The 112,410-nt window shown below is 61.6% G+C and carries 103 protein-coding genes, 1 tRNA gene and 1 pseudogene (2 of these 105 cut by a window edge); 62 read left to right on the top strand and 43 right to left on the bottom strand.

The genetic code is table 11. From position 1 onward, the window contains the following. The 9 genes from HPQ64_RS00790 to pcaF form a co-directional block, all read left to right on the top strand. On the top strand, window positions 1–633 hold the 3' portion of the coding sequence (locus tag HPQ64_RS00790; RefSeq protein ID WP_210260038.1) for an ABC transporter ATP-binding protein. The gene continues 435 nt to the left of window position 1, outside the view; only the last 633 of its 1,068 coding nucleotides appear in the window; its start codon lies off the left edge, out of view; it ends in the stop codon at window positions 631–633. Then, window positions 633–1,640 (top strand): ABC transporter ATP-binding protein, encoded by a 1,008-nt coding sequence (locus HPQ64_RS00785; protein ID WP_172886500.1) that lies wholly within the window; start codon window positions 633–635, stop codon window positions 1,638–1,640. Before HPQ64_RS00790 ends, HPQ64_RS00785 begins: the two co-directional genes overlap by 1 nt. Before the next feature lie 92 nt (window positions 1,641–1,732). Next, entirely contained in the window at window positions 1,733–2,779 is a 1,047-nt protein-coding gene (locus HPQ64_RS00780) for an AraC family transcriptional regulator (protein WP_172886499.1), read from the top strand. A gap of 273 nt (window positions 2,780–3,052) precedes the next feature. Beyond that, the gene (locus HPQ64_RS00775) at window positions 3,053–4,243 is read left to right on the top strand and encodes a muconate cycloisomerase family protein (protein WP_172886498.1); all 1,191 of its coding nucleotides are present in this window, start codon (window positions 3,053–3,055) and stop codon (window positions 4,241–4,243) included. Between the two features lie 38 nt (window positions 4,244–4,281). Beyond that, window positions 4,282–4,659, top strand: a complete 378-nt coding sequence (locus HPQ64_RS00770) for a YciI family protein (protein ID WP_172886497.1) — start codon at window positions 4,282–4,284, stop codon at window positions 4,657–4,659. 17 nt (window positions 4,660–4,676) lie between these two features. Beyond that, window positions 4,677–5,378, top strand: coding sequence for a dienelactone hydrolase family protein (locus HPQ64_RS00765; RefSeq protein WP_172886496.1), 702 nt, complete (start codon window positions 4,677–4,679; stop codon window positions 5,376–5,378). Window positions 5,379–5,439: 61 nt separating this feature from the next. Further along, window positions 5,440–5,673 carry a hypothetical protein gene (locus tag HPQ64_RS00760; RefSeq protein ID WP_172886495.1) on the top strand — a complete coding sequence of 78 codons (234 nt, stop codon included), beginning with the start codon at window positions 5,440–5,442 and terminating at the stop codon, window positions 5,671–5,673. Beyond that, window positions 5,670–7,064 carry an amidase gene (locus HPQ64_RS00755; RefSeq protein WP_172886494.1) on the top strand — a complete coding sequence of 465 codons (1,395 nt, stop codon included), beginning with the start codon at window positions 5,670–5,672 and terminating at the stop codon, window positions 7,062–7,064. Before HPQ64_RS00760 ends, HPQ64_RS00755 begins: the two co-directional genes overlap by 4 nt. 230 nt (window positions 7,065–7,294) lie before the next feature. Then, window positions 7,295–8,500 (top strand): 3-oxoadipyl-CoA thiolase, encoded by a 1,206-nt coding sequence (pcaF, locus tag HPQ64_RS00750; protein ID WP_172886493.1) that lies wholly within the window; start codon window positions 7,295–7,297, stop codon window positions 8,498–8,500. 170 nt (window positions 8,501–8,670) lie between these two features. On the opposite strand, the pseudogene HPQ64_RS00745 reads toward pcaF, so the two are convergent. Together HPQ64_RS00745 and HPQ64_RS00740 are read right to left on the bottom strand one after the other, a co-directional pair. Further along, window positions 8,671–9,221 (bottom strand): annotated as a pseudogene (locus HPQ64_RS00745) (IS5 family transposase); the annotation flags it as partial. An 826-nt stretch (window positions 9,222–10,047) separates the two neighbouring features. After that, a tRNA-Ser gene (locus tag HPQ64_RS00740) sits at window positions 10,048–10,137 on the bottom strand. Between the two features lie 215 nt (window positions 10,138–10,352). Between HPQ64_RS00740 and HPQ64_RS00735 the strand changes: the two genes are divergently transcribed. From HPQ64_RS00735 to pabB, 5 genes are all read left to right on the top strand, one after another. Beyond that, entirely contained in the window at window positions 10,353–10,667 is a 315-nt protein-coding gene (locus tag HPQ64_RS00735) for a hypothetical protein (RefSeq protein ID WP_172886492.1), read from the top strand. A gap of 204 nt (window positions 10,668–10,871) precedes the next feature. Then, a complete protein-coding gene (msrA, locus tag HPQ64_RS00730) occupies window positions 10,872–11,534 on the top strand; it encodes a peptide-methionine (S)-S-oxide reductase MsrA (protein WP_172888442.1) in 663 nt (220 codons plus the stop codon). 64 nt (window positions 11,535–11,598) lie between these two features. Next, window positions 11,599–12,372 (top strand): hypothetical protein, encoded by a 774-nt coding sequence (locus HPQ64_RS00725; RefSeq protein ID WP_172886491.1) that lies wholly within the window; start codon window positions 11,599–11,601, stop codon window positions 12,370–12,372. An 82-nt stretch (window positions 12,373–12,454) separates the two neighbouring features. Then, window positions 12,455–13,429 (top strand): zinc metalloprotease HtpX, encoded by a 975-nt coding sequence (locus tag HPQ64_RS00720; protein ID WP_172886490.1) that lies wholly within the window; start codon window positions 12,455–12,457, stop codon window positions 13,427–13,429. 80 nt (window positions 13,430–13,509) lie between these two features. After that, complete coding sequence (gene pabB, locus HPQ64_RS00715) at window positions 13,510–15,333, top strand: aminodeoxychorismate synthase component I (RefSeq protein WP_172886489.1); 1,824 nt, start codon at window positions 13,510–13,512, stop codon at window positions 15,331–15,333. Window positions 15,334–15,354: 21 nt separating this feature from the next. Here pabB and HPQ64_RS00710 read toward each other — a convergent pair whose 3' ends face one another. The 10 genes from HPQ64_RS00710 to HPQ64_RS00665 all read right to left on the bottom strand — a co-directional run bounded on the left by HPQ64_RS00710 (window position 15,355) and on the right by HPQ64_RS00665 (window position 26,554). Further along, complete coding sequence (locus HPQ64_RS00710) at window positions 15,355–15,993, bottom strand: nucleotidyltransferase family protein (protein ID WP_172886488.1); 639 nt, start codon at window positions 15,991–15,993, stop codon at window positions 15,355–15,357. An 89-nt stretch (window positions 15,994–16,082) separates the two neighbouring features. Beyond that, window positions 16,083–18,500 (bottom strand): phenylalanine--tRNA ligase subunit beta, encoded by a 2,418-nt coding sequence (gene pheT / locus HPQ64_RS00705; protein WP_172886487.1) that lies wholly within the window; start codon window positions 18,498–18,500, stop codon window positions 16,083–16,085. A gap of 79 nt (window positions 18,501–18,579) precedes the next feature. Continuing rightward, entirely contained in the window at window positions 18,580–19,233 is a 654-nt protein-coding gene (locus HPQ64_RS00700; protein WP_172886486.1) for a phenylalanyl-tRNA synthetase subunit alpha, read from the bottom strand. Window positions 19,234–19,259: 26 nt separating this feature from the next. Next, window positions 19,260–20,342: a phenylalanine--tRNA ligase subunit alpha gene (gene pheS, locus HPQ64_RS00695; RefSeq protein ID WP_172886485.1), complete on the bottom strand. Its 1,083-nt coding sequence runs from the start codon at window positions 20,340–20,342 to the stop codon at window positions 19,260–19,262. A 323-nt stretch (window positions 20,343–20,665) separates the two neighbouring features. Next, window positions 20,666–21,724 (bottom strand): aromatic ring-hydroxylating oxygenase subunit alpha, encoded by a 1,059-nt coding sequence (locus HPQ64_RS00690; RefSeq protein ID WP_172886484.1) that lies wholly within the window; start codon window positions 21,722–21,724, stop codon window positions 20,666–20,668. Between the two features lie 101 nt (window positions 21,725–21,825). Then, window positions 21,826–23,562, bottom strand: a complete 1,737-nt coding sequence (locus HPQ64_RS00685) for an adenylate/guanylate cyclase domain-containing protein (protein ID WP_172886483.1) — start codon at window positions 23,560–23,562, stop codon at window positions 21,826–21,828. 151 nt (window positions 23,563–23,713) lie between these two features. Beyond that, the gene (rplT, locus tag HPQ64_RS00680; RefSeq protein WP_172886482.1) at window positions 23,714–24,073 is read right to left on the bottom strand and encodes a 50S ribosomal protein L20; all 360 of its coding nucleotides are present in this window, start codon (window positions 24,071–24,073) and stop codon (window positions 23,714–23,716) included. A 34-nt stretch (window positions 24,074–24,107) separates the two neighbouring features. Next, window positions 24,108–24,305, bottom strand: coding sequence for a 50S ribosomal protein L35 (rpmI, locus tag HPQ64_RS00675; RefSeq protein ID WP_160776698.1), 198 nt, complete (start codon window positions 24,303–24,305; stop codon window positions 24,108–24,110). A gap of 264 nt (window positions 24,306–24,569) precedes the next feature. Next, the gene (gene infC, locus HPQ64_RS00670) at window positions 24,570–25,112 is read right to left on the bottom strand and encodes a translation initiation factor IF-3 (RefSeq protein WP_172888441.1); all 543 of its coding nucleotides are present in this window, start codon (window positions 25,110–25,112) and stop codon (window positions 24,570–24,572) included. 239 nt (window positions 25,113–25,351) lie between these two features. Further along, complete coding sequence (locus HPQ64_RS00665) at window positions 25,352–26,554, bottom strand: glycosyltransferase family 4 protein (RefSeq protein ID WP_172886481.1); 1,203 nt, start codon at window positions 26,552–26,554, stop codon at window positions 25,352–25,354. Window positions 26,555–26,605: 51 nt separating this feature from the next. Here HPQ64_RS00665 and HPQ64_RS00660 point away from each other — a divergent pair, with 51 nt between their 5' ends. From HPQ64_RS00660 to HPQ64_RS00645, 4 genes are all read left to right on the top strand, one after another. Continuing rightward, complete coding sequence (locus HPQ64_RS00660) at window positions 26,606–27,406, top strand: alpha/beta hydrolase (RefSeq protein WP_172886480.1); 801 nt, start codon at window positions 26,606–26,608, stop codon at window positions 27,404–27,406. 130 nt (window positions 27,407–27,536) lie between these two features. After that, the gene (locus tag HPQ64_RS00655; protein WP_172886479.1) at window positions 27,537–28,571 is read left to right on the top strand and encodes a patatin-like phospholipase family protein; all 1,035 of its coding nucleotides are present in this window, start codon (window positions 27,537–27,539) and stop codon (window positions 28,569–28,571) included. Between the two features lie 90 nt (window positions 28,572–28,661). Further along, window positions 28,662–29,690, top strand: coding sequence for a penicillin-insensitive murein endopeptidase (gene mepA, locus HPQ64_RS00650; protein WP_246270230.1), 1,029 nt, complete (start codon window positions 28,662–28,664; stop codon window positions 29,688–29,690). A gap of 302 nt (window positions 29,691–29,992) precedes the next feature. Next, window positions 29,993–30,772, top strand: coding sequence for a hypothetical protein (locus HPQ64_RS00645; RefSeq protein ID WP_172886478.1), 780 nt, complete (start codon window positions 29,993–29,995; stop codon window positions 30,770–30,772). Between the two features lie 68 nt (window positions 30,773–30,840). Here HPQ64_RS00645 and HPQ64_RS00640 read toward each other — a convergent pair whose 3' ends face one another. Beyond that, on the bottom strand, window positions 30,841–31,137 hold the full coding sequence (locus tag HPQ64_RS00640) for an antibiotic biosynthesis monooxygenase family protein (protein ID WP_172886477.1): 297 nt from the start codon (window positions 31,135–31,137) through the stop codon (window positions 30,841–30,843). Window positions 31,138–31,338: 201 nt separating this feature from the next. Between HPQ64_RS00640 and lepA the strand changes: the two genes are divergently transcribed. Then, window positions 31,339–33,144 (top strand): translation elongation factor 4, encoded by a 1,806-nt coding sequence (gene lepA / locus HPQ64_RS00635; RefSeq protein ID WP_172886476.1) that lies wholly within the window; start codon window positions 31,339–31,341, stop codon window positions 33,142–33,144. 338 nt (window positions 33,145–33,482) lie between these two features. Further along, complete coding sequence (locus tag HPQ64_RS00630; protein WP_172886475.1) at window positions 33,483–34,394, top strand: DMT family transporter; 912 nt, start codon at window positions 33,483–33,485, stop codon at window positions 34,392–34,394. Between the two features lie 58 nt (window positions 34,395–34,452). Here the strand turns inward: HPQ64_RS00630 and HPQ64_RS00625 are convergent, their stop codons facing one another. The 7 genes from HPQ64_RS00625 to HPQ64_RS00595 all read right to left on the bottom strand — a co-directional run bounded on the left by HPQ64_RS00625 (window position 34,453) and on the right by HPQ64_RS00595 (window position 41,213). Further along, window positions 34,453–35,115, bottom strand: a complete 663-nt coding sequence (locus HPQ64_RS00625) for a peroxiredoxin (protein ID WP_172886474.1) — start codon at window positions 35,113–35,115, stop codon at window positions 34,453–34,455. Between the two features lie 262 nt (window positions 35,116–35,377). Further along, window positions 35,378–36,871 carry a glycerol kinase GlpK gene (gene glpK, locus HPQ64_RS00620; RefSeq protein ID WP_172886473.1) on the bottom strand — a complete coding sequence of 498 codons (1,494 nt, stop codon included), beginning with the start codon at window positions 36,869–36,871 and terminating at the stop codon, window positions 35,378–35,380. 120 nt (window positions 36,872–36,991) lie between these two features. Continuing rightward, window positions 36,992–37,771: a DeoR/GlpR family DNA-binding transcription regulator gene (locus HPQ64_RS00615; protein WP_172886472.1), complete on the bottom strand. Its 780-nt coding sequence runs from the start codon at window positions 37,769–37,771 to the stop codon at window positions 36,992–36,994. Between the two features lie 168 nt (window positions 37,772–37,939). Then, window positions 37,940–38,140, bottom strand: coding sequence for a cold-shock protein (locus tag HPQ64_RS00610; RefSeq protein WP_172886471.1), 201 nt, complete (start codon window positions 38,138–38,140; stop codon window positions 37,940–37,942). 380 nt (window positions 38,141–38,520) lie between these two features. Continuing rightward, entirely contained in the window at window positions 38,521–39,384 is an 864-nt protein-coding gene (locus tag HPQ64_RS00605) for an SDR family oxidoreductase (protein ID WP_172886470.1), read from the bottom strand. Between the two features lie 9 nt (window positions 39,385–39,393). Beyond that, entirely contained in the window at window positions 39,394–40,236 is an 843-nt protein-coding gene (locus HPQ64_RS00600) for a TrmH family RNA methyltransferase (RefSeq protein WP_172886469.1), read from the bottom strand. Next, entirely contained in the window at window positions 40,233–41,213 is a 981-nt protein-coding gene (locus tag HPQ64_RS00595) for a class I SAM-dependent methyltransferase (protein WP_172886468.1), read from the bottom strand. Before HPQ64_RS00595 ends, HPQ64_RS00600 begins: the two co-directional genes overlap by 4 nt. Window positions 41,214–41,641: 428 nt before the next feature. Here HPQ64_RS00595 and HPQ64_RS00590 point away from each other — a divergent pair, with 428 nt between their 5' ends. From HPQ64_RS00590 to HPQ64_RS00575, 4 genes are all read left to right on the top strand, one after another. Beyond that, window positions 41,642–42,325 (top strand): SRPBCC family protein, encoded by a 684-nt coding sequence (locus HPQ64_RS00590; RefSeq protein ID WP_172886467.1) that lies wholly within the window; start codon window positions 41,642–41,644, stop codon window positions 42,323–42,325. Between the two features lie 109 nt (window positions 42,326–42,434). Beyond that, a complete protein-coding gene (locus HPQ64_RS00585) occupies window positions 42,435–42,923 on the top strand; it encodes a (2Fe-2S)-binding protein (protein ID WP_172886466.1) in 489 nt (162 codons plus the stop codon). 78 nt (window positions 42,924–43,001) lie between these two features. Continuing rightward, on the top strand, window positions 43,002–45,365 hold the full coding sequence (locus HPQ64_RS00580; protein ID WP_172886465.1) for a xanthine dehydrogenase family protein molybdopterin-binding subunit: 2,364 nt from the start codon (window positions 43,002–43,004) through the stop codon (window positions 45,363–45,365). A 64-nt stretch (window positions 45,366–45,429) separates the two neighbouring features. Continuing rightward, on the top strand, window positions 45,430–46,233 hold the full coding sequence (locus HPQ64_RS00575) for an FAD binding domain-containing protein (RefSeq protein WP_172886464.1): 804 nt from the start codon (window positions 45,430–45,432) through the stop codon (window positions 46,231–46,233). A 107-nt stretch (window positions 46,234–46,340) separates the two neighbouring features. Here the strand turns inward: HPQ64_RS00575 and HPQ64_RS00570 are convergent, their stop codons facing one another. The 3 genes from HPQ64_RS00570 to HPQ64_RS00560 all read right to left on the bottom strand — a co-directional run bounded on the left by HPQ64_RS00570 (window position 46,341) and on the right by HPQ64_RS00560 (window position 51,724). After that, window positions 46,341–48,770: a methyl-accepting chemotaxis protein gene (locus HPQ64_RS00570; RefSeq protein ID WP_172886463.1), complete on the bottom strand. Its 2,430-nt coding sequence runs from the start codon at window positions 48,768–48,770 to the stop codon at window positions 46,341–46,343. Between the two features lie 213 nt (window positions 48,771–48,983). Continuing rightward, entirely contained in the window at window positions 48,984–50,699 is a 1,716-nt protein-coding gene (locus HPQ64_RS00565) for a methyl-accepting chemotaxis protein (protein ID WP_172886462.1), read from the bottom strand. A 260-nt stretch (window positions 50,700–50,959) separates the two neighbouring features. Beyond that, window positions 50,960–51,724, bottom strand: coding sequence for an SDR family NAD(P)-dependent oxidoreductase (locus HPQ64_RS00560; protein WP_172886461.1), 765 nt, complete (start codon window positions 51,722–51,724; stop codon window positions 50,960–50,962). A 244-nt stretch (window positions 51,725–51,968) separates the two neighbouring features. On the opposite strand from HPQ64_RS00560, the gene HPQ64_RS20675 reads away from it, so the two are divergent. Both HPQ64_RS20675 and bfr read left to right on the top strand, forming a co-directional pair. Continuing rightward, entirely contained in the window at window positions 51,969–52,202 is a 234-nt protein-coding gene (locus tag HPQ64_RS20675; protein ID WP_172886460.1) for a (2Fe-2S)-binding protein, read from the top strand. Beyond that, on the top strand, window positions 52,199–52,687 hold the full coding sequence (gene bfr, locus HPQ64_RS00550) for a bacterioferritin (protein WP_172886459.1): 489 nt from the start codon (window positions 52,199–52,201) through the stop codon (window positions 52,685–52,687). The genes HPQ64_RS20675 and bfr overlap by 4 nt, the downstream gene beginning before the upstream one ends. 3 nt (window positions 52,688–52,690) lie before the next feature. Here bfr and HPQ64_RS00545 read toward each other — a convergent pair whose 3' ends face one another. The 4 genes from HPQ64_RS00545 to HPQ64_RS00530 form a co-directional block, all read right to left on the bottom strand. Next, window positions 52,691–53,365 (bottom strand): ATP-binding cassette domain-containing protein, encoded by a 675-nt coding sequence (locus tag HPQ64_RS00545; RefSeq protein ID WP_425483786.1) that lies wholly within the window; start codon window positions 53,363–53,365, stop codon window positions 52,691–52,693. Then, the gene (locus HPQ64_RS00540) at window positions 53,362–55,044 is read right to left on the bottom strand and encodes an ABC transporter permease (protein WP_172886458.1); all 1,683 of its coding nucleotides are present in this window, start codon (window positions 55,042–55,044) and stop codon (window positions 53,362–53,364) included. Before HPQ64_RS00540 ends, HPQ64_RS00545 begins: the two co-directional genes overlap by 4 nt. A 30-nt stretch (window positions 55,045–55,074) precedes the next feature. Next, window positions 55,075–56,289, bottom strand: a complete 1,215-nt coding sequence (locus HPQ64_RS00535) for an ABC transporter substrate-binding protein (RefSeq protein WP_172886457.1) — start codon at window positions 56,287–56,289, stop codon at window positions 55,075–55,077. Window positions 56,290–56,393: 104 nt separating this feature from the next. Beyond that, the gene (locus HPQ64_RS00530) at window positions 56,394–56,882 is read right to left on the bottom strand and encodes an Lrp/AsnC ligand binding domain-containing protein (protein ID WP_172886456.1); all 489 of its coding nucleotides are present in this window, start codon (window positions 56,880–56,882) and stop codon (window positions 56,394–56,396) included. Between the two features lie 151 nt (window positions 56,883–57,033). On the opposite strand from HPQ64_RS00530, the gene putA reads away from it, so the two are divergent. Next, complete coding sequence (gene putA / locus HPQ64_RS00525) at window positions 57,034–60,168, top strand: bifunctional proline dehydrogenase/L-glutamate gamma-semialdehyde dehydrogenase PutA (RefSeq protein ID WP_172886455.1); 3,135 nt, start codon at window positions 57,034–57,036, stop codon at window positions 60,166–60,168. Here the strand turns inward: putA and hrpB are convergent, their stop codons facing one another. The 5 genes from hrpB to HPQ64_RS00500 all read right to left on the bottom strand — a co-directional run bounded on the left by hrpB (window position 60,169) and on the right by HPQ64_RS00500 (window position 66,486). Next, window positions 60,169–62,634, bottom strand: a complete 2,466-nt coding sequence (gene hrpB, locus HPQ64_RS00520) for an ATP-dependent helicase HrpB (RefSeq protein WP_172886454.1) — start codon at window positions 62,632–62,634, stop codon at window positions 60,169–60,171. 19 nt (window positions 62,635–62,653) lie between these two features. Next, window positions 62,654–63,700 (bottom strand): glucokinase, encoded by a 1,047-nt coding sequence (glk, locus tag HPQ64_RS00515; protein WP_172886453.1) that lies wholly within the window; start codon window positions 63,698–63,700, stop codon window positions 62,654–62,656. Beyond that, complete coding sequence (locus HPQ64_RS00510) at window positions 63,697–64,140, bottom strand: methylglyoxal synthase (RefSeq protein WP_172886452.1); 444 nt, start codon at window positions 64,138–64,140, stop codon at window positions 63,697–63,699. Before HPQ64_RS00510 ends, glk begins: the two co-directional genes overlap by 4 nt. A 287-nt stretch (window positions 64,141–64,427) precedes the next feature. After that, window positions 64,428–65,321, bottom strand: coding sequence for a DUF1194 domain-containing protein (locus HPQ64_RS00505; protein WP_172886451.1), 894 nt, complete (start codon window positions 65,319–65,321; stop codon window positions 64,428–64,430). A gap of 346 nt (window positions 65,322–65,667) precedes the next feature. Further along, window positions 65,668–66,486: a DUF1194 domain-containing protein gene (locus HPQ64_RS00500; RefSeq protein WP_210260036.1), complete on the bottom strand. Its 819-nt coding sequence runs from the start codon at window positions 66,484–66,486 to the stop codon at window positions 65,668–65,670. A gap of 501 nt (window positions 66,487–66,987) precedes the next feature. Here HPQ64_RS00500 and HPQ64_RS00495 point away from each other — a divergent pair. The 18 genes from HPQ64_RS00495 to HPQ64_RS00410 all read left to right on the top strand — a co-directional run bounded on the left by HPQ64_RS00495 (window position 66,988) and on the right by HPQ64_RS00410 (window position 84,854). Further along, entirely contained in the window at window positions 66,988–67,977 is a 990-nt protein-coding gene (locus HPQ64_RS00495) for a sugar-binding transcriptional regulator (RefSeq protein WP_210260035.1), read from the top strand. Between the two features lie 76 nt (window positions 67,978–68,053). Then, a complete protein-coding gene (locus HPQ64_RS00490; RefSeq protein ID WP_172888436.1) occupies window positions 68,054–69,007 on the top strand; it encodes a BMP family lipoprotein in 954 nt (317 codons plus the stop codon). 103 nt (window positions 69,008–69,110) lie between these two features. Further along, complete coding sequence (locus HPQ64_RS00485; RefSeq protein WP_172886450.1) at window positions 69,111–70,640, top strand: ABC transporter ATP-binding protein; 1,530 nt, start codon at window positions 69,111–69,113, stop codon at window positions 70,638–70,640. Further along, the gene (locus HPQ64_RS00480; protein WP_172886449.1) at window positions 70,637–71,743 is read left to right on the top strand and encodes an ABC transporter permease; all 1,107 of its coding nucleotides are present in this window, start codon (window positions 70,637–70,639) and stop codon (window positions 71,741–71,743) included. The genes HPQ64_RS00485 and HPQ64_RS00480 overlap by 4 nt, the downstream gene beginning before the upstream one ends. 10 nt (window positions 71,744–71,753) lie before the next feature. Continuing rightward, window positions 71,754–72,722 (top strand): ABC transporter permease, encoded by a 969-nt coding sequence (locus HPQ64_RS00475; protein WP_172886448.1) that lies wholly within the window; start codon window positions 71,754–71,756, stop codon window positions 72,720–72,722. Beyond that, complete coding sequence (locus tag HPQ64_RS00470; protein ID WP_172886447.1) at window positions 72,719–73,123, top strand: cytidine deaminase; 405 nt, start codon at window positions 72,719–72,721, stop codon at window positions 73,121–73,123. The genes HPQ64_RS00475 and HPQ64_RS00470 overlap by 4 nt, the downstream gene beginning before the upstream one ends. Then, on the top strand, window positions 73,120–73,935 hold the full coding sequence (locus HPQ64_RS00465; protein ID WP_172886446.1) for a purine-nucleoside phosphorylase: 816 nt from the start codon (window positions 73,120–73,122) through the stop codon (window positions 73,933–73,935). Before HPQ64_RS00470 ends, HPQ64_RS00465 begins: the two co-directional genes overlap by 4 nt. Then, window positions 73,928–74,704 carry a deoxyribose-phosphate aldolase gene (deoC, locus tag HPQ64_RS00460; RefSeq protein ID WP_172886445.1) on the top strand — a complete coding sequence of 259 codons (777 nt, stop codon included), beginning with the start codon at window positions 73,928–73,930 and terminating at the stop codon, window positions 74,702–74,704. The genes HPQ64_RS00465 and deoC overlap by 8 nt, the downstream gene beginning before the upstream one ends. A gap of 1 nt (window position 74,705) precedes the next feature. After that, window positions 74,706–76,022: a thymidine phosphorylase gene (deoA, locus tag HPQ64_RS00455; RefSeq protein WP_172886444.1), complete on the top strand. Its 1,317-nt coding sequence runs from the start codon at window positions 74,706–74,708 to the stop codon at window positions 76,020–76,022. A 58-nt stretch (window positions 76,023–76,080) separates the two neighbouring features. After that, window positions 76,081–77,301 (top strand): phosphopentomutase, encoded by a 1,221-nt coding sequence (locus tag HPQ64_RS00450; RefSeq protein WP_172886443.1) that lies wholly within the window; start codon window positions 76,081–76,083, stop codon window positions 77,299–77,301. An 8-nt stretch (window positions 77,302–77,309) separates the two neighbouring features. Beyond that, complete coding sequence (locus tag HPQ64_RS00445; RefSeq protein ID WP_172886442.1) at window positions 77,310–78,317, top strand: proline racemase family protein; 1,008 nt, start codon at window positions 77,310–77,312, stop codon at window positions 78,315–78,317. Between the two features lie 36 nt (window positions 78,318–78,353). Further along, window positions 78,354–79,235, top strand: coding sequence for a phytanoyl-CoA dioxygenase family protein (locus tag HPQ64_RS00440; protein ID WP_172886441.1), 882 nt, complete (start codon window positions 78,354–78,356; stop codon window positions 79,233–79,235). Next, a complete protein-coding gene (locus tag HPQ64_RS00435; RefSeq protein WP_172888435.1) occupies window positions 79,232–80,236 on the top strand; it encodes an adenosine deaminase in 1,005 nt (334 codons plus the stop codon). Before HPQ64_RS00440 ends, HPQ64_RS00435 begins: the two co-directional genes overlap by 4 nt. A gap of 126 nt (window positions 80,237–80,362) precedes the next feature. Next, entirely contained in the window at window positions 80,363–80,992 is a 630-nt protein-coding gene (upp, locus tag HPQ64_RS00430; protein ID WP_172886440.1) for a uracil phosphoribosyltransferase, read from the top strand. A 146-nt stretch (window positions 80,993–81,138) separates the two neighbouring features. Beyond that, complete coding sequence (locus tag HPQ64_RS00425; protein WP_172886439.1) at window positions 81,139–81,903, top strand: SDR family NAD(P)-dependent oxidoreductase; 765 nt, start codon at window positions 81,139–81,141, stop codon at window positions 81,901–81,903. An 80-nt stretch (window positions 81,904–81,983) separates the two neighbouring features. Further along, entirely contained in the window at window positions 81,984–82,907 is a 924-nt protein-coding gene (locus HPQ64_RS00420) for a PfkB family carbohydrate kinase (protein ID WP_172886438.1), read from the top strand. A 287-nt stretch (window positions 82,908–83,194) separates the two neighbouring features. Next, on the top strand, window positions 83,195–83,719 hold the full coding sequence (locus HPQ64_RS00415) for a retropepsin-like aspartic protease family protein (protein ID WP_172886437.1): 525 nt from the start codon (window positions 83,195–83,197) through the stop codon (window positions 83,717–83,719). Window positions 83,720–83,822: 103 nt separating this feature from the next. Then, the gene (locus tag HPQ64_RS00410) at window positions 83,823–84,854 is read left to right on the top strand and encodes a histone deacetylase family protein (RefSeq protein ID WP_172886436.1); all 1,032 of its coding nucleotides are present in this window, start codon (window positions 83,823–83,825) and stop codon (window positions 84,852–84,854) included. 7 nt (window positions 84,855–84,861) lie between these two features. Here HPQ64_RS00410 and HPQ64_RS00405 read toward each other — a convergent pair whose 3' ends face one another. Further along, window positions 84,862–85,512, bottom strand: coding sequence for an HAD family hydrolase (locus HPQ64_RS00405; RefSeq protein ID WP_246270219.1), 651 nt, complete (start codon window positions 85,510–85,512; stop codon window positions 84,862–84,864). A 363-nt stretch (window positions 85,513–85,875) separates the two neighbouring features. Between HPQ64_RS00405 and HPQ64_RS00400 the strand changes: the two genes are divergently transcribed. Next, on the top strand, window positions 85,876–87,000 hold the full coding sequence (locus HPQ64_RS00400) for a phosphate/phosphite/phosphonate ABC transporter substrate-binding protein (protein WP_172886435.1): 1,125 nt from the start codon (window positions 85,876–85,878) through the stop codon (window positions 86,998–87,000). A gap of 3 nt (window positions 87,001–87,003) precedes the next feature. On the opposite strand, the gene HPQ64_RS00395 is transcribed toward HPQ64_RS00400, so the two are convergent. The 5 genes from HPQ64_RS00395 to HPQ64_RS00375 form a co-directional block, all read right to left on the bottom strand. Further along, a complete protein-coding gene (locus tag HPQ64_RS00395; protein ID WP_172886434.1) occupies window positions 87,004–88,188 on the bottom strand; it encodes an acetate/propionate family kinase in 1,185 nt (394 codons plus the stop codon). Beyond that, window positions 88,185–89,600 (bottom strand): bifunctional enoyl-CoA hydratase/phosphate acetyltransferase, encoded by a 1,416-nt coding sequence (locus tag HPQ64_RS00390; protein WP_172886433.1) that lies wholly within the window; start codon window positions 89,598–89,600, stop codon window positions 88,185–88,187. The genes HPQ64_RS00395 and HPQ64_RS00390 overlap by 4 nt, the downstream gene beginning before the upstream one ends. 468 nt (window positions 89,601–90,068) lie before the next feature. After that, on the bottom strand, window positions 90,069–90,656 hold the full coding sequence (locus tag HPQ64_RS00385; protein ID WP_172886432.1) for a TadE/TadG family type IV pilus assembly protein: 588 nt from the start codon (window positions 90,654–90,656) through the stop codon (window positions 90,069–90,071). 11 nt (window positions 90,657–90,667) lie between these two features. Beyond that, window positions 90,668–91,243: a TadE/TadG family type IV pilus assembly protein gene (locus tag HPQ64_RS00380; RefSeq protein WP_172886431.1), complete on the bottom strand. Its 576-nt coding sequence runs from the start codon at window positions 91,241–91,243 to the stop codon at window positions 90,668–90,670. Between the two features lie 26 nt (window positions 91,244–91,269). Beyond that, window positions 91,270–91,755, bottom strand: coding sequence for a pilus assembly protein N-terminal domain-containing protein (locus HPQ64_RS00375; RefSeq protein WP_210260034.1), 486 nt, complete (start codon window positions 91,753–91,755; stop codon window positions 91,270–91,272). 424 nt (window positions 91,756–92,179) lie between these two features. On the opposite strand from HPQ64_RS00375, the gene HPQ64_RS00370 reads away from it, so the two are divergent. The 9 genes from HPQ64_RS00370 to HPQ64_RS00330 all read left to right on the top strand — a co-directional run bounded on the left by HPQ64_RS00370 (window position 92,180) and on the right by HPQ64_RS00330 (window position 101,537). Further along, window positions 92,180–92,344 (top strand): Flp family type IVb pilin, encoded by a 165-nt coding sequence (locus tag HPQ64_RS00370; protein ID WP_172886430.1) that lies wholly within the window; start codon window positions 92,180–92,182, stop codon window positions 92,342–92,344. A gap of 129 nt (window positions 92,345–92,473) precedes the next feature. Continuing rightward, complete coding sequence (locus HPQ64_RS00365) at window positions 92,474–92,992, top strand: A24 family peptidase (protein ID WP_172886429.1); 519 nt, start codon at window positions 92,474–92,476, stop codon at window positions 92,990–92,992. 533 nt (window positions 92,993–93,525) lie between these two features. Next, window positions 93,526–94,302 (top strand): Flp pilus assembly protein CpaB, encoded by a 777-nt coding sequence (gene cpaB / locus HPQ64_RS00360; RefSeq protein WP_172886428.1) that lies wholly within the window; start codon window positions 93,526–93,528, stop codon window positions 94,300–94,302. Between the two features lie 77 nt (window positions 94,303–94,379). Beyond that, a complete protein-coding gene (locus HPQ64_RS00355; protein ID WP_210260033.1) occupies window positions 94,380–95,774 on the top strand; it encodes a type II and III secretion system protein family protein in 1,395 nt (464 codons plus the stop codon). An 11-nt stretch (window positions 95,775–95,785) separates the two neighbouring features. Then, window positions 95,786–96,511, top strand: a complete 726-nt coding sequence (locus tag HPQ64_RS00350; protein ID WP_172886426.1) for a CpaD family pilus assembly protein — start codon at window positions 95,786–95,788, stop codon at window positions 96,509–96,511. An 18-nt stretch (window positions 96,512–96,529) separates the two neighbouring features. Next, window positions 96,530–97,864: a CpaE/TadZ family protein gene (locus HPQ64_RS00345; protein ID WP_172886425.1), complete on the top strand. Its 1,335-nt coding sequence runs from the start codon at window positions 96,530–96,532 to the stop codon at window positions 97,862–97,864. A gap of 131 nt (window positions 97,865–97,995) precedes the next feature. Then, window positions 97,996–99,492: a TadA family conjugal transfer-associated ATPase gene (locus tag HPQ64_RS00340; RefSeq protein ID WP_210260032.1), complete on the top strand. Its 1,497-nt coding sequence runs from the start codon at window positions 97,996–97,998 to the stop codon at window positions 99,490–99,492. Continuing rightward, window positions 99,485–100,501 (top strand): type II secretion system F family protein, encoded by a 1,017-nt coding sequence (locus HPQ64_RS00335; RefSeq protein ID WP_172886424.1) that lies wholly within the window; start codon window positions 99,485–99,487, stop codon window positions 100,499–100,501. Before HPQ64_RS00340 ends, HPQ64_RS00335 begins: the two co-directional genes overlap by 8 nt. A 55-nt stretch (window positions 100,502–100,556) precedes the next feature. Beyond that, window positions 100,557–101,537, top strand: coding sequence for a type II secretion system F family protein (locus tag HPQ64_RS00330; RefSeq protein WP_172886423.1), 981 nt, complete (start codon window positions 100,557–100,559; stop codon window positions 101,535–101,537). Window positions 101,538–101,816: 279 nt separating this feature from the next. Here HPQ64_RS00330 and HPQ64_RS00325 read toward each other — a convergent pair whose 3' ends face one another. After that, window positions 101,817–102,656, bottom strand: coding sequence for a tetratricopeptide repeat protein (locus tag HPQ64_RS00325; RefSeq protein WP_172886422.1), 840 nt, complete (start codon window positions 102,654–102,656; stop codon window positions 101,817–101,819). A 178-nt stretch (window positions 102,657–102,834) separates the two neighbouring features. Here HPQ64_RS00325 and HPQ64_RS00320 point away from each other — a divergent pair, with 178 nt between their 5' ends. The 3 genes from HPQ64_RS00320 (at window position 102,835) to HPQ64_RS00310 (ending at window position 105,557) form a co-directional block, all read left to right on the top strand. Next, the gene (locus HPQ64_RS00320) at window positions 102,835–104,232 is read left to right on the top strand and encodes a leucyl aminopeptidase family protein (protein ID WP_343035884.1); all 1,398 of its coding nucleotides are present in this window, start codon (window positions 102,835–102,837) and stop codon (window positions 104,230–104,232) included. A gap of 69 nt (window positions 104,233–104,301) precedes the next feature. Further along, a complete protein-coding gene (locus tag HPQ64_RS00315; protein ID WP_172886421.1) occupies window positions 104,302–104,652 on the top strand; it encodes a MarR family transcriptional regulator in 351 nt (116 codons plus the stop codon). A 26-nt stretch (window positions 104,653–104,678) separates the two neighbouring features. Next, a complete protein-coding gene (locus HPQ64_RS00310; protein ID WP_172886420.1) occupies window positions 104,679–105,557 on the top strand; it encodes a C40 family peptidase in 879 nt (292 codons plus the stop codon). Here the strand turns inward: HPQ64_RS00310 and HPQ64_RS00305 are convergent. Next, complete coding sequence (locus HPQ64_RS00305; RefSeq protein WP_172886419.1) at window positions 105,554–106,498, bottom strand: 2-hydroxyacid dehydrogenase; 945 nt, start codon at window positions 106,496–106,498, stop codon at window positions 105,554–105,556. The genes HPQ64_RS00310 and HPQ64_RS00305 overlap by 4 nt on opposite strands. Before the next feature lie 101 nt (window positions 106,499–106,599). Then, window positions 106,600–107,796: a DNA recombination protein RmuC gene (locus tag HPQ64_RS00300; protein ID WP_172886418.1), complete on the bottom strand. Its 1,197-nt coding sequence runs from the start codon at window positions 107,794–107,796 to the stop codon at window positions 106,600–106,602. A gap of 107 nt (window positions 107,797–107,903) precedes the next feature. On the opposite strand from HPQ64_RS00300, the gene def reads away from it, so the two are divergent. From def to truA, 4 genes are all read left to right on the top strand, one after another. Beyond that, window positions 107,904–108,428, top strand: a complete 525-nt coding sequence (def, locus tag HPQ64_RS00295; protein ID WP_172886417.1) for a peptide deformylase — start codon at window positions 107,904–107,906, stop codon at window positions 108,426–108,428. Window positions 108,429–108,576: 148 nt separating this feature from the next. Then, window positions 108,577–109,503 carry a methionyl-tRNA formyltransferase gene (gene fmt, locus HPQ64_RS00290; protein ID WP_172888430.1) on the top strand — a complete coding sequence of 309 codons (927 nt, stop codon included), beginning with the start codon at window positions 108,577–108,579 and terminating at the stop codon, window positions 109,501–109,503. A gap of 60 nt (window positions 109,504–109,563) precedes the next feature. After that, entirely contained in the window at window positions 109,564–110,100 is a 537-nt protein-coding gene (locus tag HPQ64_RS00285; protein WP_172886416.1) for a GNAT family N-acetyltransferase, read from the top strand. A gap of 10 nt (window positions 110,101–110,110) precedes the next feature. Next, entirely contained in the window at window positions 110,111–110,947 is an 837-nt protein-coding gene (truA, locus tag HPQ64_RS00280) for a tRNA pseudouridine(38-40) synthase TruA (RefSeq protein ID WP_172886415.1), read from the top strand. Here truA and HPQ64_RS00275 read toward each other — a convergent pair. After that, window positions 110,908–111,768, bottom strand: a complete 861-nt coding sequence (locus HPQ64_RS00275; RefSeq protein WP_172886414.1) for a DUF2189 domain-containing protein — start codon at window positions 111,766–111,768, stop codon at window positions 110,908–110,910. The two genes, truA and HPQ64_RS00275, sit on opposite strands and share 40 nt — an antisense overlap. 257 nt (window positions 111,769–112,025) lie before the next feature. Next, window positions 112,026–112,410: the 3' end of a LysR substrate-binding domain-containing protein gene (locus tag HPQ64_RS00270; RefSeq protein ID WP_246270211.1), read on the bottom strand. 488 nt of this gene lie beyond the right edge of the window; the window shows 385 of its 873 coding nt (coding positions 489–873); its start codon lies off the right edge, out of view — the gene reads right to left on this strand; its stop codon occupies window positions 112,026–112,028.

The raw sequence follows: 112,410 nt of genomic DNA, 5'->3' as shown, positions 1-112,410 counted from the left end.
CTCGATAAGGCGGCAATACTGCTGTCGAAGGTCGGACTTGATCCTGCAACCTTTGCGAACCGCTATAGCCACGAGCTTTCCGGCGGCCAGCGCCAAAGGGTCAACATAGCTCGCGCGCTGGCGCTGAAGCCCAGACTTATCCTGCTTGACGAAGCGGTATCCGCCCTCGACAAATCCATCGAGGCGCAGGTTCTCGATCTTCTGTTGGATCTCAAGGGGGAACTCGACCTCACCTATCTTTTCATCAGCCATGACCTGAATGTCGTTCGCTACATCAGCGACCGCGTCCTCGTGATGTATCTGGGCAAGGTGGTCGAGGTAGGGCCCGTCGAGGACGTTTACGAAAATCCGCGCCATCCCTACACACGGGCCTTGCTTTCGTCGATGCCGTCGATGGATCCGCGAAATCGCACGATGGAAGCGCCGTTGAGCGGCGACCCTCCGAATCCGATCAACCCACCATCCGGATGCCGGTTTCGCACCCGCTGCCGGTTCGCGGAGACTGTATGCGGAAAATCGTCGCCCGCGCTGACTGCCCATTCGGATATGAACGCCCGCCATGCCGTGGCTTGCCACATGCACGATCCGGGCTCCGGCCACAGCCTGGCTTCTCAAACGGAGGCCCCCGAATAATGAACAGGGAAAAAATACTTTCGGTAGAGGACCTGTCCGTTCGCTTCAAATCCGACGAAGGTATCGTCAACGCCGTAAGCGACGTCAGCTTCGAGCTGGCGCATGGCGAGGCTCTGGGCATTCTCGGGGAGTCCGGCTCGGGCAAAAGCGTGACCTTGAGGACGATCATCGGCCTCCTGCCGCGCAACCGTACGGATATTCGCGGGCGCGTCCGTTTTGACGGGAGGGAAATCCAGGACCTGTCGAACGACGAGATGAATGCGATCCGCGGCGCGCGCATCGCCATGGTCTTTCAGGAGCCGATGGTTGCATTCGATCCGGTTTTCACGGTTGGGGAGCAGATCGCGGAAACAATCGTCCGTCATGACGGGTCCAGCTGGGCCGATGCCAACCGGCGTGCGCTGGATCTGCTGGAACTCGTGCAAATTCCCTCGGCCAAACGGCGTCTTGCCTCCTACCCGCATGAGATGTCGGGAGGGATGCTGCAGCGTTCGATGATCGCGCTCGCGCTTTCATGCGGACCTCAGCTGCTGCTCGCGGATGAACCGACCACGGCGCTGGACGTTTCCGTGCAGATCCAGATTATCCTGCTGTTGCGCGAACTGCAGCGCGAACTCGGCATGTCGGTCATCCTGGTGACTCATGACGTTGGTGTTGCCGCGGAAATATCCGACCGCCTGGCTGTCATGTATGCGGGGCGTATCGTGGAAACCGGTACCGCGGCAGAGATGATCGAAGCGCCGTGCCATCCCTATACCGACGGCTTGTTGTCCTCGACGGTGCTCAACGCGACGAAGGGAAAAAAGCTGAATGCCATCCCGGGAGCGCCGCCCGACTTGATCGCCCTGCCTCGGGAATGTTCGTTTGCACCCAGGTGCCGCCATGTGCAGCAGCAGTGCCTGTCGGGCATTCCGAGGCTGGAGCCGTTCGGGAAAGGGCGAGCAACGCGATGTTTGCGCGTGAGCGAAGGTCAGTTGGAACTTCAGTCGGCAAATCCCGCGCTGTGACAGGTGGCGCGTTTTCACCGGAGGGCATATCCTGATCGCCCGTGGTTTCGTGTCTATGCAAGCGGAGCGGGCTTTCACCGCTATCGCTAACCATGCACCGGCAGCACGACGGATATAATAGGGAGTATGCCCTAGTGGCGTTACGATCTGCCCTGTCCTTGAACGATACCCTGCGCAATGCGGAATTCGCATTGCGCACCACATCGCTCGACGAAGCCGAACGTCATGTGAGCACGGTTTTCTGCCGGCAGCGTTTGCGCGTTGAGCAGGCCTCGAGCCGGCTTGATTTTTCCCATCAATTTGTCCATTTGCCGCAATTTTCCGTCCACCGGGTCCGCTATGGAGCTCCGGTGTGGAAGGAAATTTTCGTTCCCCTGAATTTTACCGTGCTCCAGGTCACGCTCGCCGGTGAATGCGTGATTTACGACGGTACGAGGGAAATCGCCACTGGTCCCGGTCAACTGTCGGTAATCAACAGCGGGCGGCGTTTCGAAAAATTCTGGTCGCGCGACGCGGAGCAACTGATGGTCTGCGTCGATACCTCTCCATCAAGGGCGGTCACGGTAGATAATTCGCGCATCAACGATCTGAGCAACGTCATATTCGACCCGCAGCCGATTCCGGTCGACAGCCTTCCGCTCCTGTCCGGGATCATCAGCTCGGTCTGTGTCGATCTGGAACGCGGCCGAGGCGATGTGCTGGACCCTGAGGTATCGAGCCGGATTTACGACACGCTGGCGGCATTGATGCTGCACAACATCCCCTATACGGACCAGAAGCTGTCCGGCAGTCAATCGACCGCCGTTCCATACTACGTATTGCGCAGCGAAGCCTATCTGGCGCAATGCGCCACGAAAGATATTTCATTGCAGGACATCGCCGACGCGGCGGGGGTCTCCTGCCGAACTCTGTGCAATGGCTATCGCCGTTTCAAGAACACAACGCCCATGGCGCGCCTGCGGGACATCCGGCTCGAACGTGCTCATGAAATGCTGCTATCCGAAAGTTGCAGCGACAGTGTTTCGGCGGTCGCAAATGAATGCGGCATGAACCACCTCGGGCGATTTGCGCGATATTACGCCGAACGGTTCGGCGAATTGCCCTCCGATACACTGTTGCGTTCGCGGTCCCGCCATTGATTGGCCACGTCTGTCACTGGCCGGCAGATGCGATGTAAAAATCGCGTTTCCGTGCAGCGTGCGGTCCACAGGTTCCCTCCCGATTGAATGCTTTCTCCGCCGTATCGCCGCGCTGAGCATACAGGCTTTATTCAACTCTCCAGGGCCGGGTCTGCATCGGCGGTCATTCGTTGCTGGGATCGGATAGGCGCGCGGTTGCTGGATAGCCGCCAGGTCACGCTTTCCTATGATCGGAAAATACAGAAAACGCCTACCCTTCAGCACGGTAGCCTTATGCAGCAACAACAGAAATTCGCCGGCACCGCTCCGGCGCCAGACCTTGCCGGCGGTTCTCCGGAAGATGTTATCGACCGCATAGAGACGACAATCGTGGATGTGCCGCTTCGGCGGACCCATTTTCATTCGAGTGGCACCCACGGCAGTCAGAGCTATGTTGTCGTTCAGCTATTCACGAAAGGAGGTGCCGTTGGCCTGGGTGAAGGGGTTACGCCCGGCGGCCGCGCCTTTTGGGGCGGCGAAAGCGTGGAAAGCATAAAGGCGACGATAGACCACTATCTCGCGCCAGCGCTGAAGGGATGCAGCGTTTTCGCGCACGAGCGCTTGTTGAAGCTGATGGACCGCGCCGCCGCCAGGAGCAACTTCGCAAAGGCCGCCGTCGACATTGCGTTACATGATGTTGTCAGCAGGCTGCTGGACACGCCACTGGCCGCATTTTACGGCGGCAAGGTCCGGGATTCGATACCGGTCCTCTGGCCCTTGGCGACCGGCGATTACGATCGGGACGTGGACGACGCGCTGGAGCAGCTGTCCACGCGCCGTCATCGGTACTTCAAGATGAAGATCGGCCAGGGCGACCCGGAGGCGGATGTAAAGGCCGTTTCGCGCGCGATCAGGGCGATCCACGCGCAATTTCCGGAAGCATGCATAACCCTGGATTTCAATCAGGCCTGGGACGAACAAACGGCGGCGCGCTGGCTTCCCGCGCTTCAGGAGGCGGGGGCTGCCTTGATAGAGCAGCCCGTGCCCGCCTGGAATGCTGCCGGCATGGCACGGCTGGCCTCACGCCTCGACATCCCGGTCATGGCCGATGAAGGTCTGTGGGATCTCCATGACGCCTATGACTATTTCACGCGTGGGGCGACCGATGTCTTTTGCGTGAAGGTTGCCAAGGGTGGCGGTATCCGGCGCGCTTACAAAGCCGCCGCGGTTGCCGAGGCCGCCGGCATACCGCTATGCGGCGGTATGGCGCTGGAGAGCTCGATCGGCACAGCCGCAAGCCTCCAGCTTTTCGGCGCGCTGCCGAATCTCACCTGGGGGAGCGAGACCATAGGGCCGAGGCTCATTGCCGACGATCTCGCCACGGAGCCTATCCGGTATCGGGAATATGAGGTGCTGATCCCCGACGGCCCCGGCATCGGTGCGGAACTCGACACGGACAAATTCAAACACTACCGGCGGGCATGACCGCTCAGAATTGGATAGCGAGCAAGACGGTAAAGACGATGCTCTACTCGATCTACATTGTCGATAAACCGGAGAGCGGCTCACAGCGCGCTCCCGCGGTGGAGGCACATCGGCGTTACATTCGCGACCACGCCGAAGCCATTCTGGCCGCCGGGGCGACGTTTGCAGAAGACGGCAAAACGGTTCGCGGCGGGAACTACATCGTGGACATGGATAGGGACGAGGTCGAGCGCTTCGTTGCTGAAGATCCATTCACGCTGGCCGGAATACGCGAAAGGGTGATTGTCCAGCCGTGGATCAAGGCATGCTTCAACCGAAAATTCCTGATGTCCGTGGTCCCGCCGGGGCCGCCCGACGTCAATGAAACGCTCCTGGTATTAGAACGAGCCGGGATGGGCAGAAGGTCAGACCATTGACTAGCGAGATGATCGAAATGCTGAACGAGAAAGTGGAAGTCGAAGGCGCGATGATGGGCGCCTACCTGACCGGCGCCTCGTCCGAACCCCGGCCCGGCATCATATTGCTTCAGGAAATATTCGGCGTGAACAATGCCATGAAAATCGCCGCGGACGCGTTCGCGCGCGATGGTTATGTCGTTCTCGCGCCGGATATTTTCCACCGGATCAGGCCGGGTATCCAGCTTGGCTACACCGAATCCGAGCGCGATCAGGCGATCGGCTACTGGGGCCAGCTCGATGACGCACAGACGCAGGCCGACGTCATGGCTTCGGTTGAGAAGCTGAAAAACCATACGTCCTGTACGGGCAAGGTCGCGGCTCTCGGGTTTTGCCTCGGCGGGAAGCTTGCCCTGTTCAGTTCCATCGGCGGCTACGTGGACGCGGCCGTATCCTTCTATCCGGTCACCGTTCCTCAATATAAGGACGAGCTGACGAAGCTATCCTGTCCCGTCCAGATCCACCTGGGCGATGTCGACCAGCACACGCCGCCCGAAATCCAGGACATACTTCGGGCGGCGGCAGGGCAGTCCTCGTCTCACGAATACTACTTGCATGAAGGCGCCGGGCACGGCTTCTACAATCCTGTTCGCAGTTTCGGTTATCACCCTCAGGCGGCGGCGGATGCGCATGCGGCCGTCTTGAGGTTTCTGCGCAAAACAATAGGTCCTTTCGCCTGACCGGATTTGCCGCCTCTCCCCATGAACCGCGGGGCTGCACCGCAACGTGGATAGGTACGGGATGCAGGAAGTCGATAGCCAAGTCACCGAGGTCAATTTCATGGAAATACACGCGATTTCGCTGGAAGAACTAAAAGCCCGGATAAACGCCGCCGGCTTCACGCCCGACGATCAAAGCCTTCGAGAAATGCAGGCCGCGTGGCCCCATTTTCAGGCGATGCGAGCGCGGCTGCGCCGCGATTATTCATATGCCGATGAACCGGCGTCCTTCTTCTCGCTGGAGTCCGGGGCATGAGCGGCGAACTTTATCATCTGACCATCGCCGAAGCTTCCGGCATGATCGCGCGAAAGGAGCTGTCGCCCGTTGTATTGACGGAGGCCTTCCTGGCTCGCATCGAGGCCGTCGATCCGATTGTAAACGCCTATATCACCGTTACCGGCGAACGCGCGCTCGACGATGCCCGCCGCGCCGAGAGCGAGATTGCGGCCGGCAATTACAAAGGTCCCCTCCACGGAATACCGGTCGCTCTCAAGGATATCTACGACACGGCTGGAATTCGGACGACATGCCATTCCCATCTGCATGTCGACCGTGTTCCCGCCAACGATGGCCGAGCCGTCGCCCTTTTGCGGGACGCGGGCACCGTCTTGCTGGGCAAGCTTGCGACGCACGAGTTTTCATTCGGCGGCCCGTCATGGGACCTGCCGTTTCCGCCTGCGCGCAACCCCTGGAATCCGGAGCGATACGCAGGCGGTTCCTCAAGCGGGTCCGGCGTGGCGACCGCGGCCGGAATGGCGATGGCGACACTCGGCAGCGATGCCGCGGGCTCCATCCGGCAGCCGGCATTCTTCTGCGGCATAACGGGTCTCAAACCCACCTTCGGACGCGTTTCGCGACAGGGTGTGGCACCGCTGACTTTTTCCCTCGACCATGTTGGGCCCATGACCTGGACAGCTCGAGATGCCGCGCTCATGCTTCAGGTTCTTGCCGGTTACGATAAAAATGATGCCGGCTCCGTCGATCGCCCGGTGCCGGACTATGCTTCGGCCCTTTCCGGCGACATAGAAGGCATAAGGGTGGGGCTGATCCGCCACTTCTATGATGGAGACGAGCAAGCCGATCCGGAAATGAAATCGGCGATGGACGATTCTGTGTCAGTGCTGGAGGGCCTTGGAGCCAAGGTGGAGGAGGTGAGGCTGTCGAGCCTCCACGACTATAGCTCCTGCGGTATGGCGATCATGCTTTGCGAAGCGCTCGCCATCCACGAGCGCGACCTGAGGGCTACGCCTGAGAAATTCGGCAATGTCGTGCGCGACAGGTTGACCCTCGCCAGCCTGCTTACCGCCGCAGACTACCTGCAGGCGCTAAGGTTGCGCCGGCAGTTGGTGGAAGAGACTGGCGAGGCACTTGGCCGGTACGACGTCCTGTTGACGGCCGGCGGGTATGGGCCGGCGCCGAAAATCGAACAGGTGTCGAAGTTCTACTTGCTGGAAAGGCCTTTGATCACAATGCCATTCGATGTGACCGGCAGCCCGACGATCGCAGTGCGCAATGGCGTCAGTACGTCCGGCCTGCCTCTCGGCATGCAGATCGTTGGCCGGCCGTTCGATGAAGCCACCGTGCTGCGTGTCGCCGATGCTTACGAGCGGGCAACCGCGTGGGGTGAGCGCAGGCCCCCCTTGTGAGGGCGCAAGCCGGCTATCGGGAATGAAATCTGAAGTCGGTGAATTTCAGATAGCCGCCCTTGCAGATACTGCAGCGCAGCTTGCAGCGCCGCCGACCGTGTGCCGGCCGTTTCCTCTTTACGCTATGCCGATCCTTCCTGAATGAGTTCCCGGTCGTTGTATCGCCCGAGCGGAAGCGGTGGCGGTATCGAAGGGCGGACGGCCATCCCTGCACCCATGGATGAACAATCATGCGGGACGTCTACATTTGCGACTATGTGCGCACGCCGATCGGCCGATATGGCGGTGCATTGTCCGCTGTACGCACGGACGACCTGGCCGCTGTACCACTGCGGGCATTGTCGGAGAGAAATACAGCTCTGGATTTGGAGGCCGTGGACGAAGTTATCTTCGGATGTGCAAACCAGGCAGGCGAAGACAACCGAAACGTTGCTCGTATGGCGGTGTTGATCGCTGGCTTTCCCGAGACCGTTCCGGCGATTACCGTCAACCGCCTCTGCGCGTCGGGGATGGATGCTGTTATTGTTGCGGCTCGGTCTATTCAGTGCGGCGCCCAGGAACTGGTTATTGCAGGTGGTGTGGAATCGATGTCCCGCGCGCCCTTTGTCGTGCCCAAGGCGACAGATGCCTTCACGCGAAATATCGCGATCGAGGACACGACAATCGGCTGGCGTTTCGTTAATCCCGCAATCGCTGAAACCTTTGGCGTCGACACCATGCCGGAGACGGCCGAAAACGTCGCCGAAGACTTTCGTATTTCGCGAGACGATCAGGACCTTTTCGCGTTCAATTCTCAACGAAAGACCGCCGAAGCACAGGCCTCGGGCCGCTTCGTAAAGGAAATCGTTTCGGTGAATGTCACCCGGCGCCGCGGCGAGCAAGTTGAAGTAACCCAGGACGAACACCCGCGCCCTGAGACGACCGTCGAGAAATTGAACGCTCTTCGTGCTCCCTTTCGTAAAGATGGCAGCGTTACCGCAGGCAATTCATCCGGCGTGAATGACGGCGCTGCAGCTTTGATCCTCGCCTCGGAAGAAGCAGTGCACAGACATAATCTTACGCCGATCGCGCGAGTTGTTATGGGGGCAAGCGCAGGGCTCGCACCAAGGATCATGGGATACGGTCCGGTTCCGGCAATCGAGAAGCTGCTGGATATAACGGGAATCACACTGCAAGATGTCGGCGTGATCGAGGTGAACGAAGCCTTCGCAAGTCAGGTTTTGGCGACGCTGCGTGGCCTGGACATTCACGATGATGACCCTCGCGTGAATCCAAATGGCGGGGCAATAGCTCTGGGCCACCCACTGGGCATGTCCGGAGTAAGGATTACCGGTTCGGCCGCATTGGATCTGAAGAGTCGCGGAGATGATTGGGCCGTCGCCGCAATGTGTGTCGGGGTAGGGCAAGGGACCGCGATTTTGCTGGGTTCGATGTAGTGCCGCTTTACGCGTTTCGGTCACGAAGGGTGGTTCGGTGGCCAAGCAGAAATCGCTATCCTGCCCTTGCTCCCGTCAATTACTTGGAAAATCTGGCTTAGGCGCCTGTCAGCCGTCACTTCTATTGCGTTGGGCGATGCCAGATGTGGCCCCGCCCCGCGGTTTGTTCGTCAACTACTTGGCAGGATCAGGACTTCCGCCCTCATATCAGGCTCGCGCTCCTCGTGTCTCGCGGCGACGAGTTTGACGGCTGCGAGGTGGTTTGCGGGGCGGTTGTCGTAGCGCGTGGCGATGCCTGGGAATTGTTTGATCCTATTGATGAACCTGTCTAAGAGATTGCGCTGCCGATGGACCCGGCGGGAGAACACGAAGGAGCCCTTGCGGTTGGTCTTCGGTGGGAGGTTGGCCCAGGCCTTTCGCCGGGTTGCCTTGGCCCAGATTGCATTGCTGTCGTAGCCCTTGTCGGCCAGGAGGATCCTTCCTCGGCGAGTTCGTCCGTCAGCGCGTCGGCTTCGGTCCAGTCAGCGATCTGTCCGCCGGTCAGACGGAGGCGGACGGGGCGACCTCCTGCGTCGACAAGCGCGTGGATTTTGCTCGTAAGCCCGCCGCGGAAAAGTCCCATGCCGCCATCGCCTCCGTCCCCCCTTTTTCCCGTGGCCGCGTGTTGGTGAACGCGGACACAGGTCGAGTCGATCATAACGATGTCGCCGTCGAAGGCTTCCTTATTCGGAAGTCTTGAATCATGCAGGGCGCGAAACTCCAAGACCCTTTATGAGTTTACGACCTAGAATATACGGAACAGAACTCGAACTGGCCTTGGGTCTTAACTGTCGTTTTTGCCTCAGTAAGCCTGTTCAGCTTCATGGATCTGGTCGGATGGAGCGTGGTGTTTGGCATTAGAAGTCGGCTTCGCGACAAAATAGCGGACTTCTTCATCTTGCAGGCTTTTCAGAGCAGCCCGCCTTATCTACGCAGGGAGATTAGGTGGGGCTACAACCCCGCGAAAATCACCGTCGTGAAAATAAGGGCGGGTTTCTAATCAGATGAAAAACACCCCTTATACGGGCTTTTAAACCGCTTCTACTCCCATTTTTAACGGCCCACGATCCTCCTCCGCTCGCTATAGTGCAAAACATCACCGAAATCACATTCCAAGTATCGTGCTTGCCCGCAAGCCCTCGCGGATATTTCGCCGCGCGTGCTCGAGCCACAGTTGCGGCATGAACCCGCAAGCTCTCGTCTTTTCGACGTTCGCCGTCGCCGTCAATAGCTCGCTGCCTCGAGGACGGAGCGGCGACGCCGTCTTATTTCGTGCAACTTCTGCCGGATTTGTCACATGATGATGCGCACTACAACAGGGGGCCGACGGAAGCCGAACCGTTGTTTGAGCCCGCAGAGAAGTCTGGCGGATATTCGGGAATTCCCCCTCCGACATGCGCTCTCAGGTTCGATTTACGCGTAGCGTGAGAGCGCAGCTCCCTGAAATGTCGGGAGAATTAGGGTGGCTGGTCCGAGAGCGGGTTAAGTCTCTGGAATATAAGACTTAATGGCGGAGAGAGAGGGATTCGAACCCTCGATACGGTTTCCCGTATACACGCGTTCCAGGCGTGCGCCTTAAACCACTCGGCCACCTCTCCGGGAGAACGGGCAAAAGCCCCGCTCGTGAGAAGCGCAATATACCCACCAAAACCCGGACTTCAAGGTGTGATTGTCGTTTTCGCAAAGCTTTTCAACATGGCGCGAAGGATTGCCATGGCCGGTGGTGGCCGTTACTTAAGAAACGGAAATTCAACGGGTCTTTCGCCAGCCTCGCGATGGCGGCAAGGGGCGCCGGAGCGCCGGGCGGTCGGATATGCTGAAGTTTATCGCAAGAATTCTCGGCCTTTGGCTGATTGCCGTGGCACTTGTTGCGATCGTGCTGGACGGCACGCGCACGATCGCCGCCGCGCAATGGATGGTGAAGCCGCTTGGCCAATACTGGTACGAATGGTCGCCGGCGACACTCAATCTTTCTCAGGCCGCCGTGCAGCGTTATGCCGATCCGGCACTTTGGGATCCGGTCATCCTGTGGATTCTGCAGCAGCCGGTCTGGATCAGCTTCGGGGCGCTCGGATTCTTTCTGGTGTGGCTCGGCGACCGCCGGCGGCGCAGAGAAAATCTCGTATGAACGCTTGCGAGCAGGCCGTCCAGTTGTCGCGAACGTGAAGGCCCGGCCCGCTTTCCAGCGACTTGCAGTCTGATATCATGGGCCTAACTGGATGGTGTGGCGCACTCCCTTCCGCCTGGTCGATGCTGGTGGGCGAAGGAAAGTGCGGCGTGGCCGTCCGTTTTCGTATTTCGCGCAGAACCTGAGGAAAACATCATGTCGTTCATGTCCATGTTGACGAAGAAGGTGAGCATGCCGAGCGTATCGGAAGCGCTGCCGGGCCGCGACCAGCCGATCATGACGCCGGGGCTGCATACGGTGAATCGCCGGCCGATCGATGCCGCAGTGCCGGAAGGGCATGAAGAGGTGCAACTGGGCCTTGGTTGCTTCTGGGGAGCGGAGCGGCTGTTCTGGCAGACGCCTGGCGTCTATGTGACAGCTGTCGGCTATTCCGGCGGACACACGAAAAACCCGACCTATGGGGAAGTGTGCAGCGGGCGAACCGGCCACACGGAAACGGTGCGCGTCGTCTTCGATCTCTCGCAGATTTCGCGCGAGGAAATCCTGCAGCGCTTCTGGGAAGGACATGACCCGACGCAAGGAATGCGCCAGGGCAACGATATCGGCACGCAATACCGCTCGGCGATCTACTACGCCAGCGACGAGATGCGCGAAGCCGCATTGAAGACGAAAGCCTCCTATCAGCAGGCGCTGAAGGATGCCGGCGTCAACCGCGAAATCACCACGGAAATCAAGGATTGGCAACCGTTCTATTACGCCGAGGTTGACCATCAGCAGTATCTCCACAAGCACCCGGGCGGATATTGCGGCCTTGGCGGAACGGGAGTCTCCTGCCCGGTGGGGCTTGGAGTGAGCCCGCAGGCTTGATATGAAGCCGGCGGTTCCGCCGGCTGCCATGTTGCGCCAGGCTCGGCGGTGCCGGGAGACCCCGATGACGCCGAGCGCGCTGCGAGCAATGGAAGAACCTTCCGATATTCGAAAGTCGGGCCGGTCAGCCGGCGCCGATTTGCAGCATATGATTATCGTCAGGCTTTTCGCGGCCAGGCAGAGCCTGACGGATGAAAGCTCCGCGCTGCCCGCACGTGCGCGAAGAGCAGGGGCGGACGTGCAGCGCGCCGCAGCGCTCCTCAAGCTTTGGAAGAAGAAGCTCGGCCCGCCGCACGCCGCTGCCGCCGCACGCTTCAAGGCGGCGTCCAAACATCTGGCCAATCTTGAAGAGCCGGAAAAAGGATTTCGCCGCAGCACCAATGCCCATTCCCCGACCGATACGGATGAGGAGTTGGAAGAGATCGCTTCGCTTCTGCGCCGGTGCGAAGTCGATGGCGTGGTGCTGGTCGCCTCGCTCGTGGAACTAGAAGATGTCGAAAAGGGTTTGAAAAAGGCAGGGCAGAAAGCGAGGAAACGTTTTCTGGAGGCGGAAGATCAGCCTGGCCACGCGAACCTTGAGCGGCTTCGCCGCGCCGTGCGCGCGGAAAGCGCCCTTGCCGAGGCGGGCGAGCTGAATTTCAACGGCCTCGACCCTGAAAAAAAATCCATGCTTGAAACGCTGGAGCGCCTGCTCGACCGCGCCTTGGGAACAGCCGCCACGGCGCACGGTTTCTCGCCATCTGCGCGAAAGACAGTCGTGAGGGAGGTTCTGGAACTCGGGCGGCGGCTTTACTGCTGCAAGACGCCTGACCTGAAGCGCCGCTCGGCGAGCGGCTGAGACAGCCGAAAGCAGCGTTCGTCCGGCCCGCGACAGTCTTGCCGATTGGGTGAGGGGATGGCTGTGCCTATATTCAATAGGCATGAGTACCGTAATACGCCTCAACCCGGATGTGCATGCCGAGTACCGCTGGCGGAACCGCCTCCACACGGCGGCGCTTGCCGGCGGCAGCCTGTGCTTGCTGGCGCTGTGTGCCTTCACCATCGCAGGGCCGGAGGGGGTTCTTTGGGCCGCGATCGGCGGCGGCCTTTCCCTTTATGTCGCCGTTCACCTGTCGCCGAAGATGGTTCTGGGCCTTTATAACGCCCGCCCCCTCGGCGCCAATGTCTTTCCGGACGGACACCGCATCCTCAAGGCACTGAGCGAACGTGCGGGGCTGGAGAAATCGCCAAGACTATTCATCGTGCACAGCAGGATGATGAACGCGTTTTCAATCGGCCGGCGTGACGATTCCGTCGTCTGCGTGACGGATGGGCTGATCCGTGGGCTTTCAATGCGCGAGTTCACGGGGGTCGTGGCTCATGAGATCTCCCATATCGTGCATGAGGATATCCGCGTGATGGCGCTGAGCGATGTTGTCAGCCGCATGACGAGCGTGATGTCTTTCTTCGGCCTGTTTCTGGCGCTTTTCAACCTTCCGCAGCTCGTGCAGGGCGGACACGAAGTGCCCTGGATCGGTATCATCATACTTATTCTCGCGCCCACGCTCGGCACGCTTCTGCAGCTTGCCTTGTCGCGCACGCGCGAGTTCGATGCGGATCTGACAGCCGTGGAGCTGACCGGCGATCCCGAAGGCTTGTCGCTTGCGCTGGTGAAGCTGGAAAAGGCGCAAGGACGCATGTGGGAGGCGATGATGCCGGGCGCGCGCATTCCCGACCCCTCCATCCTGCGCTCTCATCCGAAGACGGACGAACGGGTGAAGCGCATCATGTCCTTGAAGAAAAAGCCGGAACCCTGGATCGACGCCGACGGCTGGCCGCATATTGCCGGAAAATCGCTGGTGCCGGCGACAGGAAAACCCAGGCGCCGGCTTGGCGGCCTCGGGGTCTGGTATTGACCCCTGTCGCCTTTTGCCAAGTCCGGGCGTGTCGGCTTGTGCGTCTTGCCATGTCGCCCGTAAAGCGTTAGCCCGGCACCATGACGGCTCGTGAGACGACCCCGGCGAATCCAAGCGTACTGCTTTTCGACGCGAAAGGCGGCGAGGGTGCGCTGCTGTTCGAAAATCCTCATGCCATTATCGAGACATCGTCGCTTGCCGGTGTTCGCGAGAGCCTGCGCCTTGCGGAGGAGGCGCGGGCGCAAGGGGATTATTGCGCGGGCTATATTGCCTATGAGGCCGGCTACGCCTTCGAGCCGAAGTTGGCCGACGCCGATGTGATTGCCCTTTCAGTTCCGCTTGTCTGGTTCGGCGTGTTCAAGGACGCGCACCCGCTTTCGCCGGACGAGGCGCGCCAGTGGCTTGCCGAATGCGGCCCATCGGGCGAGGCACCGCACATCCACGACCTTGCCTTCGATACGGGCAGGCAAGCCTATGACGCGGCATTTGGCCGGGTTCAGGAGCATCTGGCCAAGGGCGATATCTATCAGGCCAATCTCACGATGCGCGCCCGCTTCCGCCTTGAAGGCAATCCGGCGGCCCTTTTCGCCGATCTGATCCGCCGTCAGCCGGTGGGGCATGCAGCCTATGTCGATACGGGGGCGAGCCGCATTCTTTCGCTATCGCCGGAACTCTTCCTCGAGCGGAAGGGGAGTACGCTGCGCACCCGCCCGATGAAAGGTACGGCAAAACGCGGGCGAACGATGCGCGAGGACAGGCGAATTGCGCGTAATCTTGCGGCGGACGCAAAGTCGCAAGCCGAGAATGTCATGATCGTCGACCTGATGCGCAACGATATTTCGCGGGTTACGGAGGCCGGCAGCGTCCATGTGCCGGAGCTTTACTCTATCGAGACTTATCGCACGCTCTTCCAGATGACATCGACGGTGGAAGGATGCATCCGGCCCGACGTCAACTTTCCTGAAATCGTCGAAAACCTCTTTCCCTGCGGTTCGATCACGGGTGCGCCGAAGCTGAGCGCCATGTCGATCCTGCGCGACCTGGAAACGAGCCCGCGCGGGGTCTACACCGGCTCCATCGGTTATCTGGCGCCGGGCGGCGACTTTCGCTTCAATGTCGCGATCCGCACGCTTGTGATCCGTGCTGACGGAACGGGGGAGGCCGGGACCGGCTCCGGCGTCGTTTTCGATTCCGGGGCGACGCCTGAATACGACGAGTGTTTCCTGAAGCTCAGGTTCATGACGGAAGAGGAAAAGCCCTTCGGCCTGATCGAGACCCTGCGCTGGACGCCGCAGGAGGGGTATTTCCTGCTCTCTCGCCACTTGGACCGTTTGGGCGAAAGTGCAGCCTATTTCGGCTTTGACTGCGATCTTGAAACGGTCGAGGGCGCGCTTGCGGAGCGGGCGTTAAGCTTTTCCGGCGAGCGCAGGGTACGTCTTGAACTCGCGGCGGAAGGGACGTTCGAGCTGACGGATGCGGCGCTCACCGGCTCGGCACCTGCAGGATGGCGTGTTGCAATTTGCGACACGCCGGTTTCTGCCGATGACGCCTTCCTCTATCACAAGACGACGCGGCGCGCCTTTTTCGACGATACGCGCAAGGCGCTCTGCGAAGAGCTGGGGGTCGATGAGGTTCTGTTCGTCAACGAAGAGGGCTTCCTGACGGAGGGCAGCTACACATCGCTCTTTATCGAGCGGGACGGCCGGCTCTTGACGCCCGCGCTGCGCCATGGGCTTTTGCCCGGCACGTTCCGCGCGGCTCTGCTTGAGACGGGGCGTGCAATAGAGGCGAACCTGACACCGGCCGACCTTGCGAACGCTGAAGTTTTTCTTGGTAATTCAGTGCGCGGGCTGATCCGGGCAGACGTGCTGCGCCAGCCGTTTGCTGCGGAGGCGGCGGAGTAAAAGCGGATCGCCTTCCGGCATTCAGAGCAGCTCCACGACCTCCACTTCCGGCCATTGCCGTTTTGCGGCTTCCGCCTTTTTCCGGAACGATTTCGGATTGGAATGCAGCGGATTGGGGGCAATCCGCATGGCGAAAAGGTCCGAAAGCCCGAATGGAGCGGCGATGTCGAGCCACCCGTCGACTTCGAGCCGGATGGCTACCGCATGTGTTTTTGCAAGATAATAAGCAAGGCTTTCGTCCGTACAGGACAGCGCCGGATAGGAAATCCCGTGCTTTTGGGGATACCACAGGTGAACGCGTGCCTGATTGCGGCATTCGACCGGGAACGGAAACTTCGCGAAATTTTCCTCAACCCGGCGGATGATCTCGTCTTCCGCTTCATAGGAAAGATCCGTTCCATCGAAATAGACCAGATCGAAGTCCTTGATCCCGTGATCTGGGCTACGGCCCGTCAGCGCATTCCAGACCGTCTGGTAGACCGCGCCTGACACGAGCCGCCAATCGGGTAGATCAAGATCGCGGGCTTGCTCCAGAAACGACATGAGGGTGGCGTTTGAGCGCAGGATGCAATCCAGCGCCTTTCGTCGGGTCTGTTCGTCCGTAATTGCGGGATCACCCAATGCATCGCGTTGGAGCGGTATAGGAAAATCGTTGGCCATTAAACCGGCGTCCCCTGAAGCAATAGAGAATCGAAAAAGGGCGGTCAGGATAGCACCCGACCGCCCTCGTCGACTTCAGGAGAATGGAATTAGCCGCGCAATGTGCCGCCGGTCGCTTTTTCCACTGCAGCGACGATCCTGGCTGCGACCGCATCGATCTCCTCGTCCGTCAGCGTTTTCTGCCGAGGTTGCAGCGTTACGTCGATGGCAAGCGACTTCTTGCCTTCGGGCATGCCCTTGCCCTGATAGACGTCGAAGAGCGATACGTCAGCGATCAGCTGCTTTTCCGCGCCGCGTGCGGCCTTGATGAGCTTGTCGGCGGCAAGCCCCTCATCGACGATGAAGGCGAAGTCGCGCCGGACCGGCATTAGCTCGGAAATCGCCAGTGCGCCCTTGGAGCGGCTGCCTTTCGACTTCGGCTCGGGAATCCGGTCGATGAAGACTTCGAAAGCCGCGATCGGGCCGTCGATGTCGAGCCTCCCCAGAAGGCCGGGGTGCAATTCGCCGAAGCGGGCAAGGACGGTCTTCGGCCCAAGCCTCAATTCACCGGAGCGTCCCGGGTGGAAGTAGCTAGGGGCTTCTGCGAAGACCATCAGCTTGTCGACGGGCGCACCGGCGGCTGCAAGGGCGGCTTCGGCATCCGCGCGCGCATCGAAAACGGAAACTCGCGGTGCATTGCCGGACCAGTGCCGGTCGGCACCTGTCATCACAGCGGTGTTGCGGCGAACGCCCGAGGCGACCATCGCCTGATGCTCCGGCTGATCGCCGGCGAAAATCTGCCCGACCTCGAAGAGCGCGACATCGGCATAGCCCCGGTCGGCGTTGCGCTGGCTTGCTGCCGCCAGCCCCGGAATGAGGCTCGGGCGCATGTCCGACATGTCGCTTGAAATCGGGTTGGCAAGCTTGAGGTCCGCCCCGCCGCCGCCGAAGGCTTCCGCCTGTTCCTTCGAGATGAACGACCAGGTCACGGCCTCCTTCATGCCGCGCACGGCCAGCGCCCGGCGCGCCTGGTTGCGGCGGATCTGGCCCGTTGTCAGCACCTTGCGGGCGACTGTGCCCCGGCGCGGTAGCGGCGCCGATTTCACCTGGTCGATGCCGGCGATGCGCACGACCTCTTCCACGAGGTCGGCCTTGCCTTCCACATCCGGGCGCCAGCTCGGCACTGCGACCTTCACCGTCTCGCCGTTGCCGGTCACCCAGAAGCCGAGGCGAGTCAGAATGCCCTTGATTTCGGCCGGCGTAAGCCTGATGCCCGAAAGCCGCTCCACTTCGGCGAGCGGGAAATCGAGCACGCGCTCCTCAAGCGGAATTTCGCCGACGAGAATATGCTCGCTCGGCGTGCCGCCGCAAAGCTCGACGATCATTTGCGTGCCCTGATCGAGGCCCGGCAGGCAGTAGTTCGGGTCGACGCCGCGCTCGAAACGGTAGCGCGCATCGGATGTCACGCCGAGCTTTCGCCCCGTCTGGGCGATGTTGTAGGCATCCCAAAGGGCCGATTCCACGAGGACATCGGTAGTCGTCTCGTCGCAACCGGAGTGCTCGCCGCCCATGATGCCGCCGATTGATTCCACGCCGTTGTCGTCGGAAATCACGCACATCGTATCGTCGAAGGTGTAGGTCTTGCCGTTGAGCGCAAGCAACTCCTCGCCTTCGCGCCCGCGCCTGACCACGAGATCGCCCTTCACCTTCGCGGCGTCGAAGACGTGAAGCGGACGACCCCGGTCGAAGGTGATGTAGTTGGTGATATCGACCAGCGCGTTGATCGGCCTCAGACCAATGGCGATGAGCCGTTTTTGCAGCCACTTCGGCGAGGGGCCGTTCTTCACGCCGCGGACGAGGCGAAGCGAAAACGCCGGGCAAAGCGAGGGCGTATCACCGAAGTCGAGCCGCACGTTGACCGGACAGGCGCCTTCGCCCCTGATCTGCGGCGGGCGGTTATCCTTCAGTTTGCCGAGACCGGCCGCGGCAAGATCGCGGGCGATGCCATGCACGCCCGCGCAATCCGGCCGGTTGGGCGTCAGGCCGATCTCGATGACGGGATCGTCGAGGCCCGCCCAGTCGACGTAGTTCACGCCGACGGGTGCGTCCTCGGGAAGATCGATGATGCCGGTATGCTCGTCGGAAAGCTCAAGCTCGCGCTCCGAACACATCATGCCGAAGCTTTCGACATCCCGGATCTTGCCGACGGAAAGCGTCACATCGATGCCGGGCACATAATCGCCGGGCCGGGCGAGAACGCCGACGAGGCCGGCGCGTGCGTTCGGCGCGCCGCAGACGATCTGCAGTTCCTCGCCCTTGCCCGTGTCTACGGTCAGAACCTTCAGCCGGTCGGCGTTCGGATGCTGGCGGGCGTCGATTACCCTGGCGATGGTAAAGGGCTTCAGCGCCTCGGCCGGATTGTGGACCTCCTCCACCTCGAGCCCGATCAGCGTCAGCTTCTCGACGATCTCGTCGAGGATTGCGTCCGTTTCGAGGTGATCCTTGAGCCAGGATAGCGTGAATTTCATCTTCTCATTCTCTTCGTCAGATCGTTTCGTCTGGCGTTTCTCGACCGCGACTTGTGAAGCGGGAGAAACGTTCGATGTTTCATTCGTTGGTAAATCGCCGAAATCGGGGGAATGCTCCCGTACTGCTGTAGCTTTGCGCGAAACGTTCGCCGATCGCGTTCAACCGCTCGGTCCATTTGTTGACCTCGGCCATGGTGACCTTGTCGCCGCTGGCGATGCGTTGGGAGGTCTCGACCTCGATCTGATCGCGCAAAAGGCCGAGTTCCACCTGCGCCGCATGCTCGGCGCGATAGGTGCCGAGCCAGCCAGCCGCCCATGCCCCGACCATCACCAGAAGGGCAGCCGACGCCGTGCCGATCGCCCACCGCGAGATGCCGCTGATCTTGCGCTCCGACAAGACGAGCACGATCGTCGCTATGGAAAGGAAGGCGGTGATATAGATCGCCGTCAGGAAACTGCCGTAGCTTTCCGTCGCCTTCGCCTCGTGCTGGGAGCGAAGCACGGTGATGCGGTCCCTCAGGTAAAGCACCGGATCCGCCGAAGTGCCGAGCGCAGCCGTGAAATAGTCGTCGCAATAGCGCAGGCGGCCCCGCTCCTCGGATTTATCCGCGCAAACTTCAGTGAAGGATCGCGGGGCGGCTTCCGTCTTCGGCGCGATCGCCTGCGCGAACGCCATCGGCGCCAGAAGCACGGCGATCAGACAGGCGAGAATAAGCGAACGCATGCGAGCCATTGGACCCCCGAAGCGGTTGTCGGCGATTAGCGGGTGAGCCCCCCGAAGAGGGTCGGCAGATCGAGCGGGCGGAAACCATAGTGGTCGATCCAGCGCACGTCCGCGTCGAAAAAGGCGCGCAGATCCGGCATGCCGTATTTCAGCATGGCGATACGGTCGATGCCGAGGCCCCAGGCGAAGCCCTGGTAGACATCCGGATCAAGCCCGCAATTGCGGATAACGTTCGGGTGCACCATGCCGCAGCCGAGGATCTCAAGCCAGTCGTTGCCTTCGCCAATGCGGATCTCGTCGCCAGAACGGTCGCAGCCGATGTCGACCTCCATCGACGGTTCCGTGAAGGGGAAGAAGGACGGGCGGAAGCGCATCTTCACGTCGTCCACCTCGAAGAAGGCCTTGCAGAACTCCTCGAGGATCCATTTCAGGTGGCCGATGTGGCTTTCCTTGTCGATGACGAGGCCTTCCACCTGATGGAACATCGGCGTATGCGTCTGGTCGCTGTCGCAACGATAGGTCCGGCCCGGAATGATCACGCGGATCGGCGGTTCGCCATCGATCATCGTGCGGATCTGCACGGGCGAGGTGTGCGTGCGAAGCAACATGCGCTCGCCGTCTTCCTTCGGGTCGAAGAAGAAGGTGTCGTGCATCTCGCGTGCCGGATGGCCTTCTGGGAAGTTGAGAGCGGTGAAGTTGAAGTAATCCGTCTCGATGTCCGGGCCTTCGGCGATGGAAAAGCCCATGTCGGCGAAGATCGCCGTCAATTCGTCGATCACCTGGCTGACCGGGTGGATGCGGCCTTCCTCGGCAGGCGCATTGCGAAGCGGCAGCGTGACGTCCACGCGCTCGGCGAGCAGGCGGGCTTCAAGCGCCTTCGCGCCAAGCTCTTCCTTGCGCGCGGCAAGCGCTTCGCCGACGCGAGCCTTCAGTCCGTTGATCGCCGGGCCCATGACCTGGCGCTCTTCCGGCGTCATCTTGCCGAGCGTCTTCAGTTTTTCCGAAACGCTGCCCTTCTTGCCGAGTGCTGACACGCGCACGTCTTCCAGTTGGGCTTCGGTTTCGGATGCGGCGATCGCCGCCATGATTTCGGATTCGAGGCTTTCCAGTTCGGACATGACCACTCGTTCGGATAGCTGCCCGGATGATGCATACGGGCCAAAGGGGAAATCGACGGGTCTTTTAGCAGAATTGGCCGCAAGTGCCAGCCTTCGCCGGCATGACGCCCGTGCCCGTCGCGGATAAAGAAGAATGGACTGGGATCAGCGCCTAAATCGGCCGCAGGCCGGCCCGCAATGCGCAGGCATGCGAGGTGCGCAAGCGCAACCAGCCGCGTGACGGCGGATTTTCATCATGTCGCTTGCGTGGACCATCGTCATGTCGCGCTTGAGCCAAGTGTTGAAGGCAGCGGAATGTTGCAGATCGATAGCGGAATGGCAAGTCAGCTCATCCAGCGCAGCGTGCGTTCCTTCACCGGATTGCGGAACTCGCGCGCTTCCGCGCCCGCGCTCTTCCATTCTTCCTTGAGCTGCATCCACCAGCGGCCTTGGGTGTCCGCGTCATTGATCAGCATGAGCTTCGGATTGTACTCGAGTCCCTCGCGCTGCTGGATGACGACGCGGCGGTCCTGATCGAGAAAGACCTTCATCAGGTGCTTCAGGAGCGGCTTGAACGGGCCGACCCAGCCCATGGAGGCCCAAAACATCTGGCGCACTTCCGTCTTGTCCTCATCGATAGGCGTGATCGTCGTCAGACCCACGACCGAATGCTTGCCGCCCTGGATATGCTCGATACGCAGGCCCGGAAGCCGGTAGCGGATTTCCGTCGTCACCTCGTCGCCAAGGAGCTTGTAGGCGATGTTTTGCGGCGGCAGCTTGTGGCGCACCATCGCCCAGCCGAGGTCGGACGGCGCGAAGTGCTTTTCCTTCGGACGAAGCTTCGTCGCGTTCTTCTTGAACCACCAGGAGGTGTGCACGAAGGCGGCGTGCGTCGGGTCCATCAGGCCAAGGGCGGCGTGATCGACCGAGCAGACGAAGGGCAGCATGATGGCAAGCTTCGGCGCGTCATCGTCCGCAAAATCCGGCATCCGGGGCGGTTCTGGCTGGCGGCCGTCTTCCGGCGCCTCGCCGGATTCGGAGAAATAAACCCAGATCAGCCCCTGGCGCTCGACGACGGGATAAGCGCCGCAGGAAATCTTAGAATAGTCGATCGTCTGGTACTCATGCGTCGAAGGGATGTCGACGCATGTGCCGGAGGTGTCGAACCGCCAGCCGTGGTAACAGCACTGCACCGTCTCGCCGTCGAACTGGCCATAGCGCAGCGGTATGCCGCGATGCGGGCAGATGTCCTTGATGGCGAAGGCCTTGCCCTTGCTGTCGCGGCCCAAAAGCACCGGCTCGTTCATCAGCGTCTTGGCCAGCGTCTTGCCGGGCTTCACCTCGGCGCTCGGGCAGGCGACATACCAGAGCCCGCGCAGGAGTTCGGCTTTCAGGTTGTTCATCGGACGGCAGTCTCCCGGGGAATGGCGGGCGTTTCGGGCGCAGCCAGCGGTTTAAACGCTCTCGCCCGCCCGCTCAAGGATGACTTTGGCGCAGAAGGATCTTACTCAGGCAGACCGGCTTCACGCAGACCTTCGCAATAATGCTCCAGATCCTCAGACCGTCTGTAGGCGAAGGCGCGTGCGACCCTGGCGATGGAAAACGCCGGATCGAGCTTCAGGATTATCTGCTTCTCTCGCTCGGCGTCCTCCTTTCGCCCAAGCCGCGCGAATGATGCCGCAAGGTGACGGTGGGGGGCGACGAAATCGGGATAGGCTTGCACAGCTTTCCTGGCGGCCTGGATCGCCTCTTCGTAATCGCGGTTCATGTAGTGGGCGAGGCTGACAAGCCAAAAATACCAGGTCGGGTGGAACGGGTTGTACCGGGTTGCACGTTCGATCGCCCTGAGCCCTTCCGTCGGTTTGCCATCGTAGATCAGGTAAAGTCCCTTGTAGGCCATCGTGTCGGCGTCGCTCGGGTTCAGGAGAGCGGCGCGCTGGATGTGGGCTTCCGCCTTTTCGCGTTCGCCCCGGAACAGGTAATAGACACCGAGCCGGCGCTGTGCTTCGCTGTCCTGATCGTCGAGGGCGGCCGCCCGCCTGCAAAGTTCGATCGCCTTGTCGAGGCTGTCGGTAAAGGATTTTGACCAGCCGCTCGTCCATTCGAAGGAATAGGTCGCGGAAAGGCCCGCGAAGGCATGGGCGCAAATCGGATCGAGCTCAATGGCCTTCTCGTAGAGCGCCCGGGATTTCAGCATGTTTTCGCGGCTGTCGTGGATAATAGCACGTGCCTTGAGCACATAGTCGTAGGCGTCAAGGCTCTGCGCCGGCTTGTGGGCCGTATCCCTGACGCTTGCGGTTCTCAGCCGGCCCACGAGCGTTTGAACGATGGCCTCGGTGATTTCGTCCTGCAGGGCGAACAGGTCGCCCAATTCGCGGTCATACCGTTCGGCCCAGATATGACCGCCGGATCGGGTGTCCACAAGCTGCACGGTAACGCGCAGGCGCTGTCCTGCCCGCCGCAAACTTCCGATCAGAAGATATTGCACACCTAAAGCGGTGGCGATCTGGCGAAAGCTATCCCGCGTCTTCTTGTAACGGAATGAGGAGCTCTGTCCGATGACGACAAGTTCCCTGAATCTGGACAGGTTGGTGATAATGTCTTCGGTGACACCATCGGCGAAATAGTCCTGCTCGGGATCGCTCGACAGGTTGTCCAGCGGAAGAACCGCGATGGAAGGCCGGTCGAATTTCTGCCTTTGCAATGGCTTTGCCGGCTGCTCGCCATGCGCCGGATGAAGCGCATAGATATGGAGGGGTTCGGCGATGTTCTTGACCGTGTGTTCGCCCAGATCGTCGAAAGTGGCGTCTATCTTTCCTTTGATCTGGCGATAGACATCGCCCGGAAGGCAGGTTCCGCCAGGCTCCGCCAGCTTTTCCATGCGTGCGGCGATATTCACGCCATCGCCGTATATGTCTCCGTCCTCGATTACGATGTCACCGATATTCACGCCGATCCGATAGGCGAGATCATTTGCGCCATCCTGCTCGGCAATGAAATTCGCCACCACTTCATGCCATTCGATGGCACATTGGACGGCTTCGATGATGCTTGAAAATTCGAGCAGCAGGCCATCGCCCATGAGTTTGACGATCCGCCCGCCATGGCGTGCGATAAGGGGTTCCAGAAAGCCTTGCCGAAGCTTCCTCAGGCGGAAAAGCGTGCCTGTCTCGTCCTCGGCTATCAGGCGGCTGTAGCCGGCGAGATCGGCACTCAGGATCGCTGCCAGGCGACGCTCCATCCGGTGCAATCCTTCTTGTGGAGGATCGTTCGTACCAATTGAGAGCATAAACCGGAATTCGGCTTCGCCCCATCGAGCTTGTGGCAATAACGAAAAAGGCGCGCCCGGTGGCCGGACGCGCCTTTCGGAATTTTCGGCGATGGGCTGACGCTTAAGCGCTCAGCGCACCGCTCGCCTTGTCGACCAGCGCCTTGAAGGCTTCCGGCTGATGGATGGCGATGTCGGAAAGAACCTTGCGGTCCACCTCGACGCCGGCCTTGTTGAGGCCATCGATGAAGCGGCCGTAGGTCAGGCCGTGCTCGCGGACCGCGGCGTTGATGCGCTGGATCCAGAGCGAACGGAAATTGCGCTTGCGGGCCTTGCGGTCGCGATAGGCGTATTGTCCGGCCTTCTCAACGGCCTGCTTGGCAACGCGGATGGTGTTCTTGCGCCGGCCATAGTAGCCCTTGGCGGCCTTCAGAACCTTCTTGTGGCGGGCGTGAGCGGTCACACCCCTTTTGACACGCGACATTTCAAATTCTCCTTGAGGTCTTCAGCTGCCGTAATCAGGCGTAGGGCATGAATTTCCTGACGATACGAGCGTCCTGTTCGCTCAGAACCGTCGTGCCGCGCGCGTCACGAATGAACTTCGTCGTGCGCTTGATCATGCCGTGGCGCTTGCCCGCCTGGGCAACCTTGACCTTGCCGGTCGCGGTCATCTTGAAGCGCTTCTTGGCTCCGGATTTCGTCTTCAGCTTGGGCATTTTGCATCCTTTCTTGTCGGCTGGACTATCAGCCGTTTGTCTTGGAGCGTCTCGTGAGTCGCCTCGGCATGCCCGTTTCGCGGAAAGACGTTCGCCATAAGCGAACGCGCCCGCACAGCCGGACGACTCGGGACCGGGGGCTTATACTGGCCGAACCGGGCGAATGCAAGCGCCAAGCCCATCGATCGGACTGCGCGATAGCGGAAATCAAAAAGGGCGCCCCGAACGGAGCGCCCTTGATAACCGGTGAAGGAAGTTGCCGGCTCAGCGCCCAAGGGGCGCGAGCACCATGATCATCTGCCGGCCTTCCAGCTTCGGGTGGGATTCGACCTTCGCGATTTCCGCCGTCTCTTCCCGCACCTTGTTCAAAAGCGCCATGCCAAGGTCCTGGTGGGCCATCTCGCGGCCGCGAAACCGCAAGGTCACCTTCACCTTGTCGCCGTCGTCGAAGAAACGCTTCATGTTCCGCATCTTCACCTCATAATCATGGGTGTCGATGTTCGGACGCATTTTGATTTCCTTGATCTCGACGGTCTTCTGCTTCTTGCGCGCTTCCGCAGCCTTCTTCTGGGCCTGATACTTGTATCGGCCGTAATCCAGAATCTTGCAGACTGGCGGAACGGAATTGGGTGCTATCTCGACAAGGTCCAGACCAGCTTCACTGGCAATGCCAAGGGCTTCTTCCGTCGGCACGATGCCGCGGTTTTCGCCTTCATGGTCGATCAACTGGACTTCGCGAACGCGGATCTCTTGATTGGTGCGCGGGCCTTCCTTGGTCGGAGGCGGAGCACGAAATGGACGGCGAATGGTCGCTATCTCCTCTAACGTTGAATCTTCAAGTCCGGCTGCCGACACCCCACCCGTTCCGCCCAACCGTGGCAACGCACGCCTGGAAGCGGCTCAGGCCTTTCTGCTGGACCAAATCGCGGGCCTAACACGAATAGCGCCCCGCTTGGTCCGGACGCCGACTGAATGAAAATCCAGTGATTGCGCCGCAAAGTCAACCTGATTCGCAGGAACCCGCGCGTTAAAAATGTTCAAAGGGCTTATCCAAGAAGCCTGTCGTAGAGGGCGAGCGTCGATCGGCACATCGCCTGCCTCGAAAAATTGGCCCTTACATGGCTTGCCGCGCGGCGGGTGAGCTCTTCCCGGTCGTCCGGCGCGAGATCGAGCAGTTTTCGCAGCGTCTCGGCAAGTTTTGCGGAATCGCCCGGTGGAACACGGTATCCGGTCCGCTCTTCTTCCGCCACTTCCGGCGGGGCGAGCACGGTTTCGGGCGCCGCACCCAGATCCGTCGCAATTACCGGCACGCCGGAGGCCTGTGCCTCCACCGCCGCCCGGCCGAAAGCTTCCGGCTCTATGGAGGCGATTACCGCGACATCGGCGACCGCGTGGGCCGCCGGGATGTCGGCGCAATGTCCGACGAGCTTCACCCGCCCTTCAAGCCCGGCGTCCTGGATCCGCTCCTCAAGCTCGCGGCGATAGGCCTCGCGTCCCTGGTCGCCGCCGACCAGAACTGCCACCCAATCGCCCACCCCCTCCCGGGCAAGGTCGGAAAGCGCATCGATCAGCACCCGATGCCCCTTCCACCAGGTCAGCCGGGCGACGTTCAGGATAATTCGGGAATTCTCCTTCACCCCCCAGGCGGCGAGAAGCTTTTTGCCCCGTGTCTCGTTGTCGGCGCTGTTTGAAAACGCTTCAAGGTCGGCCCCCCGGTGGACGACTTCAATCCGGCCGGCTGCAAAGGGGTGCCGGCGGGCGATGATCTCCGCTGTATAGCGGGAATTGGCGATGACGATATCGCCGCGCGCCATCACGGAATTGTAAAGGCCTTTCGCCTGCGATTTCTGGCCGTAAAGCCCGTGGTAGGTGGTCACGAAGGGAATGCCCGTCATCCTTGCCGCCAAAAGCGCGGACCAGGCGGGCGCGCGCGAGCGGGCGTGGATGAGATCGACATTTTCACGACGGATCAACGACGCCAGGCGAAAAGCGTTTTTGGCAAGCGCAAGCGGATTCTTCGTCTTTGCCGGAAATGCGACGTGCTCGCCGCCCGCCGCTTCAAGTTCGGCCACGAGACCTCCAGCTTGCGAAAGCACGATCGCCCGGTCGCCGCGCGCGGCCAAGGCGGCTGCGATGTCGATTGCGGTTCGTTCCGCACCACCGGTCTCCAGTTCCGGGATGATCTGCAGGATGGTGTGGCTCGCCAAGGCAAGGTCCTTTTTCAGGGTATGCGTGTTTGGCCTTCTCATCGCCCGTTTGCTATGCCACATCAAGGCAATAAAGCTGAGGGAGGCCGGTAGATGAACGCGCAGGAACCGCAATATATCACCGTTGGCGAAGGCGAGGGCGCGCGCGAGATCGCGGTGCTGCGCGACGACGGCAAGGGAAATTCGCCCGGCATCTTCTGGCTTTCCGGTTTCAAGTCCGACATGGCGGGCACGAAGGCCGAGCGCCTTGACGAATGGGCGAAATCGCAGGGCAGACCATCAACCCGCTTCGACTATTCCGGCCACGGGGTATCGAAAGGCGCGTTCACGGACGGCACCATCTCTCGCTGGAGCGAAGAAGCGCTTGCCGTATTCGACCGCTACTGCAAGGAGCCGACGATCGTCATCGGTTCGTCCATGGGCGGCTGGATCGCGCTGCTTCTTGCGGTCGCGCACTTGAAGGCCGTCGGCGGAAAGAACAGCCGTATCGCCGGCATGGTGCTGATCGCGCCCGCGCCCGATTTCACCGAAGAGCTTATGTGGAAGCATGAGTTCAGCGAGGAGGTGAAACGCGAGATCATGGAGGAGGGGCGCTTCGAGCGGCCATCCGAATATTCCGACGATCCCTATATCATCACGCGCGACCTGATCGAGGACGGACGAAACAACCTTATCCTGGATACCGATATCGAAACGGGATGCCCCGTTACAATCCTCCAGGGCCAGCGCGATGAAGACGTGCCATGGCGCCATGCCCTTCGCCTCGCGGAAGCGCTGGCGCGTGACGATGTGGTGCTCACCCTTGTCAAGGACGGCGACCATAGGCTTTCGCGCGAAGAAGACATCCTTCGCCTCATCCGGGCAGTGGAAAATCTGACCGCTACGGAAGGTTGATTGCCTTTCCCACCGGAAATTGGCGATGCTGTTTTCGTGCCATTACGGCCACGGCGTTGTCGCAATTTGTGACGACGCTGAAGCGTGTTCGCATTGAACTCATTGATGAAACGACAAAAACGGTAGCCGCATGACCGCAAGAAAGCATTTCATTTTGACGATTGACGGGGGCGGGGTCCGGGGGCTCATTCCCTTGCGTATCCTGGAAAGCCTGGAAAGCAGGCTTGCCGCGCGAGGGAAATCCGCACCCCTTCACCGCTACTTCGACCTGATCGCCGCGACTTCCACCGGAGGCATCATCGCGGCGGGACTGGCGGCGCCCAAGCCGGACGACCTTTCCGGCGCGCCGGCGGCAACGATCGCCGAGTTGCGGCGCTTCTACGAGGTCGAGGCGCGAGAGGTCTTCAAGCCGCGCGGGTTCCTTGAAAAGCTGCTTGCCAACCCCTTGGGGCTGTTCGACGAGAAATATGACGAGCGCCCGCTGGAGCGGGTGCTGAAGGAGCGCCTCGGCTGGACCTCGCTGGCTTCCGCGCTGACCCATGTGGTCCTTACGGCCTATGACATTTCCGCCCGCGAGGCGGTGTTCATGACGAACGGGCGCACCCGGAAGGGCGAGGCCGAGGATGATTACTATTTCTGGCAGGCGGTGCGGGCGACGACCGCAGCCCCCACCTATTTCGAGCCGGCAAGGGTGGAAAATCTCACCACCAACGAAGAACAGGTGATGATCGACGGCGGCGTATTCATGAACAACCCCGTCATTGCCGCCTATATCGAGGCGCGCAAGCTTGGCTGGGCGGCGGAAGATATCGTCATCCTGTCGCTGGGGACCGGCCGCAAGATCGAGCGCGGATATTCATTCCGCGAGGCATCGGGCTGGGGCGTACTCGGCTGGCTGTCGCCGAAGAACGACCTGCCGCTGTTCTCTATCCTGACGCATGGACAGGCGACGACGGCCGATTATCAGGCCAAATGGCTCTTCTCGGAGATGGAGGCGGCGGAATATATTCGCCTCGACGGAGTGGTGCCGAAGGAGGCGGGCGGCATGGACAATACCCGGCCTGGCAATATCATCGAGCTTAACGGCATCGCCGATCGCGTTATTCGCGACAACACGCTGCTGCTCGACGAGATCGCCGACCGCCTGCAGGAGCGTGAGGATTGACGGCCGGCAACCTTTATTCTTAACACGTTCTAAACGCCAATCTCGGCAAGATTCTCAAGGATATTCCGGGGCGGGATCAGGAGGCGGGCCATGCAAAAGATTGTCGGAAGGGGAATGTTGCTTCTGGCGTTCTGCCTCTCTCCCATTGCTGTTTCGGCAGCGCCCTTGCCCGAGGCGAAGCCGGATGTGGCGGCCGTTTCTGCTGCAAGCGCCGCGCCGGCAGCCCTGCCAAGGCCCGCGCCGGAACCTCGAGAGGGATGGAGCGCCAAAAAGGGGTCCGTGGTGCTGCGGAACGTCAGCCGCAATGCGGTCGCCAAGGACCTCTTCGGCAAGATGGATGCTCCCGCGCCCATGCGCCCCTTGCCCATCGGGTCCTATGCCAAGGGGTGTCTTGCGGGTGGCAAGGCGCTTGCGCCCGACGGGCCGGGCTGGCAGGTGATCCGCCTTTCGCGCAACCGCAACTGGGGGCATCCCGTACTGATCGACTATCTTGAAGACTTGGCCGGCGACGCGCCGAAGCTCGGCTGGAACGGCCTGATGGTGGGCGATATGGCGCAGCCGCGCGGCGGGCCGATGACATCGGGCCACTCGAGCCACCAGATCGGGCTCGATGCCGATATCTGGCTGAAGGAGATGCCGAGCCGCCGCCTTAGCGTTCAGGAGCGGGAGAACGTGACACCTATCTCCATGCTGAAGATGAACTCGGAACTCAAAGGTGCCGACCGCGGCGTCGATTACGCCAAGTGGACGGACGATCACGCCCGTCTAATCCGCCGGGCCGCCCAGGACAGGCGCGTTGCCCGAATCTTTGTCCATCCGGGTATCAAGCAGGCGCTCTGCAAGTTCGAGACCGGAAACCGCGCGTGGCTGCGCAAGATCAGGCCGTGGTGGGGGCACCATTACCACTTTCACGTCCGGCTTTCCTGCCCGCCGGGAAGCGCCGGCTGCAAGGATCAGAAAGCCCCGCCGCCGGGCGATGGCTGCGGTTCTGCCCTTGCTTGGTGGCTTTCCGACGAACCGTGGGTGCCGAAGAAGGGCGCCCCGCCGCCGAAGAAGAAACCGCCGATGCGAATGGCCGCGCTGCCGAACGCCTGCACGCAGGTTCTGCTGGCGGAATAGAGCTCATCCCTCCTCCCAACTCGTCATGATGCAGGGGCCTATCGCATACAAGCGCAGCCTCATCGGAGTGAATATGCGGTTCCCGCCGGGCCTCTTCTCATTTGGCTTTCCGGAGGTCGGCATTCATCGGCATAAAAATCCGGCCGATTGTGGATGTTAACTTTATTTATTAAAAGTTGAGACGATTTTCCATCTAAACTGTAAAGTTAAGAATTCGATAACAAGCAACAAAGATCGTTTGATAACGGCGTTACAAATCAAAGACATTGCATTTCGCAATGCGGAACGGAACGGGACGTGTCATGTCAACCGTCGAAGCCGATGGCGGCCCTTGCAAGCGCGAGGTCGAAGCTAGTGGCGCTAAGTTGCCCGCGCAGGACAGCTTGCTCGGGATTAACTTGCGCGTAGGATCGATATTCAGGATATTGGCGCTGGCGACCGCTGGCCTCGTCGTCGCCCACACGGGCTTTCAGCTCGCGGTGCATTTCGGGTTGCGCTCGCCGCAGTCCGGGCTTGTTCATCTGTTCAACATGGACGATGAAAATAATGTCCCGACCCTGTTTTCGTCATTCCTCCTGTCTGTCTGCGGCGTGCTTGCATGGTGCGTCGGCGGCGAAATGCATGCCCGCGTGAGAGGCGACAGGAAATTCTGGTTCGGACTTGCCACCATATTCCTGTTTCTGGCGGCCGACGAGGCGTTGCGTCTCCATGAAATGCTGATTTCGCCCGTCCGTGCCGCGCTTGGCACCTGGGGCGTGCTTCACTTCGCATGGGTGGTTCCCTACGGTGCGCTGCTGATCGTTTTTGCGCTCGCCTATTGCCGCTTCGTGTTCAGGCAGGAGCGAACGCTCAGGAACGGCATGATTATAGCGGGTCTGGTCTATGTGTCCGGCGCGCTGGGCATGGAACTGATCGGGGGCTATTACCACGACGCCGTCAATGGGCGGGTCGACGCGATCTACGTCACGATGACGACGGTGGAAGAGACGATGGAGATCGCCGGGCTTCTTATCTTCGCACATACGCTCATGGCATATCTTGAGAGAACGATTTCCGGTATGCGCCTGTCCTTTACGCGTTGACCCGGATAAGGGCATGGCGCTAGCTACGTCCGGACGTCTGCGCCCGGAGGTCGCCGGGGGAGCCGGGTTCAAGCTTCGGCCAGTTCGTAATGATGCAGCGAACGGTCGTGCACGAGCGCGGCTTCATCCGGGTGAATGTGGGGTTCGCGCCAGTCCTCGCCGGCGAATGCCTTCAGTGAGTCCACATCCTTCCAGACCATGATCATGCAGAATTCGTTGGGCGATTCCGGACGCGGGACGCCTGCTGCCACGGAAATGATCCCCGGCTGGCTTCTGACGAGAGGGATGGCGGTATTGCGGAAAAAATCCTCGAACTCGGCACGTTTCCCGTCGTGTACGGTGACGCGGAATATCCTGATGATCATCGCTCGATCCTCCGCTGCGCGAGATTGCGGGTCATCAGAGTAAGTCGATTTGCCGCGGCGGCCCAAATCCTGTGCCGCCAGAATCTTTCGGGAGCGGAGTGAAGCATTTGCGCGATCTGCCGGATTCCCGGTCTCATCTTTCCGCTATAAGACGCGCGATACCTCTTTGCGTCCCGCGCCGCCGATGGTAAACGGGCGCCCATGACCACCGAGACGATTTCCAACATCCGCAATTTCTCCATCGTGGCGCACATCGACCATGGCAAGTCGACGCTTGCCGACCGGTTGATCCAGAACACCGGTACGCTGACCGAGCGCGAAATGAAGGAACAGGTGCTCGATTCAATGGACATCGAGCGCGAGCGCGGAATCACCATCAAGGCGCAGACCGTGCGCCTGATCTACAACGCGCGCGACGGCAAGCAGTACAAGCTGAACCTGATCGACACGCCGGGCCACGTCGACTTCGCCTATGAGGTTTCTCGGTCGCTCGCGGCATGCGAAGGCTCGCTTCTCGTCGTTGATGCCTCGCAAGGGGTGGAGGCACAGACGCTCGCCAACGTCTATCAGGCGATCGACAACGATCATGAGATCGTACCCGTCCTAAACAAGATCGATCTGCCGGCAGCGGAGCCGGAACGCATCAAGGAGCAGATCGAGGATGTGATCGGACTTGACGCTTCAGACGCGGTGATGATCTCCGCCAAGACGGGTCTCGGCATCGAGGACGTGCTGGAGGCGATCGTCCAGCGGCTGCCGGCGCCCAAGGGCGATATGCAAGCACCGCTGAAGGCGCTGCTCGTCGACAGCTGGTACGACCCGTACCTCGGCGTCATGGTGCTCATCCGCGTGATCGACGGGCACCTGAAGAAGGGTCAGAAGGTCAAGATGCTCGGCACCGGTGCGGTCTATGAGATCGACCGCGTCGGCGTCATGACGCCGAAGTTCCTGGCGGTCGACGAACTCGGTCCCGGCGAAATCGGCGTCCTCACGGCGTCGATCAAGGAAGTTGCCGACACTCGCGTGGGCGACACGATTACCGACGACAGGAAACCTTGCGCGCAAGCCCTGCCGGGCTTCAAGCCGGCGCAGCCGGTTGTCTTCTGCGGTCTCTTTCCAGTCGATGCCAACGATTTTGAAGACCTTCGTTCGGCGATGGGCAAGCTTCGGCTGAACGATGCATCCTTCTCCTTCGAAATGGAGACATCGGCGGCCCTCGGTTTCGGCTTCCGGTGCGGTTTCCTGGGCCTGCTGCATCTGGAAATCATCCAGGAGCGGCTGGAGCGCGAGTTCAACCTCGATCTCATCGCCACGGCCCCTTCGGTGGTCTACCGGATGAACCTGACCGACGGCAGCGTGAAGGAGCTTCACAATCCGGCCGACATGCCGGACGTGGTGAAGATCTCATCCATCGAGGAGCCGTGGATCCGCGCAACCATTCTGACGCCGGACGAATATCTGGGTGCGATCCTGACGCTCTGCCAGGAGCGGCGCGGCATTCAGGCCGACCTCAACTACGTCGGCTCACGCGCCATGGTGACCTACGACCTGCCGCTTAACGAGGTCGTCTTCGATTTTTACGACCGGCTGAAATCGATCTCCAAGGGCTATGCCTCCTTCGACTATCACCTGACCGATTATCGCGAGGGCGACCTCGTGAAGATGTCGATCCTCGTCAACGGCGAGCCGGTGGATGCGCTCTCCGTCCTCGTTCACCGCACGCAGGCCGAGCGGCGCGGGCGGGCGATGTGCGAGAAGCTGAAGGACCTGATACCCCGGCACATGTTCAAGATCCCGATCCAGGCGGCGATAGGGGCCAAGGTGATCGCGCGCGAGACGATCGCGGCCCTCAGGAAGGACGTGACGGCCAAGTGCTACGGCGGCGATGCGACGCGCAAGCGCAAGCTTCTGGAAAAGCAGAAGGAAGGCAAGAAGCGCATGCGCCAGTTCGGCAAGGTGGAGATCCCGCAGGAAGCCTTCATCAAGGCCCTGAAGATGGATGAGTGAGCCCCGGTCCGGCGAAGCCGGACGCATCGATCCAGCGAATCGATGCGAGGGGCGAACGCCCGCGAGGGTAAGGCGCTTGCGCCGTCGAGCGGGCCGAGGAGGTTCCTTTCGGGACTAACCGGCCGTTAGCCGGACGGATCGATCCAGCGAATCGATGCGAGGTGCGAACGCCCGGACCTAAATCACGATAGCCGCGCCGGAAGGCCTGAGCGCCGCAATTTCGGATTTTCCGGCCAAGCGTAATCACGAAATCGTCGGTTGAGGCGGTTGCGGTGCGCGCATTATTTCGTTGGATCGATAATTGATCGCTTTATGAAATTGCGTAAGGTTTTTCTAGAATGCGCGTCGGACTATACTTGATCTTTTCGGAAGCGGCGCTCGTTATTTGCTGGAGTTCTGGATTCATCGGCGCAAAGCTTGCGTCTTCCACACCGTCAGTCTTCCTGGTTCTTTTCTGGCGCTTCGTGATCTCTTCGGTGGTGCTTCTTCCCTTCGTCGTCTCGTCTCTTCGCCGGGGCGCAAGCTTCAGGGATATCCGGTTGCAGGCGGTGATCGGAGCGTTCGCCATGTTCGGCTATCTCGCATTCGGGGTGAAGGGCGTGGACCTTGGGGTGCCGCTCGGCACCGCTGCGCTTATTTCCGCTTTGCAACCGCTGGTGACGGCGGTGCTTGTTGGCGTTCTTCTGAACGAGGCCGTGCGCGGCAGGCAATGGATCGGCCTTGCGCTCGGCTTCCTCGGCGTGCTTTGCGCCGTCGCAGGCTCGCTCGGCTTCGCGCAGCCGTGGGCGTTTTCATTCCCGCTTCTTTCGATGTTCAGCATCGTTGCCGACACGATCCTCGCAAAGCGCATCCAGAGGCCTGAAGAAGCGGCCAGCCTTTCCACGCTTGCGGTGATCGGCGTGCAAAGCGCAACGTCGACCGTGCTTTTCGCGCCGTTGGCGCTTGCCGACGGCACGCTCATGCCGGAATTGACCGGGGATTTCGTCTATGCCGTTGCATGGTTCATTCTGTTTTCGACCATCGGCGGATACGGCTTCTACTGGCTTTGCCTGAAGAACGGTACGGCGACACGGGTTGCAAGCCTGATTTATCTGACGCCGCCGGTCATCTCGATATGGGCGTGGCTCATGTTCGGCGAGCCGATCGCGGGGATGACGCTGGCCGGCTTCGTGTTCTGTCTTGCCGGGGTGTGGCTTGCGGGTGACCGGCGCGGGATCTTTCGGGAAATTTCCACCGCGCGCGAGGCATAAGAGGTACTATGCAAAGGGCGGCCCGGAGCCGCCCTCTGGAAGTTCAGGATTTTTGCGCCTACTTCGGCTGCGGTACGATCCTGAGATAAGGCTTTGGCGCCTTCCAGCCGCCGGGGAAGAGATCCTTTGCCGCTTCGTCGGTAACGGAGCCGGCAATAATCACGTCCTCACCGTCCTTCCAGTTCGCAGGCGTCGCGACCTTGTGTTTCGCCGTCAGTTGCAATGAATCGAGAACGCGGATCACTTCGTCGAAGTTGCGGCCCGTCGTCATCGGATAGATCAGCATCAGTTTGATCGTCTTGTCCGGTGCGATGACGAAGACGGTGCGCACCGTTTGGTTGTCCGCCGGGGTGCGGCCCTCGGAGGTGTCGCCGACGCCCGCCGGCAGCATGCCGTAGAGCTTGGCGACGGTCAGTTCCGGATCGCCGATCATCGGATAATTCGGCGCGGTGCCTTGCGTCTCCTCGATATCCTTTGCCCAGCCGGCGTGGCTGTCTACCGGATCGACGGACAGGCCGATGATCTTGGTGTTACGCCTGTCGAACTCGGCCTTGATGCTGGCCATATAGCCAAGCTCTGTGGTGCAGACCGGCGTGTAATCCTTCGGGTGTGAAAACAGCACGCCCCAGGAATCGCCGAGCCAGTCATGGAAGCGAATCTTGCCTTCCGTCGTTTCCGCTTCGAAGTCGGGTGCAATATCTCCGATCCTGAGAGATGTCATGGCAGGTTCTCCCTTGTTATTTGCGGTTTGTGTGGCCGCATCGGAGGTCTTGATTCCTTCCTGCGCGGCGACAAAAGGGAAATCGGAAAATCAGCGAAATCGCGAGGCCCTTCCGCTGAGGTGGGCGCTCTGTGACCGTTTGAACCCCGATTATCTAATGCAAATTGACGTTACGAAAGGAATCTTTGTTTCCTTTTGTGCGCCAGGCGCGAAAAATCCTGTTTCCGGGCGGCGAATGGTCTGAAATTAGGCTGCTTTTCAGTCAGGCGCTTTTCGTGCGCCGTACGGCGTCATGCCAGCCTTCGATCAGCTTGTTTCGTGATGCCTCGTTAAGTCCGGGTTCGAACCTCCGGTCGAGGCGCCATTCCTTCGCGAATTCGTCCATGTCCGGCCAGACTCCGGCCTTTCTGGCGGCAAGCCACGCCGCACCAAGGGCCGTCGTCTCAAGCACCTGGGGCCTGTCGACGGGAGAGCCAAGAATGTCGGCGAGGAATTGCATGGTCCAGTCCGACGCGGTCATGCCACCGTCGACGCGCAAGACCGTGTCCGCCGCCGCTTCGCCCTGCCAGTCGGCACGCATGGCATCCACAAGGTCGTGGGTCTGGTAGCCTACGCTTTCAAGCGCGGCTCTTGCGAAATCGGCCGGCCCGCTCGCGCGTGTCAGTCCGAAGATCGCGCCGCGCGCGTCCGGATCCCAGTGCGGCGCACCGAGACCGACGAAAGCCGGCACCAGATAGAGCCTGCCCTCTTCAGAGGATGTTTCGGCAAGAGCCTGGGATTGGGCCGCTTCCGATATGATGCCCAGGCCGTCGCGCAACCACTGTACGGCGCTGCCGGCCACGAAGATCGAGCCTTCGAGGGCGTAGGTCGTCTTGCCGTCGAGCCGGTAGGCGATGGTGGAAAGAAGCCGGTTCTTCGAGACCACAGGCTCCGCTCCGGTGTTGATAAGCGCAAAGCAGCCCGTGCCGTATGTCGATTTCACCATGCCGGGCTTGAAGCAGGCCTGGCCGACGGTTGCCGCCTGCTGGTCGCCGGCGACGCCGAGGATCGGCAGGGGATGGCCGAAGAATTCCGCATCCGTGGTGCCGAAATCGCCCGAGCTGTCGCGCACTTCGGGCAGCATGGACATCGGCACGCCAAGGAGCTTGCAGAGTTCCTCGTCCCAGCGGTTTTCCGCGATGTTGTAAAGGAGCGTGCGGGCGGCGTTCGTCGCATCTGTCACGTGAACCTTGCCGCCGGTAAGCCGCCAGATGATCCATGTGTCGACGGTGCCGAACACAAGGCCGCCGGCTTGTGCCCTTGCGCGCGCTCCCTCCACGTTTTCCAGGATCCATGAAAGCTTCGTGCCGGAGAAATAGGGATCGAGCAGAAGGCCGGTCTTTTCCGTCACCATTGCCTCATGGCCTTCCGCCTTCAGGCGGGCGCAGATGTCGGCGGTGCGCCGGTCCTGCCAGACGATGGCGTTATGCACGGGCCTGCCCGTCTTCCGGTCCCAGACGAGCGTCGTTTCACGTTGATTGGTAATGCCGATGGCGGCGATGTCGGAAATCGGCAGGCCGGATTTTTCAAGCGCTTCGCGACAGACGGCAAGAGTTGACGTCCAAAGGTCTTCCGGGTCGTGCTCCACCCAGCCCGAGCGCGGGAAATGCTGCGGAAATTCGGCTTGCGCGGTTGCGCCCGGGCGGAAAGTTTCGTCAAAGACTATTGCGCGGCTGGAGGTCGTGCCCTGGTCGATTGCGAGAATGTTTCCGCTCATGTCGATCGTCCGGCGGGCCTGCGGCCGATACCGGACTCCTCCCTGTTTTCGTAATTTTGCGTTTCAGGTGATGGCGACTTTCATATGAAGAAAATTGACCGTCAACCGAAAAGAAGCGTTCTAGCCGACCTCGGCGCCAGTGGGTGCGGTTTCGACCAGATGGACATCGTTTTCAACCGCGATCCGGCGGATCGTCTCGCTCGGGCATTGGTCGGTCACGAATGTGTCGACTTGCGAAATATGGGCGATCCTGACAGGCGCCTTGCGGTCGAATTTCGTTGAATCGGCCACAAGGATGACATTACGCGCGTTCTCGATGATCGCCTGCGCCACCTTCACTTCTCGGAAGTCAAAATCGAGCAGGGCGCCATCGTCATCTATCGCGGAGGTACCGATGACGGCGAAATCGACACGGAACTGCTTGATGAAATCGACCGCCGCCTCGCCGACGATGCCGCCGTCGGCCGGACGCACGAGGCCTCCGGCGATCACTACCTCGATCGTATGGCACGGGCGCAGGGTATTGGCGACGTTAATGTTGTTGGTGACGACCATGAGGTTGGCATGATGCACCAGCGCCCGCGCCACCGCTTCCGTCGTGGTGCCGATATTTATGAACAGCGACGAGGCATTGGGAATGAGTCCGGCGGCGATCCGGCCGATAGCTGCCTTTTCGTCTCGTGCGATGGCGCGGCGGGCCTCATAGCCGACGTTCTTTACGGCGGTCGAAAGCATCGCTCCGCCGTGAACGCGCGAAAGAAGGTTCTTGTCGCAAAGTTCGTTCAGGTCCTTGCGGATCGTCTGCGGGGTCACGTCGAGGCGCGTGGCGAGGTCGTCGACCATGACACGCCCTGTGTGGCGGGCAATGTCGAGGATTATGCTCTGACGGGCTGAAGCCATTCTGGGCGCCTGGTCCTGCCGCTCTTCACAGATGCAAGGATGAGGGTTGGCAAGGATAGCGCCATGCGTTTGGGAAAACAGCAGAAAATATTCGATTTTGTTGGCTTGGACACACGAAAGGGCGGGAAGCCCGCCCTTTACGGTCATACGGTTCGACGGATCGATCTTTTACAGAACGCAGAGATTGTCGGCGGTCTGGCGGCCGCTGACGTAGGCGAGGTCATATGCCACGAGTTGGCCTTCCCTCAGCGTGTTGCGCCCGGCCTTGCGGACGGTGTCCATCGCGACGAAGACGTCCTCGCCCTCGTCCGGCTCGATCAATCCGATGCCCTTCAGGGTATCGAACCACTTAACGTTACCATGCTGCATTTTTTCTTCTTTCCAGTTTCTTGTATCAAATGCCGATTGAATAGGATGACCGAAACACTTTCATGACAATGGATTACGAACCCATGTCATGAGTTGTCCGGCTGCTGCTATAAAGTGATTGGAACACTTCAGGGAGGATGCGCCCATGGCGCTTGCGGGCCGTTGCGGCCTCTCCCTATCAGCAACCTTCGATATGGGGTTTGAAGTTCGATCTTCAAGACCCCTTGTTAAGGGTACGGTCTGGCAAACCGCGTGGAGTTCCGCTTTCAGACGGTCCACTCGCGGAACCAGCCGACGGCCATCGACCCGCAAACCGCGATATCCGAAAAAAGTGTAAACGGTTTTGGTTTAAGAATTGTAAACGTCTTAGGCGGCGCTATTTACCGCCAGCCGTCGCGATAAAGCGTATCAAGCGCTACCCGGTAGTTCGGGAAGCGAAAACGATAGCTGAGCTCTCTCTTGATACGTTCGTTCGAGACACGCTTGTTTTCTCCGTAGAAGGATCGCGCCATCGGCGAAATATCGGCCGTCTCGAAATCCACTTCCGGCGGAGGTTCGACACCCATCAGCTTCGCCGCATATTCGACGACATCCTGCGGTGGGCAGGGCTCGTCATCGGTCACGTTGTAAATACGCGTACTTGGTTCGGCGAGAGATGCGGCAAGCGCGCCGGATATATCCGCGACATGGATGCGATTGAAAACCTGACCCGGCTTGATCAGGCGCTTCGCCTTGCCTTTCTCCAGGTTGATGAAGGCGTTCCGGCCCGGGCCGTAGATGCCCGACAGGCGGAATATCTGGAGATTCAGGGTTTCGCTCGCCGCGAAATCGAGCCAGTTCGTTTCAGCGGCGACCCGCAAGACCGACCTGCGCGAAACGGGTTTGCAAAGCGTTTCCTCATCCACCCAATCGCCCGCGTGGTCGCCGTAAACGCCGACGGTGGAGAGATAACCGATCCACTCCGGCCTGGCTGAAGCGATATCCGGCCCGTGGAGCTTGAGTGCGGGATCGCCTTCGTCGCCCGGTGCGATGGAGACAAGGACATGGCTCGCATTTGCGAGCGCTTTCGCAATTTCCGGCGATTTGGAAAAGCCATCGAACAGGAATGGCTCGATGCCGGCACTTCCTAAAGCCTCCGCTTTCTCGCGTGTGCGGGTCGTCCCGCCGATCCAGTCGAAACGCTGGCGCACCTCCTCAACGAAAGCGCGGGATGAATAGCCGAGGCCGAAGACGAACAGGCGCATCGATTGAACCTAAAGTTTGAGACGCGGGCGTTGGATCTCGAAAAGCATCACGGCCGTCGCGACGGCGAGGTTCAGGCTGTCCGCCTGGCCAAGCTGCGGGATACGCACAAGATCGCTGCAGGTCTCGGCCATATCGTCGGGAAGGCCGGCCTGCTCGTTACCCATCACGAGCAGCGTGGGCGATTTATATGCGACCTCGCGGTAATCCTTGTCGCCTTTCAGATGCGTGCCCGCCACCGTGCCCGGCCATCTGCCGGCAAGGGATTTGAACTCTTCGCGGCTCATTTTCGCAAGCGGAACGTGAAACAGCGAACCCATCGTCGCGCGAACGGCTTCAACGGCGAAAGGATCGGTCGTGTCGCCAACGAGGATCACGCCGCTTGCGCCCACCGCATCGGCGGTGCGGATGATCGTGCCCAGGTTGCCGGGGTCGCGAACATGGTCGAGTGCGATCCAGACGTCCGTTTCTTTCGGGCGGATTTCCTGCGGCGCCAGCAGTTTCTGCTCGTAAACGCCGACGACCATCTGCGGGTTGTCCCGTCGCGTGACGGCGGAAAGGATCTGCGCCGGCATTTCCAGGATAAGCGCGCCCTTCGCCCGCGCCCTTGCCGCCGCCTGCTGGGCGCGGTCGTTCTCGCGCACATCTGGCCCGAGTGCCAGATAGCGCACGTTCCATCCGGCATCGAGCGCGTCGGTGGCGAGCTTCAGCCCCTCGGCGACGAAAAGGCCCGACTGCGCGCGGTGCTTGCGCATGCCGACCAGCCCCTTGATCTCCTTGACCAGCGGATTCGAATGCGAGGTGATCTGCTTGACCGCGCCCGCGCGCGGCCGGCCCGAATGTTGGCCCGTCATGGCGCGCTCCAGCGGCTGAAAAGGGAAGTGGAAAGCGCTCGTGCCGGCCTGCCTTCGCGCCCGCGTTCCTCGCGGATGACGAGTTCGCCCGATTCGATCAGCCCGCCGCGGCGGTTGAGCGCCTCGTTCATCACTTCGTGGATCGCGACGAAGCTTGAGCGGATCGCATAGGCCGTCAGGATCATGAAACGGGCCTCCGGCGAAAGCAGCTTTTCAAGGTCGTAGAGCATGCCGGGAAGGTTCGTGAAAAGATCCCAGACCTCGCCCTTGGGGCCGCGTCCGTATTTCGGCGGATCGAGGATGATCCCGTCGTAGGTATTGCCGCGCCTAATCTCGCGGGCGACAAATTTCGAGGCATCTTCGCAGATCCAGCGGATCGGCAGGTCGTCGATTCCCGAAAGCGCCTGGTTTTCGCGTGCCCAGCCGATAGCCTTCTTCGATGCGTCGATGTGGGTGACTTCCGCCCCGGCAGTTGCCGGGAGGAGCGAGGCGAGCCCGGTATAGCCGAAGAGGTTCAGCACCTTCAGCGGGCGCTTTGCCGCCTTCACCTGATCGACGATCCACTCCCAGTGGGCTGCCTGCTCGGGAAAGACGCCGACATGGCGGAAAGACATGAAGCGGCCGTGGAAACGGGCAGGTCCGAACGCCATCTCCCAGGTTTCGGGCAGGTCGCGGTTGAAGCGCCAGCGGCCGGGGCCTTCCTCTTCCACATCGCCGGTGAAGACGGCGTCGACGCCTTCCCACGCGGCTTCTTTCAGGCGCGGCGTTCCCATCGCCTGCGGTTCGGGCCGCACGACCGTCACGCGGCCGTAGCGTTCCATCTTGCGGCCGTGGCCCATGTCGATGAGGGAATAATCCTCCCAGCCGCGCGTTTCTAGAACGACAGGCCAGCACTCGGCGGGAGCCTTTCCGCGAGGAGCGGGTGCCGGCAAGGCGGACGATCGGAAGAGGACGGTCAATTCGGGCTCGCTTCGCATTGGTAAAACCGATCCGCAACGCATTAGGACCGGGCGAGGCAATGGTCAACATGGCAGGTGGCGTCCGGATGTCTTCCGTATGTCCACAGGCAGGCGATTTCCCGAAATATTTTGACAAATCCGGCGGGGTTTGGTCGTTTGCGGGCAGAAGAATTCACAATCAGGCATCTACGACAAGAGAGCGTCGGAAATCGGCGCAACGAGGCCGGTTTAAGCCGAAGAGACAGCGCTTGACGCTATGGGGAGGGTGTCTTTGCGAGGCGGTATCGCTAGCCTGCGCCTATTTCTTTTCTCACACGCTTGTCATGCGGCGAACGCTCCTCCAATGTATTGTAATGTAACGAGAGAATTGCGAGAGCGGCAGCCGGAACCGGCGGACAGGACGCGTCCTGATCGGCGCTCTATAAAAACGGGAGGTCGACAGCCCCATGGATATGACGGGTGAGTATCGGATCGCGGCGCCGCGCGAGCGCGTGTGGGAGGCGCTGAACGATTCGGAGGTGCTGAAGGCTTCCATTCCCGGCTGCGAATCCCTTGAAAAACAGTCGGATACGGAAATGAATGCGCTGGTCACGGCCAAGGTCGGACCCGTGAAGGCAAAGTTCAAGGGCGACGTCACGCTTGAGGATATCAAGCCGCCAGAAAGCTATCGCATCGTCGGTGAGGGCAAGGGCGGTGTCGCCGGTTTCGCCAAGGGATCCGCCGACGTCAATCTCGCCGAGGACGGCGCGGAGACAGTGCTTTCCTATGTCGTCAAGGCGCAAGTGGGCGGCAAGCTTGCCCAGCTCGGCTCGCGGCTCATCGATTCCACGGCGCGAAAGATGGCGGATGAGTTTTTCGCCAACTTCCGCTCGCAGGTCGAAGGGGCCGGCACGTCGGAGGAAGAGCCTGAACCCGGTGTCCTGGAGGAAGCGCGGTCGATAGCCGACGAACATATGGCCGAAGAGGTCTCCGGCCTCGCCAGCAAGGTCGAGCACAGCGTCGAGGACGCCATGCACCGGGCGGAGGAAACGGTCGAGACCGCGGCCGCGAAGAACGCCTATGGCGGGCCGATGGTCTGGGGTCTCATCGCGCTCGGCGCGATCATTGTCGTACTTGCTCTCTTGAGCTGATTTTTCAAAACCGCCCGGCGGCGTGTCGGGCGGCTTTTGCACAACCTTGTTGAAAATCCGGATTCCGGGCTGCCTTACGGCCCGGCCCAAATCGAAAGGGAGGACTACCATGGCGACAGTCACCATTACGGTGAACGGCAAGAAACGCTCGGCGACGGTCGAGGACCGCACATTGCTAGTGAATTTCCTGCGCGAAAATGCCGGGCTTACCGGCACGCATGTGGGCTGCGACACCTCGCAGTGCGGTGCCTGCGTCGTGCATGTCGACGGCAAGGCAGTGAAATCCTGCACCATGCTTGCCGCTCAGGCGGATGGCGCGGAAGTCGTCACCATCGAAGGGCTTGCGCAAGGCGGCGAACTGCACCCGGTGCAGGCGGCGTTTCACGAGCATCACGGCCTGCAATGCGGCTTCTGCACGCCGGGCATGATCATGGCCGCCACGGACATGATCAACCGTTACGGCGCCAAGCTGGACGAGGCGACGATCCGCAAGGAACTCGACGGCAACATCTGCCGCTGCACCGGCTACCACAACATCGTCAAGGCGATCAAAGCAGCCGCCGATGCCATGGCCGGCACCGCGCAAGCCGCCGAATAATCGCTAAAGCCAAGAAAAGACGAATCTATCCAGACGAGGAACAGTCCCGCTCAAGGGCGGACCCAAGGAGAGAATACCATGGGAGTTGACGGTATCGGTGCGCGGGTGAAGCGCAAGGAAGACCGCCGGTTTATCACCGGCAAGGGCAGGTACACCGACGATATGACCGCGCCGGGAATGGGCTTTGCGGCCTTCGTGCGTTCGCCGCACGCCCACGCGAAGGTGAAGTCGATAGACGCCTCCGCGGCGCTGGATATGCCGGGCGTGGAAGCCGTTCTCACCGGCGAACAGCTTGTCGGCGACGGTGTGGGCAACCTCATTTGCGGTTGGATGATCCATTCCAAGGACGGCACGCCGATGAAGATGGGCGCGTGGCGCGCGCTGGAGCCTGAAATTGTGCGGCATGTCGGGCAGGCGGTGGCGGTCGTCGTTGCCGATACGCTCGCCCAGGCGCGTGACGCGGCAGAGGCTGTCGTCGTCGATTACGAGGAACTGCCGGCGGTGGTCGATGCGGTGGCGGCGTTGGAACCGGGTGCCCCGCAGATTCACCCTGAAGCCGAAAACAACCTGATCTACGATTGGGAAATCGGCGACGAGGCGGCGGTGAATGCGGCCTTCGACAGTGCTAAGCATGTCACCAGCATGGAAATTTCCAACAATCGCCTGGTGCCCAACGCGATGGAACCGCGCGCGGCCCTGGCGGATTACGACGAGGCGGAGGAGCACTACACGCTCTGGACGACCTCGCAGAACCCCCATGTGGCGCGTCTGGTGCTTTCCGCATTCTACAACATCGCGCCCGAGCACAAGCTTCGGGTGATTGCGCCGGATGTCGGCGGGGGCTTCGGTTCCAAGATCTACGTTTATCCCGAAGAGATGGTGTGTCTGTGGGCCTCCAAACGCACCGGGCGTCCGGTCAAATGGGTCGCGGACCGGACGGAAGCGTTCCTGACGGACGCCCATGGCCGCGATCATAAATCGCACGCGGAAATCGCGCTCGACGAGAACAACAGGATCACGGCCCTCAGGGTGAAGACGGTTGCCAATCTCGGCGCCTATATGTCGCTCTTCTCCTCGTCGGTGCCGACGTATCTTTACGCAACGCTTCTGTCGGGCCAGTACGACATCCCGGCCATCCACTGCAACGTGAAGACGGTTTACACCAACACCACGCCAGTGGACGCCTATCGCGGGGCGGGCCGCCCGGAAGCGACCTTCCTTGTCGAGCGCATCATGGAAACGACGGCGCGCGAGATCGGCATGGATCCGGCTGAATTCCGGCGCAAGAACTTCATCACGGAGTTCCCGCACCAGACGCCGGTCATCATGTGCTACGATTCCGGCGACTATAACGCCTCGCTCGACGCGGCGATGAAGGCCGCGGACTATGCGAACTTCGGCGCGCGCAAGGCGGAAGCGGCCTCGCGCGGCAAGCTGCGCGGCATCGGCATGTCCTGCTATATCGAGGCTTGCGGTATCGCTCCGTCCCAGGCGGTCGGCTCGCTCGGTGCGGGCGTGGGCCTTTGGGAATCGGCGGAAGTGCGGGTCAACCCAGTCGGCACGATCGAGGTTCTCACCGGTTCGCACAGCCACGGGCAGGGCCATGAGACGACCTTCGCCCAGCTCGTCGCGGACCGTTTTGGCGTCGGCACGGATACGGTTCAGATCGTCCACGGCGATACCGACAAGGTACAGTTCGGCATGGGCACCTACGGCTCTCGTTCGGGTGCCGTCGGCATGTCGGCCGTCGTCAAGGCGCTCGACAAGGTCGAGGCCAAGGCGAAGAAGCTTGCAGCCCATCTGATGGAAGCCTCCGAAGGCGATATCGTTGTCGAGGGCGGCGAGTTCAAGGTCGCCGGCACGGACAAGTCGACGCCGTTCTTCCAACTCGCGCTTGCCGCCTATACGGCGCACAACATGCCGGAGGGCATGGAGCCGGGCCTGAAGGAAGGCGCCTTCTACGATCCGACCAACTTCACGTTCCCGGCCGGCACCTACATCTGCGAGGTGGAGGTGGATCCCGACACCGGCAAGACGGAGATCGTGAGCTTCGTCGCCGCAGATGACTTCGGCAAGATCATCAACCCGATGATCGTGGAAGGTCAGGTGCATGGCGGACTGACCCAGGGCATTGGCCAGGCGCTTCTGGAAAACGCGGCCTATGACGAAAGCGGCCAGCTCATCACGGCGTCCTACATGGACTACTGCATGCCGCGCGCCGACGATGTGCCTTCCTTCAACCTGATGACGACCGAGACAATCTGCCCGGGCAACCCGCTTGGCATGAAGGGTTGCGGCGAAGCCGGAGCGATCGGTTCGCCGCCGGCGGTCATCAACGCCATTACGGATGCCATCGGCAACAACGAACTGGAGATGCCGGCAACGCCCGAGCGGGTCTGGCGCGCGCTTCAGGCCGCTCAGCCGGCACAGGCCGCCGAATAAGTGATGAAAGGCGCCGGTTTTCGTGCCGGCGCCGCCTTTCAACTTCAACGGATGGAATTTGTCCATGTACGAGACCAACTACCATCGACCCAAAACCCTCGCCGATGCGGCGGCCCTTCTTGCCAAGTCTGACGAGGTGAAGCTTCTCGCCGGCGGCCAGACGTTGCTCCCGACCATGAAGCAGCGCCTTGCCGCGCCGACGGATGTTATCGACCTTCGCCATATCGACGATCTCAAGGGCATTACGGAATCGGGCAGTGGCGGCGTGCGCATCGGCGCTGCAGTTACCCATGCCGAGGTTGCAGGGTCGGAAACCGTTCGCCGGCTGATCCCTGCGCTTGCATCGCTTGCCGGCGAGATCGGCGACCCGCACGTGCGCCACATGGGTACGATCGGCGGCTCGATCGCCAACAACGATCCGGCGGCGGATTATCCGGGCGCGCTCGTCGGGCTGAATGCGACGGTGACCACCAACAAGCGCGAGATGAGCGCGGATGATTTCTTCACCGGCCTGTTTGAAACAGCACTTGAGCCGGACGAGATCGTCACCGCCGTCACTTTCCCCGCGCCTGAGAAGGCGGCTTACGCCAAGTACCCCAATCCCGCCTCGCGTTACTCAATGGCGGGCGTTTTCGCGGCCAGGCTTGCCGATGGTTCGATCCGTGTCGCGGTGACTGGTGCAGGGCAGGGCGGCGTTTTCCGCGTTTCCGAAATGGAGCAGGCGCTGTCGTCGAACTGGTCACCGGATGCGATTGCGGGCGTCAAGGTTGCCGCTGGCGACATGCTGTCCGACATTCATGGCTCGGCCGATTATCGTGCGAACCTCGTATCGGTCATGGCCAAGCGCGCAGTCGCGGCCGCCGGCTGACGCCTGGCGGAGGGATACTGGCGGAGGAATAAATACGAAACGGGCGGTGCCGCTGCGGCACCACCCGTTTTCTTTTCTGTTTTGGGGTATTTTGATATTGCGGGTCGTCAGGCGGCTGCGACCTCACGCAGGAAGCGCTCGATCTCCTCGCTCAGCATCTGCGTTTTCTGGCCAACCGTGGTCGATGCCGCAAGCACCTGGTCGGCGGATTCGTTGGTATGTGCGACGGCGCGCGTCAGTTCCGCCATGTTGCCGCTGACCGACGTCGTTCCCTGCGCCGCCCGCTGGACGTTGCCGGAAATCTCGTTGGTTGCGGCACCCTGCTGCTCGACCGCGGAGGCGATTGCCGAGGTATAGGTGTCGACCTCCGACATCGTGCTGGTGATCGCGGCGATCGCATCGACGGCTTCTCTGGTGGAACCCTGGATTGCGGAGATCTGCGCGGAGATTTCCTCCGTCGCCTTCGACGTCTGGTTGGCGAGTTCCTTCACTTCCGCCGCGACGACCGCGAAACCCTTGCCGGCGTCGCCCGCGCGGGCGGCCTCGATCGTGGCGTTGAGCGCCAGGAGGTTGGTCTGTTCGGCGATCGCCTGGATGAGGGTTACAACCTCGCCGATCTTGCCGGCGGCTTCTGCAAGTCCCTCCACTTTCCGGTTGGTCGCCTGGGTGCCTTCGCTGGCCTGGTTGACGACCTCGGTGGTCTGGCCCACCTGGCGGGCAATTTCGGAAATCGAGGCGGCGAGTTCCTCGGCGGCGCTTGCGACACTTTCAACATTGGATGTGGCTTCGTCGCTGGCGTTGGCCGTTTCGCTCGCCCGCTCGGAGCTTTCGCTCGCGATGTCGGTCAGCGCGCGTGCGGTCGCCTCAAGTCCCTCGGCCGTTTCTCCGACGGAGGATGTAAGTTCGCCCACCGTGCCGCGGAAATCGGCGATTAGGGTTTCGATGCGCCGCTGACGGGCGTTTTGCGCCTCTTGTTCGCGCGCCTGTTCGCCGCGAAGCCGCTCACGCTCGATCGCGTTGTCCCGGAACACCTGGACGGCCCGGCTCATGTCGCCGATCTCATCGCGGCGCTCGCTGTCGGCCAGGTCGACGCTCGTGTCGCCTTCCGCCAGCCGGCCCATAACGTCCGTCAGGCGCCGCGTCGGCTTGCTGATGGCGGCCGACAGGAAGAAGGCGAGCGCAATGCCGATCGCCATTGCCGCCGCAAGTGTCACGCCGATCGTCATGAGCGCGAAGGCACCGCTCGTGGATGCCGCGGCCGACTGGGCCTCGGTGATCGCGCTGATGCGGTTGCGCACATCCAAGGAAAGTTCGTCGAGCAGAGCCTGTTTCTGTGAAAGCGCCTGCCTGCCGGCGATAACGGCGTTGAATGCCTTTTCGTAGGCAGCGATCTGTTCTTCGATGTTCGCCACGGTGTCGGCGATGGAGGCGAAGGCTGCAGTATCGGCTTCCAGCAGTTTCGCCGACTGCTTTAGCTCGGCAAGACGCGTTTGCACGTTGAAGGCTGTTGTGCGGCCGACGCCTGCCAGCAGTTCCATGGTGGTCGCGCGCACGTCGAGCGTTGCTTGGCTGAGTTTCGTCGTATTGGTCGATACCAGATCGACCGCCGCAAGTTCGGTGCCCGCCTTGTTGTCGATGGATTGCGCCTTGTCGATCGCGGTATAGGCCGACTGGCGCAGAATTGTCATCGCTTTGTTGATGTTTTCGATTGTGGCCTTGATCTGTTGGCGCAGCGCATAGACCTTCGTGAAATCGGTCGTGCCGAGGAGCTCCTCGAATTCCGCGTTAAGCTTTAACGACCTGCCGGCCAGTTGCTGGAGGCCGACCTGGGCGATACCGGGGACCTTTTGCTTGGCGATTTCCGCGAGCGTTTCGCTCATTTCCTTGGCGCGTTGCGCCGCGACATCGAAGCTGTTCGCCGCAGTGGATGTCGTTGCCTGGAGGAAAAGATACTGGATCGTCAGGGCGTTTTCCTGCGCATCGGCGATAGCCCGGCCAAGTTCATCGGCCTTGGCCCGCGTGTCGGAGGCATTGCGCGCATCGCGGGTTGCCGTACGGCGGATGTTCTGCACCTGGCTGTCGATGGTTGTGGCGAAGGCTCCGAGGCGGCTGACCGCGACGGACAAGTCCTTGATGAGCGCGTCCTGCTCGCCGAGGACATTCGTCACTTCGTCGAACGTCGCACCCATGCCGTTGACGGCTTCGACAGCGCCGTCAAGCTCGCCCGATGCGGCATTGGGTCCTAGATCTTCTTTCAGGGTGTTGAGCTTGCCAAGGAGCGTGTCGACGGCCTGCTGATGGGCCGAGGCGTCCTCTTCCTTCCTCGATGCCAGATAGGCTTCGCGTGAGGCCGAAACCGCCTGCAACTGAGAAATAACCTGTGTGGCGTGGTCGGACGTCTCCATTTGCGTGGTCAAGCCGCGAATGGCGAATGTTCCAACCGCGCCGACAGCGGCCGTCAGCAGAAGGACGGCAGCGAAGCCGCCGCCGATCTTCGCCGAAAAGCGCAGGTTGTTGATTGTGTTGAGGACACGCAACGTACTTCTCCCCCGGAAAGTGACCTTATTCTTCGAAAGGCTAATGCACGGGGAGTGAAGGAGAGGTAAATCCGACGTAAGGTAAATTCAATTTACGCATAGGAAACAGATGGATAGAAAGTTATTATTGGTAAATACAATTTTAACAAGCTTAAATGAAAGAAACGGAGCCAAAGCCCCGTTTCATCAACCTTCCGACGCGCGATTTTTTGCTCAGGCGGCCGAAACTTCGTTCAGGAAGCGTTCGATTTCGCCGCTCAGCGCATTGGTTTTCGACGCCATGTCGCCCGATGCACGCAGCACCTCGTCGGCAGCGGCCGACGTCTGGTCGACGGTGGTCGAAAGTCCGGTCATGTTCTGCGTGACGGAAGACGTTCCGCGTGCGGCTTGCAGCACACTTTGCGATATGTCGTTCGTTGCCGCACCCTGCTGTTCGACGGCCGATGCGATCGAAGACGTGTAGCCGTTCACCTCGTCCATCGTTTCGGTGATCTCGCCGATCGCCGTCACCGCCTCACGGGTGGAAGCCTGGATCGCGGAGATCTGACCAGAGATTTCTTCCGTCGCCTTCGACGTCTGGGTCGCAAGCTCCTTCACCTCCGCCGCCACGACGGCAAAGCCCTTTCCGGCCTCGCCCGCGCGGGCGGCCTCGATCGTGGCGTTTAGTGCAAGCAGGTTCGTCTGTTCGGCGATTGCCTGGATAAGGGTTACCACCTCGCCGATCTTGCCGGCGGCGGAGGCAAGGCTCGCGACCTTCTCATTGGTCGATTTCGCGCCTTCCGTCGCCTGGTTGACCACCTTCATCGTCTGGCCGATCTGGCGTGATATTTCAGAGATTGAAGCGGTCAGCTCTTCGGAGGCCGAAGCAACGGTTTCGACATTCTGGCTTGCCTCGTCGCTTGCCGTCGCCGTTTCGCTTGCCTTGGCGGCGCTTTCGCGGGCCAGCTCCGTCAACGTGCGGGATGTGTCTTCAAGACCGGTGACCGTATCGCCGACCGAGGATGTGAGCGACTGAACCTCGGAGCGGAAGCCGGCGATCATCTGCTCGATGCGTTTTTGACGCTGATGGCGGGTTTCCTCGTCGGCTTCCTGCGAGGCGGCGAGTTCGCGGCGTTCCTCCGCACGGGTCTTCAGCGTCGCGATGGCATTGGCGAGCTGGCCGATTTCGTTCTTCCTGTCGGCGAAGGGTACCTCGACGTCCAGGTCGTTTTCGGCAAGACGGTGCGTGACGGTCGCCAGCGCCGGGATGGGGCGTAAAAGACCGCGCACGAGGAAGGTCATACCGGTGCCGGTCGCCAGAAGGATGATCGCGAAGGCAATCATGAGCTTGCTGGTGATGTTGTTCATCAGCGCATTGATCACCGATTTACGCACGCCGGCATAAAGGATGCCGATAATGTCGCCGCCCTTGGAATAAATAGGTTCGTAGATCGTGTAATAGGGAATGCCGAGGATGATTGCTTCGCCGCGGAACGTTTCGCCTTTCGTCACCACGGGGTAAACGGCGCCGTTCTGGCCAAGTTGCGTGCCCACGGCGCGGTTGCCGTCCGGCTTTACGATGTTGGTCGTCTTGCGCCAGAAGTCCCGCGTCTTGTCGTCCCACTTGAAGACCGTCGCGGTTTCGCTGGTCATGCGCCCGACGGTGTCGATCATCTCGTGACTTGAGAACTCCTCCGGAATGTCTTCCATCACGACGCGTTCGACATTGCCGTCCTTGCCCCAGGTGACCTCGGTACCCGGCAGGTCGCGCTGTACGATTTCGGCTGCGACGCGCAGGCTCGCGTTCTGGCGCGCAATTGCGTCCTGCGTGATCTGCTGGGAAATCAGATAATAGATCACCGCGCTCACCGTCCCCAGCGCAAGGACGATCGTAAGGACGGAGGCTGCGGCCATGATGGTTTGAAGATTCAGTTTCGCCAGAAATCGCATTTGTAACTCCGCGTCGCGTCACGGGGGGATCAATTGGTCCTGACCCGAAGGCCGGAGCGCGAAGTTAGCGGGGAAACCTCTAAAATTTTCGTTTAATCACTTTGGTTACGTTACGGAATCTAGCAGAAGTAATAAATCGATACCGCATGTGCGAAGTCTTTTTGCTGTGATGCAAAAATATTAATGGCGACAATGCCTTGACAAGGCTGAGCCGTTCAGGCGAGCGGTCTCATTCGAGATTTTTGTTTGTAGAAATTTTTTTACACGTGCTGGCCGCCATTGATATGGATTTCCGACCCGGTGACGTAGGAGGATGGATTGGAGCACAGGAAATAGATCGTCTCCGCCACTTCATCCGGACGCCCGAGGCGCCTTAGAGGAATACCGTCGACCAGCTTTTCTGTTCCCGGCGAAAGGATCGACGTTTCGATCTCGCCTGGGGCGATGGCATTGACGCGGATCCCGTGTGGTCCGAAGTCGGCGGCCATTTCCCGCGTCAGCGCGGCAAGAGCCGCCTTTGAAGTGGCGTAGGCCGTACCCGCGAAAGGATGCACGCGCATTCCGGCGATCGACGTCACGTTGACGACCGAGCCGCCGGCGGATTTCAGTTCGTTGAAGAGGCCGCGCGCCAGCATGATCGGTGCGAAGAAATTGACCTGGAAGACATGCCGCCAGGCGTGCATCGGCGTCGTCAGCGAGTTGAAACGTTCCCCGCCTTCCGCCTTCGGGCTGATGCCGGCGTTATTGACGAGGGCATGCAGCCTGGAGCCTTCGCTTTCCAGGCGCTTTCGCATTTCCGCTACCGCGACGCCCAGGTTTTCCGGGTCTGAAAGGTCCACCTGAATGTGGTCTGCGGGCCCCGAGGGCCACGGGCATTTGTCTGAAAACGCGTATCGCGAGCAGGTGATCACCCGCCATCCGGCCGCGGAAAAGCGCTTTACCGTAGCATGTCCTATCCCGCGGCTTGCACCCGTAAGGACGATTGTCCTGCGGCTTGTGTCCGGCGTCTCGCCTGCGGCTGTCATCAAGGTTGCCTCGTGTCGGGGCGGTCAATTGTCTCAGTCACTGTCTATCCCATCCATGCTGCCATATCTATGGTGCTGTTCAATGGGCGGTAGGGGCGGGTGCTCGCCCCTCGGTCAATGCCAATTCCGGCCTTCCGGCCTTGAAACCGGCTACCGAAAGCTTCACCTGTCGCGAGAGGCGGATTTCCGGCGCTCCTCACGTTACTGTACGCTATGCGCCGGGCATGCAATCTTGGAGAAGACGGTGATCGTCTGTTCCTGCAATGTGTTGAGCGACAAGGAATTGCGGGAGGCAGCATCGCGGCTGAGAAACGCGCCGGGTGGCGGCGTGGTGACGCCGGGGGCCGTTTTCCGTGCGCTTGGGCACCGTCCGCGCTGCGGGGGCTGCTTCAGCGCGGTGGTGCCGATCATACATGAGGCGCAACCTCGGCAAGGCGACAGTTTTGAAGAAACCAAGGAAACGGAGACTGCGAAATGAAGGGTGACGACAAGGTTCTCGACTATCTCAACCGCGCGCTTCGCCATGAAATGACGGCGGTCAACCAGTACTGGCTTCACTATCGTCTGCTCGAGGACTGGGGGTACACGAAGCTCGCTCTTAAGGAGCGTGAGGAATCGATCGAGGAAATGCAGCATGCCGACAAGCTTGTCCAGCGTATCATCTTCCTCGAAGGTCACCCGAATATGCAAAGCCTCGACCCGCTCAGGATCGGCGAATCGTTGAAAGAGTGCGTGGAGGCCGATCTCGCCGGGGAATATTCCGCACGCGCCCTCTACAAGGAAGCTCGCGACGTCTGCAATAACGCCGGCGATTACGTCACCATGAAGCTTTTCGAAGAACTCATGGCCGACGAGGAAGGCCATATCGATTACCTGGAGACCCAGCTTGAGCTTATCGAGCAGATCGGGATCGAGCGTTACGGCCAGCTCCAGGCGGCACCCGCGAACGAGGCCGAAGACTGATCGTCACGTTGAGACGGAACCGTCCGTTTTGAGAAGGACGCCGCCGGCGCTTTCCGCGTCGGCGGGATCATGCGTTACAAGCAGGGTGGCCAAACCGCGCTCGCGCGCCTTGTCGAAGACGAGGCGGCGCACCTGGGCCCGCAGCTCCGGGTCGAGCTTGGAAAACGGTTCGTCGAGCAGCAGCGCGCGGGGTTCGGCCAGGAGCACGCGCATGAGCGCGACACGTGCTTTCTGGCCGCCGGAAAGGGTTGCCGGATCGCGCGGCCCGAAGCCGTCGAGCTCGACTTCGGCAAGCGCGGCTTCCACGTGCTCGCGGCGGCGTTTGCGCCCGCTCACGCTTTCCGGCACGGCGAAAAGCAGGTTTCCTTCCACCGACATATGCGGGAAAAGCAGCGGATCCTGAAACAAAAGACCCATGTGGCGGTCGTGCGGCGGCAGGCGCGTTATTTCTTCATCGCCAATCGTGACCTTTCCTTCCGCCCTGAAGGCCGGCGGCAGGAAGCCGGCCGCGAAATTGAGCAAGGTCGACTTGCCGGAGCCGGAAGGGCCCATGACCGTCAGCACTTCGCCGGGCTCGATAGCGGCGTCCAGCGCGATCAGCGGCTTGCCATTGCGCATTATGATGACGTTTTCGAAGCAAAGCGCGCCTCTTTCGCCCGACATCGATTTGCTTTTCATGACGCGATCCTCAAGGCACGCCTGTCCCTGAAGGCGAAGTTGGCGACCGCGCCCGCCATCAGGAAGCCGGCGAAGGGAAGCAGCATCTGCAGGCAGGCATGGATCGCGATCAGGCGGCGGTTTCCGCCGGATGCAAGCGCAACAGCCTCTGTCGTCACCGTCTCCACCCGTCCGGCGCCGATCAGAACGGTCGGCAGATATTGCGCGATGGATACGGCGAAGCCGAGGGCGCTCGCTGTTGCCACCGCCCTGAGCGCCAGGGGAAGGCGTATGCGCCAGAAGACGCGCGAAGGCCGTGCGCCGATCGCGGTCGCGATCCGCGCGTATCGTGGATCGACCGCGCGCCATGGGTCGCTCAGCGCAAGGAAAACATAAGGCAGCACGAAGGTGAGATGCGCGCCCGCCACCCCGTAAACCGTAGCGTCGAGACCGATCAGCAGAAGCAGGATCTGCAGGCCGAACAGGAAGGCGATTTGAGGCACTACGAGCGGCAGATAGAGCAGCGCGAGCTTGCGGTGCTCTATCGCGATGTCGCGCCGGCATTCGTTTTCCAGGCAGGCCAGCGCAAGCGCGACGGCAATGAATGCGGAGGCAAGCCCCAGCCCGACCGTTATGGCGATGGTGTCGGCCGCGCGCGGCAGGGCCATCGCCCAGTTCGCGGCGGAAAGCTTTGCGGGCAGTGCGTCGGGAAACGGCCAGAAGCCGGCGAACGACCAGAGGCCGATCGCCATTCCGCCAAGCGCCATGCCCGTCACGATCAGCGCCATTGCGCCTGCGCCCAATCCGCTCACCAACCCGTCGGCTGCGGTCCGCCTGCCTGCGCGAATCCATCTGCCGCCCGCGAATGCAACGATCTGCTCGCCCGCGATCCAGAGCCCGATCGCGGCAATCGCAAGTCCAAGCTGAACAATCGCGCCCGCCGAAGCCTGGAAGCGCAAGGAGAGATCCGGGTGGCTCATCCATTGGGTCAGGCGAACAGCGAGCGGTGCGGGCGTTGTTGGCCCCAGGATCATCGCGACGTCGACGACCGAAACCGAATAGGCGATCACCGCAAAGACCGGTAGGCGGATTTGCGGATAGATTCTCGGGAAGACGGTGAGGAGCCAGCCCGCCACGCGCCGGTAGCCCAGCGTCGTCGCAACTTGGCGGCTTTCCCGGCTTTGCGATTGCGGCAGGGCGGCGAGCACCATGAGGAACAGGAAGGGCGCCTCCTTGGCGATCAGCCCCGCCGTCATGGCGATCCCGCCCGGATCGTTAAGGATGAGAAGGTCCGGCGGGCGCTCAAAGCCGGTCGCCCAGGGCGAGAGAAGCCGCAGGACAAAGCCGCTCGGCGCGATCACGAATGCAAGCCCGAAGGCGGCCGCCGCATGCGGCACGGAAAGCAGCGGCGACAACAGCCGTTGCATCAGGGCGAACGTTCGCGTTCCCTCGAAGGCGGCGGTAAAGGCGATCACGATCGAGAAGGCGCCAACGGCGGCGGCAAGCCCGTTGACGATGCTGAGCCTGATCGACGTCGCGATGCCGGGTGTCGCGAACAGCGCCCGAAAGGGCTCAAGGCTCACTTCCCGTCCGCCAAGCGCCGGCAGGTAGCCGAAGGCCGGCAGCAGCGTGCCGATAATTCCGGCGGTCACCGGCCCGATCAGGATGGCGATGGTGAGCGCGGGCGCGAACTTCAGCATGCACTCACCATACAGGAGCGGGCGGCATTTTCACTGCGCGGCGTAGCGCGCGATCCATTCCTCCTCGATCCGCGTCATCCAGGATGCGTGCGGTTCGGGGATGACGGGGCCGAGGTCTTCCGGTGGCAGGGTGGCGATCCCGAGATCGATTTCCTCGAAGAGTACGCGATCCTTGTGCGGCAGGGCTTCCACGTTCAGCACCGTGGGGTCGCCCCAGTTTTGAGGGTCCTGTTTCCTGGCCTGGGCTTCGGGCGAGAGCAGGAAGTTCGCGGTAACAAGCGCGCCCGCCTTGGCGTTGGCGTTATAGGGTATGGCGACGAAATGGGCGTTTCCGATCGTGCCGCCGTCAAGCACGAAGGTGCGCACCGTCTCCGGCAGTTCGCCCGCCTCGATTGCCGCAGATGTGCCGCTCGGGTTGAATGTGAAGGCGATGTCGATTTCGCCGTCGGCGAGCATGCGTCTCAAGTCCGCGGCACTTTGCGGGAAGGCCCGGCCTTCGCGCCAGAGTTTCGGGTGCAGCTTGTCGAGATAGGCGAAAAGCGGCGCGACGTCTTGCCCGAAGGTCGCATCGTCGACGGGGCGCTGGAGTTTTGCCGGATCATCGATGGAATTTGCCAGAACCTGCTTCAGGAAAGTCGAGCCGTGGAAGTTCGGCGGCTGGGGATAGGCGAAACGGCCCGGGTGCTCCTGGAGGTAGTCGAGAAGGCCCTGGAGTGTCTTCGGCGGGTTTTTCAACCGCGCGCTGTCATGGCTGAAGACGAGCTTCGCCATGCCCCATGGGCTTTCAAGCCCCTCCGTCGGCACCGTGAAGTCGGTCGTAACCGCAGGCTTGCCGGCAACGTCGACATATTTCCAGTTCGGCAGTTTCTCTGCCCAGCCGGGGGAGAAGAGCAGGCCTGCTTCTTTCAGCGCGGCGAAATTCTCACCGTTGATCCAGACGAGGTCGACTTTGCCGCCGTGGTCCTTGCCGGCCGCCTTTTCCGCGACGATACGGCTTACCGCGTGGGCGGTGTCATCCAGCTTCACATGTTCCAGGTTCACGCCGAATTCCGCCGCCAGCCTGTCGCTCACCCATCCGAGATAGGCGTTGATGCGCGGCTCGCCACCCCAGGCATGGAAATAAACCGTCTCGCCCTTCGCGTCTTCAAGTATGGCCTGCCAGTTGGAGACGTCCGGGTCATCCGCCCTGGCAGGCAGAACCGCGAGAGCTATGGCGGCCAGTGCGACAGCGATTGTTTTTTGCATTCCCGACAAGACTCCGCTCTTGTTCTTTCCCTTTACGTGCCGAAGCGTAAGCCTGTTGGCAACACAAGAGTTTTTGACAATTTCGTGTAGGCGGGCCTGCCGGTTTACCGTGAAATCGGCAATACGTGCGTGTCCTTGATGTCTTCCATAACCGCGTAGGTATGGGTTTCGCGCACGCCGGGCAGTGCCAGCACCGTGTCGGAGAGGAAGGCGCGATAGGCCGCCATGTCGCGAACACGCGCCTTGATCAGATAGTCGAAGCCGCCGGCCACCATGTGGCATTCGAGAACCTCGCCTGCGCGGGCCACCGCCTGGCCGAAGGCGTCGAAGATATCGGGCGTGGTTCGGTCGAGTTTCACCTCCACGAAGACCAGCAGGCCGAGGCCTAGCTTGCCGGGGTTCAATTCGGCGGAAAACCGCAAGATATATCCCTCCCGCACGAGGCGCTTGAAGCGTTCGGCGGTGGCTGTGGGCGAAAGGCTCACGCGGGCGGCAAGCTCGGTGTTGGTGATCCGGCCGTCTTCCTGCAGGACGGCAAGGATCTTGCGGTCGATACGGTCAATGGCCGTGGATTCCACGGATACGGCTTTCATTGCAAAATGTTTCCCTAGGAGGTGGCATTTCTTTGGAGAAAACAACGCCTAAATAGTAAGTATACTAGGGAAAAGCTCAGGAGCAAGCTTTCTGCTTGCCCGGGACGTGTCGGTATTGCGCCCGCAGGATGGGCGTCATCGGGAGGTTGTGATGAGCGTGGCATTTGAGGCGGTCGAGCCGGATATGAAGGGGGTTGCCCCGTTTCGTGCGAAGTTCGCGCCCTCGGATGAGGAGGCGGTGCGCGCCCTCATCCCGCAGGCGAGTTTCGATGCCGAGACCGAAAAGCTTATAGACCAGCACGCCAGCGATTATATCCACGCGATCCGCTCATCCCAGGGCGGCCTCGGCGGGGTTGAGGATTTCCTGCGTGAATACGGGCTTTCGACGCGTGAGGGGCTTGCCCTCATGGTGCTGGCCGAAGCGCTTTTGCGCGTCCCGGATGCGGCGACCGCCGACAAGCTGATCGAGGACAAGCTTGCGGCTGCGCGATTCGGCGATGACGACGGGACGCGGCCGGATACATGGCTCGTGTCCGCTTCGTCGTGGGCGCTCGGCATCACTTCGCGGCTCATCCATCCGGGCGAGGCGCCGGATACGATCCTTTCCTCTCTGGTGAAGCGCATGGGCATGCCGGCCGTGCGCACGGCAACGCGCCAGGCGATGCGCATTCTGGGCCATCAGTTCGTCCTCGGCGAGACGATCAAATCCGCGCTCGGGCGTGCGAAGGCGCAGGAAACCAAGGGCTACCGCTATTCCTACGACATGCTGGGCGAGGGCGCGCGCACCGCGGAGGATGCGGAACGTTATACGAAGTCCTATGCCGATGCGATCGAAGCGATCGGCAAGGGCGCGGGCAAAAAGCCGCTGCCCGACAGGCCGGGAATTTCGGTGAAACTTTCCGCCCTTCATCCCCGCTACGAGGCGGTCAACGGCGAGCGCGTGCGCGACGAGCTGGTGCCGCGCCTTTTGAAATTGGCCCAGGCCGCGAAGAAACACGACCTCAATTTCACGGTGGATGCCGAAGAGGCGGACCGGCTGGAAATCTCGCTCGATGTGATTGCGGCGGTTGCCTGCGATCCCTCGCTCGCCGGGTGGGATGGTTTCGGTCTTGCCGTTCAGGCCTATCAGAAGCGCGGCGTTGCCGTCGTCGACTGGATGATCAGCCTCGCCCGCGCGCTTGACCGCAAGTTCATGGTGCGACTCGTGAAGGGTGCCTATTGGGATACGGAGATCAAGCGCGCGCAGGAACACGGCGCGGAGGATTATCCGGTCTTCACCCGCAAGGCGGCGACGGATCTTTCCTATCTTGCTTGCGCGCGCAAGCTCATGGCCGCGCGCGATTGCATCTACCCGCAGTTTGCCACGCACAACGCTTTGACGGTCGCGCAGATCCTCGCCCTCGCGGGCGGGGAGGGGGGCTTCGAGTTCCAGCGTCTTCACGGCATGGGCGAAAGCCTGTTCCGTGCGGTGGCGGAACGCGATGGCCATCCCTGCCGCATTTACGCACCCGTCGGCGGGCACCGTGACCTTCTGGCTTATCTTGTCCGCCGGCTTCTTGAAAACGGTGCCAATTCCTCCTTCGTTTCGGCGGTCGGTGATACCAGCGTTCCCATCGGCGAGTTGATCTCGCGTCCGCAGGATGTGCTTGCCGGCGGCACGAAGGCGCGCAACCACAAGATCCCCGTTCCAGCCGATCTTTACGGCGAAAGCCGGAAGAACTCGGAAGGCATGGAATTCGGTTACTCGGCCGAGCGCCTGGCCCTTGTCGAAGGCATGGCAAAGACGGAATTTCCGGCTGTCAAGGCACGTCCTCTCGGCAAGGGGCTTGAGGCGAAAGGGGCCGAGCGTCCGATTCTCTCGCCGGTCGACGGCAAAAGCATTGCCGGCACCGTTCAGGAAGCGAGCGCCGATCAGGTTGCCGGAATATTCGACACCGCCGCGAAAGGCTTTGAGCGTTGGTCGCGCACGCCGGTGGAGACGCGTGCGGCGGCAATCTCGAAACTTGGCGATCTTCTGGAGGAAAACCGCGACAGGTTGATGGCAATCCTGGCGAAGGAAGGCGGCAAATGTCTCGTCGACGGTATCGCCGAAATCCGCGAAGCGGTCGATTTCTGCCGTTACTACGCCGCGCAGGCGCGCGTCCTTTTCGGCGAAGGCACCTTGATGCCGGGCCCGACGGGCGAAGAGGATCGTTATCGCTATCGCGGGCGCGGGGTGTTCGTCTGCATTTCGCCGTGGAACTTCCCGTTGGCGATTTTCCTCGGCCAGGTCACGGCAGCGCTCGTCAGCGGCAATGCGGTCATCGCCAAGCCCGCCGAACAGACGCCATTGATCGCCTATGAGGCTTTCAAGCTGCTGCATAAGGCCGGCGTGCCGGAGGATGCCGCGCTCTTCGTGCCAGGTGACGGCGCGGTGGGGGCTGCCCTCGTCAAGGAGCCGCGCGTTGCCGGTGTCGCATTCACCGGCTCCACCGAAACCGCTTGGGCGATCAACCGGACTTTGGCCGAAAAGCGGGGGCCGATCGTGCCGCTTATCGCCGAAACCGGCGGCGTCAACGCCATGCTGGTGGATGCGACGGCCTTGCCGGAGCAGGTGACGGACGATGTCATCATGTCGGCTTTCCGGTCTGCCGGTCAGCGGTGCTCGGCGCTCAGGCTCCTTTACCTGCAGGACGATGTCGCCGACAAGCTGATCACCATGGTCAAGGGTGCGGCGGCAGAACTCAAGCTCGGCGATCCCGCCGATCCCGCAACCGACATCGGCCCGGTTATCGACGCGGAAGCGCGCGACAATCTCATCGCCCACGTCGAGGAGATGAAGAAAAGCCAGAAGGTTTCCTACGCGGGCCAGGTGCCGGATGGTGCTTACGCGGATGGTTCATGGGTCGCGCCTCATATCATCGAGCTCGACAAGCCGGAAGCGCTTACCCGGGAGGTGTTCGGCCCGATCCTGCATGTCGTTCGCTACAAGGCCGCCGACCTGCCGAAGGTTCTCGACCGGATAGACGCCACCGGATACGGCTTGACGCTCGGCGTTCACAGCCGCATCGACGCGACGGTCAAGACCGTGGTCGACAGGCTTTCAGTCGGCAATGTCTATGTGAACCGCAACATCATCGGCGCTGTCGTCGGCACGCAGCCCTTCGGCGGTTCCGGCCTTTCCGGCACGGGGCCGAAGGCCGGCGGCCCTGCGTATCTTACGCGCTTCGCGCTGGAGCAGGTGGTTTCCATCAACACGGCTGCGGCCGGCGGCAACGCCAGCCTCATGTCCATGTCGGATGCGTGATTATTTCCTGGGCTTCGCCCGGCTGGTGGCCCGCTCGTTCAGCGGGTCGTCCGGCCAGGGGTGCTTGGGGTAACGTCCGCGCATGTCGGCCTTCACGTCGGCCCAGGACCCGCGCCAGAAACCCGGCAGGTCGCGCGTGATCTGGATCGGCCGCTGGGCTGGTGAAAGCAGCTCCAGGATCAGCGGCACCTTTCCATCGGCAATTGTCGGGTGCCGGTCGAGACCGAAAAGCTCTTGCACCCTTATGCGCAGCGTCGGGCCTTCCGGCGCATCGTAGTCGATGGGCAAGCTGGAGCCTGACGGCGCATCGAAGTGGCTTGGCAGGAGCCGGTCCACCTCCGGCATTTTTCCCCATGGCAGAAGTCCCGAGAGAGCGTTGCCAAGGCACTCGGCGTCTATCTGATCGAGTTTCGTCTTGCCTGCCAGATGCGGCTTCAGCCAATCTTCCAGCGTAGTATCGAGCGCTTCATCGGAAAGATCCGGCCAGTCGTCACCGAGCATCTTGCGCAGATAGGTTATGCGCGCGCGCGTGGCCTTTTGCGCCTTGGTCCAGGGCAGGCGAGCAACGCCCTTCTTGGCGATAAGGGAAAGAAGCGCATCGGCGATCGCCTCCGGGTCGGGGGCCGGTTCGTTTCGCTCGTCAAGCACCACTGCGCCGTATCGGCGCAGGCGCTTCGCCCGTATCGCGCCGTTCGCGTCGATTGTGACCTTTGTTTTCTCCTCGATATGCGGGGCGAACAGCCGCTCGATCGTCTCTTTGTCGATGGGAGCTGCAAGCGCGATGCGGCCTCTTGCGGCGGTTCCCTGAATGTCGGCGACAACGAGGAAGTCTTCGCCCGCGAGCGGGTCGGACTGCTCAAGCAGCGCGCCGCGTCCGTTGGCCAGCCGGAAGCCGCCCTTGCCGTCGCGTCCTTGCGCCACGCGTTCCGGGTAGGCGAGCGCCAGCACTTCGCCCGCCGTTTCCGCCTCCGTATCGCCTTCACCGATCCCGGCAAGCTTTCGCCACCGCCGGGCGAGCGCCTTTGCCTCGTCGATGCGCCGTCCCTTGCCGCGCCTGAGAACCGACAGGCGTTCGCGCAGGTCGCTCGCACGCCCGGCAATCCCCTGTTCGGTCAGGATCACGGCGATTTCAGAGGCAAGCCCGCCGGCATCCAGCGTTCCCGCCTCCACCAGCATATGCGCAACGCGCGGCGGCAGTGGCAGTGCGGAAAGCCGCTTTCCCGCTTCCGTCATCCGCCCCAGGTCATCCAGGGCGTCGAGCGCTTTCAGAAGCTCCACGGCCTCGCTCCACGCGCCTTTCGGCGGCGGATCGAGGAAGGAAAGCTTTGCCGGATCGCTCTCGCCCCAAAGCGCCAGATCGAGGACGAGCCGCGTCAGGTCCGCCTCCAGGATCGCCGGACGATCTGCAGGAGGAAGCGCTGCCGTTTGCGGCTCGTCCCACAGGCGATAGCACACGCCTTCCTGCGTACGGCCTGCGCGTCCGCGTCGCTGGTCGGCACCTGCCTTTGAGACGCGCACCGTCTCAAGCCTCGTCAGCCCGGTGGAAGGCTCGAATTTCGGCACGCGCGACAGCCCGCTGTCGATGACGACGCGGATGCCCTCGATCGTCAGCGAGGTCTGCGCGATGTCGGTTGAAAGCACCACCTTTCGCCGGCCTGTCGCGGCGGGTCTTATCGCCGCATCCTGCGCCTTGCCGTCGAGCGCGCCGTAAAGCGGCGCGATATCGGTGTTGGCCGGTACACGGCCTTCCAGCAGTGAGGCGGTTTTCAGGATCTCCTTCTGCCCCGGCAGAAAGGCGAGGATCGAACCTTCCTCCTCGCCGAGCGCTTTTTTCACGGCAGCCGCCATCTGCTCCTCGATGCCGCGTGCCGCAGTCCTGCCGAGGTGCCGGGTCTCGACGGGAAACGACCTGCCTTGCGAGATCGCCACCGGGCATCCGCCCATGAGGTTTGCTACCGCTTTCGCATCGATGGTCGCCGACATGGGCAGAAGGCGCAGATCCTCGCGCAGCGCGCCCTGTGCGTCGAGCGCCAGAGCAAGGCCGAGATCCCCGTCGAGCGAGCGTTCGTGGAATTCGTCGAAGAGCACGGCGGAGATGCCGGAAAGCTCCGGATCGTCCAGGATCATGCGCGTGAAGACGCCTTCGGTCACGACTTCGATGCGGGTCTTGCCGCTCACCCGCGTTTCAAGGCGCACGCGGTAGCCGACCGTTTCACCCACCACTTCGCCAAGCGTTTCCGCCATGCGCCGGGCGGCGGCGCGTGCGGCGAGCCGGCGCGGTTCCAGCACGATGATGCGCCCGTCGTCCCGCCACGGGGCATCAAGCAGGGCCAGCGGCACCCGCGTCGTCTTGCCCGCGCCCGGATCGGCGACGAGAACGGCGTTCGGCCCGGCTTCGAGTGCCGCCAGCAGCTCCGGCAGCACCGTGTCGATCGGCAGGGGTGATGGGAATCCGGGTCGGGCCATTCGCTGGGCCTTCGGGGGTCTACCCCGTCGCGCGTCCCTGCACCGGCCTTTCCCATTTGCGGCCTGAAAGCTCGACCGCGAAGAGCGACGGCGTGCGCGCGAAAGAGGCAAGCCCTTCGAGCGCCGGGTTCTCGTGGCGCACAAGGTAGGTCGGGATCGTCTTCATCAGCGCGCTGTGGGGCGCTTTCGCCTCGAACGCTTCGCGGAAGGGGCCGCTCGTCAGGTAGCGGCCGATCTTCGGCGGAATGCCGCCGGCAAGGAAAACGCCGCCGCGCGCAAGAAATGTCAGCGCGAAGTCGCCGGAAACCCGGCCGAGCGCGCGCGCGAACACGTCCATCGTGTGCCTCGCGACATCGTCGCCGCCGTCCGCCGCCTTCGTCACCTCTGCGGGCGAGGCGAAATCGCGCTCCGCGCCGTCGGCCTTGGCGACAGCGCGCGCAAGGCGCAAAAGCCCCGCGCCGCAGATGATGCGCTCCGCGCCGATACGTCCTTCCTGGCGCTCGATGAAAGGCCAGATCCTCGCGTCGTCATCGCTCACGGGGCCAAGTTCCACATGGCCGCCTTCGCCGGGGATCGGAATCCAGGTGTCCTGCGCATGCACCATCGCGGCCGCGCCGAGGCCCGTTCCAGGCCCGACGACCACCTTCGCGCCGTAATCGAGCGCGGTGCCGCCGCCGATCGCCTGGAGGTCGTCGCCCTCAAGTCCCGGCAGCGCCAGTGCCTGGGCCTCGAAATCGTTGAGCACGATCACCGTCTCCAGCCCCAGCTCATCCAGAAGCCTGTTCGGCTCGATCACCCAGTCGGCATTGGTCAGCGGTATCCTGTCTCCGGTCACGGGGCCGGCCACCGCAAGCACGGCCGTGCGCGGCAGAAGGGATGTCTTGTCGAGGGCCATCCGGCTTGCGGCTTCCGTGAAGCCTGGAAATGCGCCGGTGTCGGTTCGCCCGAACACCTGCGTGGCGGCGTGGGCGTCGCTGACGAGGGCGAAACGCGCGTTAGTGCCGCCGATGTCGGCGATGAGCACGGGAAAGCGCAGGGCGCGGATGGCGGTCGATTGAAAACTCATTGGCGGAACTTGGTGATCTCGGGTGTCTTTGAGGTGGTCGCAAGGCCCTGGAGCCTTGCGGAGCGAAGCAGGATCTCCGCCGTCGCCTGATTAAGTGCCATCGGGATGTCGTAAACAAGGGCAAGGCGCATCAGCGCCTTGACGTCGACATCATGGGGCATCGGCGACAGCGGGTCGACGAAGAAGATGAGGCCCTGAAGCTTGCCCTCCGCGATCATCGCGCCGATCTGCTGGTCGCCGCCGAGAGGGCCGCTTTTCAGCGGCGTCACGTCGAGGTTCGGGCAGGCTTCGATGATTTTGCCGCCCGTGGTCCCCGTGGCTACCAGCCGGTAGTCCGCAAGCTTGGCCAGGTTGCGCCTTGCGAATTCCACCATGTCGCCTTTCTTGGCGTCATGGGCGATCAGCGCCAGTGCGGCCCTTTCGGTGCTTGGTGCGTTCATGCGGGTATCCACGTTGTCGATATCCGGTCCTCGCGCGCGGGGAGGGGCGCGGCGGCCGGGCGTTCGATCACAGGGTTATCGCCCATACGCCCGGAAATGACCAGCCCTGTCTGGAGCGCCTGTCCGGCCGGGCGCAATCATCCAGCCGATTGGAAATCGCTCGGTATTCAACAGCTTGAGCATGTCCTTGCCGCCAAACCCCGTTCGGGTTCGGCCGGATAGGCTCCGGCGGGCGCATGGGCCTGGGTTATTCGATGCACCGTCGCCAATGCGGTGGTCGCCGCCTGTCACCGGGTGTCATCGAGCATCCGTCGCCGCCAAAGGGTTTCGCCGATGGTGCAAAGCGGATCCAGGTTCTCTTGAACCTGGATCGTCACCGCCTCTTCCTCGGCGGACAATGCCTCGTCGATCCAGCCTTCCTCGCCCGGCGGCTGCCGGGTTTGGGCGATTTCGAGGATGAGTTTGCGCCGGATCGCCTCCGGGAAAGCCTCCACGTCGCGCACGGGGATGGTGAAGGCCGCCGGCCCGCCGATCACGCATTTTTCGTAGTAGACGTCGAGATTGTCGATATCGAACCAGCCGTAGATCGGCCGCTTCAGCATCAGGGGAAGGCCATTGATGGTAATGCCTTTTTCCACCGTGAAATCGCGTGCGACGGGGGCGAGCCTTCCCTGGTTGTTCGGCCCGTCGCCGGAAATGTCGATCACGCGGCGCAGTGCGGTGTGCGGTGCTTCCTCGAACATGGAAGCTGCGTGAAAAAGCGCTTCGCCGATGGATGTACGGTAGGCGCGGGAGATCGGAGCTTCGGCGAGGGCAGCCGCAAATCGTTCGGCATCGTCGCGGCTGGCGATGACATGCCAGTCGACAAGGATGTGCTGGGATGTCGAGCCCGCCCACTCGGTATAGGCGACGGCAATCTTCCCGATAAGCCCGTTCCTGATCGCATTGACGACCGGATCGGAGGTGATCGCCTCGATATAGCCTCGCCGCTGCAGGCGCTGTTCGTCGTCGTCCATCGAATAGGAGATGTCGACGGCAAGAACGAGTAGAAGGTCCACCTCTTCCGCCTTTGCCGCCTCCTTCGCTGTTGCCCAAAAGGCTATGGCGATACAGGCCGCAAAAAGGTAATTGCGGATCCCTGCCATTGAGGTGCGCACGGGTGGAGATGTCATGTTTCGCATGGCGCGGCTCCGTCCTTCCAGAACGTCGGCCCGCCGGCGGCTTGGTTTTCGGTTCTATGGCCCGTTTCAAAGCGCAAGCGGGCGCTTTCACGGGTAATGCGCACCAAAGCCCTCGTTATTGTTCCTGAAATCGGGCCTTTTGCGCGGCCTGCCCGCGAAGGGGGAAGTCTCGCACAGGCTCCCCCATCATGGCTAGTAAAATGGGGTAATACATGCGTTCGTTGTGTCCCGAGCGCCCGGCGTTGCGCCCGTTCCTTCGTCATGCGCGGCCTGCCCCCGGCTCGAATAAGGGGCCAGACCCGCGCAGCCATGAGATTTTCACCGGGTCCAAAGCCGGCGCATGCCGTCAGTCGTAGAGCGAGCAGGTCACCTTCTTGCGCGCGGCGGCCTTTTGCACCAGTGGGTTTCCATCCGGCGAAATCCCGGCGATTTCCAGCACCAGCTTCATGCGGATCGCGTCGGCGAAAGCGTCGGTGGAGCGCACGGGGATCGCGAATGCGCCCGGTCCGCCGATGACGCAGTCCTCATAGTAATGGTCGAGGTTCATCATCGCCTGCCAGGTGTTCTTCTCTGCCTTCATCATCAGCGGCAGACCGTTGATGACGACGCCGGACGTCAGCACCTCGTCGCGGGCCTCCGTCACCCGGCCGCCCTGGTTGTTCGGGCCGTCGCCGGAAATGTCGATCACCTTGCGCATGCCGTTGAAGCGGTTGAGCTGGATCAGGTTCACCGCCTGCTTGAGGGCGGAAGCTATGGAGGTGCGCTGCTTGTGGCGGATCGGCGCCTCGGCGAGCTTGGCGGCGAAGGCGCGGGCGGTGACGGCATCCTTGATCAGGGCCCATTCGGCAACCACGAATTGCTCTTCGGCGCCACCCCATTCCATGTAGGTGACGGCGATGCGTCCCGTCGGGCCGTAGCGGATCGCTTCAAGCACCTCTTCGGAGGTGAGTGCGGAAACATAGCCCGCGCGCTGGATTTCCTGCTCGTCCCGGTCCATCGACTGGGAAATGTCAACGGCGAGCACCAGCTCGACGTCGACCTCGGAATCCGGGTCGTAATTCAGGTTGAGGGGTGCCGCCTCTGCGGAGAGGGCAAGCGGGCAAAGCATGGCTGCCGCCAGCGCGGCGATGAGAGAATTCCGGTACGTGGTCCACAAGGAACGCATAGGCTGATCCTCCTTCCTGGAATCGAAGGCCCCTCCTGATGACGTCTCCCCCCGTATCCTTTTCTCTCTCCCCGGATAGACTACTCTCTTGTTCGGCGCGCAGTTGCTGCTGCCCGTCGAAGTGATGCGGCGGTTATTTGTAAGCTTGGCAATTCACGTGCCATTCGCCCGCTTCCGGCCTTTTCGCCGGATTCGGCTGCACGCTCCGAGCATTGTATGACGCTCTGCCGGTCGCGTGCAGTGGTTAGCGACACGTTAATGTGGAAGATTAGGGCTTATTTGGTTAACTGGTGATTAATTCTTTATCACGTTGCGCTGATGTGACAGTGAACGCTCCCCGCGATTTTCGGGAAAAAATACGTGCGATGTGCTTGACCTTGCCGTTCACGCGCGGCACTCTTCGGTGAAAGAATTCGCAGGCCGTGAAGATATTTTCGCCAGATGATATCGATCGAGGCGTCAATGGCGGCTTAAAATGCGGGTGAGGCGAGGGAAAGCGGCGTGGCCAATCGCAAGAGCGAGAGCGACTGGACGACGGATATGGCAATCCGTGCGGCATGGATGTCGTTCGTCGGCGGCGCCACGCAAGGCGAGATCGCGGACCGTCTCGGCGTTTCCTCCGCCAAGGTTCACCGTCTCATCGCCCATGCCCAGCGGGAGGGGCTGGTCCGCTTCCGGGTCGAAGGGCGGCCGACGGATTGCCTGGAACTTGAAGACGAAATCATCGCCGCTTTCGGCCTCTCCTCCTGCCTGATCGCTCCGGATCTGGGGCCTTGCGACGAGCAGGCGGCCATCGGCGCGGTCGCCGAAGTCGCGAGCCAGCATCTGGCGAACCTTCTCTCCAACGCTTCCGTCACCCAGGTCGGCGTCGGCATGGGGCGCACGTTGAAGGCGGCGGTCGAGGCCATGCCCCGGATTCAGCGCCCGGACCTTCGCGTGATCTCGATTTCCGGCTCGCTGACGCGCAAGCTTTCTGCCAATCCCTTCGACGTCGTCCAGCAGATGGTCGAGCGTACGGGCGGTGAGGGTTATTACCTTCCGGTTCCCTATCTTGCCGAAAGCATCGCCGAGAAGGAGATTTTCCTGAAGCAGAAGAGCGTCCAGTCGATGCTGGAGCTTGCCCGTAAGTCGGATCTCTTCGTGATCGGCATAGGCTCGATAGAGGATGAAGGCCATCTTGTTCGCCGGGGCCTCATTTCGGCGGAGGAACAAGACAAGCTTCGCCGCGACCGTGCCTGTGGAGATCTCATGGGCCGCTTCGTGGACCTGAACGGCAAGCTTGTGCCCAATGCCCTCGGCGAGCAGGCTGTGGGTCTTCATTTCGACGAGGTGCGCGGCCGGCGCGTCATTGCGCTGGTCGGCGGCGATGGAAAGCGCAACGCGACGCTTGCCGCCCTCCGCACCGGCGTCATCACCGATCTCGTCCTTGACGAGCAACTTGCCCGCGGCCTTTCGGGGGAGCTTTCCGGGCGAAAACTCAAGACGGCCTGAAGGGCCTCGATATTAAGGTGGAGGTATTGAAGTGAAACTGATCAGGACACTCGGAGCGCTTGCGCTTGGCGCGGCCATGACGGTCGCGGCCCATGCCGAAGACATCAAGCCGGCGGTCGTCTACGACCTTGGCGGCAAGTTCGACAAGTCGTTCAACGAAGCGGCCTATACCGGCGCGGAGAAGTTCAAGGCCGATACCGGCGTCGAATACCGCGATTTCGAAATCCAGAACGATTCCCAGCGTGAGCAGGCCTTGCGCAATTTCGCACGCCGGGGCCTTTCGCCGATCGTCGCCATCGGCTTTTCGCATGCCAATGCGGTAGAGAAGGTGGCCAAGGAGTTTCCGGACACGAAATTCGCCATCGTCGACAGTGTGGTCGACCTGCCGAACGTTCGTTCCATCGTCTTCAAGGAGCATGAGGGCTCCTACCTTGTGGGTGTGCTGGCGTCCATGGCTTCCGAAACCGGCAAGGTCGGCTTCGTCGGCGGTATGGACATCGCGCTCATCCGCAAGTTCGCCTGCGGCTACAAGCAGGGAGCGCTTGCCCAGAATCCGGATGCGGAGGTCTATCAGAACATGACCGGCACCACGGGCGCGGCGTGGAACGACCCGGTCAAGGGCGGGGAGCTTGCCAAGTCGCAGTTCGACCGCGGCGCGGACGTTGTCTATCACGCGGCCGGCGGCACGGGTCTCGGCGTTCTCCAGGCGGCCGCGGACGCTGGCAAGCTCGGCATCGGCGTTGACAGCAACCAGAACGCCCTGCACCCGGGCTCGGTTCTCACCTCCATGCTGAAGCGCGTCGACGTTGCCGTCGACACCACCTTCAAGGATGCCATGAACGGCAATTGGTCGTCGGGCGTGGAAGTTCTCGGCCTCAAGGAAGGCGGCGTCGACTGGGCGCTTGACGACAACAACGCCAGCCTCGTCACGGACGAGATGAAAGCCGCCGTCGACCAGGCCAAGCAGGACATCATCTCCGGCAAGGTCCAGGTGCACGACTACATGTCGGACCAGGATTGCCCGGTCTGATATCCAAATAAGGCTGCCGCCCGCCGGGATGGTCGTTCCGGCGGGCGCTTTGCGCCGCGGCAAGCGTGAGGGCGCTGGCCGCGCGACTGCGGAGGGCTTTCGGATGGTGCCCGCCATCGAACTCAGGAAAATCGACAAGAGCTTCGGCCCGGTCCACGCCAACAAGGCGATAGACCTTACCGTCGCCAAGGGCTCGATACATGGAATCGTCGGCGAGAACGGCGCCGGCAAGTCGACGCTGATGTCGATCCTCTATGGTTTCTACCGGGCCGACGGCGGCGACATCGTCGTCGATGGCAAGAAGGTTGAGATCGAGGATTCCAAGGCCGCCATTTCCCATGGCATCGGCATGGTCCATCAGCATTTCATGCTGGTCGACAATTTCACGGTGCTGGAAAACGTCATTCTGGGCGCCGAGGGCGGCAGCCTGCTTGGCGAGGGGGTTGCCAGGGCGCGTGCGGAGCTGAAACGGCTGGAGCAGGAATATGAGCTCAAAGTCGATCCCGACGCGGTCGTTGGCGAGCTTCCCGTCGGCCTCCAGCAGCGTGTGGAGATCCTGAAAGCCCTCTTTCGCGGCGCGGATATCCTCATTCTGGACGAGCCGACGGGCGTGCTCACGCCTGCCGAGGCCGATCACCTGTTCCGCATTCTTCGCGTGCTGCGCGACGAGGGCAAGACGGTGCTTCTCATCACGCACAAGCTGCGGGAGATCATGGCGGTCACCGACACCGTCTCCGTCATGCGCCAGGGCGCGATGGTCGCGACCTGCAAGACGAGTGAGACCTCCATGCCGGAGTTGGCGGAGCTTATGGTCGGCCGCCGGGTTCTCCTCAGGGTCGACAAGAAGCCGGCCACACCGGGGCGTACGGCACTTTCGGTGCGGGGTCTCACGGTGCGCGACAGCCGCGGGCTCGATGTGGTGAAAAACGTCGGCTTCGACCTTCGCGAGGGTGAGATCGTCGGCATTGCGGGCGTTTCCGGCAACGGTCAGTCGCAGCTTATGGAAACGCTGGCCGGCATCCGCCGCGCGGTTTCCGGCACCATCGAGATCGACGGCTACAAGGTCGACCCGACGACAGGCGCGGTCGATCCCGCCGAAATGCGCCGCCTCGGCATGGGCCATGTGCCGGAGGACAGGCACCGCATGGGCCTTGTCACGAAATTCTATGAATACGAGAACGCCATTCTCGGCTATCACCGCGATCCGGCTTACGGAAAGGGCGCCATGCTTGATCTTGCCGCGATCCGCGAAACGGCGAACGGCGAGATCGAAAAATACGACATCCGCCCGCCCAACTGCCAGCTTCGCACCGCCAGTTTCTCCGGCGGCAATCAGCAGAAGATCGTGCTCGCGCGCGAGATCGAGCGCGATCCGAAGGTGCTCCTCGTCGGTCAGCCGACACGGGGCGTCGATATCGGCGCGATCGAGTTCATCCATCGCCGCATCGTGGAAATGCGCGACGCCGGCAAGGCGATCCTGCTTGTCTCCGTTGAGCTTGACGAGATTCGCGGCCTTGCCGACCGGGTGCTCGTTATGTTCGACGGCGCGCTTGTGGGCGAGCGGCCGCCGGAAACGGACGAAGGCGAGCTTGGCCTGATGATGGCGGGTGTCAACCGGGAGGCGGCGGAATGAGTGCCGGACATTTACCGCGCTGGGTCGATTACGGCCTGATGCCGCTATTAAACCTTGCCGCCGCCTTCCTGGTGTCGGGCCTTGTCGTGCTGCTGATCGGCGAAAACCCGCTTGAGGCGGTGGAGATCCTAATCTGGGGCTCGCTCGGCTGGAACGAGGGCATCGGCTTCACGCTCTTTTACGCCACCAACTTCATTTTCACCGGCCTCGCGGTCGCGGTCGCCTTCCACGCCAGCCTCTTCAACATCGGCGGCGAGGGGCAGGCCTATGTCGGCGGGCTGGGTGTGGCAATAGCCTGCCTTGCGCTCGACCGTTTCGTGCCGTGGTGGGTGACGCTGCCCTTCGCCGTTCTTGGTGCGGCCGCGGCAGGGGCCGCATGGGCGTTCGTTCCGGCGGTACTTCAGGCCAGGCGCGGCAGCCATGTGGTCATCACGACCATCATGTTCAACTTCATCGCCGCCTCGCTGATGGTCTATCTGCTTGTCAACGTAATGGGCAAGGAAGGCTCCATGCAGCCCGAAACCCGTACGTTCGAAGCGGGCGGCCGCCTGCCGCTTCTGCAGGATGTCATTCCGGGTCTCGATTTCGGCACGGCGCCCTTGAACCTGTCGCTGATCCTGGCGCTCCTTGCCTCTTTCGCCGTGTGGGCGCTGATCTGGCGCACCAAGCTCGGCTACGAGATCAGGACTTTCGGGGCGAGCCCGTCCGCCGCCGTCTATGCCGGCATTTCGCCGGTTCGGATCACGATAATCACCATGATGATTTCCGGCGGCCTTGCCGGCATGATGGCGATCAACGAGATCATGGGCTCGCAGCACAGGCTCCTGATCGAGTTCGTCTCGGGTTACGGTTTCGTCGGCATCGCGGTCGCCCTCATGGGCCGGGCGCATCCGGTCGGCATTGTCTTCGCCTCCATCCTCTTCGGCATGCTCTATCAGGGCGGGGCGGAGCTTGCCTTCGAGAAGCCGTCGATCACGCGTGACATGATCGTCGTCATCCAGGGCCTGGTGATCCTCTTCGCCGGTGCGCTTGAGCAAATGTTCAGGCCGGCGCTCATTCGGATGTTCAGCTTCGCGCGGACACCCGCCACGGAAGCGGCGTGAGGAGCGGCCAATGTTCGAGATGATGATCCTCATTCTGGATTCCACGGTCCGGCTGTCGACGCCGCTGCTGCTTGCCTGCCTTGCGGGGCTTTATTCGGAGCGGTCGGGCATTTTCGACATCGGCCTTGAGGGCAAGATGCTTGGTGCGGCCTTTGCCGCCGGCGCGGGTGCCGCGGTCACGGGCTCGGCATGGCTTGGGCTTGCCTGCGGCATCGTCGTTTCCGTCGCCCTTGCGCTTTTGCATGGCTTCGCCTCCATCACCAACCGGGGCAACCAGATCGTCTCCGGCGTGGCGATCAACTTCCTCGCCATGGGGCTGACGGCGCTTCTCGGGCAGGACTGGTTCCGCCAGGGCGGGCAGACGCCGCCCTTGCCGGTGGAGGCGCGTTTTACCTCGCTCGACTGGCCGTTTGCCGAGGCGCTTCGCGATGTGCCGGTCATCGGCGGGCTCTATTCGGAGCTTTTGTCGGGCCACAACCTGCTTGTCTATGTGGCCTTCCTCATGGTGCCTTTCACCTGGTGGGCGCTTTACCGCACGCGTTTCGGCCTCAGGCTTCGCGCGGTGGGCGAAAATCCGGCGGCTGTCGATACCGCCGGCATTTCGGTCACCTGGCTCAGGTATCGCGCCGTCATCTGCACCGGCATCCTGTGCGGCGTGGCGGGGGCCTATCTTTCCACCGCCCAGTCGGCAAGCTTCATCAAGGACATGACGGCGGGGCGCGGCTTCATCGCGCTTGCCGCGCTCATCTTCGCCAAGTGGCGTCCCGTGCCGGCCATGTTCGCCTGTCTGCTGTTCGGTTTTCTCGATGCGGTGGCGATCCGTCTTCAGGGGCAGGAATTGCCCGGCATCGGTGAGGTTCCGGTTCAGTTCTTCCAGGCGCTGCCCTACATCCTGACGGTGGTTCTGCTCGCCGGCTTCATCGGCCGCGCCATTCCGCCCAAGGCCGGCGGCACGGCCTATGTGAAGGAGCGCACATGAGCCGTTTCGACGATTTGTTCAGGGCCGCGAAAACGGCTCGCGAAAACGCGCATGCGCCATATTCCCGCTTCAAGGTGGGCGCCGCCGTGCTGACCGATGACGGGCGCATTTATTCCGGTTGCAACGTCGAAAACGCGAGCTTCCCGGAAGGCTGGTGCGCGGAAACGACGGCACTTGGCGCCATGGTCGCGGGCGGAGCAAAACGGATCGCCGAGGTGGTGGTCACGGCGGATGCCGCCCTTTGCACGCCCTGCGGCGGTTGCCGGCAGAGGCTTGCGGAGTTTGGCGACGGCGAGACGCGCGTCCACATCTGCGACCTTTCCGGCGTGAAACAGACGTTCCGCCTCGCCGAGCTTCTGCCGGCCGGTTTTATCTTGAAGGAAGAGGACAGAAAATCGTGACGGACGGATACGGCCGCGAATGCGCCAATATCGTGCGCGCGGCGCGCCCAGGCAGCTACCGCGTCGGCATGATCCTGGGTTCGGGCCTCGGCGCGCTTGGCGATGAGGTGAAGGGCGCCACGCGCATCGCCTATTCGCATCTTTCGGGCTTTCCCGTTTCCAGCGTCTCCTCGCACGGCAGCGAGTTGATCGCCGGCACGCTCGAGGGTGTTCCGGTCGTCGTCCTTTCAGGGCGCGCGCATTATTATGAAAGCGGTCAGGCCGATATCATGCGCACGCCGGTGGAGACGCTGAAGGAGCTTGGCTGCGACACGTTGCTTCTCACCAACGCCGCCGGTTCGCTGCGGGAAGATCTGAAGCCCGGCTCGCCCATGCTGATCACCGATCATATCAACTGGTCGGGGCGGAACCCTTTGATCGGCGAAGAGGACGAGCGCCGCTTTCTCGACATGAGCAAGGCCTATGATGAAGGATTGCGCGAGCGCATCCTGAAGGTGGCGCAAGACCAGCAGCTTGAACTTGGCCAGGGCGTTTACATGTGGTTTTCCGGGCCCTCCTTCGAAACGCCGGCCGAGATCAGAATGGCGCAAACGCTGGGCGCGGATGCCGTCGGCATGTCCACGGTGCCGGAAGTGATCCTCGCCCGCTATCTCGGGCTGAGGGTCGCGGCGATCTCGACGATCACCAACTACGGCGCGGGTCTTCAGGCCCATGCGTTGTCGCATGACGAAACCAAATCGACCGCGCTGACGGCGGTGGACCGCCTGAAAAAGCTGATCCGCGGATTTGTGAAAGATCTTGGCAATGACTGATTTCGACGCGAAGGCGGTGGCGGAACGCGCCCTTCCGCTTGTCGACCTGACCAATCTCAATGACGACTGCACGGCGGAGGATGTCACCGCACTTTGCAAACGTGCGGTCACGGAGCATGGTTCGGTCGCGGCTATCTGCATCTGGCCGCGCTTCGTCGCCCATGCGAAGCCGCTTCTTGAGGGCTCCGGCGTCGGGATCGCAACTGTCGTCAACTTCCCTCAAGGCGGGGAGGATACGCTCGCCGTCGTGAGGGAAACCCGCCAGGCGGTTGCCGATGGTGCGGGCGAGATCGATCTCGTCATGCCCTATCGTGCGTTTTTATCCGGACGTCCCGGCTTCGCCGAGGCCCAGATCAGGCGGGTGAAGGGTGCCTGCGGCGAGGCGAAGCTGAAGGTTATTCTGGAAACGGGCGAGATCGAGGATCCGCTTCTGATCCACAATGCTTCCAAGCTCTCGATCGATGCGGGTGCGGATTTCATCAAGACCTCGACCGGCAAGGTGAAGGTCAACGCCACCCTGAAGGCGGCCGAGATCATGCTGACGGCCATTGAGGAGCACTGGCGCGATTGCCATGAGGAGGTCGGCTTCAAGGCCGCCGGCGGCATCCGCACGGTGGGAGAAGCCGCTGCCTATCTCAATTTCGCGGATCGCATCATGGGCCCGCAGTGGGCTTGCGCGAACACGTTCCGCTTCGGCGCGAGCGGACTTCTCGATGCGCTTCTCGCCGCGATAGACGGTGGCGAGGCGGCAACGGGCGAAGGCTACTGAAATGCTCGCGCAGGAACTCATCCGCAAAAAGCGCGACGGGGGTACGTTGACGGGCGAGGAGATCGCCTTCTTCGTCAAGGGGCTGTCGGATGGCTCGGTTAGCGAGGGGCAGGTGGCGGCACTCGCCATGGCCGTCTTCTTCAAGGGGCTTTCGCTGGACGAGCGGGTGGCGCTCACCCTTGCCATGCGCGATTCCGGCTCGGTGCTCGACTGGTCGGACCTTGGAAAACCCGTCGTCGACAAGCATTCAACGGGCGGTGTCGGCGACAATGTCTCGCTCATGCTCGCACCCGCGCTGGCCGCCTGCGGTGCTGCCGTGCCGATGATTTCGGGCCGTGGCCTCGGCCATACGGGCGGCACGCTCGACAAGTTCGATTCCATTCCCGGCTACAAGACCCAGCCCGACAACGCGCTTTTCCGGAAAGTGGTGCAGTATGCCGGCTGCGCCATCATCGGCCAGACGGCCGATCTCGCGCCCGCCGACAAGCGCTTTTACGCAATTCGTGATGTCACCGGCACTGTCGAAAGCCTTGATCTCATCACCGCCTCCATCCTGTCGAAAAAGCTTGCCGCCGGTCTTCAGGCCCTCGTGCTCGATGTCAAATGGGGCACGGGTGCCTTCATGGGCACGTTCGAGGAAGCGAAGGGCCTGGCCGAAAGCCTGGTGACGGTGGCAAACGGTGCGGGTTGCCCGACAACGGCTCTTTTGACCGATATGAACGAGCCTCTGGCATCCGCCGCCGGCAACGCGGTCGAGGTGCAAAACGCCGTCGATTTCCTGACCGGCAAGGAGATCGACAACCGCCTTTTTGATGTCACGATCGCGCTCGGCGGCGAGGTTCTTGCGACCTGCGGTCTTGCGACCTCCGCCGAGGATGGCAATGCGATGATGCGTTCTGCCTTCGAAAGCGGGCGGGCTGCGGAAGTTTTTGCGAAAATGGTCGCCGGTCTCGGCGGTCCTTCGGACTTCATGGAAAAGCCGGCTCACTATCTTCCCCGCTCTGCGGTGGAGCGTGCCGTTTATCCGAAAGCGCCGGGCACGGTGACGGCGGTCGATACGCGCGCCGTCGGCGTGGCGGTTATCGAGCTTGGCGGCGGGCGCAAGCGCGCGGAGGATGTCATCGACCCGTCGGTCGGTTTCACGCATCTGGCCGGTGTCGGACATTTCGTCGACAGCGATTCGCCGCTCGCCATTGTTCACGCGGCGGATGAAGGCGCCGCCATGCGAGCGGGTGCGGCGCTTCTTGCCGCCTATCAGGTGGGCGAAGCGCGCGACGTGCCGGACAGGCCGGTGATCGCGGGGCGGATCGCGCCTTGAAAAAGGCGCTGAAAAGCGCGGTGCCGATTATACGAAAGAACGAAGAGGAACGAATAGCATGCCTCGCGCCATTCTTTGCGTGCTGGACAGTTTCGGGATAGGCGGTGCGGAGGATGCCGCGCGCTTCGGCGATGCCGGGGCCGATACGCTGGGCCATATCGCGCGGGCCTGCGCCGCCGGTGAAGCGGACCGCGAGGGTCTTCGTTCCGGCCCGCTGAAGCTCCCCGTCATGGACAGGCTCGGCCTCGGCCGCGCGGCGGAGCTTTCCACCGGCACGCGGCCTGAAGGGCTTGACTTCGATGAAGAGCCCGTCGGCCTTTGGGGCTATGGCGTCGAGACTTCGCACGGCAAGGACACTCCGTCCGGTCACTGGGAAATCGCGGGCGTTCCGGTCACCTTCGACTGGGGCTACTTCCCGGACGAGGAGCCCTGCTTCCCGGAGGATCTGACGAAGGCGATCGTGGAGCATGGCGACCTGCCGGGCATTCTGGGCAACAAGCATGCCTCCGGCACGGTCATTATCCAGGAACTTGGCGAGGAGCACATAAAGACCGGCAAGCCGATCTGCTACACATCGGCCGATAGCGTCTTCCAGATCGCCGCTCATGAGGAGCATTTCGGTCTGGAGCGGCTCTACAAGCTCTGCGAACTCGTGCGCGAGCTGGTTAACCCGCTCAACATCGGGCGGGTTATCGCGCGCCCCTTCGTCGGCGAAACGGCTGAGGATTTCGAGCGCACGGCCAACCGGCGCGACTATTCGGTCCTGCCGCCGGAACCGACGGTGCTCGACCGGCTGGTGGCGGAAGGGCGGCGCGTTTTCGGCATCGGCAAGATCTCCGATATCTTTGCCCATCAGGGCGTCACGGACGTTTTGAAGGGGGCGGGCAACGACGCGCTTTTCGACCGCACGCTCGAAGCCGTCGAGAAGGCGGGCGATGGCGATCTCGTCTTCGCCAATTTCATCGATTTCGATTCCCTTTTCGGCCATCGGCGCGATGTTGCGGGTTATGCGGCGGCGCTTGAAGCCTTCGACGCGCGTCTGCCGGAGATGATGGAACGGCTGCGCGAGGGTGATTTGCTCATTCTCACCGCCGATCACGGTTGCGACCCCACATGGCCCGGAACGGATCACACGCGCGAGCATGTGCCGATCTTGTGCTGGGGGCCGGATGTGGCGCCAAGGCCCATCGGCGGGCGGCCGACATTCGCCGATATCGGCGAGACCATGGCCGTACACCTCGGTATTGCGCCGGGTCGACATGGAGCATCCTTCCGATAGAGGTTCCAATGACGATGAACCGGATCGAAGTTGTCGACATGCACACGGGCGGAGAGCCCTTGCGCATCATCAAGAACGGCTTCCCGCCGGTCGAGGGCGGCACGATCCTTGAAAAGCGCGCCTTTGTTCGCGGCCGTCTGGACCATCTTCGCAAGTTCCTCATGTTCGAGCCGCGCGGACATGCGGACATGTACGGCGCGCTCCTGGTTGAGCCTTCCGACCCGCATGCCGACCTCGCCGTGCTTTTCATGCACAACGAAGGCTATTCCACCATGTGCGGTCACGCCGTCATCGCCCTCGGGCGTTATGCGGTCGAAACGGGCCTCGTTCCGGCGGTGGAGGGCGAGACGATCGTGCGGATCGAGTGCCCCTGCGGTCTTGTTACGGCACATGTGTCGGTCGAAAACGGCCGCGCCGGCGATGTCTGGTTCTCCTCCGTTCCTGCTTTCCTGATCGAGCGGGATATTATGGTCGATCTTCCGGGGGGCGGGGATATCTCTTGCGACATCGCCTATGGCGGCGCGATCTACGCTCTTCTGCCGGCTGACGCGGCGGGACTTGAAATCGGAAAATCTCCCGTTACGGAATTTATTTCGGCGGCCAGCCGGCTTGTCGAGCGGCTGAATGCCACGACGGATTTCTCATTAACCCTGGGTGGCGACCTTGGATTTCTTTATGGCGCCATTTTCACCGACCTCGCCGCACCCTCCAAGGATACCGTTACACGCAATATTTGCGTCTTTGCCGAAGGTCAGGTCGACCGCAGTCCGACCGGCTCCGGCGTCACCGCGCGCCTGGCGGCTGCCCACGCGAAGGGCCTCGTCGCTGTCGGCGAGCGCTGTACGTTCGAGAGTGTCACGGGATCGCGCTTCTGGGGAGAAGTCGAAGGCGAAACCACCTTCAATGGCCGGAACGCGGTCACCGTGCGTGTCGGCGGGCGGGCATATTTTACAGGCGAAGCCCGCTTTTGGCTTGAACCGGAGGACGATCTTGGGCGAGGCTTCCTCGTTCGCTGAAAGGGTTCGAAGTTCAAAAGCGTGAAGGCGTCCAGAATGCAGGCAAGATCGTTCGAAGCGACAGTGGATGGCCGGCTCACCGACGAAATGAAGCAGGCCTACGCCGAGGATGGTTTTCTGGTCCTCAAGGGCTACAAATCCGCGCGAGAGTGCGACCGCCTGCGCCAGCGCATGGTCGAACTCATTGATGATTTTGATGTTTCCGGCCACGCGTCAATCTTCGAAACGGGCAGCCAGAGCCACGCGAAGGACGATTATTTCCGCGAAAGCGGAGACAAGATCCGCTTCTTCTTTGAAGAAGGCGCGTTCGATTCGTCCGGCAAGCTGGTCAGGGAAAAGCATCAGGCACTCAACAAGGTCGGCCATGCACTGCACGATCTCGATCCCGTATTCGAGGCATTCTCACGCGATGAAAAGCTGGCGTGCACCGCTGCCGATCTGGGTCTTTCAGATCCGGTTCTTGCCCAGTCCATGTATATCTTCAAGCCGCCGCATATTGGCGGCGAGGTCAACTGTCATCAGGATTCGACGTTTCTTCATACCGAGCCCATGACGTGCATCGGCTTCTGGTTTGCACTTGAGGATGCGGACGAGACGAACGGCGGTCTCTACGGCATTGCGGGCGGTCATCTCGGCCCGCTGCGCCAGCGTTTCCGCGATGCCGGCGGTTCGCTCACCATGCAAACCCTTGATGATACTGCGTTTTCCGGCGAAGATGCGGCACTTGTCGCGCCGAAGGGCACGCTCGTCGTTCTCCACGGCCTCGTTCCGCACAAGTCCGCGCCAAATCGCTCCGCCCGCTCGCGCCATGCCTATGCGCTTCATCTTGTCGACGCAGCGGCAAAATGGTCCGAAGACAATTGGCTGAAGCGCGCTTCGGATATGCCTATGCGCGGCTTTTCCAGGCCCGCGCGATGACCCGGCACGTCGTCCCCAAGGCCGAGCTTCACGTTCATATCGAGGGGGCGGCCCCGCCCGATCTCGTGCGCCGGCTCGCTACCCGTCATGGTATTGATCTTTCAGGTGTTTTTGACCGCGCGGGGCATTATTCCTGGAACGATTTCTCCTCTTTTCTGAGCGCCTACGACCGTGCGTCGCAGGTGTTCCGCACGCCGGAAGATTACGCTGCGCTTGCGGAAAACTACTACCGCATGCTTGCGGCCGAAGGGGTGATCTACGCCGAAATCACGATCTCTCCGGATCACGCCGCCGCCAACGGCCTTTCCTACGCCGATTATGTCTCGGGTCTGGCAGAAGGAATGGAGCGCGCGAAGGCAGAAACCGGCATCGAGGGACGCATGGTCGCGGTTGGCGTGCGCCACTTCGGCGCGCGTTCGGTCGAGCAGGTGGTGACCCAGGTGCTTGCCCATGCCCATCCGCTGGTGACCGGCTTCGGCCTTGCGGGCGACGAGCGCGAGGGCCATCCGGCCAATTTCGCCAGCGCCTTTCGCCAGGCTGCCGAAGGCGGCCTCGGGCTTACCGCCCATGCGGGCGAGTTCGGCGGGCCGGAAAGCGTTACGGCGGCGCTCGACTTTCTTCGTGTGAAGCGGATCGGCCACGGCGTCAAGGCGATCGAAGACAGGGCGCTCGTCGAGCGGATAGCGGATGAAGGGATCGTTTTGGAGGTTTGTCCCGGTTCGAACATCGCGCTCGGGCTCTATTCCAATCTGCGCTTTCATCCGGTCAATCTGCTGCGTCGCGCCGGCTGCCGGATCACGCTGAATTCAGACGATCCACCGTTCTTCAAAACGACGGTTGGCCATGAATACCGAACTTGCGCCCGAACGTTCGGCTGGAGCGAGGCCGATCAGCTTGAGATCACGAAAACCGCGATCGAGGCGGCCTTTTGCGACAAGGCGACGAAGGTGCGGTTGCTCAAGCGGCTTTCCGATCCGGGTGCGGCGGATTATTCCCTCTGACGTTTTTGCTGCGCGACAGGTGGAAATCGGCAGGTTTGAGCAGTCGCGCGCTTGACGGGGTGGCCGTTTCGGGGCTGTTGATGTCCTGAACAATCGATAGCGACAAAACATCACGCGAGGCAGACCATGGCAGGCGCAGCAGTCATCAATCATCCGCTTGTGCAGCACAAGCTCACCCACATGCGGATGAAGGAAACCTCGACGCAAGGGTTCCGCAGGCTCCTGCGCGAAATTTCGGTGCTTTTGACCTATGAGGTCACGCGCGACCTTCCGATAACCTCAATGTCCATAGAAACGCCCCTTCAGCCGATGGATGCGCCAATCATCGAAGGCAAGAAGATGGTTTTCGCCTCCATCCTGCGCGCCGGCAACGGTCTGCTTGAGGGGATGCTGGAACTCGTGCCCGCGGCGCGCGTCGCCCACATCGGCCTTTACCGTGACCCGGAAACGCTGAAGCCCGTCGAATATTACTTCAAGGCGCCGGAAGACCTTGCCGAGCGGCTGGTGGTCGTTGTCGATCCGATGCTGGCGACCGCGAATTCGGCAATTGCAGCCGTCCAGCGCCTGAAGGACCGGGGCGCGACGAACCTGCGCTTCCTCTGCCTTCTCGCGGCGCCGGAAGGCGTCGCGAAATTTGAATCCGCCCATCCGGACGTGCCGATCTTCACTGCGGCTATCGACGAAAAGCTGAACGATCACGGTTACATCATGCCGGGTCTCGGCGACGCGGGCGACCGTATGTACGGCACGAAGTAAGTTCTGCAGAGCACATCCCGAAAATCCGGATCGCATAGCGTTCTGGCGGAATTAATGCGGCCGGCGACGCGGTTGGCTCTTGGCAGCGCCGTTCTTTTGATATATTTCGGTATCTAAAATAAATGTGCCGAAGATCGGAAAACGCCATGTCAGCAGGAGCAGCCTACCCGAGTTTGAAGGGCCGCGCGGTGCTTGTGACGGGTGGAGGCAGCGGCATCGGCGCCTCCATCGTCCGCCATTTCGCGGAGCAGGGTTCCAGGGTCGGCTTCATCGATATCGCCGAAGCTTCCTCGGGAGAACTCGTCGACGAACTTCGCGACGCCGGCCATGACGTTCATTTCGAAAAGGCGGACCTTACCGATATTCCGGCAACGGAGGCCGCTATTTCCCGGCTCAGGGCGGCAATCGGCCCCATCACGGTCCTCGTCAACAACGCCGCCCATGACGAGCGCCACACGCTTGAAGAAGTGACGCCCGAATATTGGGATGAGCGCATCAACATAAATCTCAAGCACCAGTTTTTCGTGTCGAAAGCCGTGGTGCCGGACATGAAGGCCGAAGGCCACGGTTCGATCATCAACATGGGGTCGATCTCCTGGATGATCGGGCAGGGCGGCATGGCGGGTTACACGGCCTCGAAATCGGCGATTGTCGGGCTCACGCGTTCGCTTGCCCGCGATCTCGGCCCCTTCAATATCCGCGTCAATTCCATTGCGCCGGGCTGGGTCATGACGGAACGCCAGATCGAACTGTGGCTCGATGAAGAGGGCGAGCGGCAAATCATGGCGCGCCAGTGCCTTAAGCGGAAACTCGTGCCTGAGGACATCGCGCGCGTCGTGTTGTTCTTTTCGTCCGACGAAGCATCCGCCTGCACCAATCAGACCTATATCGTCGACGGCGGATGGATTTGACGATTTAACGACGATTTGCCTTGCTCTCCAGCCGTGGCTGAAACACCTTCTCATACAGGAAAATGGGAAGGGGAAGGCAAGTGATCGTCGTTTTCGGCTCGATCAATCTCGATCTCGTAGTCTCGGTTCCGCGTCTGCCGCAGGCGGGCGAAACAGTGGTCGGTCCGGATCATCAGGTGTTTCCCGGTGGCAAAGGTGCCAATCAGGCCCTTGCCGCCCGGCGCGCGGGTGGCGAAGTGAGAATGATCGGCGCGGTCGGCACGGACGACTTCGCGAGGGCCGCGCTTTCGAACCTTGAAAAGGCCGGTGTCGATCTCGACCATGTACGCAAGCTCGGCGGCGCCACCGGCCTGGCGATGATCGGCGTGGATGAAGGCGGCGAAAACCTCATCATGTGCGCAAGCGGGGTGAATTCCCGTGTCGCGGCGGATTGGCTCGACGGCGTGCTCGAAAAGGGCGATCTGCTGGTCCTGCAGCGGGAACTGGCGGTTGAACCCATCGAACAAGCGGTCGAAAAGGCGCGCGCCGTCGGCGCGCTCGTGCTCTTGAACGCGGCCCCGTCCGGCGGCGAGGGGCTGTCGCGGCTGATCGACCGGGTGGATATTCTGGTCGCGAATGAAGCGGAAGCGGCGGAGATCGCCGCGGACCTTGGCATCGGCGAGACGGAATCGCCCCATGCCGCGCTGATGGCGCTTTCTGCGCCGCAACGATTGACGGTTATCACGCTCGGATCGCGCGGGCTGATCGCCCGCCATCAGGATACGATCTGGCGGGTTTCCGCGCCCATGATATCCGTTGTCGACACGACCGGGGCGGGCGATGCCTTTATCGGCGGGCTTGCCGCCGCTCTCGCTCGCGGTGCGGATGTCGCGCGCGCGCTCAAGGAAGGTGCGGCGGCGGGTGCGCTTGCCTGCACGGCGACGGGCGCGCAGTCGAGTTCGCCGGAAGAAAGCATGGTCCAGGCTCTCGCGGACCGGCTTTCCGCGATCGGCGAGAAAATTTGACGCCAGTGCGGTGAATTTGAAATACGCCTCATTCTGGCAGCAGCCTCCAGAGCGTATTTCAAATTTGAAAACCGCACTGGAAGCATGATCTTCCAGTCACCCTTATAAAACAGAAGTTCGTTCGGAACATGCAGTAATGAAAGACGAACTTCAGATTCGGGTGGCTATCCGATAGCGAAATCTTAACGATAGATCGAAATTCGGCCCTGTTCTTCACGACTTCGCAGGCTTGCCGACCTAGCATTGTCGTTGCGTGACCTCAGAAACGCTCATGCGGAAGGTAGTTTATGTGGCGCTATCTCGTCGTTCTTGCCGGGGTGCTGGCGTTTGCCCTGATCGGCCCTGACCTTGCCCGAACGTTCCTGGTGTCCCCGCAGGTCTCCGAAGCCGTGGTTGCCGGGGAGGAGCGGGCGGAAAGCCAGCGAAAACCGGCTGGGGGGATACGCACGCTCGTACTCGATGCAAGTTCTAACGGGCATTATCTCACGACCGTCTGGATCAACGGACGTGCGGTGGATGCGGTAATCGATACAGGAGCGACAACGATCGCGCTCCCCGAAAAAATCGCGGCGGCATCGGGTGTAATCCCGCGGGCATCGGACTATACCGCCCGCACCCAGACGGCGAACGGCATCGTCCGAGCCGCTCCGGTCGATCTTCGCGAAGTGCGGCTTGGAAGCATCCGGCTGAAGAACGTCAGGGCAATGGTTCTGCCCGACGGCGCTTTGGGTGTGACGCTTATCGGGATGACGGCCTTGTCCAGGCTTTCGACGATCGATATCCGCGACGGCAGGATGCGCCTTGTGCAGTAAAAAGCGCCGGATCGGCGAAGTCTGAGAAGTTCGCCTTGACCTTGGCCCTGCGGCGGGGCACGTCTTGCCGGAACGTGAAAGCCTGACGCCAAAAGACAAACCGATGAAAACCGTATTTTCGCCAGTCCAGCTTGCGCATGATCCGAAGCATGAAATCTCCGATGGCATGCTCAAGCCCGCGGTCGAAATCCCCTCGCGCGCGGAAATCGTACGCGCCCGCATCATGGAGACAGGGTTCGGCGATATTCTGCCGCCGGAGGAATTCGGCACGGAGCCCTTGGCGCGCGTGCATGCGGGCGACTATATCGCGTTTCTCGAAAGCTTCTGGACGCGCTGGACCAATGCCGGACGTTCCGGCGAGGCTTTCCCTTTCGTCTGGCCGGTGCGGGAGTTGCGCACCAAACCCGTGCCGGACCATATCGACGGGCTTTTGGGCCGTTATTCCTTCGATGCCGGCACGCCTTTGGGTGAAGAGACATGGTTTGCCGCGCGCGCGAGCGCCGATACGGCCTTGACGGCGGCGCGCCTCGTGGCCGGAGGCGACAGGGCGGCCTTCGCGCTTTGCCGGCCGCCCGGCCACCATGCACATGCGGATTTTTACGGCGGCTATTGCTTCCTGAACAACGCCGCGATCGCCGCGCAATACCTGCGCGACGCGGGTGCGGACCGCGTCGCGGTGCTGGACGTCGACTATCACCACGGCAACGGCACCCAGGCGATCTTCTATGACCGGGCGGATGTGCTGTTCCTGTCCCTCCACGCCGATCCGATCGAGGAGTTTCCCTATTTTCTCGGCCACGCGGATGAGACGGGCGAGGGGGCCGGCGAAGGTTTCAACGCGAATTTCCCGCTTCCGCTCGGCACCGATTGGCCGGTCTTTTCACGAGCGCTGGATGCCGCGCTTGAAAGGGTCGCCGAGTTTTCGCCGGATACGCTCGTCGTCTCGCTCGGCCTTGATACTTACGAGCGGGATCCGATTTCGAAGTTCCGCCTGAAAAGCGAGGAATTTCTGAGGCTTGGCGCCCGGCTGGAAAAAGCCGGGCTGCCGACCGTCTTCGTGATGGAGGGTGGCTACGCGGTGGATGCGCTCGGCATTAATTGCGTCAACGTGCTTTCCGGCTTCGAAGGGGCTTGAGGCTCCTTCATTTCGAAGCGACGGGAAAACCGAGCGAAATCAGTTCCTGCCGCAAGGTGCCGGCGTCACGGAAGTGATGCGCATGCATCCCCGCCGCCCGCGCCCCCTCGACGTTTTTCAGGCTGTCGTCGATGAAGATCGTTCGGGCGGGGTTGAGCGAATTGCGCTCGAAAAGGATCTCGAAGATCCGGGGATCGGGCTTGATGCAGCCTTCGTGGGCCGAGATCACCGTGTCGATGAACGATGTGTCGAGAAAGGGAAAGCGCTCGCGCGCCTCGGCGAATTTCTCGCGGGAGAAATTGGTGATCGCGTAGAGCGGAACGCCGGCTTCCCTCAACTCGCCGAGCAGCGCCGGCGTTCCAGGCACTTCGCCGGGTACCATGTCGTGCCAGCCGGTGTCATAGGCGCGGATCTGCGCCTCGAATTCTGGAAAGAGCGCTACCCGCTCCTCAATCCCTTCCTTGAAGCTGCGCCCACGGTCCTGCTCCAGGTTCCATGTGTCCGTGCAGACTTCGGCGAGGAAATATTCCATCGCGGCTTCGTCGTCGAAGATCTTCCTGTAGAGATTGCGCGGATCCCACTCGATCAGAACATTGCCGACGTCGAAGACGACGATATCGGGCATGATATCGGCGGTATTTCCGTGCGATACTGTCATGGCGGTCTCCTGGGTCGTAGTTACGATTTAACGTATCGCAGCGTTGGAGGCCAAAATCGTTTCTGAACAGAAGCAAAGCGCAAGGAAGTTCAGTACACTTTCGAGCATTTGCGCCGCATTCAGAGGCGATTTTGACCCAACCCATACGGGCCGCCGGGAAAATGCGCCATCTTGTCGTCGCTCGTCGTTGAATATGTCTGGCATGTCCTTCCTCCTCGTTCCTAAATCCGGCGCATTTTCACGACGGCGCTGCCAATCGTTAAAATGTCACTACGACCTGGTTGATTCGATGCGATTTCAATGCTGCGAATAGCACGATTGTCGAGACATTTATCGCGGTATTACGGCCCGGTGGCCGTATCCATGTCACTTTGTCTGACACTTTGTTTCGGCGCTGCTTTCGTTGTTGCTGTTGCCGCGCAGACCGCCGATGACGGCCTCCTTTCGCAGCCAGAAGGCTCTTACTTCGGGACGGAGCCGGAATTTCATGAAGACAGCGGTGCGGAAGAGCTGCTCGTTCCGCTGCCTGAAGACTATGACGCGCCATGGCCCGATACATCCGAAGGCAGCCTCGACGGGCGCTTCGATGGCGAGATGCTCAAGCTTCTGCCCTCCCTTCGCTACGGCATTGTCATAAACAGCGCAAACGATCCAGATCGCGCGGCCTTTCGCCTGCTTGAACCTTACCGCGCAAGCCTCGAGGCCGCGCTTGGCGTCCCCGTCAATCTCGTTGCCTATACCGACCTGGCGTCGCTTCAAAATGCGCTGGTTTCCGGCCAGGTCGATTATGCGGAGCTTTCCTCCTCCGCTTTCGCCCAGGCCTGGAAGCGCTGCGCCTGCGTGGAGCCTCTCGCCGTTCCGCTTTCTCAAGGCGGTGAGAGCGCTTACCGGGCGGCGGTGATCGTCGCCAACGGCAGCGGATATGAAACGCTGGAAGATCTCCAGGGCGCAAGACTCGGCATCGGCGGGGAAGGGTCGACGGCGGGCCGGCGCCTGCCGTTTTTCGCCTTTCGCGAAATCGGTATCGACCCGCAACGGCATTTCGCTGCGCTGGTGGAGGTAGATGGCCCGCTGGACGGGGCGAAACGCGTCATGGTGGGCACGCTCGATGCATCGCTTGGCTGGGTCGGCGAGGGAGGCGCCCTATCCGAGGACGGGCGCGGAACGATTTCCGAAATGCAGGCAAGGCGGCTGATAGAGCCGGGATCCTTGCGCGTCATCTGGCGTTCGAAGCCGATACCCAATGCGCCGCATGTTGTCAGGCGTTCCCTTGCGGACAAAATCAAGCGGCGGCTCAAGGCGCATCTCCTGTCGCTCGACGTCGAAGATCCTCCGGCGTTTTTTGCCATCGCGCCCCGGCGAAGCCCCGGTTTTGCGCCTATTGACGTTCAAGCCTTCGCACCACTCGTGAAGACATTCGACAACAGTTTCTCCGCGCTTGGCGGCAAAGCGGGAACCTTGAAACTATTGTCCGGCGAAGGCGAATAGCGCTCATTCGCAGCCGGCGAGCCCGAGAAGCTTCATCGTGTGCCGGGCGATCATCCGTTCCTCGTCGGTCGGTACAGCCAGAACCTTTACCGCTGAGCCTTCCCGGGAAATCCGCATGCGGTTCTCGTCATTCGCCGCATCGTCCATCCCGATGCCGAGCCAGTCCATATCCCGGCAGACAAGCGCACGGATATGGGCGGAATTCTCGCCGATGCCGCCGGTGAAGACGAGCCCGTCGATCCCGCCGAGAACGGCGGCCATGGCGCCGATTTCGCGGCGTATACGAAATACGAAATAGTCGATCGCCTCGCGCGCGCGCGGGTCGCTGGAGGCTTCGAGTTCGCGCATGTCGCTCGAGATGCCGGATAGACCCTTGAGACCGGATTGCTGGTAGAGAAGATCGGAAATCTCCTCGGCCGTCATCTTCCGCGCTTGCATGAGATAGAGCACGACGCCGGGATCGAGCTGGCCGCAGCGCGTGCCCATCGGCAGGCCGTCGAGCGCGGAAAAACCCATTGTCGAACCGACGCTTCTTCGCTCCTTGATGGCGCACAGCGATGCGCCGTTGCCCAGATGCGCAACGATGACGCGTTTGTCCGGGATATCGGGCGCGATTTCGGCGAGTTTTCCCACGATGAATTCATAGGAAAGCCCGTGAAACCCGTAACGGCGAACGCCCTCTTCGAAGAAGCTGCGGGGCAGCGCGAAGGTATCGTTCACCCAGGGGTGCTTGCGGTGGAAGGCGGTATCGAAGCAGGCGACCTGCGCAACCTTCGGAAAGGTCTGCCTTACGGCGCGAATTCCCGCAAGATTATGAGGCTGGTGCAGTGGGGCGAGCGGGCAAAGGCGTTCCAGATCACCAAGCACGCCGTCATCGATCAGGACGGGTTCGGCGTAAGCCGTGCCACCGTGGACGACACGGTGGCCGACACCATCCACCCGCATGTTCGGAAACTGCGCGAAAAGAAAGGTGAATGCCGCTTCCAGCGCCGCGCCATGGTCGGCATCATCGGCAAGCTTTCGCTCCACCTCGCCATTTCCGCTGCCTGCCTTGGCAACCATGCGCGGAGAGGTGCCGATGCCTTCGATCCGGCCGGCAAGAAAAACGTCGCGCCCGTGAAAGATCTTGAACTTGATGGAGGACGAGCCCGAATTCAGGACGAGAACCGTCGCGTCTTCGCTCTTCATGCTCCGCTCTCTTGGCTCTGGCGCACAAGCGCCTCTCCGGTCTTCTGCCAGTGGTCGTAAAGAAGCGCCAGAACGCAGGAGCAGAGCCTTGCCCGGTCGTTGTCTGCCCGGCTTGTCAGCATCACCGGCACCTTCGCGCCGGCGACAAGGCCTGCCGCCTCGGCATGGGCGATGAAGGTGAGTTCCTTGGCGAGCATGTTGCCGGCTTCAAGGTTCGGCACGACAAGCACGTCCGCATGGCCCGCCACGAGGGAGGTGATCCCCTTGCTCTTTGCCGCCTGGATATCAATCGCGTTGTCCATGGCGAGCGGCCCGTCGACGATGCCGCCCTTGATCTGGCCGCGTTCGGCCATTTTCGAAAGTACTGCAGCGTCAAGCGTGGAGGGAATGGCGGGATTGACCGTCTCTATCGCCGACAGGATACCGACCTTGGGCGTGGCTATGCCGAGCGAACGTGCGATGTCGATGGCGTTCTGCACGATATCGACCTTGGCCTGCAGGTCCGGTGAGATGTTGATCGCCGCATCGGAAATGATGACCGGGGAGGCGCGCCCTGGAATATCCATGACAAAGCAGTGGCTGAGCCTGCGCTTCATCCTCAAACCCCCGTCCCGTTTGACGATGTGGCGCAGAAGGTCTTCGGTGTGGAGATGGCCTTTCATGACCGCGCGAACACGCCCCTCATGCACGAGGGCCACCGCGCGTGCGGCGGCGGCATCCTCCGGGTCGACGTCGATCAGTTCGAAGGGGGAAAGATCGAGACCGATTTCGCTTGCTGCGACCTCGATGCGCGAACGCGCGCCGACGAGAACGGGGTCGATGAGGCCCTCACGTGCGGCCAGGGCCGTCCCGCCGAGCGAATTGGGGTCGTCGGGCGCAACCACCGCCGTCGGCAAGGGCGCAAGCGTTTCGGCGGCCTCCAGAAGCCTGTCGAAATGCTGGTGCCTTTCTATCAATATTCCGGGCAGGCTACTTGCATCGAAAGTGATCGTCCGCTCCGGCGCGGTGACGATCGCATCGCCTTCGGCGATCACGTCGCCGTCTTCGCGTTTCACCTGCGTTTTCAACTCGACGATGCCGTCGCTCTTCTTGGCGGTGACCCTGGCTGAAACCTCCAGCCGGTCGCCAAGGTGCGCCCGGTCGCGAAAATTCAGGGTCTGCGAACGGTAAACGGTGCCGGGGCCGGGAAGGACATTGCCAAGGACCGCGGATATGAGCGCGCCGGCCCACATCGAAGGGGCGATTGGCTCGTCGACCTTGCCGTCCCCCGTCCAGTCGACGCCCGGAAGATGCATCGGATTGACGTTGCCCGAGGCATGGGCGAACACGAAAAGGTCGTTGGCGTTGAGCGTACGGGTAAGCGTTGCGCAGTCGCCGACGGAGATTTCGTCATAGGTCTTGTTGCGGGCCATATTCCTCTCCGGAAGCTTCCGTTTCACGATGGCGCTGCAATTCGTTTAATCCTCACTGCGACCTGGGGTCTGAACCCATAATATCGATGCAAATGGTATGAGTTCGGGCCTCGGAAATCGTCCACAGAGCGTGGCGAAAACAAGAAACGGATAAACGCCTGTGAAGTTTATCCGATTTCTGACACAGCGGGAGAGCCTGGCCCTTGATCTGCGTCAGTTGCCTGTTCGCGGGAAACGCCGGGCGATCCGAATCTCATGAAACACGGCGCCTTGCCTGACGGTCGGGTTCTTCCGGCCGATTTGAACTCGCTTTCAAAGCAGTATTCCGAAACATGCCTCTGCCGCCAAGTCCGGTTTGGATTTGGCGGGATATGCGACAGATTGAGCGTTGTTGGGGGAATTGACCGGTTTGTCGGTGGCAGGAGCCCCGAATTCGTCCGGACGCGGGGCGCGTTTCGGCCGGATTTCTCAATTGCAACAGCCGACTTCGGCGCTCAGGCGGGGCCTGAGGTAATAGGCGTCTTCCAGCTCGATCTCGCTGGTGCCGAATATGTCCTTGAAAAGGTTCGTGAATACCGGCTGATAGGTGTAGGTGCCGTGCGTTACGACCAGAAAGGAGCCTTTTGTCTTCGTAAGCTCGGCGGGAAGTTCGATCGGCGGCGGTGCGCCCGTAGCCCACGAAGCGGCGTTCAGGCCCTCGCTCCAGGCGACTTCCGGCTTGTTTTCGTCTTCCATGCGAACGCCCGCGACGACGAAGCGAATCCCGTCCTCGGGGTAGGGATCGAGAATGGCTTCCGCGACATCCATGATCGACAGCAGCTCGGCGCGCGTTACAGCGGTTTCCTGGGCCACGAGGTCCGCGATGGTACTTGAAGTCTGGCTAAGTTTGCGGTCGAGCGTCATGGCCGAATAAAGCTCGGTCATCCCGACCAGAAGCAGCAGCATCAAGGGCAGCACGAGAGCGAATTCGACCGCCGCGACACCGCGCCGGTCCGTTGCAAGCCTGGTCCACAAGGCCCTGGCGGCGGATATGGGCAGAGAATACAGAATACGCATCGCCCTGCCTCCTACTTGCTTTTCCACGGGAAGGGCTCGTTGCGGAAGATGGCTGTCGACACAAGCAGGCGATCTCCGGAATTGAGATCCGAGTGGTCGAGCCGCATGAACGAGGTGATGAGCGGCCAGCGGTAAATCACCCGTACGATGATGATGTCGCCGGCTTCGCCGTGATCATAGGCGAAATTGTCCTGCAATTCGCCGTCAACGACCAACGGATCTCCCCGAAACTGGGTGAAATCGTCGAGTTTCTCGACATCGATCGACAGGCGTTCCGCGGAAAAGGGGATGCCGTAAAGACGGTTGAGGACCTGCTGCTTGAAGGCGCCGGCGTCGAAACCGTTTTGCTGTGCCTGGCCTGTGCGAATGAGGCGCGCCGCATCGATCGTCGCGTTCTCTATAAGCTGTCCGGCGAAGAGGGACATGCCCATTTCCAGGATGAAGAACAGGAGTGTGAAGAATGGCAGGGCGACAAGGCCGAATTCGACCGCCGTCACGCCACGCCTGTCCGAGGAAATTCGCCCCGTGGCGCGGGCGGCTCTGCGCCAGCGCGACCCGCGGGACAAATTCCGGATGGCGTTCAGCATTTCTCCAGCCCCCTGCTTCCCGTGGATCAGCCGCCCGCGCCAGCCAGCGCTTCAGCCATTTGGTTTCGCTTCAGCGCCTGTTGCTCGGTCAGATCGAAATTTTCCTTGTTGTCACCGACGCGGAGCGTCGGCTGGCAGGTCGGGCTGCAGGACATGGAAAAGCGCGCGCCATTACGATGCACGGTGACGAGGCTCGTCTCGTTCGGCATGACCGTGATCACCTCGTCGATGATCGGTTCGGCGTCCTTGTCCAGGATGACGAGGTTCGTCGTACCGAACAGCTTGCCCGTCACCACCACGGTAAAGCGGTCGTGCATCGTGACGTCGGCAATCGAGGGATTGCCGACGATAACGGTATCGGCGGGCTTGTCGATCCGGAAAACCTTGGCGCGGTCCGTCATGACCGACACCCCGCCTTCCTCGGCGATCGCGGGCGTTCCCGTAATGGCGAGCATGGCCAACAGGGCAAAAAACGTAGCGGCAGGTCGCGTGACGTTCAGGTTCAAGAACATTTCAGCCTCCAGGCTATGCGAACTGACCGATCTTGCGCAGAACTTGGTGAACGAACCGCTAACGAAAGGGTTTGCTGCAATCGTTCTATACAGCCGCATGTATTTCTTCCGTAAAGACAGATCGCGCTTTTTCGTTGACATCTTGTAATTGCTCTCATGTGATATGTAGAATATATGTGAAAAAATATTCATCACTACTTCTTATATTTGAATGTAAATAAATAATTTATATGTAAATCTTGAATTATTAAGTTATAAAGCTGTTAACTTTGTTTGATAATCTGGCAAAACAACTGCGTTTCGATGCTTGGATTAACTTTTTGGCAATTGGCGACGCGTAACGTCGACGAAGCTTAGATCGGTCGGAAGCAAACAAGGCCGACGGGCTAGTGCTGTCAAAACACGTGGAGCTAGGAGCAAACCCATGAAGAATCTTTTCGCACGTTTCGCCAAGGACGAATCCGGCGCGACCGCCATCGAATACGGCCTCATCGCCGCTTTGATCTCGGTTGTCATCGTCACGGTCCTCGGCACCGTCGGTACGAACCTTACCGGTACCTTCACGACGGTGGGCGACGCGCTGCAGTAATCGGTGTAGCCAACTGCATTTCGCTTGCGCGCATTCGCGGGGGCGAACGACACGAGACGGACGGCATTCGCCGTCCGTCTGCATATTCGGGACCGGATGTTAACAACTGGGTTCAAGCCAGGGTAAGTCATGATTGAAGCATCGCTCCTGATATTCTTTCCCTGCCTGGTTGCTTACGCGGCCACGTCCGATCTTTTCACGATGACGATCCCGAACCGGGTTTCGCTGCTGCTGATCGCGGGCTTTGCCGCATTGGCGCCTTTCGTTCCTCTGACATTGCCGGATGTCGGGTATCACCTTCTTGCAGGAGCCTGCGTTTTCGCGGTGGGTTTCGCGTTCTTCGCCTTCGGCTGGATGGGCGGCGGCGATGTAAAGGTCGCTGCGGCCATTGCCTTGTGGCTGGGTTTTTCGGTGTCCTTGTTTGACTTTTTGTTTCTTTCCGCTCTCTTCGGCGCAGTCCTGACGCTTGCGCTTCTGTTATTCCGTGAAAACATTCCCGTGCTCCCGGGGTTTGCGAGCGGGCAGGCCTGGCTGGTCAGGTTGCATGACCGCAATTCGGGCATTCCTTACGGCATCGCCCTGTCCCTGGCCGCATTGCAGGTTTATCCGGAAACCGTCTGGTTCAAGGCGTTGCTTGCGGCTACCTGACCTTTTTCCTTCTCCTTGAAGATTTCACTTGCATGTCTTGCGGTCCGATCCTTCAAGGATGGCCGTCTCCAAAACGATTTGCCGGTCAAGCAATGGCCTGAAGTATTTCCCGCCAGATCCCGACAGGAACCGGTGAAATGGATATGCTTCAGAAATTGGATACCGGGCGATTTCCTTTCGCGCAGATTGTCTCGTGGACAAGGTAAGCACTCCGGTCTTCCCGCAGGTCGGAGCCGAACCTGCCGTTTCAATGCCCGTATTGGAAGGTAACGCAGTGTTTCGGCCGTTTGAGGGGTGAATAAGGTCTAAAAGTTGTACAGTTTATTGTCTACACCTCTAATCAACCATTTAATCGTGTGTTAATTTTGCTGTTTAGTTTCCGCATTTTGCGCATGAATTAATGGCCATTAAGTATATTCAATCATCGCTTGTTAACCATGTCTTGACCATTTTCCACTCACTGTAAGGACAACGGGTGACCAAGGGTGAGCCATATTCGGCTTTCCGGTCTCCAGAACGAGTGGATGAGAGACATGAAGATTGCTCGAATTGCCATACTCGGTGTTGCGTTGGGCGCCGGCCTTCTGGCGGCGCGTCTCGTGATCAGCAACTCAAGCGCCCCGCCGCAAGAGGTGATTGTCGAGGCACCGGCGACCGGCGTGGAGCAGGTTCTCGTCGCCTCGCGAGACATCAAGCTCGGCAGTCAGCTTGCGGCATCCGACCTGACCTGGGCCGATTGGCCGAAGAATGCGACGCCGTCCGGCGCGATCCTGCGTTCGCGGCAGCCGGACGCCGCGGCCAGCCTTTCCGGCAGGATCGCTCGCGCGCCGCTTTATTCCGGAGAGCCGCTGCGCGAGGAGCGCCTCATAGCCACCGACCGAGGCTTCATGGCGGCGATCCTTCCCAAGGGCCAGCGCGCGATCGCGGTGCCGGTGGAGGCGGTAACGACGGCGGGCGGTTTCATTTTGCCTGGCGACAAGGTCGATCTCATTCTCACCCGCGCCCAGAACGGACGCAGCGGCGACGGCTTTCTGAGCGAAACCATCCTGGCGAACGTGCGCGTCCTGGCAATCGATACGACCACGGCTGGCGAGCAGGACGAAAAGGCGCTGCCGCCGGGGCGGACCGCCACGCTGGAGCTTTCGCCCGAGCAAGCGGAAGTCGTCACCCGGGCGCAGCAGATCGGCACTATCTCGCTGGCATTGCGCAGTGCTGCGGATTCCGCGGACGACGCGGATGACGGCTTCGTCGGCGGCGGCGTCAATTTCGTCAAATACGGCCTGACGAGCCAGGCATCGACATTGAAGTGAATTGAGGCAGGGCGAAGGATCACGCCCGGTCAAGGAGACGGACGATGAATTGCAAGCGATGGATTGGCGTCGGATTGATGGCTTTCAGCCTCGCTCTGTCGTTTGCCGGCACGGGACCGGCCGCCGCCGACAGCTCATATCCGAAGACGGTGAATATCGCCGCGGGCGATCGCATCGCCGGCCGCATATTGCGGGTGGGCGTGGGCCGGTCGGTGGTGATCGACCTTGGCGAAGAGGTTCGCGACGTTCTCGTCTCCAATCCGGAAATTGCCGATGCGGTGGTCAGGACGTCGCGCCGTGTTTTCGTGCTCGGCAACAAGTCCGGCCAGGCCAGCCTCTTTCTCTTCGGCGACGGCGGGGTCCAGATCGCAAGCTTCGATCTCTATGTCGATCAGGACACCACGGAACTGAACGCGCTCATCCGCCGTGTGGTTCCAAACGCGAACATCAGGGCGGAAGCGATCAACGGCAATATCGTCCTGACCGGCACTGCCAGGAGCACGGGCGACGCGCAGCGCGCGACGGATATCGCCAAGCGCTTCACCACCCGTGAAGGAGGCGCTGAAACGTCCGTCCTCAATACAATCTCGGTGGAAGGCAAGGACCAGGTTCACCTGAAAGTCACGGTGGCGGAAGTCGAACGCTCGATCATCAAGCAGCTGGGCGTCAACCTCGGCGGCACGATCGGGATCGGAAACTACACCGTCGGCTTCAACAACCAGCCGGGCTACACGGTCAATTCGAATGTAAGCACGCTCAACCGCGGTGCGCTGGGAACCGAATTCCTGGCCGGCAACACGAATATCGCCGCCGAAATCCAGGCGCTGCAGCGCGATGGCGTGATCCGCACCCTGGCCGAGCCGACGTTGACGGCAATATCCGGCGAAAACGCGAGTTTCCTCGCCGGCGGCGAATTCCCGATCCCTATCGGCCAGGACAGAAACGAAATCACCATTGAATTCAAGAAGTTCGGCGTTGGGCTGGATTTCACGCCCGTGGTTCTTTCCGAAGGCAACATCAGTCTGCGCGTCAAGACGGAAGTCAGCGAGATCACGCAGGAAGGCGCCATCAACCTCAACTTCATCTCGATCCCGGCGCTGAAGGTCCGCCGCGCGGAATCGACGGTCGAACTGCCCTCCGGCGGCACGCTCGTCATGGCGGGCCTCCTCAAGGAAAGCTACAAGCAGGATCTGAACGGCGTGCCCGGCCTCATGCAGGTTCCAATCCTCGGCGCACTGTTCAAGAGCCGGGACTTCCTTCGCAAGCAGACCGAACTCGTGGTCTTCGTGACGCCCTATCTGGCGAAGCCGGTCAATCGCAGCAAGCTGGCGAGGCCCGACAAGAACTTCGCCCCGGCCACCGATGCGGCGACGATCTTCCTGAACCGCCTCAACCGCATCTACAGCGTGTCGGGGGCACCGGCACCCGAGGGCGCCTACCACGGCCAGGTCGGCTATATCTACAAATATTGAGGAATGCGACGATGCCTTCGAACGCGAGATACATTCGCTCAGGTCGCCTCGCCGGCCTCGGTCTCATCATCCTCCTGGCGGGCTCGTTCCTGGCAGGGTGCCAGCAGACCACCCCGTATACGACCGAGGCGCTCGCCGCCAACGACTTCCAGCTCCGCCATCCGATCATCGTGGACGAGGGGACGGAAACCCTCGATCTTCCGGTCGGCTCGGGCATGCGGCGGCTGCCGCCGCAAATGGCCGCCGCGGTATCGAGTTTCGCTGCCGACGGGCGGCGCAGGGGCGCGAGCGTGATGGAGATCATCGTTCCGTCCGGCTCCGCCAATGAATCCGCGGTTCATTCCATCACGCCGGGCCTCAGATCCGCCATCAAGCGCGGCGGCTTCTCCGGCAAGCGGATCGTCACCCGCTCCTATCCGGTGGCCGACCCGAGCATCTCCGCGCCGGTTCGCCTTGCCTATCCGACCATCAAGGCGGAGGTGGAGCCCTGCGGCACCTGGCCGGATGATGTGGCCGGGGATTTTGCGAACACCGACTACTACGAATTCGGCTGCGCAACCCAGACGAACCTCGCCGCGATCGTCGACGATCCGGCCGACTTCATCTATCCGCGCGCCCAGGGCGCGGCGGACCAGCAGCGACGCTCCACGGTTTTCGAGAAGTATCGCAAGGGTGAAAGAACCGCTTCGGATTACAAGGAAGGCGACGGCGCCACCGTTTCCGATGCGGCCAACTGATGCGAGAGAGGTTGCGACATGAGCAGTCTGGCGTATGACTCCAACCCGGCCGGGGAGGCCGGAGCGTCTCAAAAGGCCGACGAGCCTGCGCGCGACGAAGCGCCTGCGATGGGTGCCCCGGCGGACCTGCGGCCCGTGCCGCGCATTTCGGTCCAGGCTTTCTGTGAGACGCCCGAGACGGCGAAGATGATGGAATCCGCCAGCATCGACCGCAGAATGTCGAAGGCCCATGTGAAGGTTCACATGGGCGGCATCGCGGCGGCGGTCGATTTTTACGGCTCCGCGCCGACGCCGAACCTCATCGTGCTCGAAAGCAAGCTGCCTGCGAACGAACTGATCGAGAGCCTCGACCGGCTCGCCGAAGTGTGCGATCCCGGCTCGAAGGTGGTGATCATCGGCCAGGTGAATGACGTCACCCTCTACCGGGACCTGATCCACCGTGGCGTCAGCGAATATCTGGTCGCCCCGGTCAGCCTGTTCCAACTCGTAGCCACCATCGGAGACCTCTATACGGATCCGACGGCTGAGCCTCTCGGCCGCACGATCGCCTTCATCGGTGCGAAGGGCGGGTGCGGGGCTTCCACGGTTGCCCATAACGTGGCCTGGTCCATCGCCCGGCAATTCGAAAACGATGTGGTTCTGGCGGACTTCGATCTTGCCTTCGGAACCGCAGGGCTCGATTTCAACCAGGATCCGCTGCAGGGCGTGATGGAAGCGATCTCCGCACCCGAGCGCCTCGACGAAACGTTCCTCGACCGCCTTCTGGCAAAATGTACGGACCAGTTGAGCCTGCTCGCGGCTCCGGCCTCTCTCGACAGGACCTACGACCACGACGAGAAGACATTCGATGCCCTGATCGACGTCATGCGCAAGACGACGCCTTCGGTGGTCATCGACATACCGCACTCCTGGACGAACTGGACAAGGCATCTGGTCGGCACGGCTGACGAGATCGTCATTGTGGCCGAGCCGGATCTTGCGAACCTTCGCAACACGAAGAACCTGCTCGACACGCTCAGGCAGATGCGTCCCAATGACAGCCGGCCCCACCTTGTCCTCAACAGGGTGAACGTGCCGAAGCGCCCTGAAATCAAGCCGGATGAATTCACGGATGCCCTCGATCTGACGCCCGCGGCCGCGATCCCCTTCGATCCGCATCTCTTCGGGACGGCGGCCAACAACGGCCAGATGATCGGAGAGCTGGATCCCAAACATCAGTCGAAAGCGCTGTTCGATCAGGTTTCGCAGATCGTCACGGGGCGTAGCGAAGTAAGAAAACCTAAGGGAGCGGGCCTCAATATGCTGATGGCGCGCTTCCTGAAGAAGCGTAAGGGTGCGGCGAAAGGGGCATAGCGCCCCCGCTTCGCCGCGATGTGTAAGGTGCAGGCTCGCCTGGAGCGCTTTCGACGAAAGCAGAATTGTTTTCGTTCCGACGAGAGGTGCTTTGGACGGCCGGCGGTCAGGTACAACGGAAGCTGGTGATCATGTTCGGCAGACGAGGAAATCCCGGTTCGGTTCCAGTGCAGCCGCCTGTCGCGAAGCCGGTGGAAGAAAAAGCCGCTGTGCCGCCGCCCGAATATACGGCGGCGCCTCAACCGCAGGAAAATCCCGCACCCGCGCCGGAACCCAAAGCCGCGGCGCCTGCGCCTTTGGCGCCCGAGCCGCAGGCCGCGCGTTCCTCGAAGCGTTCGAAGGACTATTACGAAACCAAGGCCTCGATATTCAACGCGCTGGTCGAAGCGATCGATCTGTCGCAGCTTTCGCGCCTGGGGCCGGAGGATGCGCGCGAGGAAATCCGCGATGTCGTGAACGACATCATCGCGCTCAAGAATGTGGTGATGTCGATATCCGAGCAGGAAGACCTGCTTGAGGACATCTGCAATGACGTTCTTGGCTATGGGCCGCTCGAGCCTTTGCTGATGCGCGATGACATCGCCGACATCATGGTGAATGGGGCCGATACGGTCTATATCGAGACCGGCGGCAAGGTGCAGCAGACGGGCGTTCAGTTCCGCGACAACAGGCAGTTGATGAACATCTGCCAGCGGATCGTCAGTCAGGTCGGCCGCCGTGTCGACGAATCGAGCCCGATCTGCGATGCGCGCCTTCCCGACGGTTCGCGCGTCAACGTCATCGCGCCGCCGCTTTCAATCGACGGTCCCGCGCTTACGATTCGTAAGTTCAAGAAGGACAAGCTGACGCTCGATCAGCTCGTTCAGTTCGGTTCGGTTTCGCCGGAAGGCGCCACGATCCTCCAGATCATAGGGCGCGTGCGCTGCAACGTCCTGATCTCCGGCGGTACGGGGTCCGGCAAGACGACGCTGCTGAACTGTCTTACCCGTTACATCGACCATGACGAGCGCATCATCACCTGCGAGGATGCGGCCGAACTGCAGCTGCAGCAGCCGCATGTTGTGCGCCTCGAAACCCGCCCGCCCAACCTGGAGGGCGAGGGCGAAATCACCATGCGCGATCTCGTCAAGAACTGCCTGCGCATGCGCCCTGAACGTATCATCGTGGGCGAGGTACGCGGGCCTGAGGCCTTCGACCTGCTCCAGGCGATGAACACCGGCCACGACGGGTCGATGGGCACGCTGCACGCAAACAGCCCGCGCGAAGCGCTGTCCAGACTTGAATCGATGATCACGATGGGCGGCTTTTCCCTGCCGTCCAGAACGCTTCGCGAGATGATCGTGTCCTCGATCGACGTTATCGTTCAGGCTCAGCGCCTGCGCGATGGCTCCCGCCGTATTACCCATGTCACCGAGGTGGTCGGCATGGAAGGGGATGTGATCATCACGCAGGATGTCTTCGTCTACGACATTCTGGGAGAGGATGCGCACGGGCGCCTGCTCGGCCGTCATCGTTCCACCGGCATCGGCCGGCCGGTTTTCTGGGAGCGTGCGCGCTATTTCAACGAAGAGAACAGGCTTGCCCAGGCTCTCGACGCTGCGGAGGTGAACGAAGGTGTCAATGGCTGAGCTGCAGGCCTACCTCACGCCCGAGGTCACTGCGATCGCAATCGCGCTCCTGGTCGCCTTTTCGATCGGCGGGGTTCTTTATGCCCTGTTTCAGCCCCGCCTCAACGGCCAGGCGACGCGTGACAAGCGCATTCACGAAGTTGCCGCCCGCCATGAGATCAATGCCGACCGGGTCAAAGCCCGCGACGCCGACCGGCGACGCAAGAACGTGCAGGACCAGCTCAAGGAATTCGAGGAGCGGCAGAAATCCAGGCAGAAAAAGGAAAGCCTGGATCTTGAACTGCGCATACGCCAGGCCGGGCTTTCCTGGTCGAAGCGCACGTTCTGGCTGATCTCGCTGATGGTCGGTCTGGCGGCCGCATTCGGCGGCTTCTTCGTAAAACCTTCACCGCTGGTTGTCGGTGCGTTCGGTTTCGTCGGGTTTCTGGGTCTTCCACGCTGGTTCGTCGCGTGGCGGCGCAAGAGGCGCTTCAATGCGTTCCTTGATGAGCTGCCGAACGCCGTGGACGTGATCGTGCGCGGCGCGAAGGCGGGTTTGCCGGTCAACGAATGTATCCAGATCGTCGCGGCCGAGGCGCGCGAGCCGGTCGCCGGCGAATTCCGCCGGATCGTCGAAACGCAGACGATGGGCGTGTCGCTGGCTGAAGCCGTTTCGCGCCTGCCGAAGAGGGTGCCCGTCGCGGAAGCGAATTTTTTCGCCATCGTCATCGCGATCCAGCAGCAGGCCGGCGGTTCGCTGTCCGAAGCGCTCGGCAACCTTTCAAAGGTTCTGCGCGGGCGCAAGACCCTGCAAGGAAAGATCAAGGCGATGAGTTCCGAGGCGAAGGCCTCGGCGGGCATCATCGGTTCCCTTCCGATTCTCGTGATGGCGCTGCTCTCGCTGACCAGCCCGGATTATATCGGCATCCTGTTCACCGATCCGGCGGGCAATCTGATTCTGGCCGGCGGGGTCGTCTGGATGACGATGGGCGTTCTCGTGATGCGCAAGATGATCAACTTCGATCACTGATCAATTGGCGGTACCTTCCGGCCAAGGCGGCAAAAAGGTTCCGCAGGGGGTTTGAATGAATATCGACGTCGCCACACTAGCCAGCCGGGAAACATTGATCGCCGTACTGACGACAGTCGCCGTGGCGGGCACGATCTTCACCCTCGCATCGCCGATATTCGAAGGCGACAGGCTGAAAAGCCGGATGAAGTCCGTCGCGCTCGAAAGGGAGAAGATGCGGGCGCGCGAGCGTGCGCGCATGGCGACGGAAAAGGGAGATGCGCGCGCTTCGCTGCGCAATCAGCCGAAACACCAGATCAAGCAGCTCGTCGACAGGCTCAATCTGACGAAAGGCCTTGCGAACGAAGAGACGCGCCAGCAGCTCCGCCAGGCCGGTTTTCGCGGCACGGCGCCGCTTTACACATATCTGTTCGCCCGGGTCGTCGCGCCGATCGTGCTTTTTCTGGCGGCGATCGTTTACACGTTTTCCGTTCTTCCCAACGACCAGCCCGCGGGTATCAAGCTCGCCATTGCGTTCGGCGTCGGTATCGTCGGTTTCTACGCTCCTAATATTTATTTGAAGAACAGGATCCAGAACCGGCAGCTTTCGATCAACCGGGCGTGGCCCGATGCGCTCGACCTTATGTTGATCTGCGTGGAATCCGGCATGTCGATCGAATCCGCCTTCCGCAAGGTTGCCGACGAGATCGGCATTCAGTCCATAGCGCTTGCGGAGGAACTGACGCTTACGAACGCGGAGCTTTCCTATCTTGGCGAGCGGCGCAAGGCCTATGAGAATTTGGCGCTGCGTACAGGTGTGGACGGCGTGAAGAACGTTGTCACGGCTCTCATCCAAGCCGAGCGTTACGGTACGCCGGTCGGCCAGGCGATCCGCGTCATGGCCGAGGAAAATCGCGAACAGCGCACCCAGGCGGCGGAGAAGAAAGCCGCCTCCCTGCCTCCGAAACTGACGGTGCCCATGATCCTGTTTTTCCTGCCGGTGCTCTTCGCCGTGATCATCGGTCCCGCGATCATCCAGGTGCTTGAAAACCTTTGATCTTCCGGCCTGACCGAATTCACGAATTCGCTTTTCGCGCCTGCGCGCGGCCGGCAAATCCCGACAGGGATCATGGCGTTTAGGCGGCAAAATTCCTGTGGCGAGAAGGTGTTCGTGCCCGGAGCGCGTTTCACGACGGCGAGGCCACGGATTCGATCGCCGCTCCTTGGGCCCCGCTTTTCTTGTGCGTCGCACATCAAAAAACCGCCCGTTCCCTGCCGGCACGGACGGTATTTCCGATTTCGCCTTTCTTGATCCGGTCCGTGAAGGACGGTTTTTTCAACCGTCCTTGTTTCCGTCGACCGATTTGATCTCCGCCCAGCTGTTTCGCTGCGCGAGCATTCCTTTCAGATAGGCGATGTTGGCATTTGCCTGGGCCGGGTCGATTTCGGCACTGGCGACCTGTTCGGCTTCCTCGAATTTGCCTTGCAGGCCGAGGGCAAGCGCAAGGTTCTGGCGGATGCGGCTGTCGGCATTGGGGTTTCCGGCTGCCTTGCGCAGGGTTTCTTCCGCTTTCGGAAGTTCGCCCGCCAAAAGATAGGAAAGGCCGAGGTTGTTCAAAAGCGTCGGTTCGTCCGGCGCGATCTTGAGTGCCTGGCGGTAGATGTCGCGCGCCTCGTTCGCCTCTCCCATCTGGTCGAGGATTGCCGCTTCGGCCGAAAGCAGCCTCCAGTCCGGGCTGGTCGGCGTCTGGGCGTTGCGCACCACGTTTAGCGCTTCGGAAAGTTTGCCGGCTTCCGCAAGCACCTTGCCGTAGGCGGCGGATATGTCGCGATTCTCGTGATCGGCGATAACCGCCCTTCGCAGCACGGCTTCGGCCTGCTCGATCTGCCCGTTCCGGCGCAGCGAAGCGGCGTAATTCAGGATATTGTCCCGGTCCTTGGGATCTTTCTGGTAAGCGCGCGCCCAATATTGCACGGATTGGCGCGCGGCGTCGGAGCCGGGCGCCACATAGCCTTGCGTGGACGGGGCGTGGGTGCCCACGGCCTTCCTTGAGGATGCGCAGCCGGCAAGGGAGACGGCCGCCGCTACGGCCAGCACGACAGGCAGTGCGACGGTGGAACGCCTCGCCCTCGGTTTCTTCGCGAAATGCGGGCTGATCTGCGGATGGACGGTCATTGATTGCCCCTGGGCGGAAGATGCAAATTGCATGACCTAGCAATAGCTCGTTAACCCTAACGGATCGTTAAGATAGATCGCGCAGGCGCAGCGCATTGGCGATTGAATGCGCAAGCTCGCCTTTCTACTGTATCCGCGAAACCTTCTTCTTCACTTCTCCGCATAAAGAGGAACGCGCGTGCGCAACGTCCTTATTCCCCACGATCCGTCGAAAGAAACCGTACCCGTTTATGGCGTGACGCCCGAAACGCTGGAGGAAAGGCTTCTGCAACTGCCGAAGTCTGCGCGCGCATGGGCGCAAGCCGCGGGCTACAAGGCGGGCAGCGCTAGGGTTCTGACCTTGCCGGGGGAAGACGGGCGCATCGCATTCGTCCTATTGGGTCTCGACAAGGATGGGCCGCAGGCCGATTTCGCTGCCGGCGCGCTTGCCGGCGGCCTGCCGCCGGGCGACTACCGGATCGCTGAAGGCTTTGGCGATCCGGATGCGGCGGCGCTCGCCTTCGCCCTGTCCTCCTACCGTTTCGAGCGTTATCGCGCCACCTCGTCCGGCGAGCCGCCAAGGCTGATGGTTGCGCCGGGCACGGATGTCGCCAGGCTCGGCATCATTCTCGACGGGGTGGGGCTTGCCCGCGATCTCATCAATACGCCAGCTAACGATCTCGGGCCGGCCGAGCTTGCCGATGAGGCGGGCCGCCTGTTCGCCGCCCATGGCGGGGTCACGGAAATCGTTGCGGGTGACGATCTTCTGGAAGAGGGCTTTCCCATGGTCCATGCGGTGGGAGCGGGCAGCGACCGGGCGCCCCGGCTGGTGGATTGCACATGGGGGGATGAAGACGCGCCGAAGGTCACGCTCGTCGGCAAGGGGGTTGTGTTCGACACCGGCGGGCTCGACATCAAGCCGTCGAACGCCATGCTCCTGATGAAAAAGGACATGGGCGGGGCCGCGAATGTGCTTGGCCTTGCCTCCATGGTCATGGCCGCGAAGCTTCCCGTCAGGCTGCGGGTCATCATCCCGGCGGTTGAAAACGCGGTCAGCGGGCGGGCCTTCCGCCCGGGTGACATCCTGCAAAGCCGCAAGGGGATTACCGTTGAGATCGGCAATACGGATGCCGAAGGCCGCCTCGTGCTGGGCGATGCGCTGGCCCTTGCCGATGAGGAAGAGCCGGAGATGATCGTCGACATGGCCACGCTGACGGGGGCCGCGCGTGTCGCGCTCGGGCCTGATCTTCCTCCGTTTTATACCGATGACGATGACCTGGCGGGCCGGATTTCGGCCATGGCGGATGCGGTCAACGATCCGCTCTGGCGCATGCCCTTGTGGAAGCCTTACGCGAAATATCTCGATTCCCGGGTTGCCGACACCAACCATATCAATACGACCGGCGGCAGTTTCGCCGGATCGGTCACGGCTGCGCTTTTCCTCGCGAAGTTCGTGGAGAAGACGAAAGCCTGGGTGCATTTCGACATTTACGGCTGGTCGCCCTCGGAGCGCCCGGCAAGGCCGAAAGGCGGGGAGGCACAGGCGATCCGCGCGCTTTTCGCCCTTCTGGAGGAGAAATATCCGCCTCGATCTTGATAACGGAACCGAAACGATTAAGGGTTTATCACTAAAGGACTGTGAGCTTGATCGATACTCGGCGGACGGATGGCAATCGACTTGCGCCCTTCGCAGGCGCTTCGCCTGTGGCATGATGTGACGCTTGCGCTGGTGCGTGACGGCGAACAGGACCTGACGGCCCGCCAGGTGGCGATCCTTCTGACGGTCTATCTCGAACAGCCTCCGCACACGGTGCGCGGGCTTGCCGCCAAGCTCGGCGTCACCAAGCCCGCCATCACCCGCGCTCTCGACACATTGGGCAGCAAGAAACTCCTGTCGCGCCGGCGCGACGAGGCCGACCGGCGAAACGTGATCGTGACGCGCACCGTCAACGGCGCGCTTTATGTCGAGCGTATCGGCGATATGGTGGTGGAAATGGCAAGGCATCTGCCGCGCTGAATTCATTTCGATCCGGACAGGCTGGAATGTCGGAAACTCTCGATAAAAGACTGCACCCCGTGCGGCCCGATCTTGCCGCGCGAAGCTATGAAGGCCGTGTCGATGCCGCACGCTTCGTCGAGGGCACGAAAAAGCGTGTTGCGTGCGCGCTTGCGCCGATCAGGCCGGAGCCTCGGCCCGACAAGTCGATAGATACCGAAGCGCTCTTCGGCGAGGTCTTCACCGTTTACGAGGAAACGGCGGAAGGCTGGGCCTGGGGCCAGCTTGAGACGGATGGCTATGTCGGCTTCATGGCGAGCGATGCGCTTATCGCGGATGCACCCGTGCCTACCCATCGCCTTGCGGCGCTGAGGAGCTACCGCTATCCTTATGCCGAGTTGAAAAGCCCGCCGCTCGAGCTTCTGTCCATGGGCTCGCTGGTCGCGGTCGCGGGTTACGAGACGACGCGCGGCCTTGACTACGCGCTTCTGGCCGACGGTTCGGCGATCGTCGCCAAGCACCTCGTCCCGCTCGATCATTCGGTCGATGACTGGGTGAGTGTTGCGGAAAGCCTCGCCGGCACGCCGTATCTTTGGGGCGGGCGTTCCTCGCTCGGGCTCGATTGTTCGGCAATCGTCCAGCTTGCCGCCCAGGCTGGCGGTATGGCGATCATGCGCGACACTTACATGCAGGCGGAAACGGCGGGAGAAGCGCTCGATATTTCATCCGGCCTGCCGGATCTGAAGCGCGGCGATCTTGTTTTCTGGAAAGGCCACATCGGCATCATGCGGGACGCCGGGACGCTGCTTCACGCGAACGGCTTCACCATGATGGTGTCGAGCGAACCGCTGGAATCGGCGATTGCCCGCATCCGGGAGAAGGAAGGCTCGCCCGTCACCGCCGTGCGCCGTCTCAACAGACCCTAATATCCCGCTTTCAGATCGACGAGGTTTTCAAGCGGCTTGCCCGCCTCGAAGGCCCTGATCTGCCCTGCCACATAGGTGGAAAGGGCCGCCGGATCGCTGTCGGCGGCGATATGCGGCGTGATAATCGCATTCGGCAAGTCCCAGAGCGGGCTTTCGGCGTCAAGCGGCTCTGTCTCGAATACGTCGAGGCTTGCTGCCTTCAGCGTGCCATCGGTCAGCGCGCGCACTATGTCGGCCTCAACCTGCGTCGCGCCCCGGCCCGCGTTGATGAAAATCGGGCCGCCGTGCACGCCGTCTCGCGCGAGTTTGGAAAGGAACGCGTGGTCGATCAAATGCGTGGTTTCAGGCGTCAGCGGAACCAGGTTCACCAGGATGTCCGTGCGGGCGAGAAACGCGTCCAATTCGCCTGAGCCGGCAAAACATTCCACGCCGTCGATTTCCTTTTTCGACCTTGCCCATCCGGCGACATCGAAGCCGAAGCGGACAAGCATTTGCGCCGCGTCCTTGCCGAGCACGCCGAGGCCGAGAATGCCGATGCGCACCTCACCCGCGCCCGGCTGCCCGTGCTCCTTCCAGAGGCGCTGCCTCTGCTGCTCGGCGTAGGTCGGCAGCTTGCGGTGGTGGAAAAGCACCTGCAGCGTGACCCATTCCGTCATGCGCGCTGTAAGATCCGGATCGACAACGCGTACGACAGGCACGTCCGGCAGGCTCTGGCCCTTGAGGATATGGTCGACGCCAGCCCCGAGTGAAAAGATCACCTTGAGGCCGGGGAGCGAATTCAGAAGCTCGCCCGGCGCCTTCCATGTGAGCACATAGTCGATGTCTCGCGGATCGCCCATCGCGTCCGGCCACGTCCTGATCTCGTGTTCCGGCAGGCGCTCTTTCATGCGCTCCGCCCAAGGCGCGGGGTCCCAGCCTTTGACGGCGATCAGAAGGGCCATTTCGGTCTCCCTGGAGAAGAGCGGATGGTGATTTGGCGAGCGAACTTATCACCCGCGGTGGCGATTGCGAACCGTCTCTTGAAAGCTGAAATCCGCTGTGTTCACTCGCCCGCAGGCATGCTCTTGAGCAACGTCGGCTGGTTGTTGCCGCGCTCGCTCGAGGGCAGTTCCTCCAGCGAGCCGAGGTCCAGTTCCTCGATGTTACGCCCGCGCTTGGTGATCTTGTCGGTGGAAATCAGGATCTGGTCGATGTCCTTGGACGTCTGGCCGAAGTGCGTCTGGAGCTTGCGCACGCGGTCGTCCAGCCGGTTCACGTCGTCCATCAGCTTGCCGACCTCCGCCTGGATCAGATGCGCCTGCTCGCGCATGCGCGCGTCCTTCAGGAGCGACTGGACGACCTGGATCGACAGAAGCAGCAGGGAGGGTGAGACGAAGACGACGCGTGCGCGATGCGCCTTCTGGATGATGTCCTCGAAATTCTCGTGGATTTCGGCGAAGACACTTTCCGACGGCACGAACAGGAAGGCTGTGTCCTGCGTTTCGCCGTGGATGAGGTAGCGTTCCTTGATGTCCTGCACGTGTTTCGTCACATCGCGGCGGAATTGCGCCTGCGCCTGCTTGGCGTCTTCCGGGCGTTCGGCGTTACGGATCAGATTGTAGGCTTCGAGCGGGAATTTCGCGTCGATGACGAGCGGCGGCGCGCCGTTCGGCAGGTGGATCACGCAGTCGGGCCTTACCCCGGTCGAAAGCGTCTGCTGGAAGGAGAAGGCTGTCGCGGGCAGCGCGTCCTGGATGATCGCCTCCATCCGCCCCTGGCCGAAGGCGCCGCGCGTCTGCTTGTTGGCGAGGATGGTCTGCAGTTCCACCACCTGGCCGGAAAGATCGGTGATGGTGCGCTGGGCGCGGTCGATCACGGCGAGGCGCTCGTGAAGCTGGCGCAGGCCGTCGTTCGTGTGCTTGGTGGTATCGGTCATGGTCTGGCCGAGCTTCTGGCCCATGCCGTCGAGGCGTTCATTGACGGCGCGCATCAGGTCCGACTGTCGGCTGCCGAAAACCTCGGCCATCGTCTGCATGCGCCCGGTCATTTCCGATTGCGTGCGCAGCAGTTCCGAAATCCGCTCCTCAAGCTCGTGGGTATGTTCGCTTGCGCGGATTTCCGCCTCCGCGCGGTTGCGGGCCTGCCGCATCACGACAATCAGGAGCAGGGACAGCGCCACGACGGCGAAAAGGCCGAACGCAAGCCCGGCCTCAAGCACGGTCACGGGAAAATTGCCGAATCGAAAGAGAATCACATCCATGGAAACAAATATAGAACAAGTGAGTGGAGGCCGAAAAGGATCGCGCCCCGCCGTCCCCGAGATTCTGCCGCATTGACGATGCCCGCGCTATTTTCTATCTGATGCGCATGACGAAACGCGACATCATCATTCTGCCCGACCCGAAATTGCGGCTTGTAAGCGAGCCCGTGGCTGCGATCGACGACGAGATCCGCCAGCTTGCCGACGACATGCTGGAAACCATGTACGAGGCTCCGGGCATCGGCCTGGCGGCGATCCAGATCGGCATCCCGAAGCGGATGCTCGTTTGCGATGTCGCCAAGGAAGATCAACCGAAAAGCCCGATGGTCGTCATCAATCCGGAAATCGTCTTCGAATCCGATGAGCGTGCGGTCTATCAGGAAGGCTGCCTGTCGATCCCGGAATATTACGAGGATGTCGAGCGTCCGGTGCGCGTCGGGGTGAAATTCCTCGATCGTGACGGCAACAGCCATGAGATCGAGGCCGATGGATTGCTCGCCACCTGTCTCCAGCACGAGATCGACCACCTGAACGGTGTGCTTTTCATCGATTACCTGTCGAAGCTGAAGCGCGACCGGATCGAAAAGAAGTTCATCAAGCAGGCGCGGCAGGCGAAAAGCGGCGCGGCCTGATCCGCCGTTCGAAACGGCGCGCGGTATATCCGGATTGCTAAGGCGTTGATGTTCGCCTGGTTGCGCCGCCTTGCACGCCGGTGTGAACTTCGTTAGCCAGACGGCTTCACGCCAAACGCCCACTCGCATCGGAGCTTTGTTCATGACCCTGCGCGTCGTCTTCATGGGAACGCCGGAATTCTCCGTGCCGACCCTCATGGAAATCGTGGGGCAGGGGTATGACGTCGTCGCCTGTTATTCGCAGCCGCCGCGAAAGGCCGGGCGCGGCATGGAACTCAAACCGTCTCCCGTTCATCAGGCGGCTGAAACGCTTGGCATTCCGGTCTTCACGCCCACTTCGCTGAAGTCGGCGGAGGAGCAGGAGAAGTTCCGCGCGCTTCAAGCCGATGTCGCCGTTGTCGTCGCCTACGGGCTGATCCTGCCGAAGGCGATCCTGGAGGCGCCGGAGCATGGTTGTCTCAATCTCCATGCTTCGCTCCTGCCGCGCTGGCGCGGTGCCGCGCCCATCAACCGGGCGGTCATGGCGGGAGATGAGGAGACAGGCATCGAGGTCATGCGCATGGAGGAAGGCCTCGACACCGGCCCCGTCTGCATGGCGGAAAGGGTGGAGATCGGGCCGGACATGACGGCGGGCGAACTGCACGATCGCTTGTCTGCCCTCGGCGGCGATTTGATGGTGCGCGCGCTTGCCGCCCTTTCGCGCGGTGCGCTCGACGGTGTGCCGCAGCCGCAAGAGGGCGTCACCTATGCCGCCAAGCTCGACAAGGGCGAAACGCGGATTGGCTGGGCAAGGTCCGCGCGCGAAGTTCACAATCACATTCGCGGCCTTTCGCCCTTTCCCGGCGCCTGGTGCGAGGTCGAGGTCGGCGGCAAGGCGGAGCGTGTGAAGATCCTCCGTTCCACGCTTGCGGAGGGCAATGGAGAACCGGGCACGATCGTGGACGACAATCTCACTGTTGCCTGTGGCGAGGGTGCGGTTCGCCTTCTCCAGCTTCAGCGTGCTGGAAAGAAGCCCATGGGCGCGGAAGAGTTCCTGCGCGGGCTTGCGCTTGGCCGCGGAGATCGTTTCCTTTGATCGCGCCCGCAGCTCGGTGTTCAATGGGGCGCGTTGAAACGGATTTTGAAAGGCAGGCCCGTGACGGATGGCATCGAGGCTCCCGACTTCGTGGTAAGACCGGCTGAAGAAGCCGACAGGCACGGCATTCACTCCGTCGTCAACGCCGCCTTCGGCCAGTCGGCGGAGGCCGATCTGGTGGATGGGTTGCGCGGCTGCGGCGCGCTTGTCGTGGAGCTTGTCGCGCAGGATGGGGCCAAGGATATCATCGGCCATGTCGCCATCAGCCGGGTGACAGCGGGCAGCGGGCCGGGCCATCGCCTTGGCATCACCTGCCTTGCGCCCCTGTCCGTCCTGCCCGTCCGCCAGAACCGCGGCATCGGCGCCGCGCTTACCCATTCGGCGGTCGAGCGGCTGAAGGAGATGGGGGAGGATCTCGTCCTCGTCGTCGGCGATCCGGCCTATTACACGCGCCTCGGGTTCGATCCGGGTCTTGCGCGGCAGGTGAAGGGGCCTTATGCAGGCGACGCTTTCATGGCGCTTGCGCTGAGTGATGCCGGTGGCCGAAACCTTCCGGTGGAGGTCGCCTTCGCCACCCCGTTCGAGGCTTTCGAGTAGTTTATCGCCCATGCCCCGCTACAAGCTGACGGTGGAATACGACGGCCGGCCCTTCGTCGGCTGGCAGAGGCAGGCCAACGGGCCGAGCGTGCAGGGCGTTATCGAGCGCGCGATCCTCGCCTTTTCCGGCGAAACGGTGACGATCGGCGGCGCGGGGCGGACGGATTCCGGCGTTCACGCGCTGGGCCAGGTCGCGCATTGCGACCTTGAGAAGGATTGGCCGGCGGAAACGGTCATGAACGCGCTCAACTTTCATTGCCAGCCGGATCCGGTTGCCATTCTCGCCTGCGAAAAGATGCATGAGGGCTTCGACGCGCGCTTTTCCGCGATCCGCCGTCATTACCGCTACCGGATCGTCAATCGCTTTCCCCCGCTCACCCATGAAAAGGGCCTTGCCTGGCACGTGAAGAAGGAGCGCCTCGACGCCGAGGCGATGCACGAGGCAGCCCAGGTCTTCGTCGGCCATATCGACTTCACGACGTTTCGCCATTCCCGCTGCCAGGCGAAAAGCCCGTGGAAGACGCTGGAGCGGTTCGCCGTCTGGCGGGAGGGCGACATCATCCTTGCCGAATGTTCGGCCCGCTCCTTCCTGCATAATCAGGTGCGTTCCATGGTCGGCACGCTCAGGCTCGTGGGTGAGGGGCGGTGGAGCGCGGCGGACGTGCAAAAGGCGCTCGACGCGCTGGACCGCAAGGCCTGCGGCCCCGTAGCTCCCGCCGACGGGCTCTATCTGACGCAGGTCGACTATCGCCCGGCGGAGGCTGACCGCGCATCGCTGGAAGGCTATCTCGCTTCTCTGAAATCCGGTCAGGAAGCCGCTTCGGAAGAAGACGAAGCCTCGGGCTGAACTTCGGCTTCCGGAACCACTTTCCGGTAAAGATGCCACGTCGTATGGCCCAGGATCGGCAGCGCCACGATAAGCCCCAGGAACATCGGCAGCATCGAGACTAGCAGCGTCACGGTGACGATCAGCGCCCAGCCGACCATCGGCGCGGGGCTGGTGACGACCGAGCGCACGCTGGTGATCATCGCGGTGATGAAGTCGACATCCCGGTCGAGCAGCATGGGAAACGAGACGACGGTCAGCGAGAACAGGATGATCGAGATCGCCGCGCCGACGATATTGCCGACAGCCAGGAACATCAGCCCCTCCGGCGTCGTCACGACGACCTCCAGGAACTCGGTAAAGCTCGCGAAGGACTGGAAGCCAAGGAAAAGCGCCAGCAGCAGCCGCACCTGGTACATCCACATGATCTGGACGAAGAGCACGACGAACGCCATCCAGGTGATTTCCCTTCGCCTCTGCTCCCAGATAACGCCGAGCACGCCCGGCCACGTCAGCGGCTTGCCCGCCTCCAGTCTCCGGCTCACCTCGTAAAGGCCGACGGCGATGAACGGCCCGATCATCCAGAAGGCGACGGCAAGCGGATAGGAGAGGTAGCTCATGCCGAGCCACGCCGCCGTGCCGACGACGAGAATGCCGCCCGCCGCATAGACCGCGCCGAAAAAGACGCCGTAAAGGGGGGCGGTGCGGAAATCGCGCATGCCGGCCCCCAGCGCATCGACGATCTCGTTGAAGGTGATGGCGTTCACCCGCGTCGGGTCTGGCCTGCGGGCGATTGCTGCTTCCGCCGGCTTCCCCGGCGCACCGCTTTCGGTGCTCGACATGGCGTTCCTCCGGACCTAGAGCGCTTTCCGACCGGATGGGATCATCCGGTCGATAAGAATTCGCTTCAGAATCAATATCTTGCGGTCGGCTTACGGAGCCGGATTCAATGAGCATATCCTTGTCGCGAAATCCGATTCAGATTTCGCGGGATATGCTCTAGCGTTCTTTATCGTTGCGTTAAGAATGCAGGGGAGGGCGCAAGTATCAAGTCGTAATGAAACGTATGGGATGCGTCTCGAGCCAACTTTGAATCCGCTTACCGGTAGGCGACGGCCTCGCGGATAAGCTTCGTCAGTTCCCCGACCTGCGGACCGGCCTTGCCGCCCTTCCCATGTATCGCAAGCTCTATGCTACCAAGCTCCGGCAGTCCCGCTTCGCGCGCATCGATGAGGGAAAGCCCGGGCGGCTTTCCCTCCAGCGTTCGTGCCGTAACCCCGAGCCCGGCTGAAACCGCTGCCCACAGGCCGGAAAGGCTCGGGCTTGCGAATACGTGCCGCCAGGCGATTTTCTCACGCTCCAGTGCGGCGATCGCCGCCCTTCGGAACATGCAGGGTTCGTCGAAGGCGACCAGCGGAAAAGGCTCCGCCACGTCGCAGGCGTAGCTTGCGGGGCCGATCCAGACGACCTGCCGTTCCTGCAGC

It is taken from the genome of Hongsoonwoonella zoysiae (genome assembly GCF_013266695.1).
Classification (GTDB): domain Bacteria; phylum Pseudomonadota; class Alphaproteobacteria; order Rhizobiales; family Stappiaceae; genus Hongsoonwoonella; species Hongsoonwoonella zoysiae.
This window is presented reverse-complemented; position numbering and strand designations above follow the sequence as displayed.

What these genes read in the sequence shown, in the direction of transcription:
- HPQ64_RS00785 (WP_172886500.1), top strand. Translation starts at nt 633, where the DNA reads ATGAACAGGGAAAAAATACTTTCGGTAGAGGACCTGTCCGTTCGCTTC.
- HPQ64_RS00780 (WP_172886499.1), top strand. Translation starts at nt 1,733, where the DNA reads ATGCACCGGCAGCACGACGGATATAATAGGGAGTATGCCCTAGTGGCG.
- HPQ64_RS00775 (WP_172886498.1), top strand. Translation starts at nt 3,053, where the DNA reads ATGCAGCAACAACAGAAATTCGCCGGCACCGCTCCGGCGCCAGACCTT.
- HPQ64_RS00770 (WP_172886497.1), top strand. Translation starts at nt 4,282, where the DNA reads ATGCTCTACTCGATCTACATTGTCGATAAACCGGAGAGCGGCTCACAG.
- HPQ64_RS00765 (WP_172886496.1), top strand. Translation starts at nt 4,677, where the DNA reads ATGCTGAACGAGAAAGTGGAAGTCGAAGGCGCGATGATGGGCGCCTAC.
- HPQ64_RS00760 (WP_172886495.1), top strand. Translation starts at nt 5,440, where the DNA reads ATGCAGGAAGTCGATAGCCAAGTCACCGAGGTCAATTTCATGGAAATA.
- HPQ64_RS00755 (WP_172886494.1), top strand. Translation starts at nt 5,670, where the DNA reads ATGAGCGGCGAACTTTATCATCTGACCATCGCCGAAGCTTCCGGCATG.
- pcaF (WP_172886493.1), top strand. Translation starts at nt 7,295, where the DNA reads ATGCGGGACGTCTACATTTGCGACTATGTGCGCACGCCGATCGGCCGA.
- HPQ64_RS00735 (WP_172886492.1), top strand. Translation starts at nt 10,353, where the DNA reads ATGCTGAAGTTTATCGCAAGAATTCTCGGCCTTTGGCTGATTGCCGTG.
- msrA (WP_172888442.1), top strand. Translation starts at nt 10,872, where the DNA reads ATGTCCATGTTGACGAAGAAGGTGAGCATGCCGAGCGTATCGGAAGCG.
- HPQ64_RS00725 (WP_172886491.1), top strand. Translation starts at nt 11,599, where the DNA reads ATGACGCCGAGCGCGCTGCGAGCAATGGAAGAACCTTCCGATATTCGA.
- HPQ64_RS00720 (WP_172886490.1), top strand. Translation starts at nt 12,455, where the DNA reads ATGAGTACCGTAATACGCCTCAACCCGGATGTGCATGCCGAGTACCGC.
- pabB (WP_172886489.1), top strand. Translation starts at nt 13,510, where the DNA reads ATGACGGCTCGTGAGACGACCCCGGCGAATCCAAGCGTACTGCTTTTC.
- HPQ64_RS00710 (WP_172886488.1), bottom strand. Translation starts at nt 15,993, where the DNA reads ATGGCCAACGATTTTCCTATACCGCTCCAACGCGATGCATTGGGTGAT.
- pheT (WP_172886487.1), bottom strand. Translation starts at nt 18,500, where the DNA reads ATGAAATTCACGCTATCCTGGCTCAAGGATCACCTCGAAACGGACGCA.
- HPQ64_RS00700 (WP_172886486.1), bottom strand. Translation starts at nt 19,233, where the DNA reads ATGGCTCGCATGCGTTCGCTTATTCTCGCCTGTCTGATCGCCGTGCTT.
- pheS (WP_172886485.1), bottom strand. Translation starts at nt 20,342, where the DNA reads ATGTCCGAACTGGAAAGCCTCGAATCCGAAATCATGGCGGCGATCGCC.
- HPQ64_RS00690 (WP_172886484.1), bottom strand. Translation starts at nt 21,724, where the DNA reads ATGAACAACCTGAAAGCCGAACTCCTGCGCGGGCTCTGGTATGTCGCC.
- HPQ64_RS00685 (WP_172886483.1), bottom strand. Translation starts at nt 23,562, where the DNA reads ATGGAGCGTCGCCTGGCAGCGATCCTGAGTGCCGATCTCGCCGGCTAC.
- rplT (WP_172886482.1), bottom strand. Translation starts at nt 24,073, where the DNA reads ATGTCGCGTGTCAAAAGGGGTGTGACCGCTCACGCCCGCCACAAGAAG.
- rpmI (WP_160776698.1), bottom strand. Translation starts at nt 24,305, where the DNA reads ATGCCCAAGCTGAAGACGAAATCCGGAGCCAAGAAGCGCTTCAAGATG.
- HPQ64_RS00665 (WP_172886481.1), bottom strand. Translation starts at nt 26,554, where the DNA reads ATGAGAAGGCCAAACACGCATACCCTGAAAAAGGACCTTGCCTTGGCG.
- HPQ64_RS00660 (WP_172886480.1), top strand. Translation starts at nt 26,606, where the DNA reads ATGAACGCGCAGGAACCGCAATATATCACCGTTGGCGAAGGCGAGGGC.
- HPQ64_RS00655 (WP_172886479.1), top strand. Translation starts at nt 27,537, where the DNA reads ATGACCGCAAGAAAGCATTTCATTTTGACGATTGACGGGGGCGGGGTC.
- mepA (WP_246270230.1), top strand. Translation starts at nt 28,662, where the DNA reads ATGCAAAAGATTGTCGGAAGGGGAATGTTGCTTCTGGCGTTCTGCCTC.
- HPQ64_RS00645 (WP_172886478.1), top strand. Translation starts at nt 29,993, where the DNA reads ATGTCAACCGTCGAAGCCGATGGCGGCCCTTGCAAGCGCGAGGTCGAA.
- HPQ64_RS00640 (WP_172886477.1), bottom strand. Translation starts at nt 31,137, where the DNA reads ATGATCATCAGGATATTCCGCGTCACCGTACACGACGGGAAACGTGCC.
- lepA (WP_172886476.1), top strand. Translation starts at nt 31,339, where the DNA reads ATGACCACCGAGACGATTTCCAACATCCGCAATTTCTCCATCGTGGCG.
- HPQ64_RS00630 (WP_172886475.1), top strand. Translation starts at nt 33,483, where the DNA reads ATGCGCGTCGGACTATACTTGATCTTTTCGGAAGCGGCGCTCGTTATT.
- HPQ64_RS00625 (WP_172886474.1), bottom strand. Translation starts at nt 35,115, where the DNA reads ATGACATCTCTCAGGATCGGAGATATTGCACCCGACTTCGAAGCGGAA.
- glpK (WP_172886473.1), bottom strand. Translation starts at nt 36,871, where the DNA reads ATGAGCGGAAACATTCTCGCAATCGACCAGGGCACGACCTCCAGCCGC.
- HPQ64_RS00615 (WP_172886472.1), bottom strand. Translation starts at nt 37,771, where the DNA reads ATGGCTTCAGCCCGTCAGAGCATAATCCTCGACATTGCCCGCCACACA.
- HPQ64_RS00610 (WP_172886471.1), bottom strand. Translation starts at nt 38,140, where the DNA reads ATGCAGCATGGTAACGTTAAGTGGTTCGATACCCTGAAGGGCATCGGA.
- HPQ64_RS00605 (WP_172886470.1), bottom strand. Translation starts at nt 39,384, where the DNA reads ATGCGCCTGTTCGTCTTCGGCCTCGGCTATTCATCCCGCGCTTTCGTT.
- HPQ64_RS00600 (WP_172886469.1), bottom strand. Translation starts at nt 40,236, where the DNA reads ATGACGGGCCAACATTCGGGCCGGCCGCGCGCGGGCGCGGTCAAGCAG.
- HPQ64_RS00595 (WP_172886468.1), bottom strand. Translation starts at nt 41,213, where the DNA reads ATGCGAAGCGAGCCCGAATTGACCGTCCTCTTCCGATCGTCCGCCTTG.
- HPQ64_RS00590 (WP_172886467.1), top strand. Translation starts at nt 41,642, where the DNA reads ATGGATATGACGGGTGAGTATCGGATCGCGGCGCCGCGCGAGCGCGTG.
- HPQ64_RS00585 (WP_172886466.1), top strand. Translation starts at nt 42,435, where the DNA reads ATGGCGACAGTCACCATTACGGTGAACGGCAAGAAACGCTCGGCGACG.
- HPQ64_RS00580 (WP_172886465.1), top strand. Translation starts at nt 43,002, where the DNA reads ATGGGAGTTGACGGTATCGGTGCGCGGGTGAAGCGCAAGGAAGACCGC.
- HPQ64_RS00575 (WP_172886464.1), top strand. Translation starts at nt 45,430, where the DNA reads ATGTACGAGACCAACTACCATCGACCCAAAACCCTCGCCGATGCGGCG.
- HPQ64_RS00565 (WP_172886462.1), bottom strand. Translation starts at nt 50,699, where the DNA reads ATGCGATTTCTGGCGAAACTGAATCTTCAAACCATCATGGCCGCAGCC.
- HPQ64_RS00560 (WP_172886461.1), bottom strand. Translation starts at nt 51,724, where the DNA reads ATGACAGCCGCAGGCGAGACGCCGGACACAAGCCGCAGGACAATCGTC.
- bfr (WP_172886459.1), top strand. Translation starts at nt 52,199, where the DNA reads ATGAAGGGTGACGACAAGGTTCTCGACTATCTCAACCGCGCGCTTCGC.
- HPQ64_RS00545 (WP_425483786.1), bottom strand. Translation starts at nt 53,365, where the DNA reads ATGAAAAGCAAATCGATGTCGGGCGAAAGAGGCGCGCTTTGCTTCGAA.
- HPQ64_RS00540 (WP_172886458.1), bottom strand. Translation starts at nt 55,044, where the DNA reads ATGCTGAAGTTCGCGCCCGCGCTCACCATCGCCATCCTGATCGGGCCG.
- HPQ64_RS00535 (WP_172886457.1), bottom strand. Translation starts at nt 56,289, where the DNA reads ATGCAAAAAACAATCGCTGTCGCACTGGCCGCCATAGCTCTCGCGGTT.
- HPQ64_RS00530 (WP_172886456.1), bottom strand. Translation starts at nt 56,882, where the DNA reads ATGAAAGCCGTATCCGTGGAATCCACGGCCATTGACCGTATCGACCGC.
- putA (WP_172886455.1), top strand. Translation starts at nt 57,034, where the DNA reads ATGAGCGTGGCATTTGAGGCGGTCGAGCCGGATATGAAGGGGGTTGCC.
- hrpB (WP_172886454.1), bottom strand. Translation starts at nt 62,634, where the DNA reads ATGGCCCGACCCGGATTCCCATCACCCCTGCCGATCGACACGGTGCTG.
- glk (WP_172886453.1), bottom strand. Translation starts at nt 63,700, where the DNA reads ATGAGTTTTCAATCGACCGCCATCCGCGCCCTGCGCTTTCCCGTGCTC.
- HPQ64_RS00510 (WP_172886452.1), bottom strand. Translation starts at nt 64,140, where the DNA reads ATGAACGCACCAAGCACCGAAAGGGCCGCACTGGCGCTGATCGCCCAT.
- HPQ64_RS00505 (WP_172886451.1), bottom strand. Translation starts at nt 65,321, where the DNA reads ATGCGAAACATGACATCTCCACCCGTGCGCACCTCAATGGCAGGGATC.
- HPQ64_RS00500 (WP_210260036.1), bottom strand. Translation starts at nt 66,486, where the DNA reads ATGCGTTCCTTGTGGACCACGTACCGGAATTCTCTCATCGCCGCGCTG.
- HPQ64_RS00490 (WP_172888436.1), top strand. Translation starts at nt 68,054, where the DNA reads ATGACGGTCGCGGCCCATGCCGAAGACATCAAGCCGGCGGTCGTCTAC.
- HPQ64_RS00485 (WP_172886450.1), top strand. Translation starts at nt 69,111, where the DNA reads ATGGTGCCCGCCATCGAACTCAGGAAAATCGACAAGAGCTTCGGCCCG.
- HPQ64_RS00480 (WP_172886449.1), top strand. Translation starts at nt 70,637, where the DNA reads ATGAGTGCCGGACATTTACCGCGCTGGGTCGATTACGGCCTGATGCCG.
- HPQ64_RS00475 (WP_172886448.1), top strand. Translation starts at nt 71,754, where the DNA reads ATGTTCGAGATGATGATCCTCATTCTGGATTCCACGGTCCGGCTGTCG.
- HPQ64_RS00470 (WP_172886447.1), top strand. Translation starts at nt 72,719, where the DNA reads ATGAGCCGTTTCGACGATTTGTTCAGGGCCGCGAAAACGGCTCGCGAA.
- deoC (WP_172886445.1), top strand. Translation starts at nt 73,928, where the DNA reads ATGACTGATTTCGACGCGAAGGCGGTGGCGGAACGCGCCCTTCCGCTT.
- deoA (WP_172886444.1), top strand. Translation starts at nt 74,706, where the DNA reads ATGCTCGCGCAGGAACTCATCCGCAAAAAGCGCGACGGGGGTACGTTG.
- HPQ64_RS00450 (WP_172886443.1), top strand. Translation starts at nt 76,081, where the DNA reads ATGCCTCGCGCCATTCTTTGCGTGCTGGACAGTTTCGGGATAGGCGGT.
- HPQ64_RS00445 (WP_172886442.1), top strand. Translation starts at nt 77,310, where the DNA reads ATGACGATGAACCGGATCGAAGTTGTCGACATGCACACGGGCGGAGAG.
- HPQ64_RS00440 (WP_172886441.1), top strand. Translation starts at nt 78,354, where the DNA reads ATGCAGGCAAGATCGTTCGAAGCGACAGTGGATGGCCGGCTCACCGAC.
- HPQ64_RS00435 (WP_172888435.1), top strand. Translation starts at nt 79,232, where the DNA reads ATGACCCGGCACGTCGTCCCCAAGGCCGAGCTTCACGTTCATATCGAG.
- upp (WP_172886440.1), top strand. Translation starts at nt 80,363, where the DNA reads ATGGCAGGCGCAGCAGTCATCAATCATCCGCTTGTGCAGCACAAGCTC.
- HPQ64_RS00425 (WP_172886439.1), top strand. Translation starts at nt 81,139, where the DNA reads ATGTCAGCAGGAGCAGCCTACCCGAGTTTGAAGGGCCGCGCGGTGCTT.
- HPQ64_RS00415 (WP_172886437.1), top strand. Translation starts at nt 83,195, where the DNA reads ATGTGGCGCTATCTCGTCGTTCTTGCCGGGGTGCTGGCGTTTGCCCTG.
- HPQ64_RS00410 (WP_172886436.1), top strand. Translation starts at nt 83,823, where the DNA reads ATGAAAACCGTATTTTCGCCAGTCCAGCTTGCGCATGATCCGAAGCAT.
- HPQ64_RS00405 (WP_246270219.1), bottom strand. Translation starts at nt 85,512, where the DNA reads ATGACAGTATCGCACGGAAATACCGCCGATATCATGCCCGATATCGTC.
- HPQ64_RS00400 (WP_172886435.1), top strand. Translation starts at nt 85,876, where the DNA reads ATGTCACTTTGTCTGACACTTTGTTTCGGCGCTGCTTTCGTTGTTGCT.
- HPQ64_RS00395 (WP_172886434.1), bottom strand. Translation starts at nt 88,188, where the DNA reads ATGAAGAGCGAAGACGCGACGGTTCTCGTCCTGAATTCGGGCTCGTCC.
- HPQ64_RS00390 (WP_172886433.1), bottom strand. Translation starts at nt 89,600, where the DNA reads ATGGCCCGCAACAAGACCTATGACGAAATCTCCGTCGGCGACTGCGCA.
- HPQ64_RS00385 (WP_172886432.1), bottom strand. Translation starts at nt 90,656, where the DNA reads ATGCGTATTCTGTATTCTCTGCCCATATCCGCCGCCAGGGCCTTGTGG.
- HPQ64_RS00380 (WP_172886431.1), bottom strand. Translation starts at nt 91,243, where the DNA reads ATGCTGAACGCCATCCGGAATTTGTCCCGCGGGTCGCGCTGGCGCAGA.
- HPQ64_RS00375 (WP_210260034.1), bottom strand. Translation starts at nt 91,755, where the DNA reads ATGTTCTTGAACCTGAACGTCACGCGACCTGCCGCTACGTTTTTTGCC.
- HPQ64_RS00370 (WP_172886430.1), top strand. Translation starts at nt 92,180, where the DNA reads ATGAAGAATCTTTTCGCACGTTTCGCCAAGGACGAATCCGGCGCGACC.
- HPQ64_RS00365 (WP_172886429.1), top strand. Translation starts at nt 92,474, where the DNA reads ATGATTGAAGCATCGCTCCTGATATTCTTTCCCTGCCTGGTTGCTTAC.
- cpaB (WP_172886428.1), top strand. Translation starts at nt 93,526, where the DNA reads ATGAAGATTGCTCGAATTGCCATACTCGGTGTTGCGTTGGGCGCCGGC.
- HPQ64_RS00355 (WP_210260033.1), top strand. Translation starts at nt 94,380, where the DNA reads ATGGCTTTCAGCCTCGCTCTGTCGTTTGCCGGCACGGGACCGGCCGCC.
- HPQ64_RS00350 (WP_172886426.1), top strand. Translation starts at nt 95,786, where the DNA reads ATGCCTTCGAACGCGAGATACATTCGCTCAGGTCGCCTCGCCGGCCTC.
- HPQ64_RS00345 (WP_172886425.1), top strand. Translation starts at nt 96,530, where the DNA reads ATGAGCAGTCTGGCGTATGACTCCAACCCGGCCGGGGAGGCCGGAGCG.
- HPQ64_RS00340 (WP_210260032.1), top strand. Translation starts at nt 97,996, where the DNA reads ATGTTCGGCAGACGAGGAAATCCCGGTTCGGTTCCAGTGCAGCCGCCT.
- HPQ64_RS00335 (WP_172886424.1), top strand. Translation starts at nt 99,485, where the DNA reads ATGGCTGAGCTGCAGGCCTACCTCACGCCCGAGGTCACTGCGATCGCA.
- HPQ64_RS00330 (WP_172886423.1), top strand. Translation starts at nt 100,557, where the DNA reads ATGAATATCGACGTCGCCACACTAGCCAGCCGGGAAACATTGATCGCC.
- HPQ64_RS00325 (WP_172886422.1), bottom strand. Translation starts at nt 102,656, where the DNA reads ATGACCGTCCATCCGCAGATCAGCCCGCATTTCGCGAAGAAACCGAGG.
- HPQ64_RS00315 (WP_172886421.1), top strand. Translation starts at nt 104,302, where the DNA reads ATGGCAATCGACTTGCGCCCTTCGCAGGCGCTTCGCCTGTGGCATGAT.
- HPQ64_RS00310 (WP_172886420.1), top strand. Translation starts at nt 104,679, where the DNA reads ATGTCGGAAACTCTCGATAAAAGACTGCACCCCGTGCGGCCCGATCTT.
- HPQ64_RS00305 (WP_172886419.1), bottom strand. Translation starts at nt 106,498, where the DNA reads ATGGCCCTTCTGATCGCCGTCAAAGGCTGGGACCCCGCGCCTTGGGCG.
- HPQ64_RS00300 (WP_172886418.1), bottom strand. Translation starts at nt 107,796, where the DNA reads ATGGATGTGATTCTCTTTCGATTCGGCAATTTTCCCGTGACCGTGCTT.
- def (WP_172886417.1), top strand. Translation starts at nt 107,904, where the DNA reads ATGACGAAACGCGACATCATCATTCTGCCCGACCCGAAATTGCGGCTT.
- truA (WP_172886415.1), top strand. Translation starts at nt 110,111, where the DNA reads ATGCCCCGCTACAAGCTGACGGTGGAATACGACGGCCGGCCCTTCGTC.
- HPQ64_RS00275 (WP_172886414.1), bottom strand. Translation starts at nt 111,768, where the DNA reads ATGTCGAGCACCGAAAGCGGTGCGCCGGGGAAGCCGGCGGAAGCAGCA.